At 72.4% G+C, this 109639-nt stretch carries 114 protein-coding genes, 2 tRNA genes and 8 pseudogenes (2 of these 124 cut by a window edge); 63 read left to right on the top strand and 61 right to left on the bottom strand.

The genetic code is table 11. From position 1 onward, the window contains the following. The 3 genes in view from GKE82_RS14955 to GKE82_RS14965 are tightly spaced (at most 58 nt apart) and all read left to right on the top strand, a layout consistent with a single transcriptional unit that may run on beyond the window. Positions 1-653, top strand: partial view of a peptidoglycan DD-metalloendopeptidase family protein gene (locus GKE82_RS14955; RefSeq protein ID WP_154733843.1) — the 3' portion only. The gene continues 268 nt to the left of window position 1, outside the view; only the last 653 of its 921 coding nucleotides appear in the window; its start codon lies off the left edge, out of view; its stop codon occupies positions 651-653. Continuing rightward, positions 644-1912 (top strand): glucosaminidase domain-containing protein, encoded by a 1269-nt coding sequence (locus GKE82_RS30840; RefSeq protein WP_154733844.1) that lies wholly within the window; start codon positions 644-646, stop codon positions 1910-1912. The genes GKE82_RS14955 and GKE82_RS30840 overlap by 10 nt, the downstream gene beginning before the upstream one ends. A 58-nt stretch (positions 1913-1970) precedes the next feature. Continuing rightward, the gene (locus tag GKE82_RS14965; protein ID WP_107567675.1) at positions 1971-2231 is read left to right on the top strand and encodes a hypothetical protein; all 261 of its coding nucleotides are present in this window, start codon (positions 1971-1973) and stop codon (positions 2229-2231) included. On the opposite strand, the gene GKE82_RS14970 is transcribed toward GKE82_RS14965, so the two are convergent. From GKE82_RS14970 to GKE82_RS14980, 3 genes are read right to left on the bottom strand one after another with little or no spacing between them, the layout of a single operon-like run. Further along, positions 2228-3061, bottom strand: coding sequence for an SDR family oxidoreductase (locus GKE82_RS14970; protein WP_107567677.1), 834 nt, complete (start codon positions 3059-3061; stop codon positions 2228-2230). The genes GKE82_RS14965 and GKE82_RS14970 overlap by 4 nt on opposite strands. 10 nt (positions 3062-3071) lie before the next feature. After that, positions 3072-3470, bottom strand: coding sequence for a response regulator transcription factor (locus GKE82_RS14975; protein ID WP_107567678.1), 399 nt, complete (start codon positions 3468-3470; stop codon positions 3072-3074). Further along, entirely contained in the window at positions 3467-4624 is a 1158-nt protein-coding gene (locus GKE82_RS14980; protein WP_154733845.1) for an ATP-binding protein, read from the bottom strand. The genes GKE82_RS14975 and GKE82_RS14980 overlap by 4 nt, the downstream gene beginning before the upstream one ends. A gap of 150 nt (positions 4625-4774) precedes the next feature. Between GKE82_RS14980 and GKE82_RS14985 the strand changes: the two genes are divergently transcribed. Next, positions 4775-5254 carry a bifunctional nuclease family protein gene (locus tag GKE82_RS14985; protein ID WP_107567683.1) on the top strand — a complete coding sequence of 160 codons (480 nt, stop codon included), beginning with the start codon at positions 4775-4777 and terminating at the stop codon, positions 5252-5254. A 28-nt stretch (positions 5255-5282) separates the two neighbouring features. Here GKE82_RS14985 and GKE82_RS27140 read toward each other — a convergent pair whose 3' ends face one another. Continuing rightward, entirely contained in the window at positions 5283-6224 is a 942-nt protein-coding gene (locus GKE82_RS27140) for a D-alanine--D-alanine ligase (RefSeq protein WP_196189244.1), read from the bottom strand. A gap of 5 nt (positions 6225-6229) precedes the next feature. After that, a complete protein-coding gene (locus GKE82_RS14995) occupies positions 6230-7684 on the bottom strand; it encodes a PLP-dependent aminotransferase family protein (protein ID WP_230316181.1) in 1455 nt (484 codons plus the stop codon). 28 nt (positions 7685-7712) lie between these two features. On the opposite strand from GKE82_RS14995, the gene GKE82_RS15000 reads away from it, so the two are divergent. From GKE82_RS15000 to GKE82_RS15020, 5 genes are read left to right on the top strand one after another with little or no spacing between them, the layout of a single operon-like run. Next, positions 7713-8294, top strand: coding sequence for a DUF4126 family protein (locus GKE82_RS15000; protein ID WP_158276678.1), 582 nt, complete (start codon positions 7713-7715; stop codon positions 8292-8294). Continuing rightward, positions 8291-9808 (top strand): alkaline phosphatase family protein, encoded by a 1518-nt coding sequence (locus GKE82_RS15005; protein ID WP_309233617.1) that lies wholly within the window; start codon positions 8291-8293, stop codon positions 9806-9808. Before GKE82_RS15000 ends, GKE82_RS15005 begins: the two co-directional genes overlap by 4 nt. A 44-nt stretch (positions 9809-9852) precedes the next feature. Next, on the top strand, positions 9853-10320 hold the full coding sequence (locus GKE82_RS15010; RefSeq protein WP_154733847.1) for a GtrA family protein: 468 nt from the start codon (positions 9853-9855) through the stop codon (positions 10318-10320). Next, the gene (locus GKE82_RS15015; RefSeq protein WP_154733848.1) at positions 10317-12137 is read left to right on the top strand and encodes a glycosyltransferase 87 family protein; all 1821 of its coding nucleotides are present in this window, start codon (positions 10317-10319) and stop codon (positions 12135-12137) included. The genes GKE82_RS15010 and GKE82_RS15015 overlap by 4 nt, the downstream gene beginning before the upstream one ends. Beyond that, positions 12134-13360, top strand: a complete 1227-nt coding sequence (locus GKE82_RS15020) for a glycosyltransferase 87 family protein (protein ID WP_154733849.1) — start codon at positions 12134-12136, stop codon at positions 13358-13360. The genes GKE82_RS15015 and GKE82_RS15020 overlap by 4 nt, the downstream gene beginning before the upstream one ends. On the opposite strand, the gene GKE82_RS15025 is transcribed toward GKE82_RS15020, so the two are convergent. Further along, the gene (locus GKE82_RS15025; RefSeq protein ID WP_309233618.1) at positions 13269-14069 is read right to left on the bottom strand and encodes a TIGR00282 family metallophosphoesterase; all 801 of its coding nucleotides are present in this window, start codon (positions 14067-14069) and stop codon (positions 13269-13271) included. The two genes, GKE82_RS15020 and GKE82_RS15025, sit on opposite strands and share 92 nt — an antisense overlap. Before the next feature lie 16 nt (positions 14070-14085). Between GKE82_RS15025 and GKE82_RS15030 the strand changes: the two genes are divergently transcribed. The 5 genes and pseudogenes from GKE82_RS15030 to GKE82_RS15050 all read left to right on the top strand — a co-directional run bounded on the left by GKE82_RS15030 (position 14086) and on the right by GKE82_RS15050 (position 18205). Beyond that, on the top strand, positions 14086-14814 hold the full coding sequence (locus GKE82_RS15030) for an ABC transporter ATP-binding protein (protein ID WP_107567698.1): 729 nt from the start codon (positions 14086-14088) through the stop codon (positions 14812-14814). A 9-nt stretch (positions 14815-14823) separates the two neighbouring features. Further along, complete coding sequence (locus GKE82_RS15035; protein ID WP_154733850.1) at positions 14824-16179, top strand: ABC transporter permease; 1356 nt, start codon at positions 14824-14826, stop codon at positions 16177-16179. A gap of 20 nt (positions 16180-16199) precedes the next feature. Then, positions 16200-16793, top strand: coding sequence for a GNAT family N-acetyltransferase (locus GKE82_RS27145; RefSeq protein WP_196189245.1), 594 nt, complete (start codon positions 16200-16202; stop codon positions 16791-16793). Between the two features lie 32 nt (positions 16794-16825). Then, a pseudogene (locus tag GKE82_RS31475) lies at positions 16826-17621 on the top strand (MBL fold metallo-hydrolase). Beyond that, on the top strand, positions 17618-18205 hold the full coding sequence (locus GKE82_RS15050) for a TetR/AcrR family transcriptional regulator (RefSeq protein ID WP_196189246.1): 588 nt from the start codon (positions 17618-17620) through the stop codon (positions 18203-18205). Before GKE82_RS31475 ends, GKE82_RS15050 begins: the two are co-directional and overlap by 4 nt. Here GKE82_RS15050 and GKE82_RS15055 read toward each other — a convergent pair. After that, positions 18202-18702 carry a DUF2231 domain-containing protein gene (locus GKE82_RS15055; protein WP_154733853.1) on the bottom strand — a complete coding sequence of 167 codons (501 nt, stop codon included), beginning with the start codon at positions 18700-18702 and terminating at the stop codon, positions 18202-18204. The two genes, GKE82_RS15050 and GKE82_RS15055, sit on opposite strands and share 4 nt — an antisense overlap. A gap of 109 nt (positions 18703-18811) precedes the next feature. Here GKE82_RS15055 and hemB point away from each other — a divergent pair, with 109 nt between their 5' ends. The 10 genes and pseudogenes from hemB to GKE82_RS27160 all read left to right on the top strand — a co-directional run bounded on the left by hemB (position 18812) and on the right by GKE82_RS27160 (position 26821). Beyond that, positions 18812-19753 (top strand): porphobilinogen synthase, encoded by a 942-nt coding sequence (gene hemB, locus GKE82_RS15060; protein ID WP_154735185.1) that lies wholly within the window; start codon positions 18812-18814, stop codon positions 19751-19753. Further along, positions 19741-20859: an Lrp/AsnC family transcriptional regulator gene (locus GKE82_RS15065; protein WP_107567713.1), complete on the top strand. Its 1119-nt coding sequence runs from the start codon at positions 19741-19743 to the stop codon at positions 20857-20859. The genes hemB and GKE82_RS15065 overlap by 13 nt, the downstream gene beginning before the upstream one ends. A gap of 44 nt (positions 20860-20903) precedes the next feature. Then, positions 20904-22187: a glutamate-1-semialdehyde 2,1-aminomutase gene (gene hemL / locus GKE82_RS15070; protein ID WP_107567715.1), complete on the top strand. Its 1284-nt coding sequence runs from the start codon at positions 20904-20906 to the stop codon at positions 22185-22187. After that, positions 22184-22720, top strand: coding sequence for a hypothetical protein (locus GKE82_RS15075; protein WP_107567717.1), 537 nt, complete (start codon positions 22184-22186; stop codon positions 22718-22720). Before hemL ends, GKE82_RS15075 begins: the two co-directional genes overlap by 4 nt. A gap of 115 nt (positions 22721-22835) precedes the next feature. Continuing rightward, entirely contained in the window at positions 22836-23687 is an 852-nt protein-coding gene (locus GKE82_RS30845) for a Rieske 2Fe-2S domain-containing protein (protein WP_309233620.1), read from the top strand. 11 nt (positions 23688-23698) lie between these two features. Beyond that, positions 23699-24319, top strand: a complete 621-nt coding sequence (locus GKE82_RS15085; RefSeq protein WP_309233621.1) for a cytochrome b N-terminal domain-containing protein — start codon at positions 23699-23701, stop codon at positions 24317-24319. Continuing rightward, positions 24316-25068 (top strand): c-type cytochrome, encoded by a 753-nt coding sequence (locus GKE82_RS15090; protein ID WP_107567721.1) that lies wholly within the window; start codon positions 24316-24318, stop codon positions 25066-25068. Before GKE82_RS15085 ends, GKE82_RS15090 begins: the two co-directional genes overlap by 4 nt. A 31-nt stretch (positions 25069-25099) precedes the next feature. Then, positions 25100-25333, top strand: a pseudogene (locus GKE82_RS31480) (class I SAM-dependent methyltransferase); the annotation flags it as partial. A 4-nt stretch (positions 25334-25337) separates the two neighbouring features. After that, the gene (locus tag GKE82_RS27155) at positions 25338-25829 is read left to right on the top strand and encodes a class I SAM-dependent methyltransferase (protein ID WP_309233622.1); all 492 of its coding nucleotides are present in this window, start codon (positions 25338-25340) and stop codon (positions 25827-25829) included. Further along, a complete protein-coding gene (locus GKE82_RS27160; RefSeq protein WP_309233623.1) occupies positions 25826-26821 on the top strand; it encodes a polyprenyl synthetase family protein in 996 nt (331 codons plus the stop codon). Before GKE82_RS27155 ends, GKE82_RS27160 begins: the two co-directional genes overlap by 4 nt. A 4-nt stretch (positions 26822-26825) precedes the next feature. Here GKE82_RS27160 and GKE82_RS15100 read toward each other — a convergent pair whose 3' ends face one another. Beyond that, a complete protein-coding gene (locus GKE82_RS15100; protein WP_107567727.1) occupies positions 26826-27263 on the bottom strand; it encodes a hypothetical protein in 438 nt (145 codons plus the stop codon). A 132-nt stretch (positions 27264-27395) separates the two neighbouring features. Here GKE82_RS15100 and GKE82_RS15105 point away from each other — a divergent pair, with 132 nt between their 5' ends. The 4 genes from GKE82_RS15105 to GKE82_RS15120 all read left to right on the top strand — a co-directional run bounded on the left by GKE82_RS15105 (position 27396) and on the right by GKE82_RS15120 (position 29640). Further along, complete coding sequence (locus tag GKE82_RS15105; RefSeq protein WP_154733855.1) at positions 27396-27629, top strand: twin-arginine translocase TatA/TatE family subunit; 234 nt, start codon at positions 27396-27398, stop codon at positions 27627-27629. Positions 27630-27667: 38 nt separating this feature from the next. Then, positions 27668-28792, top strand: a complete 1125-nt coding sequence (gene tatC, locus GKE82_RS15110; protein WP_107567731.1) for a twin-arginine translocase subunit TatC — start codon at positions 27668-27670, stop codon at positions 28790-28792. A gap of 38 nt (positions 28793-28830) precedes the next feature. Beyond that, a complete protein-coding gene (locus tag GKE82_RS15115; RefSeq protein ID WP_154733856.1) occupies positions 28831-29511 on the top strand; it encodes a hypothetical protein in 681 nt (226 codons plus the stop codon). 56 nt (positions 29512-29567) lie between these two features. Then, positions 29568-29640: transfer RNA gene (locus tag GKE82_RS15120), tRNA-Lys, on the top strand. A gap of 177 nt (positions 29641-29817) precedes the next feature. Here GKE82_RS15120 and GKE82_RS15125 read toward each other — a convergent pair. After that, the gene (locus GKE82_RS15125; RefSeq protein ID WP_196189248.1) at positions 29818-31449 is read right to left on the bottom strand and encodes a transposase; all 1632 of its coding nucleotides are present in this window, start codon (positions 31447-31449) and stop codon (positions 29818-29820) included. Positions 31450-31546: 97 nt separating this feature from the next. Here GKE82_RS15125 and GKE82_RS27165 point away from each other — a divergent pair, with 97 nt between their 5' ends. Next, positions 31547-31897 carry a MarR family transcriptional regulator gene (locus GKE82_RS27165; RefSeq protein ID WP_196189249.1) on the top strand — a complete coding sequence of 117 codons (351 nt, stop codon included), beginning with the start codon at positions 31547-31549 and terminating at the stop codon, positions 31895-31897. Between the two features lie 177 nt (positions 31898-32074). Here GKE82_RS27165 and GKE82_RS15135 read toward each other — a convergent pair whose 3' ends face one another. After that, a complete protein-coding gene (locus GKE82_RS15135; protein WP_154733859.1) occupies positions 32075-32605 on the bottom strand; it encodes a hypothetical protein in 531 nt (176 codons plus the stop codon). Positions 32606-33083: 478 nt separating this feature from the next. Between GKE82_RS15135 and GKE82_RS15140 the strand changes: the two genes are divergently transcribed. After that, on the top strand, positions 33084-33413 hold the full coding sequence (locus GKE82_RS15140) for a hypothetical protein (protein ID WP_154733860.1): 330 nt from the start codon (positions 33084-33086) through the stop codon (positions 33411-33413). Here GKE82_RS15140 and GKE82_RS15145 read toward each other — a convergent pair. Further along, the gene (locus GKE82_RS15145; protein ID WP_154733861.1) at positions 33410-33949 is read right to left on the bottom strand and encodes a hypothetical protein; all 540 of its coding nucleotides are present in this window, start codon (positions 33947-33949) and stop codon (positions 33410-33412) included. The two genes, GKE82_RS15140 and GKE82_RS15145, sit on opposite strands and share 4 nt — an antisense overlap. Before the next feature lie 31 nt (positions 33950-33980). Next, positions 33981-34295 carry a helix-turn-helix domain-containing protein gene (locus GKE82_RS15150; RefSeq protein WP_154733862.1) on the bottom strand — a complete coding sequence of 105 codons (315 nt, stop codon included), beginning with the start codon at positions 34293-34295 and terminating at the stop codon, positions 33981-33983. Positions 34296-34533: 238 nt separating this feature from the next. Between GKE82_RS15150 and GKE82_RS29950 the strand changes: the two genes are divergently transcribed. Beyond that, positions 34534-34659, top strand: coding sequence for a hypothetical protein (locus GKE82_RS29950; protein WP_255450691.1), 126 nt, complete (start codon positions 34534-34536; stop codon positions 34657-34659). A 48-nt stretch (positions 34660-34707) separates the two neighbouring features. Here the strand turns inward: GKE82_RS29950 and GKE82_RS15160 are convergent, their stop codons facing one another. Next, a complete protein-coding gene (locus GKE82_RS15160) occupies positions 34708-35025 on the bottom strand; it encodes a hypothetical protein (RefSeq protein WP_154733863.1) in 318 nt (105 codons plus the stop codon). Between the two features lie 180 nt (positions 35026-35205). On the opposite strand from GKE82_RS15160, the gene GKE82_RS28630 reads away from it, so the two are divergent. The 5 genes and pseudogenes from GKE82_RS28630 (at position 35206) to GKE82_RS15180 (ending at position 39735) form a co-directional block, all read left to right on the top strand. Continuing rightward, the gene (locus GKE82_RS28630; RefSeq protein ID WP_230316182.1) at positions 35206-35529 is read left to right on the top strand and encodes a DUF4288 domain-containing protein; all 324 of its coding nucleotides are present in this window, start codon (positions 35206-35208) and stop codon (positions 35527-35529) included. Positions 35530-35756: 227 nt separating this feature from the next. After that, positions 35757-35879: pseudogene (locus GKE82_RS31485) on the top strand (hypothetical protein); the annotation flags it as partial. A gap of 407 nt (positions 35880-36286) precedes the next feature. Beyond that, the gene (locus GKE82_RS30850) at positions 36287-37156 is read left to right on the top strand and encodes a Tn3 family transposase (RefSeq protein ID WP_375337045.1); all 870 of its coding nucleotides are present in this window, start codon (positions 36287-36289) and stop codon (positions 37154-37156) included. Continuing rightward, positions 37077-37364, top strand: coding sequence for a hypothetical protein (locus tag GKE82_RS15175; RefSeq protein WP_154733865.1), 288 nt, complete (start codon positions 37077-37079; stop codon positions 37362-37364). Before GKE82_RS30850 ends, GKE82_RS15175 begins: the two co-directional genes overlap by 80 nt. A 307-nt stretch (positions 37365-37671) precedes the next feature. After that, positions 37672-39735, top strand: coding sequence for a hypothetical protein (locus GKE82_RS15180; protein WP_154733866.1), 2064 nt, complete (start codon positions 37672-37674; stop codon positions 39733-39735). Here the strand turns inward: GKE82_RS15180 and GKE82_RS15185 are convergent. Next, the gene (locus tag GKE82_RS15185; RefSeq protein ID WP_154732000.1) at positions 39729-41054 is read right to left on the bottom strand and encodes an IS256 family transposase; all 1326 of its coding nucleotides are present in this window, start codon (positions 41052-41054) and stop codon (positions 39729-39731) included. The two genes, GKE82_RS15180 and GKE82_RS15185, sit on opposite strands and share 7 nt — an antisense overlap. A 116-nt stretch (positions 41055-41170) precedes the next feature. Here GKE82_RS15185 and GKE82_RS15190 point away from each other — a divergent pair, with 116 nt between their 5' ends. The 3 genes and pseudogenes from GKE82_RS15190 to GKE82_RS31490 all read left to right on the top strand — a co-directional run. After that, a complete protein-coding gene (locus tag GKE82_RS15190; RefSeq protein ID WP_154733867.1) occupies positions 41171-41896 on the top strand; it encodes a hypothetical protein in 726 nt (241 codons plus the stop codon). A 1188-nt stretch (positions 41897-43084) separates the two neighbouring features. Then, positions 43085-43288 (top strand): hypothetical protein, encoded by a 204-nt coding sequence (locus tag GKE82_RS15195; RefSeq protein WP_154733868.1) that lies wholly within the window; start codon positions 43085-43087, stop codon positions 43286-43288. A gap of 124 nt (positions 43289-43412) precedes the next feature. Beyond that, positions 43413-43655 (top strand): annotated as a pseudogene (locus GKE82_RS31490) (site-specific integrase); the annotation flags it as partial. A gap of 263 nt (positions 43656-43918) precedes the next feature. Here the strand turns inward: GKE82_RS31490 and GKE82_RS15205 are convergent. The 5 genes from GKE82_RS15205 to GKE82_RS15225 form a co-directional block, all read right to left on the bottom strand. Next, positions 43919-44239 (bottom strand): transposase, encoded by a 321-nt coding sequence (locus tag GKE82_RS15205; protein WP_196189250.1) that lies wholly within the window; start codon positions 44237-44239, stop codon positions 43919-43921. Between the two features lie 377 nt (positions 44240-44616). Next, positions 44617-45525: a hypothetical protein gene (locus tag GKE82_RS15210; protein ID WP_154733870.1), complete on the bottom strand. Its 909-nt coding sequence runs from the start codon at positions 45523-45525 to the stop codon at positions 44617-44619. Next, positions 45522-46166, bottom strand: coding sequence for a hypothetical protein (locus tag GKE82_RS15215; RefSeq protein WP_154733871.1), 645 nt, complete (start codon positions 46164-46166; stop codon positions 45522-45524). The genes GKE82_RS15210 and GKE82_RS15215 overlap by 4 nt, the downstream gene beginning before the upstream one ends. Continuing rightward, a complete protein-coding gene (locus tag GKE82_RS15220) occupies positions 46163-47386 on the bottom strand; it encodes a hypothetical protein (RefSeq protein WP_154733872.1) in 1224 nt (407 codons plus the stop codon). Before GKE82_RS15220 ends, GKE82_RS15215 begins: the two co-directional genes overlap by 4 nt. Before the next feature lie 293 nt (positions 47387-47679). Beyond that, positions 47680-48573 (bottom strand): adenylate/guanylate cyclase domain-containing protein, encoded by an 894-nt coding sequence (locus GKE82_RS15225; RefSeq protein WP_196189251.1) that lies wholly within the window; start codon positions 48571-48573, stop codon positions 47680-47682. Positions 48574-48624: 51 nt separating this feature from the next. Between GKE82_RS15225 and GKE82_RS15230 the strand changes: the two genes are divergently transcribed. Both GKE82_RS15230 and wecB read left to right on the top strand, forming a co-directional pair. Continuing rightward, on the top strand, positions 48625-49419 hold the full coding sequence (locus tag GKE82_RS15230; RefSeq protein ID WP_196189252.1) for an aminotransferase class IV: 795 nt from the start codon (positions 48625-48627) through the stop codon (positions 49417-49419). Beyond that, the gene (wecB, locus tag GKE82_RS15235; protein WP_309233624.1) at positions 49416-50489 is read left to right on the top strand and encodes a non-hydrolyzing UDP-N-acetylglucosamine 2-epimerase; all 1074 of its coding nucleotides are present in this window, start codon (positions 49416-49418) and stop codon (positions 50487-50489) included. Before GKE82_RS15230 ends, wecB begins: the two co-directional genes overlap by 4 nt. Here the strand turns inward: wecB and GKE82_RS31495 are convergent. The 3 genes and pseudogenes from GKE82_RS31495 to GKE82_RS15250 form a co-directional block, all read right to left on the bottom strand. Beyond that, on the bottom strand, positions 50426-51205 hold the full coding sequence (locus tag GKE82_RS31495; RefSeq protein WP_154733875.1) for a hypothetical protein: 780 nt from the start codon (positions 51203-51205) through the stop codon (positions 50426-50428). The genes wecB and GKE82_RS31495 overlap by 64 nt on opposite strands. Beyond that, a pseudogene (locus GKE82_RS31500) lies at positions 51202-52492 on the bottom strand (nucleotide sugar dehydrogenase). The gene GKE82_RS31495 and the pseudogene GKE82_RS31500 overlap by 4 nt, the downstream one beginning before the upstream one ends. Further along, the gene (locus GKE82_RS15250) at positions 52492-53517 is read right to left on the bottom strand and encodes a Gfo/Idh/MocA family oxidoreductase (RefSeq protein WP_309233625.1); all 1026 of its coding nucleotides are present in this window, start codon (positions 53515-53517) and stop codon (positions 52492-52494) included. Before GKE82_RS15250 ends, GKE82_RS31500 begins: the two are co-directional and overlap by 1 nt. Positions 53518-53538: 21 nt before the next feature. Between GKE82_RS15250 and GKE82_RS29955 the strand changes: the two genes are divergently transcribed. Genes GKE82_RS29955 through GKE82_RS15265 form a run of 3 tightly spaced genes read left to right on the top strand, consistent with a single transcriptional unit; the run spans position 53539 to position 55633 of the window. Next, positions 53539-54252: an acyltransferase gene (locus GKE82_RS29955; protein WP_154733876.1), complete on the top strand. Its 714-nt coding sequence runs from the start codon at positions 53539-53541 to the stop codon at positions 54250-54252. Between the two features lie 17 nt (positions 54253-54269). After that, positions 54270-54998, top strand: coding sequence for a hypothetical protein (locus GKE82_RS15260; protein ID WP_107567743.1), 729 nt, complete (start codon positions 54270-54272; stop codon positions 54996-54998). Further along, positions 54995-55633 (top strand): RDD family protein, encoded by a 639-nt coding sequence (locus GKE82_RS15265; RefSeq protein ID WP_107567745.1) that lies wholly within the window; start codon positions 54995-54997, stop codon positions 55631-55633. The genes GKE82_RS15260 and GKE82_RS15265 overlap by 4 nt, the downstream gene beginning before the upstream one ends. A gap of 33 nt (positions 55634-55666) precedes the next feature. On the opposite strand, the pseudogene GKE82_RS15270 reads toward GKE82_RS15265, so the two are convergent. The 7 genes and pseudogenes from GKE82_RS15270 to rpsF all read right to left on the bottom strand — a co-directional run bounded on the left by GKE82_RS15270 (position 55667) and on the right by rpsF (position 62652). Continuing rightward, positions 55667-57005: pseudogene (locus GKE82_RS15270) on the bottom strand (adenylosuccinate synthase). A gap of 13 nt (positions 57006-57018) precedes the next feature. Then, positions 57019-57786 (bottom strand): ATP-binding protein, encoded by a 768-nt coding sequence (locus GKE82_RS15275; RefSeq protein ID WP_107567749.1) that lies wholly within the window; start codon positions 57784-57786, stop codon positions 57019-57021. Then, positions 57786-60446: a replicative DNA helicase gene (locus tag GKE82_RS15280; RefSeq protein ID WP_154733877.1), complete on the bottom strand. Its 2661-nt coding sequence runs from the start codon at positions 60444-60446 to the stop codon at positions 57786-57788. Before GKE82_RS15280 ends, GKE82_RS15275 begins: the two co-directional genes overlap by 1 nt. A gap of 163 nt (positions 60447-60609) precedes the next feature. Then, on the bottom strand, positions 60610-61059 hold the full coding sequence (gene rplI / locus GKE82_RS15285) for a 50S ribosomal protein L9 (protein WP_107567753.1): 450 nt from the start codon (positions 61057-61059) through the stop codon (positions 60610-60612). Between the two features lie 4 nt (positions 61060-61063). Next, positions 61064-61384 (bottom strand): 30S ribosomal protein S18, encoded by a 321-nt coding sequence (gene rpsR / locus GKE82_RS15290; protein ID WP_107567755.1) that lies wholly within the window; start codon positions 61382-61384, stop codon positions 61064-61066. A 184-nt stretch (positions 61385-61568) separates the two neighbouring features. Further along, on the bottom strand, positions 61569-62069 hold the full coding sequence (locus GKE82_RS15295; RefSeq protein WP_107567757.1) for a single-stranded DNA-binding protein: 501 nt from the start codon (positions 62067-62069) through the stop codon (positions 61569-61571). Positions 62070-62271: 202 nt separating this feature from the next. Next, positions 62272-62652 carry a 30S ribosomal protein S6 gene (gene rpsF, locus GKE82_RS15300; protein WP_107567759.1) on the bottom strand — a complete coding sequence of 127 codons (381 nt, stop codon included), beginning with the start codon at positions 62650-62652 and terminating at the stop codon, positions 62272-62274. Positions 62653-62751: 99 nt separating this feature from the next. Between rpsF and GKE82_RS15305 the strand changes: the two genes are divergently transcribed. Continuing rightward, a complete protein-coding gene (locus GKE82_RS15305; RefSeq protein WP_154733878.1) occupies positions 62752-63288 on the top strand; it encodes a hypothetical protein in 537 nt (178 codons plus the stop codon). On the opposite strand, the gene GKE82_RS15310 is transcribed toward GKE82_RS15305, so the two are convergent. Genes GKE82_RS15310 through GKE82_RS15325 form a run of 4 tightly spaced genes read right to left on the bottom strand, consistent with a single transcriptional unit; the run spans position 63272 to position 68171 of the window. Continuing rightward, positions 63272-64765 carry a trehalose-6-phosphate synthase gene (locus GKE82_RS15310; protein WP_107567763.1) on the bottom strand — a complete coding sequence of 498 codons (1494 nt, stop codon included), beginning with the start codon at positions 64763-64765 and terminating at the stop codon, positions 63272-63274. The genes GKE82_RS15305 and GKE82_RS15310 overlap by 17 nt on opposite strands. Positions 64766-64812: 47 nt before the next feature. Beyond that, positions 64813-66024, bottom strand: coding sequence for a S1C family serine protease (locus tag GKE82_RS15315; protein WP_107567765.1), 1212 nt, complete (start codon positions 66022-66024; stop codon positions 64813-64815). Continuing rightward, positions 66021-67427: a HAMP domain-containing sensor histidine kinase gene (locus tag GKE82_RS15320; protein ID WP_107567767.1), complete on the bottom strand. Its 1407-nt coding sequence runs from the start codon at positions 67425-67427 to the stop codon at positions 66021-66023. The genes GKE82_RS15315 and GKE82_RS15320 overlap by 4 nt, the downstream gene beginning before the upstream one ends. Positions 67428-67442: 15 nt before the next feature. Beyond that, positions 67443-68171 (bottom strand): response regulator transcription factor, encoded by a 729-nt coding sequence (locus tag GKE82_RS15325; RefSeq protein WP_107569644.1) that lies wholly within the window; start codon positions 68169-68171, stop codon positions 67443-67445. A 73-nt stretch (positions 68172-68244) separates the two neighbouring features. On the opposite strand from GKE82_RS15325, the gene GKE82_RS15330 reads away from it, so the two are divergent. Together GKE82_RS15330 and GKE82_RS30855 are read left to right on the top strand one after the other, a co-directional pair. Beyond that, entirely contained in the window at positions 68245-70008 is a 1764-nt protein-coding gene (locus GKE82_RS15330; protein WP_196189253.1) for a M28 family peptidase, read from the top strand. Next, positions 70005-70790, top strand: coding sequence for a class E sortase (locus tag GKE82_RS30855; RefSeq protein ID WP_196189254.1), 786 nt, complete (start codon positions 70005-70007; stop codon positions 70788-70790). The genes GKE82_RS15330 and GKE82_RS30855 overlap by 4 nt, the downstream gene beginning before the upstream one ends. Before the next feature lie 154 nt (positions 70791-70944). Here GKE82_RS30855 and thiL read toward each other — a convergent pair whose 3' ends face one another. The 4 genes from thiL to GKE82_RS15355 all read right to left on the bottom strand — a co-directional run bounded on the left by thiL (position 70945) and on the right by GKE82_RS15355 (position 75356). Continuing rightward, positions 70945-72018 carry a thiamine-phosphate kinase gene (gene thiL, locus GKE82_RS15340; RefSeq protein ID WP_154733880.1) on the bottom strand — a complete coding sequence of 358 codons (1074 nt, stop codon included), beginning with the start codon at positions 72016-72018 and terminating at the stop codon, positions 70945-70947. 48 nt (positions 72019-72066) lie between these two features. Continuing rightward, positions 72067-72285 carry a translation initiation factor IF-1 gene (infA, locus tag GKE82_RS15345; RefSeq protein WP_107567775.1) on the bottom strand — a complete coding sequence of 73 codons (219 nt, stop codon included), beginning with the start codon at positions 72283-72285 and terminating at the stop codon, positions 72067-72069. A gap of 67 nt (positions 72286-72352) precedes the next feature. Then, positions 72353-74524: a transglycosylase domain-containing protein gene (locus GKE82_RS15350; RefSeq protein WP_154733881.1), complete on the bottom strand. Its 2172-nt coding sequence runs from the start codon at positions 74522-74524 to the stop codon at positions 72353-72355. Positions 74525-74576: 52 nt separating this feature from the next. Further along, positions 74577-75356, bottom strand: a complete 780-nt coding sequence (locus GKE82_RS15355; protein WP_154733882.1) for a mechanosensitive ion channel family protein — start codon at positions 75354-75356, stop codon at positions 74577-74579. Between GKE82_RS15355 and GKE82_RS15360 the strand changes: the two genes are divergently transcribed. From GKE82_RS15360 to GKE82_RS15375, 4 genes are read left to right on the top strand one after another with little or no spacing between them, the layout of a single operon-like run. Then, positions 75355-76650, top strand: coding sequence for a mannosyltransferase family protein (locus GKE82_RS15360; RefSeq protein WP_196189255.1), 1296 nt, complete (start codon positions 75355-75357; stop codon positions 76648-76650). The two genes, GKE82_RS15355 and GKE82_RS15360, sit on opposite strands and share 2 nt — an antisense overlap. Beyond that, positions 76650-77381: an HAD family hydrolase gene (locus tag GKE82_RS15365; protein WP_154733884.1), complete on the top strand. Its 732-nt coding sequence runs from the start codon at positions 76650-76652 to the stop codon at positions 77379-77381. Before GKE82_RS15360 ends, GKE82_RS15365 begins: the two co-directional genes overlap by 1 nt. A gap of 5 nt (positions 77382-77386) precedes the next feature. Continuing rightward, positions 77387-78283: a CPBP family intramembrane glutamic endopeptidase gene (locus tag GKE82_RS15370; RefSeq protein WP_196189256.1), complete on the top strand. Its 897-nt coding sequence runs from the start codon at positions 77387-77389 to the stop codon at positions 78281-78283. Positions 78284-78328: 45 nt separating this feature from the next. Beyond that, positions 78329-79351 carry a L,D-transpeptidase family protein gene (locus GKE82_RS15375; RefSeq protein ID WP_154733886.1) on the top strand — a complete coding sequence of 341 codons (1023 nt, stop codon included), beginning with the start codon at positions 78329-78331 and terminating at the stop codon, positions 79349-79351. A 145-nt stretch (positions 79352-79496) separates the two neighbouring features. Here the strand turns inward: GKE82_RS15375 and GKE82_RS15380 are convergent, their stop codons facing one another. Further along, positions 79497-80630 (bottom strand): YbdK family carboxylate-amine ligase, encoded by a 1134-nt coding sequence (locus tag GKE82_RS15380; RefSeq protein WP_196189257.1) that lies wholly within the window; start codon positions 80628-80630, stop codon positions 79497-79499. Next, complete coding sequence (locus GKE82_RS27170) at positions 80627-80989, bottom strand: hypothetical protein (RefSeq protein ID WP_107567791.1); 363 nt, start codon at positions 80987-80989, stop codon at positions 80627-80629. The genes GKE82_RS15380 and GKE82_RS27170 overlap by 4 nt, the downstream gene beginning before the upstream one ends. Before the next feature lie 19 nt (positions 80990-81008). Here GKE82_RS27170 and GKE82_RS15385 point away from each other — a divergent pair, with 19 nt between their 5' ends. From GKE82_RS15385 to GKE82_RS15405, 5 genes are all read left to right on the top strand, one after another. Further along, a complete protein-coding gene (locus GKE82_RS15385) occupies positions 81009-81566 on the top strand; it encodes an orotate phosphoribosyltransferase (protein ID WP_107567793.1) in 558 nt (185 codons plus the stop codon). After that, positions 81566-81886, top strand: a complete 321-nt coding sequence (gene cutA / locus GKE82_RS15390) for a divalent-cation tolerance protein CutA (RefSeq protein ID WP_154733888.1) — start codon at positions 81566-81568, stop codon at positions 81884-81886. The genes GKE82_RS15385 and cutA overlap by 1 nt, the downstream gene beginning before the upstream one ends. 150 nt (positions 81887-82036) lie before the next feature. Further along, positions 82037-82246 (top strand): hypothetical protein, encoded by a 210-nt coding sequence (locus tag GKE82_RS15395; protein WP_154733889.1) that lies wholly within the window; start codon positions 82037-82039, stop codon positions 82244-82246. A 520-nt stretch (positions 82247-82766) separates the two neighbouring features. After that, entirely contained in the window at positions 82767-82955 is a 189-nt protein-coding gene (locus tag GKE82_RS15400; protein WP_154733890.1) for a hypothetical protein, read from the top strand. Next, complete coding sequence (locus tag GKE82_RS15405; protein WP_154733891.1) at positions 82948-83370, top strand: type II toxin-antitoxin system VapC family toxin; 423 nt, start codon at positions 82948-82950, stop codon at positions 83368-83370. Before GKE82_RS15400 ends, GKE82_RS15405 begins: the two co-directional genes overlap by 8 nt. On the opposite strand, the gene GKE82_RS31505 is transcribed toward GKE82_RS15405, so the two are convergent. The 3 genes from GKE82_RS31505 to GKE82_RS15415 form a co-directional block, all read right to left on the bottom strand. Continuing rightward, positions 83303-83782: a tyrosine-type recombinase/integrase gene (locus GKE82_RS31505; protein WP_375337004.1), complete on the bottom strand. Its 480-nt coding sequence runs from the start codon at positions 83780-83782 to the stop codon at positions 83303-83305. The two genes, GKE82_RS15405 and GKE82_RS31505, sit on opposite strands and share 68 nt — an antisense overlap. Next, positions 83676-83930, bottom strand: a complete 255-nt coding sequence (locus tag GKE82_RS27180; RefSeq protein ID WP_196189259.1) for a hypothetical protein — start codon at positions 83928-83930, stop codon at positions 83676-83678. Before GKE82_RS27180 ends, GKE82_RS31505 begins: the two co-directional genes overlap by 107 nt. Positions 83931-84010: 80 nt before the next feature. Further along, positions 84011-84084 (bottom strand) — tRNA-Arg (locus GKE82_RS15415). A 433-nt stretch (positions 84085-84517) separates the two neighbouring features. Here GKE82_RS15415 and GKE82_RS15420 point away from each other — a divergent pair. The 5 genes and pseudogenes from GKE82_RS15420 to GKE82_RS15440 all read left to right on the top strand — a co-directional run. Then, the gene (locus GKE82_RS15420) at positions 84518-85504 is read left to right on the top strand and encodes an ABC transporter permease (protein WP_309233626.1); all 987 of its coding nucleotides are present in this window, start codon (positions 84518-84520) and stop codon (positions 85502-85504) included. A gap of 109 nt (positions 85505-85613) precedes the next feature. Then, complete coding sequence (locus tag GKE82_RS15425) at positions 85614-87356, top strand: ABC transporter substrate-binding protein (RefSeq protein WP_196189260.1); 1743 nt, start codon at positions 85614-85616, stop codon at positions 87354-87356. A gap of 76 nt (positions 87357-87432) precedes the next feature. Further along, complete coding sequence (locus tag GKE82_RS15430) at positions 87433-88389, top strand: ABC transporter permease (RefSeq protein ID WP_309233627.1); 957 nt, start codon at positions 87433-87435, stop codon at positions 88387-88389. A gap of 1 nt (position 88390) precedes the next feature. Beyond that, complete coding sequence (locus GKE82_RS15435; protein ID WP_154733894.1) at positions 88391-89416, top strand: ABC transporter ATP-binding protein; 1026 nt, start codon at positions 88391-88393, stop codon at positions 89414-89416. Continuing rightward, positions 89377-90198 (top strand): annotated as a pseudogene (locus GKE82_RS15440) (ABC transporter ATP-binding protein); the annotation flags it as partial. The gene GKE82_RS15435 and the pseudogene GKE82_RS15440, both read left to right, overlap by 40 nt. Positions 90199-90226: 28 nt before the next feature. Here the strand turns inward: GKE82_RS15440 and GKE82_RS15445 are convergent. The 7 genes from GKE82_RS15445 to GKE82_RS15475 are packed head-to-tail and all read right to left on the bottom strand — an operon-like array spanning position 90227 to position 95186. Beyond that, the gene (locus GKE82_RS15445) at positions 90227-90886 is read right to left on the bottom strand and encodes a hypothetical protein (RefSeq protein ID WP_154733895.1); all 660 of its coding nucleotides are present in this window, start codon (positions 90884-90886) and stop codon (positions 90227-90229) included. Between the two features lie 4 nt (positions 90887-90890). After that, positions 90891-91151 carry a hypothetical protein gene (locus tag GKE82_RS15450; RefSeq protein WP_154733896.1) on the bottom strand — a complete coding sequence of 87 codons (261 nt, stop codon included), beginning with the start codon at positions 91149-91151 and terminating at the stop codon, positions 90891-90893. A gap of 7 nt (positions 91152-91158) precedes the next feature. After that, positions 91159-92334, bottom strand: a complete 1176-nt coding sequence (locus GKE82_RS15455; protein WP_154733897.1) for a nitroreductase — start codon at positions 92332-92334, stop codon at positions 91159-91161. Positions 92335-92346: 12 nt separating this feature from the next. Next, entirely contained in the window at positions 92347-92772 is a 426-nt protein-coding gene (gene dtd / locus GKE82_RS15460) for a D-aminoacyl-tRNA deacylase (protein ID WP_154733898.1), read from the bottom strand. Further along, complete coding sequence (locus tag GKE82_RS15465; protein WP_154733899.1) at positions 92772-93707, bottom strand: AEC family transporter; 936 nt, start codon at positions 93705-93707, stop codon at positions 92772-92774. The genes dtd and GKE82_RS15465 overlap by 1 nt, the downstream gene beginning before the upstream one ends. A gap of 3 nt (positions 93708-93710) precedes the next feature. Beyond that, positions 93711-94703, bottom strand: a complete 993-nt coding sequence (locus GKE82_RS15470) for a hypothetical protein (RefSeq protein WP_154733900.1) — start codon at positions 94701-94703, stop codon at positions 93711-93713. 9 nt (positions 94704-94712) lie between these two features. Continuing rightward, positions 94713-95186, bottom strand: a complete 474-nt coding sequence (locus GKE82_RS15475; RefSeq protein ID WP_154733901.1) for a hypothetical protein — start codon at positions 95184-95186, stop codon at positions 94713-94715. 60 nt (positions 95187-95246) lie between these two features. On the opposite strand from GKE82_RS15475, the gene GKE82_RS15480 reads away from it, so the two are divergent. Beyond that, a complete protein-coding gene (locus GKE82_RS15480; protein ID WP_154733902.1) occupies positions 95247-95579 on the top strand; it encodes a luciferase family protein in 333 nt (110 codons plus the stop codon). Positions 95580-95614: 35 nt separating this feature from the next. Here GKE82_RS15480 and GKE82_RS15485 read toward each other — a convergent pair whose 3' ends face one another. The 8 genes and pseudogenes from GKE82_RS15485 to GKE82_RS15515 form a co-directional block, all read right to left on the bottom strand. After that, entirely contained in the window at positions 95615-96319 is a 705-nt protein-coding gene (locus tag GKE82_RS15485; RefSeq protein ID WP_107567829.1) for a TetR/AcrR family transcriptional regulator, read from the bottom strand. Positions 96320-96343: 24 nt separating this feature from the next. Next, on the bottom strand, positions 96344-97513 hold the full coding sequence (locus GKE82_RS15490) for an acyl-CoA dehydrogenase family protein (RefSeq protein ID WP_154733903.1): 1170 nt from the start codon (positions 97511-97513) through the stop codon (positions 96344-96346). Positions 97514-97515: 2 nt separating this feature from the next. Further along, positions 97516-98709 (bottom strand): lipid-transfer protein, encoded by a 1194-nt coding sequence (locus GKE82_RS15495; protein ID WP_154733904.1) that lies wholly within the window; start codon positions 98707-98709, stop codon positions 97516-97518. A 102-nt stretch (positions 98710-98811) separates the two neighbouring features. Further along, entirely contained in the window at positions 98812-99180 is a 369-nt protein-coding gene (locus tag GKE82_RS28665; RefSeq protein ID WP_230316184.1) for a hypothetical protein, read from the bottom strand. Between the two features lie 97 nt (positions 99181-99277). Next, positions 99278-100468 (bottom strand): annotated as a pseudogene (locus GKE82_RS28670) (AMP-binding protein); the annotation flags it as partial. Positions 100469-100603: 135 nt separating this feature from the next. Further along, positions 100604-101392, bottom strand: a complete 789-nt coding sequence (locus GKE82_RS15505) for a DUF1295 domain-containing protein (RefSeq protein WP_154733905.1) — start codon at positions 101390-101392, stop codon at positions 100604-100606. A gap of 1 nt (position 101393) precedes the next feature. Beyond that, positions 101394-102431: a cyclopropane-fatty-acyl-phospholipid synthase family protein gene (locus GKE82_RS15510; RefSeq protein ID WP_158276691.1), complete on the bottom strand. Its 1038-nt coding sequence runs from the start codon at positions 102429-102431 to the stop codon at positions 101394-101396. Positions 102432-102631: 200 nt separating this feature from the next. Then, positions 102632-103231: a TlpA disulfide reductase family protein gene (locus tag GKE82_RS15515; RefSeq protein ID WP_107567841.1), complete on the bottom strand. Its 600-nt coding sequence runs from the start codon at positions 103229-103231 to the stop codon at positions 102632-102634. Positions 103232-103413: 182 nt separating this feature from the next. On the opposite strand from GKE82_RS15515, the gene GKE82_RS15520 reads away from it, so the two are divergent. Continuing rightward, positions 103414-106899: a DEAD/DEAH box helicase family protein gene (locus GKE82_RS15520; protein ID WP_154733906.1), complete on the top strand. Its 3486-nt coding sequence runs from the start codon at positions 103414-103416 to the stop codon at positions 106897-106899. On the opposite strand, the gene GKE82_RS15525 is transcribed toward GKE82_RS15520, so the two are convergent. The 4 genes from GKE82_RS15525 to cobA all read right to left on the bottom strand — a co-directional run. Then, positions 106896-107090: a hypothetical protein gene (locus GKE82_RS15525; RefSeq protein ID WP_107567845.1), complete on the bottom strand. Its 195-nt coding sequence runs from the start codon at positions 107088-107090 to the stop codon at positions 106896-106898. The two genes, GKE82_RS15520 and GKE82_RS15525, sit on opposite strands and share 4 nt — an antisense overlap. A gap of 9 nt (positions 107091-107099) precedes the next feature. Further along, positions 107100-107819, bottom strand: coding sequence for a biotin--[acetyl-CoA-carboxylase] ligase (locus GKE82_RS15530; protein ID WP_154733907.1), 720 nt, complete (start codon positions 107817-107819; stop codon positions 107100-107102). Continuing rightward, the gene (locus tag GKE82_RS15535) at positions 107816-108610 is read right to left on the bottom strand and encodes an S-adenosyl-l-methionine hydroxide adenosyltransferase family protein (RefSeq protein ID WP_107567848.1); all 795 of its coding nucleotides are present in this window, start codon (positions 108608-108610) and stop codon (positions 107816-107818) included. Before GKE82_RS15535 ends, GKE82_RS15530 begins: the two co-directional genes overlap by 4 nt. Before the next feature lie 224 nt (positions 108611-108834). Next, positions 108835-109639 carry the 3' portion of a uroporphyrinogen-III C-methyltransferase gene (gene cobA, locus GKE82_RS30860; protein WP_309233628.1) on the bottom strand. It continues 740 nt past the right edge of the window, so only the last 805 of its 1545 coding nucleotides appear in the window; its start codon lies off the right edge, out of view; the stop codon is at positions 108835-108837.

Below are 109639 nucleotides of genomic sequence, written 5' to 3' on the forward strand. Positions count from 1 at the left end.
GCTACGGCAACGCGATCGAGATCCGTCACGGCGACGGGACCCGCACCTTCTACGCGCACCTGCGCGACCGCAAGGTCAAGGTCGGCGACAAGGTCTCGCGCGGCCAGCTCATCGGGCACCTCGGCAACTCGAGCGCCAAGTACAACCTGCTCGCCCACCTCCACTACGAGCAGCGCTCCTCCTCCGGCGCCGTCGTCAAGGCGCAGTTCAACGGCAGGACCGCTCCTGAGTACGCCCGCTTCGGCTCCGCGGTGAGCCACAAGAGCGACAACTGCCCGAAGTCCACCCCGGGGCCCTCCACGCCGACCCCGACCCCGACGCCCAACCCGACGCCCGCCCCGCCGAGCGGGGGCGGCATCGGCGTCGCGCTCCCGTCGATCAGCACGCGCTTCCGCGCGACCGTCCGCACCGACAACGGCCTGCCCGTCTCGGCGCGCAAGGACGCGCGCACCAGCGCGGCGGTCGTCCGCAAGTTCAAGAACGGTGACGCGGTGCGCATCGTCTGCCAGAAGCGCGGCCAGACGGTGACCGGCAAGTACGGCACCTCGAACCTGTGGGACCTCGTCGACCTCGGCGGCGGCCGCGGCGCGTACATCACCGACACCTACGTCTACACCGGGCGCGACGGGCGCGTCGCCCCCGCGTGCCCGTGAGCACCGTGCGCCGCACCGCGCTCCTCCTCACCGCGGCCACCGCGACCCTCGGGGTCGCGGTGCCCACCGCGGCCCAGGCCTCCCGTCCGCCCGCCGACGGGGGAGGCGCCGTCACCGGCGTCACCAAGACCAACCCGCCCAACCGGCTGCTCGTCCGCAAGCAGCCGGGCCGGGGCGCGGTCATCGCACGCCTCGCGCCCGAGACCCGGGTCGCGATCCGCTGCCAGACCAGCGGTCCGGCCGTGAACGGGCGCTTCGGCCGCTCCCGCGTCTGGGACCAGATCGCGACCGCCAAGGGCATCGGCTACGTCTCCGACTCCTACGTGTTCACGGGCAGCGACGACCTCGTCGCCCCCGTGTGCGGCCGGAAGGTCTCGGCCGGCGCGACGAAGCCCGGACGCATCGCGACCGAGCGGCTGCCCCTGATCGTCCGCCGGGCCCCGAACCTGTCGGCCGGCGAGGTCACGCGCCTGGCGCCCGGCACGCGCGTGCGGATCAGCTGCCAGACCACGGGCCCGGCCGTCGCCGGCACGCTCGGCACCTCGACGCTGTGGAACCGCATCACGTCGCCGACCACGGGCTTCGTCCCGGACAGCTACGTGGCGACCGGCAGCGATGGGCGCGTCGCGCCCCCGTGTCGCGCCGCGGCCCCGCCGAGCACGCCCGCGCAGCCGCCCGAGGACCAGGCGCCGTCGCCCGGCGGCGGACCGAAGCCCGGACAGGCCGAGGAGGGCCGGTGCACGTCCGACGTGCCGTTCCCGCTCGAGCGCGCCCCCGCCAACCGCGGGCAGTTCATCGACTGGTACGGCGACGACGCGTCGCGCAGCGACCGGCGGACCCAGGTGCCCGCCGCGGTCACGCTCGGGCAGGGCATCCTCGAGTCCGGGGACGGCCAGCACACCGCCGGGGCCAACAACTACTTCGGCATCAAGGCGGCGTCCAAGGGCGGCGACCGCTACCGCTGGGGTGACGAGGCCGTCGGCTGCGTGTTCCGCAAGACCCGCGAGGTCGTCGACGGCCAGGACGTCTACGTGGTCGCCGCGTTCCGCCTGTACCGCTCGGCGACGGACTCGTTCGTCGACCACGCGGAGTTCCTGTCGGAGAGCAGCCGCTACCGGCCCGCGTTCGGCGCCAAGGACGACTCGCGCGAGTTCGTCCGGCGGATCCAGAAGGCCGGATACGCCACCGACCCGAAGTACAGCACCCTGGTCATCGGCCTGATGGACCAGAACAACCTGTACCGGTTCGACGTGCGCTGAGGTCCGCGCGCTTCCCGGGGCGGCGATTGTGGTGCGCCGCCCCGGGTAGCCGCCGGACATGGTCACCGTCGCCCTCGTCGTCGTCCTGCTCCTGGCGCTCGCCGTCGGAGCCGTCCTGGTCGTGACGCGGCGCACGCCGACCGCGCTCGAGCGTGAGGCCGCCGTCGACGCCCGTGCCCGCAGCGCGGTCGCGGAGGAGGAGGAGCTGTCCGTCTCCGCCGTGGAGCAGCGGGAGGCCGCGGACCGCGAACGTCCACTCACGCCCGCCGAGCGCGAGGTCCTGCGCGACCGGGCGGCCGACGAGCGGCCCGAGCGCTAGCGCGGCACGGAGCCGCCCGCGCGCGCGGCAGCGTCCGCCGCGTCCGCGCCCGTCCTGGTGGTGAGCACCGACGCGGCCCCGCCCGCCGTCGCGCGTCGCACGAGCCACGGGGTCACCGCGCGCAGCCCGGCGACGATGCCGTAGGCGCGCGGCACGTACCGCTCGGGGCGCCGACCCAGGCCCGCGGAGCGGATCGCCTCGGCGGCCCGCTCCGGCGTGGAGACGAGCCAGCGCGTCCGCGGGTTTGCGACGAGCTCCTCGGCCGGGAAGCCCTCGGTGGCCACGAAGCCCGGGAGCACCAGGCCGACGTGGACGCCGTGCAGGCGCTCCTCGGCGTAGAGCGCGTCGGACCAGCCCGCCAGCGCGAACTTCGAGGCGCTGTACGCGCCGCTGCCCGCGCGCGACACGCGGCCGGCCGTGCTCGACACGTTGACGATCGCGCTGGGCGCGGAGCGGCGCAGCAGCGGCAGGAGCGCCTCGGTGAGCCGCAGCTGCGCGTCGAAGTTCAGGTCCATCGTCCGTCGCACGTTCGCGTAGCCGCCGTCCGCGAACGTCGCGCGCCACGCGGCGCCCGCGTTGTTGACCAGCAGGTCGAGCCGGCCGTGGTGCTCCTCGACGTGCGCGCGGATCCGTCCCGGCGCGTCGTCGTCGACGAGGTCGGCCGCGATCCAGGAGGCCGCCGGCCCGATGCTCGCCGCCAGCGCGCGCAGCCGCTCCTCGCGCCGCGCGACGAGGATGACGCGGGCGTCGGGCTCGCGGGCGAGCAGACGCGCGGTCGCCTCCCCGATCCCGCTGGACGCCCCGGTGATGAGGAACACGCGCTCGGCCATGGCCGGGAGCCTACGCCCCGCGCGCGGCGGCCCGATCGGCGACCGCGCCCCGGAGCGCGGCGCGGACCGTCTCCATGTCCGCGCCCTTCTCGACGTAGCGGTCGGCGCCGACCTCGCGGGTCAGGCCCTCCATCCGGTCCGCCGAGAAGCCGCTGAACACGACGATCACCATCGCGGGGGCGGCGGCGCGCAGCAGCGGGATCGCCTGCAGCCCGTCGATGCCGGGCATCGACAGGTCCAGCAGGATCCCGTCGGGCTGCTCGCGCCCGACGAGCTCGACGCACGCCTGGGCCTCCCCGGCCTCCCCGACGACGGTCATGTCCCCGTCCTCCTCGACGCCGAAGCGCATCAGCGTGCGCAGTTCGGGCACGTCGTCGCAGAGCACGATCCGCAGCGGTCCCGCGGTCATGTCGGGGTCTCCGTGTGGTCGGGGAGCGTGAAGCGGAAGTCCGAGCCGCCGTCGGGGGCGTGCAGGACCCGGATGACGCCGCCGTGTGCCTCGACGGCGCGCTTGCACAGCGCCAGGCCGATGCCGCTGCCCGCCCGGTCGCGCCCGGCGCCGCGGCCGCGCCCGAACATCGCGAAGATCCGCCGGGCGGCCTCGTCGTCGACGCCGATGCCGTTGTCGACCACGGAGATCTCCCAGGCGTCGTCGAGTCGCCGGGCGCCGACGCGCACGTGCGGGGTCCGGTCCTCGCGCCGGAACTTCACCGCGTTGGCGAGCAGGTTCTGGAGCACCTGGCGCAGCAGCGACGCGTCCCCATGGACGACCGGCAGCTCCCCGAGCTCGACGTGGGCCCCCGCGGCCTCGACGCTCGCGGCGATCCGGGCGAGCGCCTCCCCGGCCACCTCGGCGAGGTCGACCTCCGCCCCCCCGGCGGTCCCCGCGCCCGCGCGTGCGTACCGCAGCAGGTCGTCGATCAGGGCCTGCATCCGGCCGACCGCGCCGACCGCGTTGTCGATGAACTCGACCGACGTGTCGTCGAGCTGCCCGGCGGTGCGCCGCCGCAGCAGGCCGAGGTACCCGTCGACGATCCGCAGCGGCTCGTGCAGGTCGTGCGACGCGACGGACGCGAACTGCTGGAGCTCCGCGTTGGAGCGCTCGAGCTCGCGCAGGGCCGCCTGCAGCTCGCCCGCGGCGGCGTGCCGGGCGCTGACGTCGCGCATGATCGCGGCGTGGAAGCGTCGGCCGTCGTGCACGTCGCTGGCCAGCGTCAGCTCGACGGGGAACTCGCTGCCGTCACGGCGCAGGCCGATCACCTCGACCGGGCCCCGACCGACGACGCGTCGCTCGCCCCCGTCCGCAACCCGTCGCAGACCGGCATGGTGCGCGTCGCGCAGCCGCTCGGGGACGATCGTCGTGACGGGTCGGCCGACGGCCTCGTCGGCCCGCCAGCCGAAGATCTGCTCGGCCGCGCCGGTCCACATCGTGATCGTTCCGGTCTCGTCGGCGATGACGATCGCGTCGCCGACGGCGCGGACCATCGTGAGCAGGAGCGTCTGCGGCTCGACCGGCAGGACGGTCGGGGCGGCGGGTGACGGATCCGGTTCGGGACGACGCATGGCGAAGGGGTTCCCGTGGTCGTGATGATGCCGATGGTCCCCGCGCGAGGCTAGCAGGGAGCCGGCGCGCCCGGCCAGGGGTCTGGACACAGGTCGGGCCTATACTCCAGGGCACCTTCCGGACCCCCGAGGAGTCTGTCTGTGCAGGAAATGGTCATCTACGGCGTGAGCTTCGACATGGTCGGCAAGCAGCCGATCGTGCTGCTCAAGACCGTCGACAGCAACAAGTTCCTGCCGATCTGGATCGGGCACCCCGAGGCCGCCGCGATCCTCATGAAGCTGCAGGGCGCGACGACGCCGCGGCCGATGACGCACGACCTGCTCGTGGACATGCTCGGCGAGCTCGAGGTCAAGTGCGCCAAGGTCCAGGTGACCGAGCTGCGCGACAACACGTTCTTCGCGTCGATCACGCTCTCGGCCGGTGGTCGCGAGGTCGAGATCGACTCGCGCCCCAGCGACGCGCTCGCGCTCGCGGTGCGCTCCGGTGCGCCCATCTTCGCCGCGGACGAGGTCATCGCCGAGTCGGCGATCGAGTTCGAGCACGAGGTCGAGGACACCGAGGAGGTCGTCGACCGGTTCAAGGACTTCCTGGACCAGGTCAGCCCCGAGGACTTCCTCGGCGGCGAGTAGGTCGTCGCGGGCGCCCGCCCCGGGCGCCTCAGTCGAGCGCGAGGCCGACGATCCGGCCGATCAGCTCGTCGAAGCCGATGCCGGCCGCCTCGGCGGCGAGCGGCATCAGCGACGTCTCGGTCAGCCCGGGGACCGCGTTGGCCTCGAGCACGGTCAGCTCGCCGGTCGCGTCGTCGCGCATGAGGTCGACGCGCGAGAAGCCTTGGCAGCCGAGCAGGCGGTGGACCGCCAGCGCGAGCTCCTGGGCCTGCGCCGTGGTCTCCGCGGGCAGGTCGGCGGGGCACACGAACGTCGTGTTGCCGATGTTGTACCGGGCCTCGAAGTCGTAGGCCCCGGCGTCGGCGGGGATCGCCTGCACGACCGGGAGCGCCTCGTCGCCGAGCACCGACACGGCGAGATCGGTGCCGGTGACGTGCCGCTCGAGCAGGATCTTCGTCGAGTAGGAGAAGCCGGCGACGAGCGCGCCGGGGACGGCGGCCGCGTCGGCCGCGAACTTGATGCCCAGCGCCGAGCCCTGGTCGGCCGGCTTGACGACGAGCGGGAAGCCGAGCCGCTCCTCGATCGCCCCGAGCGCCTCGGCCGCGCCGAGCTCCTTGAACGCGGTCTCGTTGAACGACAGGAAGTCGGGTGTCGGGATCCCGGCGTCGCGCATCGCGTGCTTGGCAAGCACCTTGTCGGTGCAGCGGATGCACGCGCTGACGCCCGAGCCGGTGTATGGGATCCCGAGGACCTCGAGCAGCTCCTGCACGGTGCCGTCCTCGCCGTCGCGGCCGTGCAGCGCGACGAACGCGACGTCCGGATCGGCGGCGCGCAGCCGCGCGACGAGGTCGTGCCCGACGTCGATGCCCACGACCCGGTGGCCGCGGCGCTCCAGCGCGTCCTCGACACGGGCGCCCGAGGTCAGGGAGACGCCGCGCTCCAGCGAGCGGCCGCCCTTGAGCACCGCGACCGACAGCTTCGGCCGGCCCACGCGGCTCAGCTCCGCTCGCCGCGGCGGGCGGCGTCCTCGCCGGAGCGTCGCGGCAGGTGCAGCACGTCGGCCAGCGACGGGTCGGGCGCGGCCGCGGGCGGGGCGGGCCGCGACCGGCGCCCGCCGGTGAGCGTGTCGAGCAGGTGCAGCTGCTCGGCGACGACCTCCCCGATGCGGCGCACGCCCTCCTGCAGGTCGTCCTCGCCGACCCCGGAGAAGTTCAGGCGCATCGACCGCTCGCCGCGCCCGTCGAGGTACGCGGCCCGGCCGGGCACGAACGCGACGTTGCGCGTCAGCGCCTTGGCGAGCAGGTCGGTGGTGTCCAGGCCCTCGGGCAGCGTCGCCCAGACGAACAGGCCGCCGGCGGGATGCGTCCAGGTGGCGTCCGCCGGGAAGTCGGTGGCGAGCGCGTCCAGCAGCGTGTCGCGACGGCGCCGGTACAGGTCCTTGATCTGCTGGATGTAGGCGGGCCAGCGACCGGTGCGGAAGTACGTGGCGACGAACAGCTGCGCGAACGTCGTGGAGCACAGGTCGGTGCCCGCCTTCGCGACGTTGAGCTTCTGCAGCACGGGGCGGGGCGCGGCGGCCCAGCCGACCCGGGCACCGGGGGAGAGGATCTTCGAGAACGTGCCGAGGTAGATGACGAACTGCCCGCCGTCCAGCGCGTACAGCGTCGGCAGCGGGTCCCCCTCGTAGCGCAGGACGCCGTAGGGGTTGTCCTCCAGTACGAGCAGCTCGCGCTCCTGCGCGATGTCGACGAGCCGGCGGCGGCGGGCCAGCGACATCGTCGCGCCGCCGGGGTTCTGGAAGTTCGGGATCGTGTAGATGAACTTCGGCCGGCGGCCCTGCTTCTCGAGCGCGTCGAGCGTCTCCTCGAGCAGGTCGATCCGCATGCCGTCGGCGTCGATCTCGATCTGGTGCAGGTCGGCCTGGTAGGCGGCGAAGGTCGGGATCGCCCCCGGGTAGGTCGGCGCCTCGGCGATGACGACGTCCCCAGGATCCACGAGCGTCTTGCAGACGAGGTCGATCACCTGCTGGCCGCCGGTGGTGACGAGCACGTCGCCGGGATCGACCGGGGTGTCCTCGGCGGCCATGACCTCGGCGATCGCCTCGGACAGCTCGGCGATGCCCTCGGTGGGCCCGTACTGCAGCGCCCGCGCGGTGCCCTCCGCGGCGACCATCGACATGATCTGCGCGAAGTCCTCGGCGGGGAAGGTGGAGGTGTCGGCCAGGCCGCCGGCGAGCGAGATGACCTCGGGCCGCTCGGTGATCGCCATCAGGTCCCGCATCGCGGAGGACTTCATCGCCTTGGTGCGCTGGGCGAAGAGGCCCGCGTAGCGCTCCAGATCGCGCGAGGACGAGCCCTGGGGCGGGCGGCCGGATGCGCCGGAGCCGATGCGGTGGGGCATGTCCTTCGGTTCGCCGCGCCCGGGGCGCGGACCTTCTTCCTCTATGGTCATGCGGCCTCCAACGGTAGCGATCCCTCTCATGCGCGCCCTTCTCGACAGCCTCCAGGGCGCCGGCCTCGCCGGTGCCGCCGGACTCCGACCGTTCCTTCCCGCGCTCGTCGCGGGACTGTGCGCGAGCGCGGATCTCGGCCTCGACTTCGACGACACCGACTTCGCCTTCCTCGAGGCGCCGTGGTTCCTGGCGCTGCTCGCGGTGCTCGCGATCGCGGCGCTCGTCGTGCAGCTCCGCGGGATGGTGCCCGGGGTGCGCGTCCAGTCCGCGCTCAGCGGCGTCGGGGTCGGTCTCGGCGCGCTGCTGTTCGCGGGCTCCCTGGACGACCGCTTCGCGACCTGGTGGCCGGGCATCGTCGGCGGCATCGTCGCCGCGCTGATCGCCGGGGCCGCGGCCCGCGCCCTGCTCGCCCGCACGAGCGCGCGACTGGACGCGCAGACCGCCACGACGCTGCCGCTGTACGCGGAGGGCGCCGCGATCGTCCTGGCGGGCGGGGCGATCCTGCTGCCGCCGCTGGGCCTCGTCGGCGTGCTCGGCCTCGGGTACCTGTACCTGCAGGGCCGCCGTCGCGAGGGCGAGAAGTACGCGGGGCTGCGGATCCTGAAGTGAGCGCGCGCCCGCGCAAGCTCGTCCTCGCGGTCATCGACGGGCTCAAGCCGAGCGCGCTGGAGAAGGCGGTCGCCGACGGCCGCGCCCCGGTGCTCGCGACGCTCATCGACCGCGGCACCTACGTGGACGACTGCTGCGCGGCGTTCCCGAGCGTGACGCCGTGCTGCGCGGCGACGATCGCGACCGGTCGCCGGCAGGACGACCACCGCATCGCCTCGATGAACTGGTACCACCGCGACGAGCGCCGCTACGTCGAGTACGGGTCGAGCTTCGGCGCCGCCCGGCGGATCGGCATCGCCAAGCAGCTCGGCGACCTCATCTACCGGATGAACCACGAGCACCTGCCGGCCGACGTGCCGACCGTGTTCGAGCGGCTCGACGACGCGGGCGTGCGCACGGCCGGCACGACCTACCTGTTCTACCGCGGCCGCCACGAGCACCAGCCGTCGAAGGAGTCGCCGATGAGCCGGCTCGCGACGACGGTCATCCGCAAGCCGGTCAAGGGCCCCCGGGAGCTGTTCTACGCCGACCTGTTCGCGAGCCGGGAGACCGGCTGCTGGTCGCGGCTGGGGATGCCCGGCCTGCGCGACCAGCACACCGGCTGCGTCGGGGCGTACCTCGTCGAGCACGACCTCTGCGACTTCATGCTGTTCTCGCTGCCGGACAACGACACGCACTCCCACGAGCACGGTCCCGACGCGCAGGTCGCGTCGATCGCCGAGGCCGACCGGCAGCTGGAGCGGCTCGTCCACGCGGGAGGCGGGATCGACGCGTTCCTCGCCGAGCACGCGGTGATCGTCGTGGCCGACCACTCGCACGCCCTGGTCGAGAAGCGGATCGACTTCTTCGAGGGCTTCGCCGACTACGCGGTCCTGCCCGCCAACGGGGCGCGGCCCGACCGCGCGGAGATCGCGCTGTGCCCGGCCCAACGCAGCGCGATGGTCTACGGCCTGGTGCCCGAGGCGCGCGCCACGCTGCTGCCGCGCCTGGTGGCGACCGCGCGGGGGATCGACGGGGTCGACGTCGTCATGTGGCGGGCCTCCGACGGGACCGCCGCGGTGGCGCGCGGCGTCGGCAACGGCGGCCCGGTCCCGGCGGGCGAGCTGCGCTTCGCGCCCGGAGACGGGCCGCGCGACACGCGCGGGGAGTCCTGGATCGTCGAGGGCGACCTCGACGTGCTCGAGCTGCGCGTGCAGGACGGGCGGATCGCCTCCGACGCCTACCCGGACGCGCTGGCGCGGATCTGGGCCGCGCTGTCGTGCGCGACCTCCGGCGACCTGCTGCTGTCGGCCGCCGCCGGACGCGAGTTCCCCGACTGGGGGGACAGCGACCACGTCGACGCCGGCTCGCACGGGTCGCTGCACGCCGACGACTCGCTCGGCGCGCTCATCTACTGCGGCGTCGAGCCGCCACCGGAGCGGGCCGAGGGTCCGGCCGCGGGATCGCGCTGGTCGGGCTGGTCGATCGCCGACATCACCCCGATGGCGCTGCGCCACTTCGGCGTCGAGCCCTGAGGCGCGGCGGGCGCGCGCCCGCGTGCCGCTACCCTCCAACGCAGATGTCCGCCCCCGGGTCCGAGGTCGCGCACACCGAGCCGGTCCCGCAGCTCCCCAGCGCGGGTCGGCTGCGGGCTGCGGTGCGCCAGCCGTCCAACTGGATGGAGCTCGTCCGCTTCGGCGCGGTCGGGGCGAGCGGCTACGTCGTCAACCTCGGGGTCTTCGCGGCCGCCGTGCACGCCGGTGGCATCGACTACCGGATCGCCGCGGTGCTCGCGTTCTTCGTCGCGGTCGCGAACAACTTCTTCTGGAACCGGCACTGGACCTTCGACGCCCGGGACGGCCACGCCGGCTTCCAGGCCGCGCGGTTCTTCGTCGTGAGCGTCGGGGCGTTCCTCGTCAGCCTCGCCGTGCTCGAGCTGATGGTCGTCGTCGCCGACGCGCCCGAGGTGCTCGCCCAGGCGGTCGCGATCGTCGTCGCCACGCCGTTCAACTTCGTCGGCAACAAGCTCTGGAGCTTCCGGCGGTGAGGCGCGCCGCGACCGGTGTCGCGGTGCTCCTCGCGGTCCTGCTCGGGGCGCCCGCCGCGGGCGCGCAGCAGGCCGGCTCGGCCGGCTCGGCCACCACGACGACCGCGACGGCCCCGGCCTCCGGGGCGCCCGCGGTCGCGACGCCGTCGCAGAAGCCGGACGAGCTCGTGCCGCCCGGGGTGCTCGACCGCAAGCCGGCCGGGCACCGGCTCGACGGCTACGGCGCGATCGACCTCGCCAAGGCGGTCCCGAAGGTCCGGGCCGAGCTCCGCGGCAAGCGCGACGCCTACCCGGGCGTGTACCTCAAGGGCCCGACCCGCTGGCAGGTCGGCTACTACCTGCCCTCGCGCGGCGGCGACCCGCCGAAGGAGATCGCGCAGGTGACGATCGACGACCGCTCCGCGCGGGTGGTCGAGGCGTGGACCGGCGACCAGGTGGCATGGACGATGGCGCGCGGCTACCCGGGCGCGTTCGGCCGCAAGGTCAACTCGCCGTGGGTGTGGATCCCGCTGACCGTCCTGTTCGTCGTGCCGTTCCTGCAGCCGCGCCGGTGGCGGCGGATGGTCCACCTCGACCTGCTCGTGCTCGTCGCGTTCGGCGTGTCGGTCGCGTACTTCAACGACGCGCAGATCGACGTGAGCGTGCCGCTCGTGTACCCGCTGCTCGTCTACCTGCTGCTGCGCATGCTGTGGATCGGGCTGCGGCCCGCGCGCGCCGCCGACCCGCAGGACGCCGACCCCGCGCGGCGGCGCGACGTGCCGCTGCTGGTGCCGGCGACGTGGCTGGCGGTCGCGACGATCTTCCTGGTCGGCTTCCGCATCGGGCTGAACGTCACGTCCTCGAACGTCATCGACGTCGGCTACGCGGGAGTGATCGGGGCGCAGAAGCTCGTCGACGGGGACCCGCTCTACGGCACGTTCCCGAAGGACAACGAGCACGGTGACACCTACGGGCCGGTCGTCTACGCGGCGTACGTGCCGTTCGAGCAGGTGCTGCCGTGGAGCGGCCGCTGGGACGACCTGCCCGCCGCGCACGCGGCGTCGATCGCGTTCGACCTCGCGGCGCTCGTGCTGCTGTTCCTGCTGGGCCGTCGCGTCCGCGGACCGGGACTGGGGATCGCGCTCGCCTACGGGTGGGCCGCCTACCCGTTCACCCTCTACGCGATGAACTCGGGGTCCAACGACTCGCTCGTCACCGCGCTGCTGCTGGCCGCCCTGCTCGCGGCAGGGCCGGCGCGGCGCGGCGCGGCGGCGGCCCTGGGCGGCCTGTCGAAGTTCGCGACGCTCGCGCTCGTCCCCCTGTTCGCGCTGCACGAGCGGCGCCTGCGGCCGGTCGTGCGGTTCGGCCTGGCGTTCGGGGCGTTCGCGCTGCTGGCGATGGCCCCGATCCTGCTCGGCGGGGAGTCGCTGCGCACGATGGTCGACCGCACGCTCGGCTTCCAGGCCGATCGCGAGTCCCCGTTCTCGATCTGGGGGATGTACGAGCTGGGCGGGCTGCAGCGCGCGTGGCAGCTCGTCGCGGTCGGGCTGGCGCTGCTGCTGCCGCTGGTGCGCCGCCGCGGCGACACGGTCGGACTGGCCGCGTGTGCCGCCGCGATCGTGCTCGCGCTGCAGCTGGGGGTGACGCACTGGTTCTACCTCTACCTCGTGTGGGTCGCGCCGCTGGTGCTGCTGGCCGGGCTCGGCCGGGAGCTCGTGCCCGCCGCCGCCCCCGAGCCCGCGCCGGCCGCGACCCCCGCCCCGCAGCGCGATGCGGGCCCGGGCGTCGTCGACCCGCGCCCCGCCACGGGCGGCGCCCCGTCGGTCGCGCCGGCGTGAGCCACGCCGGCCGGCTGCTGCCGGCGCTCGCGCTGGCGGTGACGTTTACGCTCGTCACGACCGTCGGGCCGCTGGCGGACGACTCGATCAGCGACCTGTTCGTCTACCGCACCTACGCGGACGCGGTCCTTCACGGGGCGCGCCCGTACGCGGACCTCGGGTTCGAGTACCCGCCCCTGGCGCTCGGGCCGCTCGTCCTGCCCGGGATCGGGGGCGCGTCGGCGGACGCGTTCGCGTGGCGGTTCGGGGCGCTGATGCTGCTCGCGGCGCTGGTCGTGCAGGCGCTCGTCGGCGCGCTCGGGGGCCGCCGGGCCGCGTGGCTGCTCGTCGCCCTGCCGCTGCTCACCGGGGCGCTGCTGCGGACCCGGTTCGACCTCGTGCCGGTGGCGCTGCTGCTCGGCGGGCTCGTGCTCGTCGCCCGCGACCGGCCGACCGCCGGGCTCGCCGTGCTCGGCCTCGGCACGGCGACCAAGCTCTTCCCGGTCGTGGCGGCCGCGCTCGTGCTCGTGCACCTGGACGCCGTCGGCCGTCGCCGCGACGCCGTGCGCGGCGCCGTCGCCTTCGCGCTCGTGCTGGCCGCGGCCTGCCTGCCGTTCGCGGGCCCCGGGTTCCTGGACCAGTTCCGCTTCCACCTCGAGCGGCCGGTGCAGATCGAGTCGACGCCCGCCTCCGTGCTGTGGGCGCTGGGCGACTCCGCGGTGACCGGCGACCCGGTGCGCCCGGACCGGTTCAAGAGCAACGGCCTGGACGGCGGACCGGCCGACCTCGTCGCCGCGCTGTCCGCGGTCGCGCTCGCCGCGACGCTGCTGGCGGTGGCGGTCCTCACGCACCGGGCGCGCGACCGGCCCGGCACCGTCGACCGCGCCGTGCTCGCGGGGCTGCTGGCCTTCGTCGCGCTCGGCAAGGTCCTCTCCCCGCAGTACCTCGTCTGGCTGCTGCCGCTCGCCGCGCTCGCCTGGACGCGCGGGGACCGCGGCCCCGCGGTGCTGGTGACCCTCGCGGCGGTCGCCACCCTCGCGTACTTCCCCGGCGACTACTTCGCGCTCGTCGACGGGGACGGCGGGACGTTCGCGCTCGTGGCGGCCCGCAACGCGCTGCTGCTCGCCGCGACCGTCCTGGCGGTCCGGGCGCTCAGCCGCCCAGCGGCGGCGTCCACGGCAGCAGCACCTGCTCGATCGCGTCCGCGCGCCGCGGCTGCGACGCCCGCACCACCACCGCGTTGATCCACGGGTCGTCGTCGCTGGTCTCGAACCGCACGCGCATCTGCGACACGAGCGACTCGATCGCCTGCTCCTTCTTCACGCCGATGACGCCGCCGCGCGGGCCCGTCATGCCGACGTCGGTGCAGAACGCGGTGCCGCCGGGCAGGACGCGCGCGTCGGCGGTCGGCACGTGCGTGTGCGTCCCGACGACCGCGGTGACGCGCCCGTCCAGGTACCAGCCCATCGCGACCTTCTCGCTCGTCGCCTCGGCGTGGAAGTCGACGAGCACGTGGTCGCACTCCTGCTCCAGGCGGGCGACCTCGGTCTCGGCCTCGCTGAACGCGTGCCGCCCGGTCTGCAGGAACACGTTGCCCTGGAGGTTCAGCACCCCGAGCCGCAGGCCGTCGCGCTCGACGACGCAGGACCCCTTGCCGGGCTGGCGCCGCAGGAAGTTCGCGGGGCGGATCACGCGCTCGGCCCGCTCGAGGTAGGGGAAGACCTCGCGGTGGTGGTAGGTGTGGTTGCCGAGCGTGATCACGTCGACGCCGGCCGCGAGCAGCTGGTCGGCGATCTTGGGCGTGATGCCCAGGCCGCCCGCGACGTTCTCCGCGTTGACGACCACGAACGTCGGCGCGTAGCGCTCGCGCAGCGTGGGGAGGAGGCCGAGGAGCGTGCGGCGGCCGAGCGCCCCGACGACGTCCCCGACGAACAGGATCGTGGCGTCGGTCACCCCCGTAGTCTCTCCGATGGTGCCCGCCTCCGCCGCCACCCCCGCCATCGCCGCCGACGGGATCGTCATGACGTACGGGGACCGGGAGGCGGTCCGGGGCGTGTCGTTCGCCGCCGCGCCCGGCGAGGTCGTCGCGATCATCGGGCCCAACGGGGCGGGCAAGACGACGCTGCTGTCGATCGTCGGCGGCCTGCGCGCCCCGACCGCCGGGTCGATCAGCCGCCCGCCCGCCGAGGTCGGCTGGGTGCCCCAGCAGCCCGCCGTGTACCGCAAGCTCTCGGTGCGGGAGAACCTGCGGCTGTTCGCGCGGCTGGAGCGCGTCGGCGATCCCGACGCGGTCGTCGCGCGGATGCTCGAGCAGACCGGTCTGGCCGACCGGGCCGAGGAGGAGCTCGGCCGCCTGAGCGGCGGCAACCAGCAGCGCGTGAACATCGCGATCGGCCTGCTCGCCGACCCGCCCGTGCTGCTGCTGGACGAGCCGTCCTCGTCGCTGGACCCGCGGCAGCGCGAGCGGCTGTGGGAGTTCATCACCGGCCTCGCGCGCGATCCGCAGCACCCGACCGCGGTCGTGTTCTCGACGCACAACGTGCAGGAGGCGGAGCGGTTCGCCGACACGATCCTCGTGCTGGCCGACGGCGAGCTCCTGTTCTCGGGCTCCCCCGGCGCGCTGGTCGAGCAGGTCGGCGGCGGCGAGCGGGACTTCGAGGCGGCCTTCGTGCGGTTCCTGCGCGAGCGGGGGCACTGAGCGACCGCCGTGCGCTGGCTCCTCGTCAAGGACCTGCAGATCCTGCGGCGCTCGCCGCTGCTGGTGGTGCTGCTGGTCGCCTACCCGGTGATCATCAGCGTGCTGATCGGGCTCGCGCTCTCCAAGGGGCCGGACAAGCCGACGATCGCGTTCGTCAACAACGTGCCCGCCGGGGAGTCGCAGTTCTCGCTGGGCGGCGAGACGCTGGACGCGGCCAGCTACGCCGACGAGCTCTTCACCTCGGTCGATCCGATCCGGGTGAAGACCCGCGCGGAGGCGGTGAAGATGGTCCGCGACGGCGAGGTGCTCGCCGCGCTGATCGTGCCGCCGGACGCGACCGAGAAGCTCCGCAAGGCGCTGTCGCTGTCGGGCTCCCCGGATCTCCCGACGCTCGAGGTGATCTACAACCAGGAGGACCCGGTCAAGGCCGAGTACGTCGAGTCGACGATCAAGGCCCGGCTCGCGGACGCGAACAAGGCGCTCAGCGACGAGCTGACGAAGATCAGCGGCGGCTACCTCGACATCCTGCTGCGCGGCGGCAGCTTCCGGATCCTCGGCCAGGGCTTCGACGTCCTCGGTCTCCAGCGCACCAAGCAGGTGCTCGAGGGCGTCCGCGCCGGCCTGCCGCGCGACGACCCGGGCCGCCCGGCGCTCGACCAGGTGATCCGCTTCGCCGGCCTGGCGATCGACAACCTCGACTTCTCCGACGAGATCCTCGGCGCGATCGGCGAGCCGATCAAGGTCAAGCAGACCACGCTCGACGGGGCCAGCACGCCCCTGGACCGCTTCGCGATCGCGATCGCGGTGACGATCTCGCTGATGTTCGTGACCGTGCTGCTGGCGAGCGGGATGCTCGCGCTGGAGCGGGAGGAGCACGCCTTCGGCCGGCTCGTCCGCGGCCTGGTGTCGCCGGCGACGCTGGTCGCGGAGAAGGTGGCGCTGAGCGCGCTGTGCTCGGTGGTGGTGACGCTGGTGATGCTCGGCGGCCTGGCCGTCTTCGTGTCGCTGGACCTCGCGCGCGCCTGGCTGTGGCCGACCGCGCTCGTGCTCGGCGGCCTGGCCTTCGGGGCGATGGGCGTCGCGCTCGGGGCGCTGGCGCGCGAGGTCCGGGCCGCGTCGCTGCTGGCTTTCCTGCTGTCGCTGCCGATCGCGTTCCTGGCGCTCGTGCCCAGCGGCGCGGTGAGCGACGGGCTGTTCGACGTCATCCGCGTCGTCAGCGCTCTGTTCCCGTTCAAGCCCGCGCTCGCGGCGGTGGACGGCGCGGTCAACGCCGCCGACGGCCTGGGCGGGGCGCTCGCGCACCTGGCCGCGCTGACGGTCGCCTACGCGGTCATCGCGCGCGTCGCGCTGCGCCGCTTCGCCTGAGGTGGCAGGCTGCCGGTCCCGTGCCGTTCAACCGCCCGATCAGTCCCCGCCTGCGCCTCGACGGCGAGCGCACCGCGATCCGCCCGTTCGCGGCGCGCGACCTCGACGACCTGCTCGCGCTGCGCCAGGCCAACCGCGCGTTCCTGGAGCCGTACGAGTCGACGCGCGACGCGCGCTTCTACACGGCGGAGGGCCAGTCGCGCGAGCTGCGCCTGGACCGGGAGGCGTGGACGACCGGGCAGGGCTACGGCTTCGCGATCCTCGACACGACCGGTGAGGTCGACCGGCTGATCGGCCGGATCGCGGTGGCGAACGTCGTCCTGGGCTCGTGGCGCAACGCGACGATCGGCTACTGGGTCGACGAGGGCTCGGGCAGCCGCGGCCACGCGACCGAGGCGGTCCGGCTGGTGCTGCGGTTCTGCTTCGAGGAGCTGGGGCTGCACCGCGTCCAGGCGGCGGTGATGCCGCACAACGAGCGGTCGCTGCGGGTGGTCGGCAAGTGCGGACTGCGGCAGGAGGGCGTCGCGCTCGGCTACCTGGAGATCAACGGGCGCTGGGAGGACCACGTGATCTTCGCGATGACGCTGGAGGAGTGGCGGGCGCAGCAGTCTTGATCCGTGACCATACGGTGCCGTATGGTCACGCCATGACGGCGTCCGAGATCACCCTCACCCACGTCGGCGGCCCGACCCTCCTCATCGAGGTCGGCGGCTGGCGCATCCTCACCGACCCCACGTTCGACCCCTCCGGCGGGCGCTACTTCTTCGGCTGGGGCACCTACTCGCGCAAGCTCGCGGCGCCCGCGGTCGCCGCCGCCGACATCGGGCCGCTCGACGCCGTGCTGGTCAGCCACGACCACCACGAGGACAACCTCGACGGCGAGGGCCGCAAGCTCCTGCCCGGGGCGGGGACCGTCATCACGACCGTCCCCGGGGCCGGGCGGCTCGGCGGCTCGACCGTCGGCCTGGTCCCCCTGGCAGACCACGACGCTCGAGGCGCCCGGGAAGGTCCCGATCGAGGTCACCGCCACCCCGTGCCGCCACGGACCGCCCGGCAGCAAGCCGATCGTCGGCCACGTCATCGGCTTCGCGCTGCGCTGGGAGGGTCAGGAGCACGGGGTCCTGTGGATCAGCGGCGACACCGTCCTCTACGACGGCGTGCGCGAGGTCCCCTCGCGGCTGGACGTCGGCACCGCGGTCCTGCACCTCGGCGGCGTGACGTTCCCGTGGCTCTCCGGGCCGCTGCGCTACACGATGAACGCGGCCGAGGGCCTGGAGATGACGCGGCTGCTGCGCCCCCGCACGGTCGTCCCGATCCACTACGAGGGCTGGAAGCACTTCCGCCAGGGCCGCCCGGCGATCGAGCGGACGTTCGGCGCGGCGAGCGACGTGCCGGCGCCCACGTGGCTCGCGCACGGGACGCCTGCGACGATCGCCGTGTGAGCGCCCGTCGCCCGAGCAAGGACCCCCAGGACTGGATCGACGCCGCCCTCGCCGCCGTGGAGGAGGGCGGCCTCGCCGCCGTCGCGGTCGAGCCGCTCGCGCGGCGCCTGGGCGTCACCAAGGGCAGCTTCTACCACCACTTCGCCGACCGGCCGGCCCTGCTGCGCGCGATGCTCGCCGCCTGGGAGGACCGCTTCGTCCGCGCCCAGCAGGTCGAGTTCGACGCGATCCCCGATCCGCGCGAGCGGCTGCACCGCCTGCTGCACCTCGCCTACGTCGACCTGCGGCCGACCGTGATCGTGCGGCTGCTCGCGGCGGTCGACGACCCCGACGTCGCGCAGGCGCTCGCCCGCGCGGCCGAGGTCCGGATCGGGATGCTCGAGCGGACCTTCCGCCAGCTCGGCCTGCCGCCGGCGCGCGCCCGTCACCGGGCCGCCGCCACCTACGGCGCCTACCTCGGCCTCGCGCAGCTGCGCACGCAGGTGCCGGATCTCTTCGACTCCCCGCGCGCACTGCGGGCGCACGTCCGCGACCTGGAGGCCGCGCTGCTGCACGACCTCCCGGACCCGGCGGCGGCGAGCTAGTCCCCGTCGCCCTCGCCGCCGACGGGGGCCGGCTGGTCGCCGACCTCCTTCCAGACCGCCTTGGCGCCGGCGTGCCCGGTGCGCACGTCCCAGACGGTGGCGGTCACCGCGCCGAGCAGCACGAGCGCCGCCAGCGGGGTGGCCAGGCGCTGCAGCCAGGCGCGCCCGGCGCCGTAGCGCAGCGCGCCGATCCAGGCGGCGGTCAGCGCCGCGAGCGCGATCGCGATGTTGCGGAACTGCTCGCCCAGCTCGGTGTGCTCCTCGACCAGGGCGGTCTCGACCACGCGGCGCTCGAGCTTCTCGCCGCTGCCCGCGGCGAGGATGCACAGCCCGGCGAGCACGATCGCGAAGCCGACGAGCGGCAGGCCCCACCGCTCACGCAGTCCGGGCTTCAGGACGAGCAGGACGACGCACAGCAGCAGGACGGGGGTGAAGACGAGCGGCGCGTGCACCAGGAGCGGATGCGCGGGCAGCCCGAAGAGCTTGTCGATCTCCATCGGGCCACCGTACGGCGGGCCGGGTTAGCGGAGGGCAAAGATCGGTCCGCCCCCGGCCGCGCGCTACGCTCGGAGCACCGTGCCGTTCCCGCAGCACCGCCCCCGCCGGATGCGCGCGACCCCCGCGCTGCGCTCGCTCGTGCGCGAGACGACGCTCGCCCCGGGTGATCTCGTCCTGCCCCTGTTCCTCCACGAGCAGGACGGTCGCGCGCCGATCGGCGCGATGCCGGGCGTGGACCGCCTGGGCGTCCAGGACGCCGTCGACGAGTGCGGGGAGGCGGTCCGCCTGGGCCTCGGCGGCGTGCTCCTGTTCGGGATCCCGGACCACAAGGACCCGCAGGGCACCCAGGCCTACGCGCCCGACGGGATCGTGCAGCGAGCCACCCGCGCGATCAAGGCGGCGCACCCCGACCTGCTCGTCATCACCGACGTGTGCCTGTGCGAGTACACCGACCACGGGCACTGCGGGCACGTGCAGGAGGACGGCACCGTCGACAACGACGCGTCGCTGGAGCTGCTCGTCGCGACCGCGGTCTCGCACGCACAGGCGGGTGCCGACGTCGTCGCGCCGAGCGACATGATGGACGGGCGCGTCGGCGCGATCCGGGCGGGCCTCGACGCCGCCGGCCACCCCACGACACCGGTCCTCAGCTACTGCACGAAGTACGCGAGCGCCTACTACGGGCCGTTCCGCGAGGCGGCGGACTCGACCCCCGCCTTCGGCGACCGGCGCAGCTACCAGCTCGATCCCGCCAACGGGGACGAGGGGGTGCGCGAGGCGCTCCAGGACGTGCAGGAGGGCGCCGACATGCTCCTCGTCAAGCCGGCGCTGCCGTACCTGGACCTGATCTGGCGCGTCAAGGAGGCGACCAGGATGCCCGTCGCCGCGTACAACGTGAGCGGCGAGTATGCGATGGTCAAGGCGGCTGCGGCCGCCGGGCACATCGACGAGCGCGCCGTCGTGCTCGAGACGCTGACGTCGATCCGCCGCGCGGGCGCCGACGTCGTCATCACCTACCACGCGAAGGACGCAGCGACATGGCTGACGTGACCCCCACCGAGTCGCCGGACGGCATCTCCGACGACACGTCCAAGCTGAAGATCCGCGAGCGCAAGGACGGCGCCGCCGTCCCGCTCAGCGAGCTGGACCGCCGGATCCTCGACCTGATGCAGGGCCAGTTCCCGCTCGACACGCACCCGTACGCGCGCGTCGCGGAGAAGGCCGGCTGCTCGGAGGCCGAGCTGCTGGCGACGATCGAGCGGCTGCTGAAGGACCGGATCATCCGCCAGGTCACCCCGATCTACGACACGCGCGCGCTCGGCTACGGCTCGATGCTCGTCGCCGCGAAGGTCGATCCGGAGCACACCTGGCGGCCCGCGAAGATCATCAACTCGCACCCCGGGGTCAGCCACAACTACCTGCGCAACCACGAGTTCAACATGTGGTTCACGCTGGCGGTGGAGGAGGACTCCAAGCTCGGCCTGCAGGGCACGCTCGACGTGCTGCAGGAGCTCACGGGCGCCGAGTCGATCCGGCAGCTGCCGACGCTGAAGCTCTTCAAGATCCGCATGGACCTCGAGATGAGCGGCGACACGGACTCCCTGTCCAAGCAGGGCGTCGCGGAGGACCCGGTCGAGCTCGACAAGGTCCCCTACGACGACCTCGACCGCGCGGTCATCCGCGAGACGCAGGGCGACCTGCCGGTCGTCAGCGAGCCGTACGCGCAGGCCGCGGCGCGGCTGGGCATGACGCAGACGCAGCTGCTCGACCACCTCGCCGGCATGCAGGAGCGGGGCATCCTGCGGCGCGTCGCCGCGATCCTCTACCACCGTCGCGCCGGCTTCTCCGCCAACGGGATGGGCGTCTGGAAGGTCCCGGACGACAAGATCATGGAGATCGGCCCGGCGATGGCCGCGTTCCGCGGGATCAGCCACTGCTACCAGCGCCCGACCTACGAGGACTGGCCCTACTCCGTCTTCACGATGGCGCACGGCCGCTCCAAGGAGGAGTGCGACGCGGTGCTCGACACGATCGCGGAGAAGACCGGGATCACCGAGCGGGCGACGCTCTACTCCTCGACGGAGTTCAAGAAGATCCGGCTCCTCTACTTCACCGACGACTTCCGCACCTGGGAGCGCGAGCACGCCGGTGTCTGACGCGGGCTGACCACGGGCCCGCGGGTCGTCTACGGTGGACGGCGATGGCGATCTCCCTCCGTGACACCAAGAGCGTCGATCACTACGCGCGCGCACTGCAGTACCTGCCGGGGGGTGTGAACTCCCCGGTCCGGGCGATGCGGTCGATCGACCGCACGCCGCTGTTCGTCGACCGCGCCGAGGGCGCCGAGCTCGTCGACGTCGACGGCAACCGCTTCGTCGACTACGTCTGCTCGTGGGGCCCGCTGATCCACGGCCACGCCCACCCCGAGATCCTCGCGGCCGTGCAGGCCGCGGCGGTGAAGGGCACGACGTTCGGCGCCCCGACGGTGGGGGAGGTCGACCTCGCCGAGGAGGTGGGCCGCCGCGTCCCGTCGGTGGAGATGCTGCGGATGACCTCCTCGGGCACCGAGGCGGCGATGAGCGCGATCCGCCTGGCGCGCGCGGCGACCGGTCGCGAGAAGCTGCTGAAGTTCGCGGGTGCCTACCACGGGCACCTCGACGGGCTGCTGGCCGAGGCGGGCAGCGGCCTGGCGACCGCGGGCCTGCCGGCGAGCCCCGGCGTGCCGCAGGGCGCGACCGCGCAGACGATCATCGTCCCGTGGAACGACGGCGAGGCCGTGGTCCGCGCGACCGAGGAGCACGAGTTCGCGGCGGTCCTCGCGGAGCCCTATCCGGCGAACATGGGCCTGACGCCGCCGCACGAGGGCTTCCTCGAGCTGCTGCGCGACCGCGCCACCCAGAACGGCGCGCTGCTGGTGTTCGACGAGGTGATCAGCGGCTTCCGCGTCGCCCGCGGCGGTGCCCAGGAGCTGACCGGCGTCCTCCCGGACATCACGGTGATGGGCAAGGTCATCGGCGGCGGGCTGCCCGCCGCGGCCTACGGCGGCTCGCGCGAGCTGCTGCAGCGGATCGCCCCGGCGGGCGACGTCTACCAGGCGGGCACGCTCAGCGGGAACCCCCTGGCGGTCGCCGCCGGCCTGCAGACGCTGCGGATGCTCGACGACGGCGCCTACCTGAAGCTGCGCTCGACGACCGACCGCCTGGCGGCGGGCCTGCGCGAGGCGGCGGGCGACCGGCCGGTGCAGGTCCAGTCGACCTGCGGCCTCGTGACCGTCTTCTTCTCCGAGGAGCCCGTGACGGACTACGAGAGCGCGAAGGCGTGCGACCTGGCCGCGCACGCGGCGTGGTGCCGCGAGCTGCTGGCGCGGGGCATCTACCCGCCGCCGTCCCAGTTCGAGGCGTGGTTCCCGTCGCTGGCGCACACGCCGGAGCACCTGGACCGCACGCTCGAGGCGGCGGCGGCCGCGTTCGCGGAGGTCCTGTGAGCGGTCACCCGACGCTCGTGCGCCTCGCCGAGGCGGCGCGCGCGGACCGGGACCTGCTCGCCGCCGCGGTCGTGGACCCCGATCCGGGCGCGGGCGCGCCGCTGGGGGATGCGGCGGCCGCCGGCGCCGGGCCGCACGGCGAGGACCTCGCGTTCGTCGTCGAGGCGGTCCGCGAGGGCTACCTGCTGCACCATCGGCCCGCGCAGGCGCGGATCGTCGCCACCGACGACCTCGATCTCGCGCTCCTGGCGGGTGACCGGCTCTACGCCCTGGGCCTGGCCCGCCTGGCGGAGCTCGGGCTCGTCGACGCGGTCGGCGAGCTGACCGACGTGATCGCCCTCTGCGCGGGCGCGCACGCGGCGGGCGAGGAGGAGCTGGCGGACGCGGTCTGGGAGGCCGGGGTGGCGGCCCTCGCGCACGGCTCCTCGGACGCCCTGCGCGCCGCAAAGGATCGGGCCCGAACGGTTTCTCCGTCCGCCGCAGGCGCCCTCCGCGCCGCGGCGCGCCAGCTTCCGCAGGATCTGGCGCGCTGAAGCGGAAAGCTGCGCGGGTGGGACGAGCGGACCCCTATCGTTTACCGAGCGATAAGGTTCCCGGGCTCATCCGAGACCGACCCCCGACGCGCAGAGGCGCGCTGAGGAGAACGCAGTGTCCGAAGACCGCAGGAAGACGAAGTCCAACTCCACGCTCGACCGGGGGATCCCGGGCGCCTTCGAAGGCGAGACGGTCACCCGTCGTCGCTTCATGACCGGAACGGCCCACGTGGCCGGCGGTGTCGCGGCGTCCGCGTTCCTGCTGCCCGCCCTGGGCTTCGCGGTCGGCCCCATCTTCGACGAGCACGAGCAGCCGTGGCAGGACGTCATCGCGCTGGACGAGCTCCCGGACGACTCCTACATCCCGAAGACGATCACGCTCGTGACCGGCGTCGGCCAGGCCGGCAAGTCCACGGTCTACCTGCGCAAGCGCAACGCGTCGATCGACAAGGAGCCGGAGGACCAGTACAACCAGGTCATCGCGCTGTCGACGCGCTGCATGCACCTCGGCTGTCCCGTCCGCTACGTCTCCGCCGCCGAGCGCTTCATCTGCCCGTGCCACGGCGGCGTCTACGACTTCACCGGCGCCGTCGACGGCGGCCCGCCGGTGCGGCCGCTTGACCGCTTCTACACGCGGATCACGCAGGCCGGTCGTGTCGAGGTCGGTCCGCGGTTCTCCGTGAACGACGAGCTCGACCGCTTCTCCCCCGCGACCCGGGCGAGCCGCTCGACGGCGTGGGGCAGTACCTGTACCCGTCGCGTCCATCGATCCGCAAGCTCGACGAGTAAGAACGCATGCCCAAGCTCAAGCTCCCCCTCCCGCCCATCCCGGACAAGGTCGTCCCGCTCCCGAAGCGGCCCGGCCAGCCCAAGCAGGGCCCGGTCGACCTCGCCAAGGAGGCCGGCATCTCCGCGGTCGACTGGGTCGACGAGCGGACCAGCCTCTCCGGCGCCGCCCGCTGGATGATGTTCCGCAAGGTGCCCAAGGGCACCAACTGGTTCTACACGCTGGGCTCGGCGACGATGTTCGCCTTCCTGAGCCAGGCGGTCACGGGCGTCTTCCTCGCGATGTACTACCGGCCCGACGCCGCCTCCGGCGCGTACGAGTCGATGCGCTACGTCAACGACGAGGTCTTCCTCGGCGAGTTCGTGCACGGCATGCACAAGTGGGGCTCGTCGGTGATGGTGATCCTGATCTTCCTCCACATGGCGAGGACGTTCTTCTTCGGCGCGTACAAGTACCCGCGCGAGCTGAACTGGGTCATCGGCGTCGTCCTGCTCATCCTGACGATGACGATGTCGTTCACCGGCTACCTGCTGCCGTTCGACCAGCGCTCCTACTGGGCCACGATCGTCGGCGTGAACATCAACGGCACGGGCCCGCTCGTCGGTCCGTTCCTGTCGGACTTCCTCCGTGGCGGCCCCGAGTTCGGCGCCACGACCCTGTCGCGGTTCTACGCGATCCACATGTTGCTCGTGCCGGGCCTCCTGGGCGCGCTGATCGGCTTCCACCTGTACCTGGTGGCCAAGCTCGGCACCACCGCCCCGCCGTGGGTCTCGGCGGAGAAGTACACGAAGAAGGACGAGGAGCAGGCGTGAACAAGCAGGAGAAGGAGCAGTACCTTCGCGAGTACTCCGTCCTCAAGGCGCAGGGGAAGCCGTTCTTCCCCTACGCCGTCGCGAAGGACGCCCTCATGGCCTGCGTGGTCATGCTGGCGATCATCCTCATGTCGCTCATCCTCGGCGCCGAGCTCGGCCCCAAGGCTGACCCGACCACGACGACCTACACGCCCCGCCCGGAGTGGTACTTCTTCTTCCTCTTCGAGCTGCTCAAGGTCATCAAGCCGCCGGAGCTCGTGCCGCTCGCGACGATCGGCGTGCCGACGATCTGCATGATCCTGCTGTTCCTGCTGCCGTTCTACGACCGCAGCCCGGAGCGTCGGCCGGAGAAGCGCCCGATCGCCACGACGGCCGGCATCTTCACCATCTGCGCGATGGGCCTGCTGACCTACCTCGGTGCCGAGGCGGGCGCGCCGACCCGGATCGAGATGGAGACGCCTGAGCGCATCAGCGCGCAGGGCGGCGCCATGGTCGAGCAGTACGAGGCGGGCAAGCTCGTCGTCGCGCAGTCCGGCTGCCTGGCCTGCCACAAGATCGCCGAGAACGGCAACGACGGCCCCGGGCCCGAGCTGACCGACATCGCCGACCGGCTCCCGGCCCAGGCGATCGCGCAGACGCTCGTCAACCCGACGTCGCCGATGCCCTCCTTCCGCTCGCTGCAGGAGAAGGAGCCGGAGAAGTTCCGCAACATGGTCATGTTCCTCGGCCAGCTCAAGAAGGACGAGTAGCCCGACCGCCGACGCGGTCCCGGGGGACCCCATGAGCACGACTGCCAACCAGCCGACCGGCTACAAGGCCGGCCGGCTGGAGGAGACGCAGGTCCGCGCGATGTTCGATCGCGTCGCGCGGTACTACGACCTCCTGAACTCGGTGATGACCGCCGGGCTGCACCACAAGTGGCGCACCCGGGCGGCCGACCTCGCCGCGGTCGGACCCGGTGACCGCGTCCTGGACGTGGCGACCGGCACCGGCGACCTCGCGATCGAGCTCGCGGGCCGTGTCGGCCCGCAGGGGAGCCGTCGTGGGCTCGGACTTCTCGCCGGGCATGCTCGACCTCGCGCGGCGCAAGCGCCCGCAGGGCATCGCCTGGGAGCTCGGCAACGCGCTGGAGCTCCCGTACGAGTCCGACAGCTTCGCCGCGGCGACCGTCGGCTTCGGCGCCCGCAACTTCAGCGACCTCGACCAGGGCCTGCGCGAGATGACCCGCGTCGTCAAGCCCGGGGGCCGCGTCGTCGTCCTCGAGATGACGAACCCGACGAAGCCGCCGCTCTCGACCTTCTTCTCCCTGTGGTTCGACCGGGCCGTCCCGGTGCTCGGGAAGATCTCCGGCGATCCGGAGGCCTACGAGTACCTCCCCAACAGCGTCAAGCGGTTCCCCGACGCGCACACCCTCGCGGGCAAGCTCCACGCCGCCGGCCTGGACCCGGTGAAGTACGTGCTCACCGCCGGCGGGATCATCGCGATCCACGTCGGTCAGAAGCCCGCGTGAGCGCCACGCTCGCGGCCGAGGCGGCACCGATCGCCCAGGCGGCGGGGCCGCACGTCGCGCCGCTGATGGGCGCGGTGGAGGAACTGCTCGGCGAGATCGCCGCCGGCACCGCACCGCAGCTCGCCCCGTACGGCGCGGCGACGATCGCTGCGGGCGGCAAGCGCCTGCGCCCCCTGCTCGTGCTCGTCGCGGCGGGCGCGCCCGAGCCCGGGCGGGACACCGCGTCGCTGGTCCGGGCGGCCGCCGCGGTCGAGCTCGTCCACAGCGCCACGCTCGTGCACGACGACGTCCTCGACGACGCGCCGATGCGTCGCGGCGCCCCGACGGTGTACGCGTCCGCGGGACGCGCGATGGCGACGTGCGCCGGTGATCAGCTGTTCGCGCGCGCGTTCTCGCTGCTCGTGCAGACCGGGCGCCCCGACGAGATCCGCGCCCTGAGCGACGCGGGCTCGGGTCTGGCCCGTGGCGAGCTGCTGCAGCGCGCCGACGCGTGGGACGCCACGGTGTCCCTGGACCGCTACCTCCTGCGCTGCGAGCTGAAGACCGCGCGGCTGTTCGAGGCCGCCTGCGCCCTCGGGGTGATGGAGTCCGGCCGCCCGGACGCCGATCCGACCGTGCTCGGCTCGTTCGGCCGGCGCATCGGCCTGGCGTTCCAGCTGCTCGACGACGTCCTCGATGTCTCCGGCCCGGTGGAGCGGACGGGCAAGCATCGGGGTACCGACCTGCTGGACGGCACGGTCACGCTCCCCTTCATCGTGGCGCGTGAACGCGACCCGCAGCTCGCGGCGCTCGACCCGCGAACGATCACGACCCCGCAGCAGGCCGAGGAGGTCTGCGACGCGATCGCCGCGACCGGCGCACTCGACGCGGCGCGCGAGCAGGCGCTGGAGCTGGTGGCCGGTGCGCGTCGGGACATCCCGGCGGACCTGCCGGAGGCCCAGCGCCGGGCGCTGGACCTCGTCGCGACCGGTGTGGTCGCGCGCTACGCGTGAGCGCCTAGAAGTCCTCGGGCTGGATGTGCCCGCCGTGCAGGGCGCGCACGAACCGCTCGATCTCCGCCTCCATGTTGGCGTGCAGGAGACGGCGCAGGTCGTCGACGACCTGCTGGGTGCCACGGTCGAGCTCGTCGTCGAAGCGCTCGACCAGCTCCTGCTCGAAGACGCCGGTGCCCTGCCACTCGCAGTTGGGGCAGCGCAGGGAGACCTCCCAGTGGCGCGGTCCGGCCTCCGACCACGCGGTCGGGTAGACCAGCTCGCTGCGGCAGGAGCCGCAGACGTGCAGCTCGTCCTGCTGCTCGACCGTGCGCGTCGAGGGCGAGCCCGCGACCGCGTCGGAGTGCACGACCTGGTCCTCGAAGTAGACGACCTCGATCGTCTTCCCGGAGGGCAGGACGACCTTGCGAACGTAGTGGTGATGATCCGTGTCTCGTGCCATTTCGCAATCCCTGTTGACGCCCACTTCATCGGCGGCGTCACCCAGAGACTTGAGGGGTAGTTCCCGCCTGCGGCGCGATGACGCGCCGGCGCTACGCTTCAAGCGACCCCCACCGGAACGGAAGCGACTCCCATGCCCAACATCGGACCCCTCGAGCTGGCCATCGTGCTGGTGATCGTGCTGGTGATCTTCGGACCGAAGAAGCTCCCCGGCCTCGGCCGCAGCCTCGGAACCGGGATGCGCGAGTTCAAGGACTCGATCACCGGGGACGGCAAGAACGACGACCGCGATCGCGCCGAGCTCACCGCCGCCGAGGCGACGCCCGCCGAGCCCGCCCGCGAGGACGCGAAGGTCTCGGGCTCCTAGCCCCGGCCGTCGGTCCCCCGGGTCACCGCACACCGCGCATGGCGTCCACGCTTCGTCGCCCCGTCGGGCACGACGACCGGCTGAGTCTCGTCGAGCACCTCGACGAGCTCCGGTCCCGCCTGATCGTCTGCGCGTCGGTCCTGCTCGTCTCCTTCATGGTGTGCGCGTGGCAGAACGGCGCGCTGCTGAACATCCTCAACGAGCCGCTCGAGCGCGCCACGGCGACGTCGCTGGAGAAGGGCCGCGGCCTCCCCGGCCAGCTCCAGAAGACGCAGCTCGCCGTCCGGGCGATCGGCGCCCAGAACGCGGCCGTCGCCGCCGCGCTGGCCGACCCGGACCTCGAGCTGAGCGCCGCCGCGCGCCAGAAGCTCCAGGAGACGACGAAGGCGGCGACCGCGGCGATCGCGGACATGCCGATCACGAAGGGCAACCAACCGGTGACGCTGCGCGTCGGCGAGCCCTTCATGACGACCCTGACGGTGGCGTTGTACTTCGCGTTGCTGTTCGCGATGCCGCTGCTGCTCTACCAGTTGTACGCGTTCGTGCTGCCCGCGTTCAGTCCCGAGGAACGACGGGTCGCGCTCCCGCTGATGTCGATGGTCCCGGTGCTGTTCATCACGGGCGTGGTCTTCGGCTACTTCGTCGTGCTCCCACCGGCGACCCAGTTCCTGCAGAACTTCAACAGCGACGCCTTCAACGTCCTCGTCCAGGCCAACGACTACTACAAGTTCGCGGTGCTGGCCCTGGCCGGACTGGGCCTGCTCTTCCAGCTGCCGGTGGCGATCCTCGCCGCGACGCGGGTCGGCATCGTCACGCCGCTGCAGCTGCGCAAGAACCGTCGCTACTCGCTGCTGATCATCGCCGTCGTCGCGATGCTCCTGCCGGGCACCGACCCGGTGACGATGCTCATCTCGATGGCGCCGCTGCTCGTCCTGTACGAGGCGAGCATCTGGCTGGCGGTCCTCTTCAACCGCGGTCGCCCGCAGGAGAGCGTCCTGCAGCAGTGGCGGGACGAGTGGGGCGACGACGACGAGGACGACGAGGACCTGCCCGAGCCGAACCTCGACTTCGAGATCGACGAGGACTTCCTCGACGAGGACGACCTCGCCGAGATGGGCGCGCGGGCGGACGACCCGGAGGACGACCGTCCCGCGACGCCGTGACGCGCCGATGACGGCGCACGCTCTACCCTAGGGGCACCATGCTGTTCGATCTCCGCGGCCGTGGCCGGCGACGCACCGTCCAGGCCATCTACCTGTCGCTCGCCCTGCTCATGGGCGGCGGCCTCGTCTTCTTCGGCATCGGCGGTGACGTGCAGGGCGGTCTCGCCGACGCCATCCGCGGTGACGGCACCGCGGTCGAGGACATCTACTCCGAGCGCATCGACGCGGCCGAGAAGAAGCTGGCGGCCAACCCGCAGGACGCGCCCACCTGGGCGAACCTCGCCAAGCTCCGCTTCCAGCAGGCCGGCACCGGCGAGAACTTCAACCAGTCCACCGGCGCGTTCACCGATGGCGGGCTCAAGGAGCTGCGCCGCAGCGAGATCGCCTGGGACAAGTACCTCGCGCTCGACCCGAAGAAGCCCGACGACCGCGTCGCGAACCTCATGGTCCAGGCGTTCATCGGGCTGAACAAGCTGCCGAAGGCCGTGCAGGCGATGGAGATCGTCGTCGACGCCCGCGAGCCCACCCCGCAGCTGTTCGTCCAGCTCGCCACCTACGCGTACGCCGCGGGCCAGACCCGCAAGGGCGATCTCGCCGCCGGCAAGGCCGAGGAGCTCGCCAAGCCCGAGGACCGCGAGCAGATCAAGGCCCAGCTCCAGTCGGCCAAGACGCAGGCCGCCCAGGCCGCCGCGCAGGGCGCGGGCGCCGCGGCCGAGTAGTCCCGATCGGGCGCCGCGCGGCCTGCGCGCGGCGTTCTGGCTACACTTCGTCCCACGCCCTTGTAGCTCAACTGGCAGAGCAGCGGACTCTTAATCCGAAGGTTCTAGGTTCGATTCCTAGCGGGGGCACTCAGGTAGGTCCGGAAACTCCTCCGGAAACTCTTGAGGCCCGGATCCCCGATGAACACTGGGATTCCGGGCCTTCTTCGTTGTTGTCACGAAACTAGGGGTCCGAGATTGCGAGCTTTGCCCCGCTGGGACCCGCCGATTTTCCCGAAACTCGGGGTGGATCTGGGCGCGTCGCCGCTAGCTGTCGTCGGAGGCGATGTGGCGGGGGGCGCGGGCGCCGCCGAAGGTCTCGCGCAGGTCGTCGGTGATCTTCTTGACGAGGGTCTGGTCGATCGGGAATCCGGGGGCGTCGCGCGTGGCGATCCGGTGGAGGTCGAGCTGCTGCGCCGCGCGGTGGGTGGGCTCGTAGAGGCCGAGCTCGTGGATGAGGCGCTTGCCGGAGTGGGCGATGGTGGCCCAGGCCACGAGCCACTCGAGCTTGGCCTCATCGTGGCTCTTGAACTTGTCGTTGCCCTGCTGGCTGGCGAGCGAGTTCTTGAGGTTGGAGAAGGTGCTCTCGACGAGGTTGCGGCGGAGCATGAGCGCGACGCGGAGCGCGGCCGCGTTGCTGTCACCGGCGTAAGGCAGGTACGTGTTGGCGCGGACGTCCTGCCAGAAGTAGGTGTCGGTCGGCTCGCAGATGTCGCGGGGGCACCTCCAGCGCATGCGGGTGTCCTTGATGTCCATCGGGACACCGCGCTCCAGGCCCTGCCGGCGGCGGGCTTCCCGCGTGGGCCACTTCTCGCGATTGCGCAGGTTCATGTGGCCGTGCGCGCAGCTCGGGACGCCGAGGCTACGGTCGCGGCGGGCCTGGAAGACGGGCATCACCGAAAAGCAGGAGACGAGCATCTCCGCGACGCGCGAGTCCCGGTCGTAGTCAGCGTCGCCGACGAGGTACTCCAGAGGGCTATCGGGCCAGCGGCGGAAGTGCTGCTCGACGAGCAGGACGGCCGCGGCGCCCTCGCTGATGCTGGCGGGGAGCAGCGCCTGCTCGATCGTCATGCCGGTGGCGAGGCAGACCAGGCGCACGAGCTTGTAACCCATCCACTTCTTCGAGGTCGACCCGTCCTCGTAGACGTACCGCAAGAAGCTGGCGTTGTCGGCCATGCCCCGGGTGCGGAGCTTCTTGACGTGCTCGTCAACCGGGTTGGTCTGCAAGAAGTTGCCGGGAAGCGCGCTTCCGTCGACCAGGGCGTAGACGCCGGCGGTGGGATGGACCGGGCCTCCGTCGCGGTCGCGGATGTCGGCGACCTCACGGAGCATCTCGACGAGGACGTCGTTGGCGATGTCCACGTCGACGCGGCGACACATCGCGGAGAGCCCGTCGTAGAGGGACTTGAGGCTGGTCTCGGCCGGGTACTCCATGACCCACGACGCCTTCGGGTTGCCGCGGAGGTACGGGATCACCTCGCAGGTGCGGGGCTTGATGCGGCCGCTGGCCATCAGCAGGAGCGCCGCAACCCAGAGCGAGCGATCGGCGGGCCGGCCGGTCTTCGTGCGCTGCATGTGCTGCGAGAGCCAGCGGATCACAGGCAGTCGCATGACGGCCGCGACCTCGATGTTCGGGTCCAGGCCGAGCCGGGCCGGGGCCTGCGAGGTCTGCGCCACCTGGTGCAGGGCGCGGACGATCTTCGGGCTGAGGTCGGTGTACCGGCGGACCCTGGCCCAGACGAGCTCGCTGATCTCCGCGGCCGTCTTGTGCTCGCCCGCGGCGATGAGCTCGCCGATGACCTCGAGTTCGATGAGGTGGCGAAACTCCTCCTGCCGGGCAGGCCTGTTGTCGCGGCCGGGGCCGCGCTTGGGGCCGTGGTTGCGATTGATGCTGGTCACTGTGGGTTCCTCTTGGTCGGGGGAGGCGCCGGGGAAGGGCCGGCGAGAGTATGTGTGTAATTGCCACACATGGGTGCAACGTTTCGTGCGGTGCGTCATGACGCAGCGGGAAGATGATGCGATCGACGAGCTCCTCGAGATCGCCAGAAAGGCTCGGACCGCGTTCCCGCGTACCGCCGCAGGACAGCCGTCGGCCCTGACGATGCAAGTGCTCCTGGCCGTCGTCCGCCGCGGGCCTGTCACCGCCACCGATCTCGTCGACACGCTCGCGATCGACCGCACCAGCGTGGTCCACTGCGTGCGCGATCTCCGAGCAGGAGAGCTCATCGCCGACGCAGAGACCGCCGGCGGGCGCGAGCGTCCGGTCCTGGCCACCGCGCGCGGTCGCGCGGTGGCGAAGGACTACGCGCGCGCAGCGAAGCGGCGCCTGGCGGAGGACGTCGCCTAGGGGATCTCGGACGGCAGCCAGCGCCATCGCGCGCTCTGCGCGGCGACGACGTAGCTGGATCCGTCAAGGATCCCTGCTACGTTCAGCCGCGCCTCGGGTGTTCTTGCAACGTTCGCCATGGGGCTCCGGCCCCCGAGCGCTCCAACGCTCGGGGGCCGACTTCGTGGGTTCGCTGTTCTACTGCGCCTCTCGGGAGAACTTCGGTGGCCCGTAGCCACCGTCCGGGCTCCGCTCGACGCGGCCTGCCTTCATCATCCGTGTCAACAGCTTGCCGGCCTTGATCGGGTCAGTCCTGTCGATGCCGCGAGACTGCAGTGCGCGCGCGACTTCGCGTGGCGCCATGGGCGTCTTGCTGGCGTACAAGATCTCGAGCACGGCGCGCTTGATCCCGGTCGGGTCCTCAGACGAGGACAGGACCGGCGGCGTCCGGGCGGCAGAAGGGACGTGCAGGGTCCCGGCGCCAGCGACAGGCTCAGACGGACGGGGCTCGCCGGCAGTGTCATCAGAACGGTCGCGAAGGCCCGCCAGCGTGCTTGTCAGAAACTGGATCTGCCCGAGCTCGACGGTGACCTCGCGGAGCTCTTCTTTGGCATGGGCGAAGGCCGCCTCTGCATCGCGGAGCGCGTCCTGGGCGTCGATCATCGCCTCCTGCGCTCTCTCCTGGCGGGCGGCCAGCCCGGCAGCCCGCCGGTCGAGCTCGCGGCGCATGCGGTCTGGGTCCTCGACGGCCGCGGCCACGCTGGAGCGTGCGACGTCGATGAGGGCTTTGAGCTCGGGGGATGTACCAGACAAGAAGGCCAACGTCCTTGGGTGGGTGGTGGCGCACCGTACCCGACACCCAGGACGTAACCCACCCAGGGTGCACAGCGGCATGGCTCGTGGTCCGACCGCCGCCTCAAAAGCTTTGAACTCGTAGGGCCAGTTGGGGGTGGGTGGGCCAGGCGGGACGGTCCCAGGGTTCGGACAATCTGTCGGATCGTCATGGGTCAGAAGCTGCCGGCGCTCGAAGCTCCCGCTAGATCAGCGACGCGCGCCTGACCCATTCACTTTCCACCGCGCCACACCAACGTCTCGCACCAGCCCGCAACCGCATCAACACGCAGCCAGACCGGGAGGCGACCACGCCAAGAGGCGGCGCCATCTACGGCCGCGGGAGTTCCGTCGCGGCAGGTGTCACAATGTCCCGGTGCTCGAGGGGACCACCGAAGACGACGCGCTGTACATCGAAGGTGCTCTGCTCTGCTCGGTCGTCGAGGCGCTCGATGTCCACGCGCAGCAAGGACTGGACACGCCTTACCTTGTGCTCCTGAACCCCGCGAACCACGCTCTTCTCGCGTGGGATGAGATCTTCGGGATGCCTGTTCTCGCTGACGACCGAGTTCCCCCGATGCGCTGTCGCCTCGTCACCGGCGCCGAAGGGTGGGCCGGCGAGTACGAGGGAGAGCCAGTTTGGTGGATCGACGGTACGCCGTACCGAGTGCTCCGGGACGTCGATGAGGGCCAGGCGGCTGCCTAGTCGGCAAAGGCTTCGTGCTTGAACAGGCTGCCCCCGTAGTGGCGGGCGAGCTGCCGCTTGAGGTGCACGGCGGCGGTCACCGAGAGTTGAGCGATGCGTTGCTTCTCGAGGTAGCCATGGTCAAGGGTCGTCGGGGCGTACAGCAGCGCCAGGCTCTCCGGCATCTGCGCTGAAGCGATCGCCGGCAGATACAGATAGTTCGCCAGGTGGTCGTACTTGCGCAGTTGACCCAGGGAGGCTTCCTTGATCGCGCCCTGGACGACCAGGTCTTCGAGCGGCCAGACGGGGACCACGGTGCGAAATGGGTGCGCGTAGCGGCCGGGCTCGCCCTGAGCTGCCATTGAGCACGATGGAGTGATCAACATGGCGAATCCGACCTCGAACGGTCCGGAGACGAACTTGCGGTTGCCGTGGTTGAAGACCTCGGCCGGTAGCTGCAGACCCAAGGGGACCCCTGTGAAGAGGTCCCCTTGGCGCAGGTGGGTCGTGCGGTCCTCGTAGTAGAGGTGGTCGTCGGGTCGGGGCTGACTGCTCACCTGGCCAGTGTGAAGCCCCGACCCGCTGGAACTACGACTGGTGGTAGTCCTCGGGAGTGCTGAGGATGCGCTCGGGCATGTCGTCGCGTTCCTCGCCGATCTCTGTCTCGGGCGCGAATCGCTTGAACATCTCGTCGCGAACGCGATCGACGTCTTCCTTCTTGAACCGGCGGAAGCCTGATCCGGGGAGCCGGATCGCGGTCAGCTGGCCACGCTGTTCGAGGTTGCGAACGGTGTTCTCGTGGACGCCGAGCTCGCGGGCGGTCTCCCGGACGTTCAAGACGTCCTTCTGCGGGGGTGCTCCCGCGTCGGCGTTCACCGCGGTGAACTCCTGGGTCTTGCTCACGATGGCTCCTTCATCTCGGTGGACGGGTCCGACGAAACGACGTGGTGCGTCGCTTCTTCTCTTTGTCGTACCCGGTGCATGGTGACCTTAGCGCCTTTGTCAACGTTAAAGACTTGCAGGACTTTGTGGACCTTGTAGACTTTAGCCGGTATGGGGCGTTTTGAACCGCCTGAAATCACGAGTAGGAGGTAGCCGAGTGGCCACCAATACCCCGAAGGGGCCTGGCAGGAAGGGCGCTGTGAAGCAGCGCTCGCAGTTCAAGACGCCCAGCGGCAACTGGGCCAAGCGCGACTCGAACACGGGTCGCATCCTGGACCAGAAGGCCGACGGGACGCCCTTCAAGGGCGTCCGGCGCGAGAAGTAGCCAGTCAACGGACGGGGCGGGAGCTGCAACTTCCGCCCCGTCACTGAACTACGGCGGGAGAACTCTATCGCTCGCCGGGAAAGGAAAGACCCAATGAGATTTGAATTGGAGTACGCGCTCAACGGTCGTCGCGTTTCGCAGCGCCAGTTCCTCGACGGCATGCAGCAGGAGGCTCGCAACATGGCTGTCAGGGCCGCAACGGAACGCATCGAGTCGGTCCGGTGCCGGCAGCACGGCCAGCGAGCGCGGGCCACTCTCAAGAGCCAGCGCGGAGATCGGCTCGAATTCAGCATCACCGGATGCTGCGACCACCTGGTCGCAGCCGCGCAGCGGGCGATCTAGCCGGACCGTGGGCAGGCGCGGCATCCCGCCGATCCTGCACACGGCAAGCAGCGTAAGCGCCATACCGACCTTGAAGATCTGAGCGACGCGGCGGTAGAGGCCATGCAGAAGAACAAGAGTCTGCCTGCAGCGGAGCGAAACAAAGCCAAGGCGGAGCTGAAGGCACGAAGGCTTGCAAACAAGCAAAAGCGAAGGAAGTAAGCCATGGAGTCCGAGCTACACGGCCGCTGGTACGCCGTCCGATGCGTGCTGCGGGTGCCAAAAGGATCGGACACCTATGAGGAACGCATAACTCTCTGGCAAGCAGAAACCATCGACCACGCGATAGAGCTAGCGGACAGGGAAGCCGGCGAGTATGCAGCAGGAGTCGATGCCGACCACCTCGGGCTGATGCAGGCGTTCCAGCTCTTCGACGAGATTTGCTCGGGCGCCGAAGTCTTTTCACTAATGAGAGAGAGCGACCTAGACCCAGAGAGCTATATCGCGCGGTACTTTGCTTCGGGCACAGAGCTCCAACGCGAGGCATAGAGCCGGACGCACGCCGCGGCTTATCCCGGTTAGTCGCGGCTGGACCTCCGTCGACCGCGACTAACCGAGTCCGGCAGATCGAGTTCGGGGCTTCCGCCGCCGCGACTAATAGCGTCACCGGCACGAGCGGTGTTGCTCCGGCGTTCGATGAGGCGGTTGCGACGTACGCGGCGTGGCTTACGCGGCAGCCGCTGGCGGATCGCACCAAGCAGGAGTACGCGCGGTGGGTGCGTTCCTTCGCCGCCTGGGCGAGGGACGCGCCCGAGTCCGGCGAGTGGGGTTGCGACCCGTTGACCGACCCGCTCGCGCGTGATTACGCGGTGCGGGACTTCAAGCGGTGGTTGCAGGTCGAGCGGCGGCTGGCGCCGAGTTCGATCAACCTTGGTCTGGCGTCGCTGGACAGCTTCTTCGTCGTGCTCGGGCTGGGGCAGCCGCATGTTCGGCGCGAGCTGCTGCCGCAGGCCGCGCCGCGGGCGCTGGACCCGCCAGCCGCAAGTACCTCGACCCAGCCGCCTTCCTGCTCCCCGCACCGCAGTGGGCCCGTGCACGCGAGGAACTCGCGATCACCTTCGACCGGCCGCTTGACCCGGCCGAGCGGCTCTCGCACCTGGAGCGCGAGCAGAGCAAGCTTCTTGAACAGGCCCAAGCTGCCGTCGACGCCGGCCAGGGAGTTGGCCTGGACGAGCGCGGCCGCCTCACCAGCGCCCCGGCGCGCCCGGAGACCGAGGCCCCGGCGATCGCCGAGCTCAAGGGCGAGGTGCTGGGCCGGATCCCGGAGATCGAGCTGGCCGACCTGCTCATCGAGGTCGACGCCTGGACCAGCTTCACCGACGAGCTCCGCCACGTCGCAGGTGCCACACCGCGCGCCGGCCAGCTCCCCGAACGCCCCTACGCCGCGGTGGTCGCATCGGGCACGCTGCTGGGGCCGGTCGCGATGGCCCGCATCTGCGAGCTCTCCTACCGCCAGATCGCCTGGGCCCAAGAGTGGTACCTCGACGTCGAGAACGTCCGGGCGGCCAGCCGCCGGATCACCGATTACCACCATCGCCTCGAGCTGACCCAGCATCTCGGCAGCGGCCTCTTCTCCAGCAGCGACGGCCATCGCGTCGGACAGCGCGGTAAGCCCCCGACCGCGGCGATGCTCGCCCGCGAGTTCGGCCACCACCACGGCGGACTGACCGTGATGAGCTGGACGCTGGACGACTACAGCACCTACGGTGCGAAGATCGTCTCGGTCTCCGACCGCGAAGCGACCCACAGCCTCGACGCGATCGTCCACGCCCACGCACCAGATATCCGCGAGCACACCACCGACACCCACGGCTACACCGACATCGTCTTTGCGCTCTTAGCTAAAGGGTCTTGGATCGTCGGTCGATGTGCGTTTCATGGGTCTTCGTTCGTCTCGTGCTGTGGCTGCTGCGGCAGCAACGGCATTCCTCTCAAGCTTTGCGGTTGTCGCGAGCGCGGCCGAAGATCCGGTACCTCGGATCGACGGCGCTGCGTCGAGAGAGCTGCTGCAGGCGTCGCAAGAGCTCGATGCGCAGATGAAGGCGCGCGAGCGGTTCCTGGCTGCGCCGGCGCAGGCCGCGGAGCGCGAGCGATCGGAGTCCGAGCATCGAGCTGAGTCTCGTTCTGAGGCGGTCCAGACCACCCAGGAGAGCTTCGCGAGCCTGCTCGATGGCCTCGATTGGCAGGGCTCTCAGCTGGCCCGCGACGACGCGTTCGAGGCGTTCTCCTCGGACTATGTTGCCCGGGTCGAGATCGACGGGGATTCGCGGCTGATCGAGTCCAGCGTTCCCGCTGCGCGCACGCAACGACGACGGCAAGCTTGAGGCGGTCGATCTGACGCTTGAGCGTCAGGCCGACGGGACGATCGAGCCCGTCAACCCCGCCGTCCCGCTCGAGCTCCCGCGCGCGCTTGAGGACGGGATCGACGTTGGCAAGGGTACCGGCGAGATCACCATCACCCCCGCTGACGCGGCCGGCGCGACCACAGCTGCGACCGTCGATGGCGTCGCCGCGCTGTGGGCCTCGACCAGCACCGACACGGACTTCCTTGCGGCCCCGGTCCCGCAGGGCGGTCTTGAGACCTTCACGCAGCTGCGCTCCCCGGCCGCTCCGGAGATCTCCAAGCTGCACGTGACCTCCGAGCATGGCGACATCGCGCTGGTCCCCTCGCCCCAAGGAGAGGTGTTCGTCAACCGCGACGGCGTGCGGATCGGCCGTTTCGCTCCGGCGTGGGCGGTGGACGCGCAGGGAACCCCGGTGGAGGTCCGCACGACGGTCCAGGACGACTCGATCGTCCTCGAGGTCAAGCACCGCGACGCCGACCTGGCCTACCCGATCCTCGTGGACCCGATCTACGAGGACTGGTTCAACGGCGGCCGCCGCTGGGATCAGGGCAGCACCGCCGGCCTGCGCGACGGCACCTGGCAGTACACGGAGAACCCGGCCGGCTGGTACCCCCACGACACCCGCTGCGTCAGCGGCGTCAACTGCGGCGGCACCGGTGACGGCTTCTACATCTACACCTACGCGAACGTCGGCTACAACCCCGCTGCCGGGCACATCGCCGAGTACTACTACACCGTCCACGAGTGGAACTCGCGCACCACCTACATCCCGCGCGTGGACTACTGGCAGAAGAACTTCTGGTGGGGCGCCGGCGCGAACTTCTGGACCATCAACGGCATCTTCGCCCCCAGCTACGGCAACTGGACCGGCTACCAGCTCAACGGCCAGCACCAAGACAGCAACAACAGCCAGTACGTCGCGGTCCAGAGCGGCAACAACATCAACACCGTGCCCGCCGCAGCTGGCAAGCAGGCCGTCTGGGGCGCCTTCCCCAACGGCACCAGCCACCCCGCCGCCGCCGCGCTCTCCCTCGGCGCCTCGATCGTCTACCTCGACGACCCCGAAGACCCAACCATCAACGTCAGCCACAGCGCCCCCGCGCCCTCCGGCTGGGTCCGCGACTACACCGACCGCATCAGCTTCAACGCCTCCGACCCCGGCCTTGGGATCAAGGCCTTCAACGTCTTCTACGGCAACAAGGTCTGGACCAGCAACCAGCCCACCACCGACGGCGGAGCCTGCGCCGGCGGCAAGGGACGCCCCTGCTACACCTACCGCGACGGCTACTTCGACCTCAACGCGCAAGCCCTTGGGTCGGGCACCCACGCGATTGGTGTCTGCGCCTACGACGCCCTCGGCAAGAGCGGGGCGACAGGCTGCAAGAGCACCCGAACCGTGAAGATCGATCGCACCCCACCGGTCGTCGAACTGAGCGGAGACCTCTATGACGCTCAGGACACCGGCTCGATGGTTGACCCCTTCGACCTCAAAGTCCTGGCAACGGACGCTCACTCTGGGGTGACCTCTGAGGAGATCCGCATCGGTGGGCAAGTCCAGACGCCGGTGTTCGATTCGGGCTGCTCATGCTGGAGCTTCCGCTACAAGGGCGGAGTGGGGCCGACTACCGTCAGCGTGGTCGTCCGCGACGCGGTCGGTAACGAATGGTCCAGTTCCTGGAACGTCGACGTCCTCGACCCGAAGGACGAGGGTGAGGACGAGCAGCAGTTCAACACAGACCGCTCTGCCCCAGCACCGGAGACCCCGTCGGCCATCACGGAGTCGGACTATTGCCAGGACACGGGCGGCGTCTGTACAGAAGCACCGCCCGCGCTCCCCGAAGGCCGCTCAGGGAGCGGAACACAGGGCTTCGGCTGGGGAATGTCCGACCCCTCCGTCGAGTTCATGGATCGTCCCGAGTTCACGTCGCTCGGCCTCAAGAAGGTCCGGATCATCGTTCCCTGGGACCTGCTTGCACTGGCCAAGCCCCAGGACCTGGTCGCGCTTGGTCTCACCCGCCCATCGCTCCCGAGCCGTTCCCGCAGCTGCCCGAAGATCAACGGCAACGGTGCCACTCGGACCTTCAACCTTCCCTTCTACGGCCAGTACGACGGGGATGGGGAGTACGGCAAGCCCTCCTACAACCACTCTCTACGTGGCTACGCCGCCTGGCTCAACAAGGCCCGAGCAGCCGGCTACGAAGTGATGGTCGCGTTCAACCGAACCGAGTTCAGGAGCGCCTACTGCTACCTGCCGACGACAGCCGAGTACCGGACAGCGGTCGGGGCGTTCGTGGACGGAGGATGTCCCGTTCGCCGTGGAACTTCTCGGTGGCGGTCCGGTGATCAGTGAGCGTGTGCGAGCGTAGCGGCCGGCTCGGGGGTCGTGGTGGACGGGGTCGGTGGCGTGGCTGTCGCGCGGCGTTCGGCGAGGTCTCGTTCGACGGCGAGGGTGAGGTTGGCGAGGTGGTCGACGCCGATGATCTTGCGGAACTGCTGCTCGGCTTCGAGCATGCCGGCGGCGGTCCATCTGAGGCACATGTCGCCCGACTGCCAGCGCTTCACGTTCCTCGAGGTGCGCCGGACGAACTCGATCATCGACTCGATCGGGTTCGTGCTGGCGAGCGTGCGGCGCAGCTGTTCGTGGCAGCCGAGCCGCTGCAGGGTCAGCGTCTCCGGGAGGCCCTCCCGCAGCGACGTGGCCGCCCCGGGATGCGACCGCGTGAGCTCGTCGGCGAGCCGGTTGAGGCCGTCGAGCGCGAGCTCGTAGTTCGACTGCTTCCAAGCGGTGCGCAACCTGCGCTTGACGAGGTCGCGATCCTGCTCGGGGAGGTGGTCCAGGACGTTTCTCTCCTTGTGACGGATGCACCGCTGCACCGGGACCGGGCCGAGGACCTGGTCGACCGCCGATCGGAGCGCCTTGCCGCCGTCGAGGACGACGAGGACGCCCTGGTCGAGATCGAGGCCGCGGTCGACCAAGTCGGCGAGCAGATGGCGGGCGACCGTGGCGTTCTCCGTAGAGCCGTCCCAGAGGCCGAGCGGGACCTTCACCCCGTCGGTCGTGACGCCCAGCGCGACGACGCAACAGCGCCCTTTCAGCTCGATCCCGTCGAGCATCAGCGCCGCCAGCCGGACATCGCCGAGGTCGCGGCTCATGAGGGCGCGCAGGTGCTCGGTCGTGCGGCCGACGAACTCGCGGCTGACCGCGCTCTTGGAGGTCGACCGCTCGGCCGCGGTCACGTGCTCGCCGACCGGCTCGCGGGTCCTGGCGAACCGCCGGGTCGAGACGCCGGCGAGCATCTGCTCGAGCACGACCCGGGTGAGCGGGTCGCGGTCGGCGAAGTGCGCATAGGTCTGAAGACGGATCTCGCCGCTGCCGTCGGCGGCCCGCACCCTCGGGCGTTGCACGCCGACGCGCCGGCCGCCGAGCGTGACCTCGCCCGCTTCATGGCCGTGACGAACCGCGACACGGTCCGGGTCACGTCGGCCCTTCGGTCCGACGACCTCGGTGACCTCCTCTTCCATCAGTGTGTCCAGCACGCCGAGCCCGACCCCGACCGACAGGGCCAGCAGCCCGTCCTTCGCAGCGTTCACGAGCTCGCCGAGCGCTTCCTGCACAGCCGGGGGCAGCGCAAGTTCGCGGTCGTCGCGGCCCTGCTCTACGTTCCTCATGGCGGTTCTTCCTTCCTCGTCGTGGATGACTTCGCACTCGCCACGCTCCCAACGGAAGCGGACGAGGCGGGAAGGACCGCCACCTACAAAGTTCTACGAGCTACGGGACAACCTCCGTGGACGCGTTCCCGTGGATCAAGGACTACGCGGCCTGGAACGAGCCAGACCACAAGTTCGAACCAACCAGCCCGTTCTACTCAAAGATCCGCGGCACCTCAAGCACGGCGGGCCTTTATCGGGCCGGGCAGTTCTGGCGCATCCTCAAGAGCGAGCTCTGCACGACGTGCCGCGTGACCGCGGGTGAGTTCTCCGGCAAGATTGACACGCGCGGCGGTGCCGGTTCAGGTCTGCAGCGATACATCGACGGGACCCGATCGAGCGGAAAGCTGCCGCCCCTGCGCTGGTCCTACCACGCGTATGCCCAGGCCGACGCTCGTCCATCGGTCGCGAACGAGGTCGGCAATACGCGGACCAAGATCGCAAACTTCATTGCGAGCACGACCTACGTCAAGCAGGGAAGTCCGACGATCGTCCCGGAGTTGTGGCTGACCGAGCAGGGAGGCCGTGTCCACGTCTACCGCGAGAAGCAGGGCAACTCGATGTCCGACGCGATCGCGCGCACGGGGCAGGCGGCGACAAATCTGTTCGACCTAATCAGCATCTTTCCGTCGATCACGCGGTTGTACTGGTACGACCTCGAGAGCGTCCCCGAAGGTGCCGTTCGCTTCAATGGCGCGGCTCCGACCCCGTACCCGTTTGATTCCGCTCTCCTCAACCCGGATGGCACCGCTCGTCCGGCCTACACAAAGTTCAAGGCATGCGTCGTCTCCAACATTTGCTAGCGGCTCTCATCGCTCTTCCGGCCTTCGCGGTCGCTACCGCGAGCGCCAGTGACGGGGTCAGGATCCCGAACAACCTGGGGCCGACTCCCAAGCTGGCCGGCAGTGGCGACCAGTTGCTCTGGAGCATGCCGTCGGGGACGAACCGCTATCGGCTCGTTCGAGTCGTCAATGGCGCCGTCCAAGTCTTGCCGGGCGTCCGCTCTGCTGAGTTCCCATTCGATCTTGATGTCGGTACGGACCGCAACGGCCGAGCTGTCGCGGTCTTCTCTAGGTGCTCCTCGCCCGAAGCCTGCGCAATTCGCACGCTCAATCTCCGAACGCTTAAAGAGAGGCCGGCCGGTATCGACCGACCAGCAAACGCGACGGACGCTACGCCTGCGATCTGGAAGGGGCGCATTGCCTTCTCCCGTCGGTACCCCGGTATCTCCGAGAAGGGCACCGAAGTTCGGGTTACGGAAGGTAATCGGGGCGCATCCCGCCTTGTCCACCGAGAGATCGCGAGTCGTCAAGACGGCAACTACTTGACGGGGATCGACCTACGCGGAACCTGGCTGGCCTGGATCTCCCACCGAGACCCCGTCGACGCCTGTCCGCTCTCGGCGGAAGGACAGTTCAGCGACGAGCAAACCATCCTCAGGAGAACCCGTCTAGAGACGGGGCGACGCCCGAGCACGCTCGTCGTCGCATGCACGTCGCGAACGACCACACGGGTCGAGGGCCCGCTCTTGACCAACAGTGGTCTCCTCGCGAGCCACATGACAGACGCTGACAACGGCCAGATCGTCCGCTACGGCACCGACAACCGTCCGCGGGTCGTTCTCGGACAGCGATCGAGCTGGCTCACTTACGGGCCAGGCGGGATCTGGGCCGCAGCTCCCACAGGCAATGCCCAAGACCGCGCCTTCCTAGCCATCCCGTCGACCCCTTCTCCCGCTGGCTAACGGCCGGCTGGACACTCCGAGATTGTCCTTCTCGGCGTCGACGTAATCGCGGCGCGCGACTCGCGTTTAGACGTTGAGCAGTGGTAGCAGCCGCTAGGGAATTTGAGCAGCGCACGAACTGCCCGGTGATAAACCGGGGAGCAGCGTGGCCGCGAGTCGTGCGACGGCGGGATCCCGCTCGGATTTGACCCCTGATAAAGGCGCCTATCAGGGGCATCCGCCCGGGCCGGCAGTCACGATCCGGCGTATGGCTGATCTGCGTCTCCTCCCCGAACCCCCGGCCGCGGTCCCCGGCGTGTGGCCGGTCGACCCGCAGTTGCAGGTCAACGTCGGCGACCTCGTCGACGCCGAGCTGCGCCTGCTGGCCCGCGCCACCGGCGAGCACCTCCCCGCGGAGCTCGCGGCGCAGGTCCTCGAACTGCGCGCCCGCCGGGCGCGCGCAGGCCTATGACGCTGCTCGGCGACTGCCGCGCTACTCGGGTTGACGCGGGCGCGCGCGAACACACCATCGTGCGCCGCGGTGTCGGTTCGCGGTTCGGGGTGGGTTCGTGAGTGGGCTGGTCCGGCGCGAGCTCGTGGAGGTCCTCGACGGGCCGGGGGAGGGGGCCGACCTGCTGCAGGCCGCCCCGAACACCCGCCGCGCCTACGCCGCAGCCTATCGCCAGCTCGCCGACTTCGCCGTGGTCCGCGCCGGCGGCCAGCCCGTCACCGCGGCCGCGATCGACCGCGACCTCGTCGTGGCGTTCCGGGATGACCTCGCACGCCGCGGCCTGTCGTCGTCGACGCTGTCTTCGAGGATGGCCGCAGTTCGCCGGCTCGCCGACGCGCTCGAGCTCGACCCGCGCATCCAGCGCGTCAAGACGATCAAGGCCGCCTACGAGAACCCCGTCCGCGCGCTCTCGCTCGCCGAGTACGACGGGCTGCTGCGGATCCCCGACCGCCGCACCACCGCCGGGCTGCGCGACCGGCGGCCGCGTCGGCCGTCGGTAGATCGCCTGCCGGCTGATCCCCGCCACGCGGGCGACCAAGGCGGCGGGACGGCCCTGCGCGACGAGCTCGCGGGAACGGGCGACGCGCATGCTCACTCCCATCCCCGCAAGAGTTCCCCCGCCTGTGCCCCGAACGGGGTGCGACCTCCACCTCCATCGTCTTGCGGCCCGAGCGCACGCTCGAGCTTGCTCACCTGCTGGCGCAGTTCGTCCAGCTCGGTGCGCTCAGCCTTGGCCGACAGACGCTGGGCGCCGGCGGCGAGGAACTGCTCACGCCAACGCCTGAGCAGGGTCTCGGAGATGTCGTGCTCGCGGCACAGCTCCGCGATCGTCTTCTGGCCCCGCAGCGACGCGAGCACCAGCTCGGTCTTCTGCTGCGCGGTGAACTCCCGGTACTTGCGGGTCTCGCCCATCAGGTCCCCCTCGGAGGGATGTTGGGCGGCCATGCTGCGAGGTGCGCCGGACGGGATCGCCACTCGGCTCGGCCTACGGCCTCGCCTTCGTGACGACCCCGTCCGGGTCCACATTCCTCACAGCCAAGCTGTCAACACGATCCCGGGGTCCACGCCAGCTCTAGGCGGACGAGGCCAATGAGGATCCGGTACGACACGGTCGTCAGATGCGCGGACGGGTAGACGAGGCGTCACGCCAGAGATGTCCTCCGGCCCGGTGACCTGGTGTGAGGCCGTGACGGCGCACGCTCGGGAAGCGCTACTCGCGCGCTGGAATGAAGACGGAGAGTGGGTCGGGGAGCCATGGTGCGCTCGCCCAGATACGGATGCGGTCGGCCTCAAGATTGGCAGTGCCGTGCCAGGCGCTGTCGGCGAGTTGTTGCCTGGTGTCGCGGAGCTTTCGCAACTCCGGGGTCGTGGGAAGAGGGGAGCGTTGGTCGTTTTGGACGCGTCCGCCTGGCCACTCGCGCGCGATGCGTTCTTGGACGTAGGCGTCGTTCAGTTCGAGTCCGAGTTCGTCGAGAAGTCGGAGACGTTCGCTGCCGTGTTGGGAGATCCAGCGTGCGCTCCGCGGTGCGCACGTCTTCTGCGGCGGCGACGTCACGCACTTCGTCGCTGAGTTGTTGGGCGAGTTCTGGGGACAGGAGGGTGGTGATGTTGATCTCGTCGGCGGTTGGTTCGATGTCGCTGGCGACTACCTGCCGGTAGGCCAGCTCGCTGAGCGTACGGCTGCGCTGGAGCGCGGCGTAGACGCGTAGGGCGCGTCGGCCCTGCTCAGCGGTGAGGGCGTGGCGGGCGGACCATGCGGGGCGGCTTTGGAGGCGGTCGACCTGGACCAAGCCGTCGAGGGCGCGCGCGAGATCGTCGTAGACGGCTCGTTCCTGCGCAAAGGATGCGAGCGCGTCCTCCAGGAGCGCCAGTGCAGCGGCTTCGAGTGAGCCGGTCAGGCCCGAGACGACGAAGCTCCCGGTGTTGTCGTCGGCAAGCTGCACTCCAAGGGCTGGTTGGAGGACGTTGCCGTCGCGGTCGATGAGCGCCCGACTCGAGAGTTCCAGTGCGCTGCTGAGTTGCTCCAGCGCGTTCAGGATCTGGGCTCGGTCGGCCGGTTGAATCACGGCGAGGTCGATCACGGTCCGCGCGACCTCGGGGGCGCGCATGCCGTGCTCGAGGAGCAGGTGCCGCTGGTAGCCGTCGCTGGGGGTGACCTCCAGGACGACGATCTGGGGTGTGGCGCCCGGGGGAGTCATGCGGTCTCGTCCCAGGGCTGCGTGCGCTTGGCCTGCTGGACGGCGCGCGGGTAGGTGCCGAAGTTCCGTTCGATCGTCCCGATGCTGGGGACGCGGGTACGGCCTCGCCCGAGGTTGCGGGCTAGCTCGCGGCTCAGTCGCCGCCATTCTTCGTACTCGATGCGGCTGGGCCAGTGATGCAGGTCGCGGCGTGCGGCGCGGAGGGCGTCGACGAGTTCCTCGCGCGTGTACGCCTTGGACTCGTAGTCTGGGTTTCGGTGACCTGTGCTGTTGCGCCGCGGGTCGGGGTAGGCGAGCTGAAACGCCGTTCGGACCGCGCGGATCCAGCCTCCGAAGTTCTCAGACAGGCTGCTCTGCGCGGGCCACACCTCGCCCTGGTTGAGGCGCTCCTGGCGCAGGCGCTTGTAGTCGTCGGCGTTGGGGACCTCGCCGTGCATCGCGAGAACGAGCTCACAGAGCAGGCCCAGTCGGGCCTCGCGCCATTCCTGGCGGCGCGGGGCAGCGATGCTGTACTCGAGCATGCGCAGCAGGTCGTGCTGGGTGCGGGTCGGCAGGTGCGGCGCGATCGCGGCGATCGCTTCCGCGGTCTCGCATGGCTCGGTGCGCTCCGTGGGCAGGTCATTGTCGTTCTGAAGGTTCACGACGGGCCTCCTTCTGTCAGGCGGGCGCCAGGGATGTGATCGAGGATTCCGTCTATCCCGCGGTTGTGGTTGCCGGACTCCGTCGCGACCGCGACCGCGTTGCGCCAGGTGCCCAGATGCATGCGGATGATCTGCACGCTCACAGGCTTGGGGTCGGTGGGATGCTGGTAGCGGGCTTGAGCCCATGTGGTGTAGGTCCGCTGGGTCAGCCGGCTGGCCGAACCGACTTCGACCAAGGCGGTCCACAGTGACCAGGCGACGTGCTCCGGCGTGGCCCTGACACCTTGCCCGCCGATGAACCAGTCGCTCTGGTAGTCACTGATCAGCCCGGCGGCGAGCAACGCCTTGCCCCAGGTCCCGAACCGAAGGCATACCGTGTTCGATGTCGGGAGCACTACCAGGCGCCCGTCCGCCGCCCCGGCCTCGATCTTCGCGCGGCGCCACTTGTCGAACTGGTGGCCGGAGAAGCGACGCACGCCGATGGCCTCCGAGGCCTCCTTCAGCCACGCGATCAACTGCTCCTGCGGATACTCACGCCGCGTTACGCTCGCACCGCGCCAGCCGACCATCACGTCCAGGCCAGCGAGCTGCTGTGAACGCCGCCAACTTCCGAACCGGCGATGGAACGGCTGCGCGCTGATGATCAGCGTCGGCCTCGTCTGACCCGCCGCAAGCCGGCCGACCGCCCATTGCCGATACTGCGCGAAGGTCAACCGGTCAAGTCCGAGCTGGAACGCGCACTCACGCAACGAGCGCAGCATCTCCTCATCGGTTGGCGGCGGGAGCATCGTGCGCATTCGCCGCGCGGAGTGGTCGAGCGTCGGTTGCAGTCCCATCCCGGCGAGCGCCCTGATCCACGAGCCTCCGAAGGACCTCGCGATCCACTGTTGCGCCGGAAGGCTCTGCTTCTCTTCGTGCGCACCTCGCCACGCCGAGTACCTCTTCGCGCTAGCGGGTCCCCCGGTCTCATCCAAGAACCGCTGGACGGCCATGCGAGCAGCGTGCTGCCGCTCAGGCTCCGGGGTCGAGGGCCCCTCCACGGCCGCCGCTCGCAACTGGCGCAGCACAAGCAGGCGGTCCGTCGCCTCCAACGGACGCAGGAGCCCGAAGATGTGCAGAGCAAGAGGATCCGTCGTGTGCCGTGCCGGCGAACGTCCCTCCCCCTCCAGCCAATAGCCAGCCTCGGGCTCGAGCTCATCAGTCGGGGTCTCGTCGGTCACGGCCCGCAAACTAGGGCCCCGTCACGACGCCGGCAACCGCACCATCCGGGGGAGTTTCGGGACACACCAGCCCGATAGAACCTCGCCGATTCGCAGATTCCACGAACGCACGTTCCGGGGGGTGTTGGGCGGGACCCTCCGATAATCCGGGGGACCGTTGCGCCGAGCAGAACTGCGCTAGCAAGCAACGCCAGTACTCATCGGGACGGCACGAGTTTCGGGAGTTACCCACTCTCTAACCGAAACCTCGGCTCCGGCCGGGGTTTCGTCGTTCCCCGGGCGGTTCGCGACCTCTAGGGCACGAGCACGCCCACGCGCCGCTCCTCGCTCAGGCCGCGCGGCCGGGCCCAGCGCCACGTCCGCGGCGTGCGACCGTCGGGGAGGGCGTCCTGGTCGACGAGGACCTCGTCGGGGCCGGCCAGTTCGCCCAGGCGGGAGGCGAGGTTCACCGGGGTGCCGAACCAGTCGCCCGCGTGGCGGATGACCGCGCCGCGCGCGACGCCCGCCCCGGCGCGCAGCGCCGTCTGCTCCCCGAGCACGGCGACGGCCTGCACGGTCGCGTCGAGCAGCCGGTCCGGGTCGGCGGAGAAGAACAGGACCCCGTCCCCGAGGAACTTCCCGGCGTGCACCTCGTGCTGGGCGGCGACCTGGCCGACCGCGAAGTAGAGCTCGTCGACGAGCGCGCAGATCGCCTCGGGCTTCTGGTCGAGCATGAAGCCGGTCGAGCCCCGCAGGTCGACCATGCCGACCGCGAGGTCCGCGAACTCCAGGTCCGGGGTCGCGCCGTCCGTGCTCACCGCGGAGGCGGTCGCGGCCGACGCGGCGGCCGCCTGGGTGCGCCGTCGCACCAGCTGCTCCAGGCGCCGGGCGTGGATCAGCGCGAACGTGTCGACCGCCAGCGGCAGGACGTCCGCCAGCCACGCGTCGAGCGTCGCCTCGAACGCCTCGTCGGGCACGTCCGCGAGATGGCGGGCGGCGACGAGCGCCTCCGCGCTGGCGATCCGGTCCACCGCGCGCCCGTACGCCTGCAGGAGCCCGACGAGCGCGTGCTCGTCCATGAAGTCGTTGAGCTGCGAGGCGCGCGCCGCGAGGTCCGCGATCTGCCCGAGCTGGGCGTCGCCGACGAGCCCGATCGAACGGGCGAGCTCGTAGATGCGGCCGCGGATGGCCTCCTGGTCGTTCTTCACGCGCACGAAACCCTACGGCCGCGAGCGGCGCTGCGGGGTATCGTGCGCCGCGTGCCCGACCAGCTCGCGATCCTCGACGGCGTCGTCGTCCCGGCCGCCGAGGCCCGGATCCCCGCCACCGACCCCGGCCTGCTGCGCGGCGACGGCGTGTTCGAGGTCGCGCGCCTCTACGCAGGGCGGCTGTTCGCCTGGGAGGACCACCTCGAGCGGCTCGTCTCCTCCGCCCGGACCCTGCGGCTGCCGCTCAACCCGGCGACCGTCGACGCCGACGTGCGCACGCTGCTGCAGGCCGCCGACCCCATCGACGGCGCCGTCCGCGTGCTCGTCACGATGGGCGGCACCCGGCTGGCGATGATTGAGCCGCTGCGCAAGCACGCCGACTCCCTCACCCTCGCGACCGTCACCTACGCGCCGACCCGGGTCCTCGACGGCGTGAAGTCCCTGAGCTACGCGGCGAACATGCTCGCGGGGCGCGTCGCCCAGGAGCAGGGCGCCGACGACGCGCTGCTCGTCACCCCGCACGGCCGCGTGCTCGAGGCCCCGACGTCCTCGTTCTTCTACGCGCTCACCGGCGACCAGCACCTCTACACGCCGCCGCTGGACGACCACATCCTCGACTCGATCACCCGTCGGCGGGTCCTCGCGCTCACCGGCGCGACCGAGCGGATCACCACCCGGGACGACCTCGCCCGCCTGGAGGAGGCGTTCCTCGCCTCGACCCTGCGGGAGGTGCAGGCGATCACGGCGATCGACGGCGCGTGGCTGCCCGCGACACCCGGCGCCCGCACCGTCGAGGCGGCGGCCCGCTTCCGCGCGCACGTCACGGAGGAGCTCGCGGCCGCGTGAGGGTCCTGACCGTCATCGGCAACCGGCCGCAGTTCGTCAAGGCGGCCGCGGTCTCGCGGCGCCTGCAGGAGGTCGCCACCGAGGTGCTCGTCCACACCGGCCAGCACTACGACGACGAGATGAGCGCCGTGTTCTTCGACGAGCTCGGCGTCCCGCGCCCCACGCACGAGCTCCAGCTCGGCACGGGATCCAACACCGAGCAGACCGCGCGGATGCTCAGCGCCATCGCGCCGCTGATCGCGGCGGAGCGCCCCGACGTCGTCCTCGTCTACGGGGACACGAACTCCACGCTCGCCGGTGGCCTCGCCGCCGCGCAGGCGGGCGTGCCGGTCGCGCACGTGGAGGCCGGCATGCGCTCGTTCGACCGGTCGATGCCCGAGGAGCTCAACCGCGTCCTGACCGACCACCTCTCGACGCTGCTGCTGTGCTCGTCCGCCGCCCCGACCGAGCACCTCGCCGCCGAGCGGGTCGTCGGCACCGTCGAGGTCGTCGGGGACGTCATGGTCGACGTGGCGCTGCTCGTCCAGCCCCGCGCCCGCGAGGACGACGGGCCGCTGCGCAGCGCCGAGGTGACGCCCGGCGAGTACGTGCTCGTCACCGCGCACCGCGCCGGGAACGTCGACGACCCCGAGCGGCTGCGGCGCCTCGTCGACCTGCTGCTGGGCCTGCCGTGCCCGGCGGTGCTCCCGCTGCACCCGCGGACCGGGGCGCGCCTCGACGCGCAGGGCTGGCTCGACGAGCTGCTCGGCGCCGAGCACGTCTCGATCACCCCGCCGCTCGGCTACCTCGCCTTCACTGCGCTGCTCACGCGCGCCCGCGCGATGCTCACCGACTCCGGCGGCGTGCAGAAGGAGGCGTACCTCGCGGGCGTCCCCTGCATCACGCTGCGCGACACGACCGAGTGGACCGAGACCGTGGAAGCGGGCTGGAACGTCCTTGTCGACCTCGACGCGCCCGCGGCCTACGCGGCGCTCGAGCGCACCCTGCCGACCGAGCGGCCGATGCTCTACGGGGACGGCCGGGCCGGCGAGCGCGTGGTCGACGCGCTCGTGCGCGCGTTCGGCGACTGACGCGGACCGGACGCCGCGAGGGCGGCGAGCGGCGCCACGACCAGGATGAACAGCCACGCGCCGACGGCCGGGTCCGGTTCGGTGGCGAGCGTCTCGGCGCCGGTCACCACGCTCGTCGCAGCCAGCGCCGTCCCGAGCGCGCACGCGACCGCCGCACGCCTCAGGCCCGCGCTGACGGCGAGGGCGACGGCAGCCGCGAGCACCACGACCCGTGCCTCGCGCGGTCCCTCGAGCCACGACACCCCGAGCGCGTACGGGGCGAGCCCCACGAGCGCGACGACGACAGGGGTCGCGAAGGCCGCGTGCCGCCGCGCCCCCTCCAGCCGCGCCTCGTCCGCGCGGATGAGCAGCACCAGCCCCGCGACGATCGCGGCGAGACCGACGGCTGCGAGCTGCGCGCCTCGAGCGTCCGTCCCGCGCCATCCGTCGCCGACGAGCAGGACGGCCAGGAGCGGGACGGGGAAGAGTGCCGCGCTCCCTGCGTGCAGCAGCGCCCTGCGGTGCCCGAGCACCGCCGCGACGACCGCCAGACCGGTGCTGACCACGATGGCGAGGTCGGTCACCGCGGCCCGCGTCCGCCAGATCGTGCTGTCGAGGCGCAGATCGTCGACCGCGACGCCACCTCGGATCCCGGGCCCCTCGTAGGCGAGCCAGATCAGCAGCGTCGACAGGGCGACGGTCAGTGCGCCGAGCCCGACGAGGATCCTGGCGGTCACGCCGGCGGGCGCCCGATGACCTTGACCGGCACCCCGGCCTGCGCGAACGCGGCCCCGTCCACGATCCCGCGCCCGTCGACCACCGCGCGCACGCCCGGCAGCCGCGCGGGGCCGAGCTCGCGGTAGGCCGCGTGGTCGGCCTGCACGACGACGCCCGCGACGGCCGCCTCCCCGTCCCACGGCTCGAACCCGAGCGCCCGGAGCTCGTCGGCGTCGTACAGCGGGTCGGCGGCGACCGGCCGCGCGCCGCGCGCGAGCAGCTCGTCGCGCAGCGCGAACGCGCCGGAGAACGCGGTCTCCCTTCACGCCGCCGCGGTACGCGACGCCGAGGACCAGGACCGTCTCGTCGCGCAGCGGGCCGAGCTGCTGCTCCAGCAGGTCGACCGCGTACGCGGGCATCGTCTCGTTGACCGCGCGCGCGGTCGCCGGGAGCCGCGCCTGCGGGTCACCGGCGAGGTAGAACCGCGGGTAGACGGGGATGCAGTGCCCGCCGACCGCGACCCCGGGCCGGTGCACGTGGCTGAACGGCTGCGAGTTCGCGGCGTCGATCACCGCCTGCACGTCGAGCCCGTAGCGGTCCGCGGCGCGCGCGAACTCGTTGGCGAGCGCGATGTTCACGTCGCGGTACGTCGTCTCGACGAGCTTCGTCATCTCCGCGGCCTCCGCGGACCCCATCGCGCGGACCTCCGCGCCGAGGAACGCCGCGTAGGCGGCGACGCCGCGCGCCTCGCCGTCCGCGCTCAGGCCGCCGACGAGCTTCGGGTACGTCTCCAGGTCCTGGAAGATCCGGCCGCTGAACACGCGCTCGGGCGAGAACACGGTGAAGAAGTCGCGCTCCCCGGTCCGACCGCTGCCCGCCTCGAGCGCCGGGGCGATTCGCGTCCGTGTCGTGCCGACCGGCAGCGTCGTCTCGATCGCGATCACGGGGCGCGCGTCGCCGGGTGCGGCGGCCAGGCCGCGCGCGATGTCCGCCACGACCGCGTCGAGGATCGCGAAGTCCGGGCGGGCGTCCGCGTCGACGATCAGCGGCGGCACCGCGATCACGAGATCCGGCCCCGTCGCGACCGCGGCGGCGGTGTCGGTCGTCGCCCGCAGGCGGCCCGCGCCGACCGTCTCCTGCAGTGCCTCGAGCAGGCCGCCCTCGCCCGGGAACGGCTCGACCGCCCCGTTGACCGCGTCGACGACGCGCTGGTCGACGTCGCAGCCGATCACCTCGTGTCCCGCCCGGGCGATCGCCGCCGCGATCGGCAGCCCGATCTTCCCGAGCGCCACGACGACCGCGCGCATCAGACGTCCTCCATCCGCACGGTCATCCCCTCGCGCGCCGACAGCAGCACGGTCTCCGCCGCCTGCACAGCGTGCAGGCCCTCCTCCAGCGTCACGACGCCCGCGTCGTCCTCGCCGCGCACGTAGGCGCAGAACGTCTCCAGCTGCACGAGCAGCGGCTCGCGGCGCGCGATCGCGAAGCGGGTCATGTCGCCCTCGCTCACGCCGCGCAGCGTGCGCGCCGCGTCCCACGTCGACTCGACGTCCCCGTTACGGTAGAGCGTCAGGTCACCGGTCAGCTGGTCGGCGACGAGCATCCCGTCGGAGCCGAGGACCCGCACCCGCCGGACCTTCGTCGGCGTCAGCCAGTCCACCGAGCAGCTGAACGCCACCCCGGACCGCAGCCGGCCCGTCACGAGCACCAGGTCCTCGTGCGCACGACCCATGCGGTGCTGCGTCTCCGCCGCGACCCGCAGGACCGGGGCGCCCCCGATCCAGCGCACGAGGTCGAGGTCGTGCGTGCCGAGGTCCTTCACGACCCCGACGTCCTTGATCCGCGCCGGGAACGGGCCCTGCCGCTCGGCGGCGATCATGAACACGTCCCCGACCTCCCCGGCCTGCGCGCGGCGACGCAGCTCCAGCAGCGCCGGGTTGCACCGCTCGACGTGCCCGACCGCGACCCGGACCCCGGTGCCCTCGCTCAGTCGGATCAGCTCGCGCGACTCCTCGACCGTCGCCGCCAGGGGCTTCTCGACCAGCGCGTGCACGCCCGCCTCGATCAGCCGCGCGGCGAGCGGCAGGTGCTCCTCGGCCGGGGCTGCGACGATCGCGAAGTCCAGCGGGCCCGCCGCGAGCAGCGCGTCGAGCGAGGCGAACACGAGCCCCGGGTCGCGCACGGCGCCGTGCACGTCCCCGCCCGGGTCGACCGCGCCGGCGAACGCGACCCCCGCCGTGCTCTGCAGCAGGCGGGCGTGGTGGCGGCCCATCATGCCGAGCCCGAGGACGGCGCCACGCAGCTCGGAGGTGGTCGAAGAGGCGGCGCTCACGGCGTGGGTAGGGTATCCGGGATGGACCACACGGACGCTCCCGGGCTCGTCCTCAGCCCGACCGCGCGGGTCGGCGACGGGGTCGTCTTCGGCGCCAACGTCGTCGTGCACGACGACGTGATCATCGGTGACGGCGTCCGCATCCAGGACGGCGCCGTGCTCGGCAAGCCGCCGACGCTGTCCCCCCGGTCCAGCCTGCGCAGCGCCGACGGGCCCGGACCGCTCGTCATCGGCGCCGGCGCCGCGATCTGCACGCACGCCGTCGTCTTCGCCGGCTCGCAGCTCGGCCCGGGCGTCATCGTCGGCGACCTCGCCGTCGTGCGCGAGCAGGCGACCGTCGGGGCGGACACGGTCGTCGGACGCGGCGCCACCGTCGACCCGCGGTCGACCGTCGGCGCGCGCGTGCGCCTCCAGGCGCACGTGTACCTCACGGCGTTCAGCACCGTCGAGGACGACGTCTTCGTCGGCCCCGGCGCCGTGACCACCAACGACGACACGATGGCCCGCCTGCCCGAGGGCCGCGCCCTCCAGGGCGCCACCCTGCGCCGCGCCTGCCGCGTCGGCGGCGGCGCGGTGCTCACCCCCGGCGTCGAGGTGGGGGAGGAGGCGTTCGTCGCCGCCGGCGCGGTCGTCACCGCCGACGTGCCCGCCCGCGCGGTCGTCATGGGCGTCCCCGCCCGCGTCGTGCGCCGCGTGCCCGACGCCGAGCTGCTCGAACGCGGCCCCTGGACCTGAGCGGCACGGTGCGCTCGGTGGACCTCGTCATCGGCCGTTCGCGCAGCGCCGCCGCCCGCCGCCGCCGGGAGGTCGCCGAGCGGCGCACGCGCGCGATCGCCGCCGCGGCCGGGGTCACGACGGGCGCCGTCCTCGTCGCCGAGGTGCTGCGGGTGTGGCGGCGCGGCGACGCGCCGCTGCCGGGCGAGACCGAGGACGTGGTCCTCGCCGCCGAGCAGGCGATCGGGCAGACCGTCGAGGTCGCCGTCGCCGGCTACAAGGGCGGCTCCACGCGCGAGAACGCGCTGCTGAACCTGCACCTGTCGTTCCTCGCGACCTTCGTGCTGACGCGCGTCTCCACGCGCCTGCTGCGCGAGCGCGGCCGCTGGGGACCGCTGCGCAACGTCGTCGTCGGGGACCACCACATCCACCACTTCGTCCCCGGCATCGCGATGGCGTTCCTCGCCGGAGGCGTGTCGATCGTCTCCCGCGACGAGGACCTCGACCCGTACCTCGCGGTCCCGTTCGGGGCCGGGGTCGCGCTCACCCTCGACGAGTCCGCGCTGCTGCTGAAGCTCGACGACGTCTACTGGAGCGAGGAGGGGATCGTCAGCGTGCAGATCACCCTCGCCACGCTCGCGATGCTGTCCGCGCTCGCGCTCGCCCTGCGGGTCCTGCGCCGCGGCGAGGCCGAGGTGCTCGAGCACGACCACGAGATCGGACACGGCATGCCCGGGATGGTCGTGCCGGTACCCTCGTTCCCATGAGCGACCAGGGGACCGGCCGCGACGCCTTCGGCAACCCGCTGCCACCGCCGCCGCCCGCGCCCGGGTACGGGACCGGCCCGGTGCCGCCGGGAGCGTACGGCCCGGCCGGCGGGCCCGCGCCCGTCACGCCGACGCCCGTGATGCCGTCAGGGCTGCCCGGAGACGGCCCCGAGCCGCTGCAGCTCGCCGGCTGGTGGTCGCGCGCGTTCGCGGCGATCGTCGACGGCTTCGTCGTCGTCATGCTCGCGGTCGTGCTCTTCATCCCGCTCGGGGCGATCGGCGTCACCGTCGACACCGAGGGCGGGTTCTTCGCGCTCGTGCTCGCGTTCTTCGTCCTGATCCTCGTGGTCGGACTGGCGGCGCTCGTCTACCAGCCGCTGATGCTGTGGCGCACCGACGGCCGGACGGTCGGCAAGTACGCCGCCGGCATCCGGGTCGTCAAGCGGGACCGCTCGCGGCTGGACCTCGGCACCGCGGTCGTGCGCGAGGTCGTGCTCAAGAGCCTCGTGGTCGGGGCGGTCGCGAGCTTCACGTTCGGGATCGCGTACCTCGCCGACTGGCTCTGGCCGCTGTTCGACGAGCAGAACCGCGCGCTGCACGACTTCATCGTCGACACGCGCGTCGTCCGCGCCTAGGGCGCCCGATCGGGCGCCCCGTCCGCGGCGGGGCTAGACGACGCTCGGCGTGCGCCCGGCGACCGTCTGGTTGCCGACCTCGGTCCAGATGACCTGGTCGCGCGCCGGGCCGATGCTGATCTGCGCGATCGGCACGCCGGTGTGGTCGGCGATGAACTGCAGGTAGTCGCGCGCGGCCTGCGGCAGGTCCGCCTCGCTGCGGCAGCCGGTGAGGTCCTCCTGCCAGCCCGGCAGGTCGACGTACTCGGCGGTCGCGTGGTGCAGCACCGTCTGGTGGTAGGGGAACGTCTCGAACGTCGCGTCCTCCTCCCCCCCGGTAGCGCGTGCAGACGCGGATGGTGTCGAGCCCGGAGAGCACGTCGAGCTTCGTGACGCAGAGGTGCGTCAGCGAGTTGATGCGGGCCGCGTACTTCAGCGCGACGAGGTCCAGCCAGCCGGCGCGCCGGCGGCGGCCGGTCGTGGTGCCGTACTCGTGACCGCGGTCGATGATGCCGTCGCCGACCGGGTCGCCCTCGAACAGCTCGGTCGGGAACGGGCCCGCGCCGACGCGCGTGGCGTACGCCTTCGTGACGCCCCAGACCTCGTCGATGTCGCGCGGGCCGACGCCCGAGCCGATGCACGCCGACGCGGACACCGGGTTGGACGACGTGACGAACGGATAGGTGCCGTGGTCGATGTCCAGCAGCGCGCCCTGGGCGCCCTCGAACAGGACGAGCTTCTCCTCGTCCAGCGCCTTCCACGCCAGCGCGCTGGTGTCGGCGATGTGCTGCTCGAGCTTGTGCCCGTAGGTCAGCAGGTCGAGGGTCATCTGCTGCAGGTCGAGCTGGTCGGCGAACTCGGCGTCGCGCTCGTAGGGGCGCAGCATCAGCTTCTTCGGCTCGAGCGCGGCGAGGATCTTCTTCTTCAGGATCTTCTCGTCGAGCATGTCCTGGATGCGGATGCCCAGGCGTGCGGCCTTGTCGGCGTACGCGGGACCGATGCCCCGCTTGGTCGTGCCGATCTGGTGGCGGCCCAGGCGGTCCTCACCGGCCCGGTCGAGGATCCGGTGGTAGGGCATGATCACGTGCGCGTTGGCGCTGATCTTCAGCCCGCTGACGTCGACGCCGCGCTTGCGCAGGCCGTCGATCTCGCCCAGCAGCACCTCGGGGTCGATGACGACCCCGTTGCCGATGATGCACGTCTTCCCCGGGAACAGGATGCCCGACGGGATCAGGTGGAACTTCCACGTGACGCCCTCGTGGACGATGGTGTGACCTGCGTTGTTGCCGCCCTGGAAGCGGATGACGGCATCGGCGCGGGAGGCGAGCAGATCGATGATCTTGCCCTTCCCCTCGTCACCCCATTGCGCGCCGACGATGACGGTGCCTGGCATGAGGGACCAGAGTCTACGAACTCTGCTGCAGCCAGTCCGCGACGGACGACTCCACACCCGCCCGGCCGGGCTGCGGCTGGTGGTCGTCCCAGTCCTCGCGCAGCCGGTTGTCGGCCCCGAACAGCGGCACGAGCTCGCACATCTCCCGCAGCCGGCTGACCGTCCGTGGCGTGATCTGCTCGCGCAGCTCCTCGTCGTCGACGAGGTTCGTCGTGATCATCACGGCGCGCTCCTCCTCGTAGCGCGTGTTGATGATCGAGTACAGCTGCTCCAGCACCCACGGGCTCGTCTTCTCCGCCCCGACGTCGTCGATGTGCAGGAGGTCGACCTCGGTGAGGCGGTCGAGCAGGTCGATGTAGGAGTGCTCGGTGTCCTCGTCGAACGTCGTGCGGATCTCCGCCAGCAGCCGCGGCAGCGAGTAGATCGCCACCGAGTGCCCGCGATCCAGCGCGGCCTGCGAGACGAGCATCGCGAGCGTCGTCTTGCCCGTCCCGACGTCGCCGAAGAACCACAGCCCGCGACCCGTGCGCACGTGCTCGTCGAGGTCGCGCAGGTAGGCGCCGACGACCCGGCGGGTGCCGTCGGGCATCGACGCGATCGGCTCGCGGTCCAGCGACAGGCCGCGGTACTTCTTCGGGATCGACCGGGCCAGCGACGTCGTGCGCCGTGCGCTCAGCATCTGCGGCCGGCAGCGGCACGGCCGCGAGGTGCGCGTCGCCTCGTCGACGAGCAGCGCGCTGCCGTCGCACAGGTCGAAGGGGCAGACCCAGGGGCGCGGCATCAGTCCTCCCGCGCCTGGCCGAGGAACCGCGGGTACTCGCCCTGGAAGTTCAGGTGCACGGTGCCCAGTCCGCCGTTGCGGTGCTTCGCGATGATCAGCTCACCCTCCCCGGGTGCCTCGGTGGTCTCCGGGTAGTAGTACTCGTCGCGGTAGATGAACATGACGAGGTCCGCGTCCTGCTCGATGCCGCCCGAGTTGTGGGACACGATGCCGTCGGCCAGCCAGCAGTGCGGGCCCGGGACGGTCAGGTCGTAGACGTCCTCCTCACCGGCGGGCGACACCGAGACGACACGGTCCCAGAAGAGGTCGCAGGACGCGATGTCCGCGAGCACGTCGTCCTCGAGCAGCAGCGCGTACTCCATCGCGACGGTCCGGGACGGCGCGTACGCGAAGTGCGCGGACCCGCCGTAGGACGTTCCGCGGAGGTCCGCCATCGCCCGCGTGGTGACGCCGCGCTCGGCCATCCGCGCGCGGACGCGGGCCCACACCTCCGTCGGCAGGGTGTCGACGTTCGTGGCCTCGGCCCGCGTGGCCAGCACCCCTGCGAGCTGCTCCGCCTGGGGGACCCGAGGGCCGAAGGCCCCGACGAGGCGCAGGAAGCGCCGCTGTGCGGCGCTGCCGGAGACCTGGACGTGGTGGGCGGGTCGGTGCGCGCCCTGGGCGACGGTCGTGATCCGCGCGACGATGCCCAGGCGCAGGAGCAGCGCGGCCACGTCCTCGGCGAGTCCCCGGCTGATCGTCACGTAGGCGACGCGGCCCTTGTCCCGCCCGCGGTCGCTGCGATCCACGTGGATCGAGCCGTCCGTGGCCCACAGATGCCGCAGCAGCAGGCCGATCTGGTCGGTGGGGAGACGGAACGCCGCGCGCGGGACGCGCTTCTCTCCCGAGCGCTGGTCGAAGATCCCGAGCTGCTTCAGCCACGCACCCACCCCGGCCGGGGTCCACCGGTTCCCGTTGCCCGCGATCACCAGCTGGTGCCAGGAGCCCCGGCCCTCGTGGCGGCGCACGACGGACCCCATCGCGATGGCGGCGGCCCGGACGGCGTCGGAGTTCTCCTGGGAGGCCGTCGTGTACCGCATCGGCTGGCCGCGCAGGTAGGAGCCGTCGCCGATGAGCTGCCCGAGGAGGACGACCTCGTGCTCGGGCCAGCGGTCGGTGGTGAGCGGCTCCGGCAGGTCGCGGGCGAGCGCCACGCGGTCTCCGGGGACGAGGCTGCCGACGGTCTCCCACCCGCCACCCGTTCGCAGACGGTGGTCGGCGGTGGTCCGGATCCGGCGTCCCGAGGCGAGACGCAGCTCGACCACCGCGCGACGGCCGACCGGCCACACCTCCTCTGCGACGGCGGGGACGAGTCGGTCGCGCTCGTCGACGGCGACGACCTCCGGCCGGGTTCCGACGAGCTCCTCGATCGGGATCCGGCGACCGTCGGCGAGCGTCACCAGCGTGTCGCCGGTGACGCACTCACGCAGATCGGACAGCATCGGCCGCTTGTCCGTGCGGGACTCCACGCCGCGCGAGAGCTGCGAGAGCGCGATCACCGGGCACAGCAGCTCGCGGGCGAGGATCTTCAGGCCGCGGCTCATCGCGGAGACCTGCTGGACGCGGTTCTCGATCCGGCCGTCGGCGCGCATCAGCTGGAGGTAGTCGACGATGATCAGCCCGAGCTCGTGCTGCTGGTGCAGGCGGCGCGCCTTGGCGCGGATCTCCAGCAGGCCGATGTCGGAGGAGTCGTCGATGAACAGCTTCGCCGCGTCGTAGCGGGCGGCGGTCTCCAGGACGCGCTTCCAGTCGCGCTCCTTCTTCAGCCGGCCCTTGCGCAGGTCGTCGCCCTTGATCGACGCCTGCGAGGCGATGAACCGCTGCGCGAGCTCGCCCTCGCTCATCTCGAGGCTGAACAGCGCGACGGCCTTCGGGTTGCTCGGGTGCAGCGCGACGTTCTCGGCGATGTTCGTGACGAGCGCCGACTTCCCCATCGAGGGACGCGCCGCGAGGATGATGAGGTTGCCGGGCTGGAAGCCGCCGGTCATCTCGTCGAGGTCCGGGAAGCCCGAGGGCGTGCCGGTCATCGTGATGCCCTCGGTGGCGATCCGCTGCCAGACGTCGATCTCGGCGTGCAGGACGTCCCCGACCGGCACGAAGTCCTTGGCGCGGTCGTCGTGCGCGACCTCGAGGATCTGCGTCTCCGCCCGCTCGACGATCTCGCGCGCCTCCGCCTCGTGGCCGTGCACGGCGGACTGGATGTCGTAGGTGGTCTTCAGGAGCCGCCGCAGCAGCGCGTGCTCCTTGACGATCGCGCCGTAGCGGCGGATGTTCCCGACCGCGGGGACGGCACCGGCCAGCGCGTCGATCTCCGCCGGGCCGCCCGCCTCGTCGAGCTTGCCGCGCGAGCGCAGGTGCTCGGTGACGGTGAGGACGTCGATCGGCTCGTTCTCCTCGTAGAGCTCGAACATCGTCTCGAAGACGACGCGGTGCCGGTCGCGGTAGAAGTCGTCGGGGGTCAGCGCCGTCTGGACGAGGTACTCGTAGTGCGTCTTGTCCGACAGCAGGATCGCGCCCAGGACGCCCTGCTCGGCCTCCAGCGAGTGCGGCGGAGCCATCGCCGCGGCGGTGCTCTGCGGCTCGGTGTAGGGCTCGTAGTCCTCGTCGGGGAAGGTGCTCATGCTGGACGGTTGACCGTAGCAACGGCCCCGTGGAGGCCGTCGCCGATTTGTGCGGAAGGAGCGTGCTCTTCCACGGAGTCGTCACGAACCGGGGCAGCCCTGACAACGACGACGGGCGCCCGTGGGGGCGCCCGTCGGTCCGGCTGCGGTTCGGGGGGTCGAGCTAGCGCTCGGTGACGATCGTCTTGACCGTCGCGTGGACGCCCGTGGCGACCTCGACGACGACCTGGTAGGTGCCGACGGCCTTGATGGCGTCGGGCAGCTCCACGTGCCGCTTGTCGACCGTGATGCCGCGCGCCTCCTTGATGGCGTCGGCGATGTCCTGGGTGGTGACCGAGCCGAACAGGCGGCCGTCCTCGCCGGCCTGCTGCGGGATCGTCAGGACGGTCTTGTTCAGCAGCGCCGCGAGCTCGTTGGCCTGCGTGACGGCGTCGGCCTTCGCGCGCTCCTCGGACTCGGCCTTGCGGCGCGCGGTCTCGACGAGGCCCTTGGTCGCCGGGGCGGCGAGCTTGCGGGGGATGAGGTAGTTGCGCAGGTAGCCCTTGGACACGGTGACGACCGCGCCCTTCTCGCCGACCTGGTCCACGTCCTGGAGGAGAATCGCCTCGGGCATGGGACTACCGGTCGCGGTCGCGGCTGCCGCGGTCGCGCGGGTCGGTGGCCGACTCGTTGACGTACGGGAGCAGCGCGAGCTCACGGGCGCGCTTCACCGCACGGGCGACCTGGTTCTGGTGGCGACGGCACGCGCCGGTGATGCGCCGCGAGCGGATCTTGCCGCGCTCGGACACGAACTTGCGCAGCGTCGTGATGTCGCGGTAGTCGACCTGGTCGACCTTGTCCTTGCAGTGCAGGCACGGCTTGCGTCGGCCGCTGCCGGACCCGCCCTTCTTGTCCCGTCGGCGGGGAGCTGCCTTCCCGCTGTTGCGCTGCTTGGCCAAAACGAAGTCCTCGGGTGAATCCTGGTGACAGTGAGAGCGCGCCGGTGGCGGCGCGCGAACGGGGATTGTGACACGTCCGGCCGCGGGGCGGCGTGCGATAGCACGCGCACCGGCCGGAACAGCACGACGGCCCCGGGCGCGGCGCGCCGGCGGGGCCGTCGGGCAGGCCGTCCCGTGTGACGGCTCAGAACGGGATGTCGTCGTCCCCGGTCGGCACGGAGCCGCCGCCGGACGGGACCGTCTGGAAGTCGCCGGAGTCGGCGGGGACCTCGGACGGGCCGCCGTAGCCGCCGCCGCCCTGCTGGCCGCGGGCCTGGTAGCCGCCGCCACCGCCCTGGCCACCACCCTCGCCGCCGCCCAGGAACTGGACGCTGTCGGCGACGATCTCGACCGACTGGCGCTTGTTGCCCTGCTGGTCCTGCCACTCGCGCCACTCCAGGCGGCCGTCGATCGCGACGCCGCGGCCCTTGGAGAGGTAGCGCGCGCAGTTCTCGCCCTGCGCGCCCCAGACGGTGACGTCGAAGTAGTTGGGCTTGTCCTCCCACTCGCCGGAGGCGCCCTTGCGCCGCGTGTTGCTCGCGATGCGCAGCTTGCAGACGGCGGTGCCGCTCGGCAGGGAACGGAGCTCGGGGTCGAACGTGAGGTTGCCGGTCAGCACGACCCGGTTGATGTTGCTCGCGGCCATTCCGCGATCTCCTTTCGGGGGCGAACGATGCGTCGTCGGTCCGAGCATAGACCTGGGTCCGGAGGGCACCCCCGGAATACCCGCTCGTTCCGCCTATTTGTTGCGAAGTCGCCCGGAAGCCGTCGCATCTGACGGCACCCCGGGAACACGACCGGCGCCCGAGAGGGGCGCCGGAGGGCACGACCGGGTGTGGCGGACGGGGCTAGCGCTCGTCCTCGACGTCGTCGGACGCGGGCGCGTCCTCGAGCGTCGCGTTCTTGAGGTTCGGGACCTCGCCGATGCCCGGCTTCAGCTTGATGATCCGGTAGCGCAGCACGCCGTCGGTGATCGGCAGCGTGCGGTCGAGCTCCTCGAGCAGCGGCCGCGGGGCCGGCGAGGAGAACTGGATCAGGTGGTACTCGGCCGCCGCGTGCTTCTTGACCTCGTAGGTCGTCGGGCGGACGCCCCAGTCGTGGGTGCTGGCGACGGTCCCGTGCTGGCCGATCAGGGCCTGCGCGTCGGCAAGGATCTTCTTGCGGCGGTCGTCGTCGGCGGTGCTGTCGAGCAGCAGCGTGAGGTCGTAGGTCGGGGCAGGAGCAGCCATAGCGACGACGGAAGGTAGCAGCGGGCGGTCCGTCCGCGCGTTGCGGTACGGGACCGAACGAGGGGGGCGAGTTCCGGCGCCCGGGAGCTAGTGGGGAGGATGGAGTCCTCACCGCCGCCCGTCCCGCTCCCGCCCGCCCGGCGAACGCCGCCCCTGCCGCTGCTCGTGGTGCTCGCCGTCGGGGCCCTCGTCGTGCTCTGGCCGCACCTGGCCCCGTCCGCGCCGGTCGTCCCGGACGCCCGGCCGGTCGCGCTCGCCGACCCGCCCGCCGCGGTCGCGCCGCGCGCGCCCGCCCGGCCGCCGGGCCCGTCCGCCGCCGGGTCCGTCGACCCGGCGGCCGCCGCCGCCCGCGCGGCCCCGCCCGCGGACCCCGCCGGCCCCGTGGCCGCGCCCGACGCCGACCTCCCACGGCCGGACGGGCAGCAGCGCGCACCGTCGGCCGACCGCCGCGCGCGCTCGGCCCGCCGCGCAGCCCGGGCGCGCGCCCGCGCCAAGGCCCGTAGCCGCGCCCGCCGGGCGCGCCGACAGGCGGTCCCCGCTCCGGCGCCGGCCCTCGCGGTGCCGCCCGCGCCGCCGCCACCCGTCCCGGCCCCGGCGCCCCCGCGGCGCCGGCAGGACGTCACGCTGCTGCCGTAGGCCCGACCGGCGGACCGAGGTCGACGCCCGCCTTCTTGCGGATGTCGGCCAGCTGCTCGTCGATCCAGTCGCCCGGGTCGCGCTCGGTGACGATCGCCTTCAGGCCGTCCAGGCGCTCCGCGCGGCGGCCCTCGCCCATCGTCAGCGCCGAGTGGATCGCGTCCGCCAGCTCCTGGATGTCGAACGGGTTGACGCTCAGCGCGAACTCGCCGAGCTCCTCGTGCGCGCCGGTGTTCTCCGACAGGATCGAGACGCCGCCGCGCTCGTTGACGAGCGGCCCCTCCTTCGCCACGAGGTTCATGCCGTCGAACATCGCGTTGACCAGCAGCACGTCGTAGTGCTTGTAGGCGGCGACCGCCTCCTCGAGGTCGTCGCGGAGCTTCAGCTGGATCGGCATCCAGTCCGGGGTCCCGTGGCGGTGGTTGACCACCGCGACGAGCGCCTCGATCCGCTCGAGGTACTCCGCGTACTCGGGCACGTCGGTCCGCGACGGCATCAGCTGCGCGACGAACGTCACCTTCTCGGCGAACTCCGGGTGCTGCTCGAGGAACAGGTCGAAGGCGCTGAACCCGCGCAGGACGTTCTTCGACAGGTCCGCGCGGTCCACGCGCAGGATCAGGTGGTCACGGCGGCGGCGCAGCAGCTCGGTCTCGAACTGCCGCACGCGCGCGGACCGCGCGACCTGCAGCGTCGCGCGCGCGTCGATCGGCAGCGGGTACGCGCGCACCCAGACCTCGCGGTCCTCGTAGCGGACGACCCCGGCCTCGTGGTCGACCTCCAGCCCCATCAGGTCCTCGCAGCACTGCAGGAAGTTGCGCCGGTACGAGCGCGTGTGGAAGCCGACGATGTCGTTGGCGAGGATGCCGCGGAAGACCTCCTCGCGCAGCCGGTTGGGCAGCACCCGCCAGGCGTCGGACTGCGTCCACGGGATGTGCACGAAGTGGTGCAGGAAGACGTCGGGGCGCGCCGCGCGCACGAGCGCCGGCAGCAGGTAGAAGTGGTAGTCGTGGACCATCACGACCGGGTGCTCGCGGCCGTCGATCTCCTCGATCACCGCGCGCGCGAGGTCCTCGTTGACCACCCGGTAGCCGTAGTCGAACGCGTCGATCTCGTGCCGGCGGATGTCCGGCGCATTGCTGAGGTCCCAGAGGTAGTGCTGGATGAACCACAGCATCGGGTTCGCGACGATGTTGTAGAAGCCGTCGTAGGCCTCCGCGTCGGAGGCGACGAGCTTGACCTGGTACTCGCCGCCGGTCGGGGTGCGGATGTCGATCGGCCGCCCGCCCGCCTCCTGCGCGCGCTTGGCGTCCGCCGGGGTCATCGCCGACGCGATCCACACCGCGTCGCGGTGCGAGGCCAGCCCGGTCAGCGCGGTGACGAGCCCGCCGGTGCCGCGGGACATCGAGCCGTCGTCCTCGAAGGTGACGGGGCCCCGGTTGGACACCAGGACGAGCGGGGCGGCGGTGTCCGTCGACATGCCGTCAACGGTACCGCGCGCGCCGCCCGCCCAAACGGGCCGGGCGCTCAGCCGCGGCGCGGCGCGGCGGTCGGCCGCTCGCCGAGCTTCACGCGCACGTCCTGCTTCTGCTGTCCGCGGTAGAGCGTCAGCGTCACGGTCTCGCCCGGGTCGTAGTCCAGCAGCCGCACGCCGAGATCGGTCTCCTTCTCCACGGGCTTGCCGTCGACCGCGACGATCAGGTCGCCGCCCGGCGCGTACGGGCGCGCCTGGAAGACCTTCTCGCCCGTGCCCGCCTTCAGGCCCGCGTCGTCGGCCGGGCCGCCGTCGGTGACCTCCTGGACCCACGCGCCCTTGGCGACGGGCAGGTCGAACTCCTGCGCCAGCTGCGGGTAGACCGGGGAGCTGGCGATGCCCAGGTAGGAGTAGCTGACCTTGCCGGCGGCCCGCAGCTGCTCGATCGACCGGCGGACCGTGTCGACCGGCACGGCGAAGCCGACGCCGGTGCCGTCCCCGCTCTCGGTGCGGATCTGCGAGTTGATGCCGAGCACCTCGCCGGCCGCGTTCAGCAGCGGGCCACCCGAGTTGCCGTGGTTGATCGCCGCGTCCGTCTGGATCGCGTCCGCGGTCTGGAAGCCGGTCAGCGAGTCGATCGAGCGGCCGGTCGCGCTGATGACGCCGACGCTGAGCGACTGCTCCTCGCCGAACGGCGAGCCGATCGCCGCGACGGGCTCGCCGACCGCGACGTCCTTCGTCGACCCCAGCGGCAGCGGGCGCAGCTTCAGCCCGTCGAGGTCCTCGAGCTTCAGGAGCGCCACGTCGGCGAACGGGTCGAAGCCGACGATCTTCGCGCCGACCTGGTTGCCGTCCTTGAAGCGGATGAAGACGCTGCCCGCCTTCTTGATCGCGGAGCCCTCGCCGCTGGTGACGACGTGGGCGTTGGTGGCGATCTCGCCGCGGTCGTTCAGCACGAACCCGGAGCCCAGGCCGCTGTCGCCGCGACCGCTCTGCCCGCCGCCCAGCCCGGTCGCGATCACGGTCACGACGCCGAGCGACTCGCGCGCGTAGATGCCGCCCGGGTCGAAGCCCTTCGCGGTCTCGCTCGTGGTCGGCCCGTCGAGGTTCTCGAGCACGTCGGCGCGCGAGGACGGCACGACGACCGTCTCGGTGCGCACCTCGGCCCGGGTGTCGGAGTCGTCGTCCTTCCCGCAGCCGACGGCGAAGGCGGCACCGCCCCCGAGGGCGAGGGTGGCGAGGACGACGGCGGGACGACTCGTCATGCGGGGAGCTCCAGGGTGAAGGTGGTGCGACCGGGCTTGCTCTCGGCGATCAGCTCGCCGGACATCCGCTCCGCGAGCTCGTGCGCGATCGCCAGGCCGAGGCCGGATCCCTGCGCGTCGTCGGAGGTGACGAAGGGCTCGAAGATGTGGGGGAGCATGGTGCGGTGGATGCCGGGGCCGAAGTCGGCGACCCCGACGCGGACGCGCTCGCCCCGGCGGCTCGCGCTCAGCACCACGTCGGTGCCGTCCGGCGTGTGCGTCAGGGCGTTGTCGATGAGGATACGCAGCACCTGCGCGACGCGCTCCGGATCGCACACCGCGTGCACGCGCCCGGCGGGGACGCGCACCTCGAGCGTCGAGCGGTGGGCGAGCAGCGCCGGCCGGAACTCGCTCGCGACGAGCTCGGCGACCTCGGCGAGGTCGGTCTGCTCCGGACGCAGCTCCAGCGTGCCGGCCTCGAGCTTGGAGAGGTCCAGCAGGTCGGTGGCGAGCTTGCCGAGCCGGTCGACCTGCTGGGCGATCTGGTCGAGGAACGTCGCGCGCGTCGCGTCGTCGAGGTCCTCGTCCTGGAGCAGCTCGACGAACCCGCCGAGCGAGAAGATCGGCGTGCGCAGCTCGTGCGAGGCGGTCGCGATGAAGCGGCTGCGGGCGTGCTCGAGCTCGGCGAGCTGGCGGCGCATGTCCTCGAGCGTCTGGGCGAGCCGGCCGAGCTCGTCGCTGTCGTCGACCGGGAACCGCGCGCTGAAGTCCCCGGCGGCGACGAGGCCCGCGACCGCCTCCAGGCGCCGCACGCGACGGCCGAGCAGCTCGGCGACCACGGCGCCCGCCAGCGCGGCGAGCAGCGCCGCGACGAGCCCGGCGACGAGCACGCGGCGGCGCACGACGGCGACCTGGCCCTCGAGGTCGGCGAGCGGGTCGGTGAAGACGACGACCGAGCCGACCTCCGGCCGGCCGTCCCGCCCGGGGAAGAACAGCGGCACCGCGGCCTGCCCGACGCGCCCCTCGCTGCCCGCCTCGGTCCCGCGCTCGACGCGACCGCTGCGCGCGGCCGACTGGGCGACCGCGAACTGCAGGTCGGTGATGTCGGTCCGCGCGGTGGAGTCGGACTTCGGGAACGTCTGCAGGCCGAGCGTGCCGCGGTTGACGCCCAGCAGCGTCACGCGCGCGGTCGACGCGTCCGCGGCGGCGCGCACGGTGCGGTCGAGGACGCGGACGTCCTGGTTGGTCGTGATCGCCCGCTCGATCGGCTCCGCGTACTGCCCCGCGGTGCGGGCGAGACCGCGCAGCCGCTCGTCGGTCAGCGACGCCTCCAGGCCCGGCACCACCGACAGGTACACGCCGCCGAACGCGGCGAGCACGATCAGGCCGAAGATCGCCGCCAGGCGCGTGCGGATCGTCGCCATCGCGCCCGCCCGGTCCTAGTCGAGGTCGCGGAAGCGGTACCCGACGCCGCGGACCGTGAAGAGGTACTCCGGGTCCTTCGCGTCGAGCTCGAGCTTCTCCCGCAGGTGGCGGATGTGGACGTCGATGGTGCGCGGGTCGCGGTAGGCGCTGTCGCCCCAGATCCGCGTCAGCAGCATGTCGCGCGTGAAGACCCGTCCGCGGCTCGTCGCGAGCGCCAGCAGGATCTCGAACTCGACGTAGGTCGTCTGCACCTCCTCGCCGCGGACGCTCACGCGCCGACGGGCGCGGTCGAGCGTCAGCTCGTGGATGGTGACGGTCTCCTCGTCCTCCTCGGCGGCCCCGTCGTCGCGGCGTCCCATGCCCGCCCGTCGCAGCGCCGCCCGCACGCGCGAGCTGAGCTCGCGCAGCGAGAACGGCTTGGTGATGTAGTCGTCGGCGCCGAGCTCGAGCCCGAGGACCTTGTCGATCTCCTCGGACTTCGCGGTCAGCATGATGATCGGCACCTCGGCCTGCGGGCCGCTGCCGCCGCGGATGCGCCGGCAGACCTCCAGGCCGTCGACGCGGGGCATCATCACGTCGAGCACGACGAGGTCGAACTGCTGCTCCTTGAGCAGCCCGAGCGCCTCGGTCCCGTTGGACGCGGAGACCACCTCGTAGCCGTCCTTCTCCAGGGCGAAGGAGAGGAGCGTCTGGATCGACCGCTCGTCGTCGGCCAGGAGGATGCGCGGGGCGCTGTCGGCCATGGGGTGCGTCCATCGTAGATCCCCGGCCGTCCCGGCTCCGTCACGCGCGCGGGACGACTACCGTAGGGGCCACGTGCTGGACCCGCGCATCTACCGAGCCGCTCTCGTCCCGGTGCTCGTCGCCGTGCTCGTCGCGGCGTTCTCGCTGGAGAACCGGCCGCGCCCCATCGGCACGACGCTCGCGCCGGACGCGTTCAGCGGCGAGCAGGCCAGCCTGACGCTCGAGCGGCTCGCCGCCGCGTACCCGCGCCGGCGGCCCGGGGACGCCGCCGACGAGGCGCTCGCACGACGCATCGCGCAGGAGCTCGAGGTGCTCGGCCCGCGCGCGGTGCGCACGCGCACGACGACCGCGCAGACGATCGAGGGGGAGCGCGAGCTGACGACCGTCATCGCCACCCGGATCGGCGCGCCCGGACCGGGGCTGGCGATCGTCGCGCATCGGGACGCCGCCGGCGCCGGCGCGAAGGCGGAGCTCTCGGGCACCGCGGCGATGCTCGAGCTCGCCCGCGTGGCCGCGCAGGGCCGGGTGCGCCGCACGATCTCGTTCATCTCCACCAGCGGCGGCAGCGGCGGGGCCGCGGGCGCCGCCGCCGCGGCGCGGGCGCTGCCGGGCGACGTGAGCGCGGTGCTCGTGCTCGGCGACCTCGCCGGCGCGCAGGTCCGCAAGCCGTTCGTCACCGGCTTCTCCAACGGGCGTGGGCAGGCGCCGCTGCAGCTGCGGCGCACCGTCGAGGCGGCGGTGCGCGCCGAGGTCGGGGTCGAGCCGGGCGGTCCGCGGGCCCCGCAGCAGTGGGCGCGCCTGGCGGTCCCGTTCGCCACCGGGGAGCAGGGCGAGCTGCTGCGCGCGGACGTGCCCGCGGTCCTGCTGAGCGTCAGCGGGGAGCGCGGCCCGCGCGCCGACACCGCGATCGTGCCCGAGCGGATCACGCGCTTCGGCCGCGCGGCGCTGCGGGCGATCACCGCGCTGGACAACGGCCCGACGCTCGGTGGGGACCCGCAGGCGGTCGTGCTGACCAACCGCAAGGTGCTGCCGCAGTGGGCGGTCCGGCTGCTCGTCGGGGTCCTGCTGCTGCCGGTGCTGCTCGTCGCGATCGACGGGCTGGCCCGCGCGCGACGGCGCAAGGAGCCGGTGGGACGGTGGGCGCTGTGGGTGCTCGCGACCGCGCTGCCCTACCTGCTGACCGCGGCGTTCGCGGTGCTCTTCCGGGTGACCGGGCTGCTGCAGGTCGCGCCGCGCGGGCCCGCCCCGCCGGGGGCGGTGCCGGTCGACGGGAACGCGCAGATCGCGCTCGTCAGCCTGCTGCTCGTGTTCGTGCTCGGCTGGATCGGCCTGCGGCCGCTGGCGCTCCAGCTCGCCCGGGTGCGCGAGCGTCCCGCCGCGGAGGGCGCGGGCATCGCCCTGATCCTCGTCTCGGCGGTCGTCGTCGCGCTCGTCTGGCTCCGCAACCCGTACGCGGCCGCGCTGCTGATCCCGGCGCTGCACGGCACCGTGCTGATCGCCGCCGGGGGCGTGCGGCTGCCGCGCGTGGTCGGCGTGCTGCTCGTGCTCGTCGGGCTCCTGCCCGCGGCGCTCGCCGCGACGATGGTCGCGTCCGCGCTCGGCTACACCCCGGCCGACGCGCTCTGGGCCGGGGTCCTGGCGATCGCGGGCGGGCACGTCGGGCCGCTGTCGTGGCTCGTGCTCGGCCTGCTGGCGGGCTGCGGCACCGCGACCGCGCTGGTCGCGCTCGCGCGCCGGCCGCCCGCCGCCGACGCGGACGGCGTCACGGTCCGCGGGCCGGTCACCTACGCGGGGCCGGGCGCGCTCGGCGGCGTCGACTCCGCGCTGCGGCGGTGAGACGACCGGAGGACTCGCGGCGTCGGCGCGTCCTGCGCGCGCTCTCCACGGTCCTCATCGTCGCCGGCGGCCTGATCGTCGTCGACGCCGTCCTGACCGTCACGTGGCAGGAGCCGCTGACCGCCTTCACGACCGGCCGGGCGCAGGCCGACCTCGAGGGCCAGCTGCGCGACCTGCGCGACGACGGCGCGACCGCGCGCGAGGTGACCGAGCTGCGCTCGCTCGCCGCGGAGCCCGTCCGGATCGCGTACCTCGCCCGGTCGCTGCGCCAGCGCGCACGGGAGGGCCGCGCGGTCGCCCGCCTGCGGATCCCGGCGATCGGCGTCGACAAGGTCGTCGTGCAGGGCACCGACGCGGCGTCGCTGCGTCGCGGCCCCGGGATCTACGACCGATCCCCGTTCCCGGGGGTGCCCGGCACCACGGCGATCGCCGGCCACCGCACCACCTACGGGGCGCCCTTCCGGCACGTCGACCAGCTCGACCGTGGTGACCGGATGATCGTCGAGATGCCGTACGGCACCTTCACCTACCGGGTGCAGCGGACCCGCATCGTGACGCCCCAGGACGTGTCGGTGCTCGAGAGCACGGGGACCGACCGGCTCGTCCTCACCGCCTGCCATCCGCTGTTCAGCGCCGACGAGCGGATCGTCGTGATCGGCCGGCTCGTCTCGGCGATCGGGCGGGGCGCCGGAAAGGGCGAACCGCTTCGCGGGCCGCAGCTCACCGACCGCGTCCAACGTCCGGCCACCGATCTCAAGCTGGACGCCGGAGCGGGTCGATGACCTCCGCGGAAGGCACCGGTCCGGCCCCCGGACTCGACGACGGACCCGGCGTCTCCACCCACCGGGAGGGCGCCCCCGCCCTCGACCCACCCGTGACCGACGAGGCCCGCACCGTGCGAATCCAGGAGCTGCAGCGACGGGTCGCCGCGCGCGACTACGTGATCGATCCGCTCGCGGTCGCCGAGGCGCTGCTGCGCCGGACCGACCCGCGCCGCGACCCGGTCCTGCTGCCGCCGGTCATCCGACGGCGTGCCGATAGCCCGCCAGCGCCCGCGGCGCCCCGTCGGGCCCGACGACCCTGAGCCGCCCGTCGCCCGGCGTCGCCGCCGGGTGCACGCGGCCGATCCACGTGACCGTCGCGGGCATCGCGGCCGCGGCGCGCGGGGGGCGCGGTGAGCAGCAGCTCGTAGTCGTCGCCCGCGGTGGCGGCGTGCTCGGCCGCGTCGACCCCGAGCGCCGCGCAGACCGTGTCCAGTCCGGGGGCGAGCGGCAGGTCCGCGAGCGCGATCTCGACGTCGACGGCGCTCGCGCGCGCGAGGTGCCCGGCGTCGGTCGCGACGCCGTCGGAGACGTCCATCAGCGCGCCGGCCCCGGCGGCCCGCAGCGCGCGGCCGAGCGCGAGCCGCGGCTCCGGACGCAGGTGCGCGCGGGCGAGCGCCGCGACCGTCGCGGCCGGGATGCCGTGCGCGGCCGGATCGACCCGGCCGTCGAGCAGCGCGAGGCCGGCCCCGGCACCGCCGAGCGGCCCGGTCACCCCGACCAGGTCGCCGGGCCGGGCGCCGTCGCGGCCGAGCAGCGCCGACTCCTCGTCGGCCCAGCCCACGACCGTCACGCCGACCATCAGCACCGGGCCGCGCGTCACGTCTCCGCCGGCGATCGTCGTGCCGGTGGCGGCGGCGAGCGCCTCCATCGCGGCGACGAGCTCGAGCACCGCCTCGCCCGGCAGGCCCTCGGGCAGCGCGAGCGTGACGTACGCCTCGCCGGCGTCCGCCGCCATCGCCGCGAGGTCGCTGAGCGCGGCGGCCATCGCCCGGTGCCCGACGTCCCCGGGGGTCACGCCCGGCAGGTCCAGCCGGAAGTGCACGCCGTCGACCATCTGGTCGACGCTCACGACCTGCACGGGCCGGGCGCGGACGACGGCGGCGTCGTCCCCGACCCAGCGCACGACGCGGTCACCCCGGGGGGTGAGCATCTCCTGCAGGGCGGTGATCAGCTCGTGCTCGCCCACGACGGGCGGTGCTCCGGAGGGGCGGGACGGGGTCCCGCGCGGTGGCGCCTAGCGGTGGCGGTAGACGATGCGGGCGCGCGAGAGGTCGTACGGGCTCAGCTCGACCCGGACGCGGTCGCCCGGGAGGATGCGGATGCGGAACCGGCGCATCTTGCCGGCGACGTGCCCGAGCACCTCGTGATCGTTGTCGAGCTTCACCTTGAACATGGCGTTGGGCAGGGCCTCGACGACCTCGCCCTCGAACTCGACCTTTTCTTCCTTGGCCATTGCGTCCAAGGTAGCACCGGATCGCGCTCCACGGCGCGCGCCGGGCGCACGAGGGCGCCTCCGACGGTCAGGGCGTCGGCGTGACGCCGCCGGCCGCGGGGTCCGGCGCGGGGGCGGCGGGGGCCGGCGTCGCGACGGGCGGTGCCTGCTGCGGCGGCGCCTCGTACGCATCGTCCGGAGTCTGCTGACCGCCCGCGCCGGTGTCGGTGGTGCCGGGCGTCGTCGCGTCGTAGGGACCGGGGGTCGGCGTGGCCGCCGGGCCGGGGGCGCCCGACTTCGCGTAGCGCCCGAAGAACGGCGAGGAGACGAACGGCTCCTTCGGCTTGGGCCACTCCTTGCAGGTGCCCTTGTCCGCGGCCATCGTCATGAACGAGTTGAAGATCGCGGCCGGCGCCTTGCCGCCGAACATCGTGCCCCAGCCCTGCACGTTGGTCATCGGCACGCGGCTGCCGGGGTACCCGACCCACACGACCGTCGTGAGGTTGGAGGTCATGCCCGCGAACCACGAGTCGGCGAAGCCGGTCGTCGTGCCGGTCTTGCCGGCGGTCGGACAGCCGGGGACGGCGGCCGCGGTGCCGGTGCCGGAGCGGACGTTGGCCTCCATCGCCTTGATCGCCTCGTGCGCCTGCCCGTCGGTGAAGATCTTCGTGCGGCGGGTCTTGCCGAGCGAGTTGTCGATCTTGCCGTCGGGGAACCGCACGCGCTGGATCGCGATCGGCTTGATCCGGTAGCCGCCGTCGTTGATCGTCGTGTAGGCGCGCGCCATCTCCAGCACGGTGCAGCAGTTGCGCATGCCACCGAGGACCTCGGCGGGGAACGCGTCGAGCTTGCTCGTGACGCCCATGTCGTAGGCGGCCTGACGGACCGCGTCGGGGCCGAGGTCGAGCGCGAGCTGCTGGAAGACGGTGTTGTCGGAGGACACGACCGCCTGGAACAGCGAGCGCCGCCCGCCGTACGCGCCGCCGTCAGAGTTCGACACCTCGATCTTGGTGCCGGTCTCCTTGTCGACGAAGTTCAGCTTCTTCGAGTCGTAGCTCGTCTTGTTGATGTCCACGCCGCGGCGCAGCGCCGCCATGATCGCGAACATCTTCGCCGTCGAGCCCGGCTGCCGGCGACCCTGGGAGGCGAGGTCGAACTTCGACTCGCCGAAGCTCCGCGACGACGCCATCGCCTTGATATAGCCGTTCTTCGGGTTGATCGACACGATCGCCGAGGACGGGTCACCGGGGTTGGGGAGACGCTCCGCGATCGCCTTGCGGGCCTGCTGCTGGGCCTTGAGGTCGATCGTCGTGTAGACCTTCAGCCCGCCCTTGCGGACGCGCTCGACGCCGTACTTGCGCACGAGCTCGCGGCGGACGTACTCGAAGAAGTAGCCCTCGCGCCGCTCGGTGAAGTAGTTCGTCTTCTTGACGCCGAGCGGGGCGGCCTTCGCCTCCTCGGCCTCCGACTGCGTGATGTAGCCCTCGTTGGCCATCGCCTGCAGCACGTCGTTGCGGCGGTTGAGCGCGCGCTGCGGGTGCTGGTAGGGGTTGTAGGCGGACGGCAGCTGCGGCAGACCGGCGAGCATCGCGGCCTCGGGCAGCGTCAGCTCGCGGGCGCGCTTGTCGAAGAACAGGCGCGAGGCGGCCTGGATCCCGTAGGCGTTCTGGCCGCCGACGGTGCCGTAGGGCACGGAGTTCAGGTACTTCGTGAGGATCCACTTCTTGCCCTGGGCGCCCTCGTGCTTGTTCTCGAGCTCCTCGGCGAGCTTCGCCTCGCGGATCTTGCGCTTGAAGTCGTCGGAGCGGTCCTCGGTGTACAGGTTGCGGATCAGCTGCATCGTCAGCGTCGAGCCGCCCTGCACCGTCTTGCCGCTCTGCAGGTTCTTCACGCCTGCGCGGATGACGCCCTCGAAGTCGACGCCCTGGTGCTCGTAGAACCGGCGGTCCTCGATCGCCACGGTCGCGTCCTCGACGATCTTCGGGATCGACGTGGAGGGGACGGGCAGGCGCAGGATCGTCGACTGGATGAAGCCGATCCGGGTGCCGTCCTTCGCGAGGACCTCGGTGTTGGCGCCCTGCTCGATCGGCTTGAGCGTCGAGAGCTCGGGGCCGGAGGAGGCGATCCCGACGACGTAGCCGACGGCCGAGAGCACGCCGACGATCCCCAGCGCGCTCAGCACGCCGAAGGTCAGGAAGATGATCCGCGCGGGGCCGCCACGGTTGCGGCGACGGCGGCGCTGTCGTTCACGTCGGGACATGCGCTCGTAGCGGATGGTAGCGGCACGCCGCCGCCGTCCGAGCCGGTGCAGCTCAGCGTGCGCCGACGCCGCGCAGGGCCGCCAGCGCGGTCGCGCGGATGTCCGCCTCGTGGGCGGGGCGCGTCGAGGGCAGCGTCGGGGCGGCGAGGATCAGCAGCCGGATGCCCTCGAAGGTCGACTCCGCGATCCGCACCTGCACGTCGGGGAGGGCCTCCTGCACGGCGGCGAGGGCGGCGGCCTCGTCGGCGTCCGGCCGGATCCACACGGACACCTCGACGGCGACCGTCGCGCTCTCGATCGACTCGTTGCGCAGCACGCCGGCGGCGAGCTTCTCGTTGGGGATGATCACCCGCGAGTCGGTGCCGGTCCGCAGCCACGTGCTCGTGAGCCGCACGTCCTCCACGGTCCCCGTCTCGCCCTCGAACGTCACCTGGTCGCCGACGCGCAGCGGCTGGGTGATGGCGATCTGCATCCCGGCGATCGCGTTCGCGAGCACCTGCCGGGCCGCGAAGCCGACCACGGCCGCGGCGATCGCGCTCGACGCGAGGACGGTGCCGGCGATGCGGTCCAGCGCGGCGAACTGCGACAGCGCGACCCCGAGGCCGATGACGACGATCGTCACCTCGGTGACGCGCCGCAGGAACCGCACGCGCGTGTCGGCCTCCGCCGAGAGCTCGCCGCCGCGCACGATCGTGGCCAGCGCCGTGGCGCGACGGACGATCACCCGGTCGACCAGCGCGGCGAGCGCGAACGCGATCACGAGGCTCAGCGCCGCCGTGAGCTGGTTGTCGTAGCGCGTGAAGAACGTCTCCGCGAGGATGTACGGCGGCATGGGCGTCGAAGGTACCCGAGCGTCGCGTCGCACCGCCCTGCCGGCGGTGCGCCTGGACGTGGCCTGGGCGCACGCCCTGCGCGAGGCGCTCGTCGCGTTCGCGATCTCCCGCGCGCTCGTGCTCGTCAGCGGCGCGCTCGCCGCCGAGCTGCTCGGGCAGTCCGGGCGCGCCCCGGGCTTCGACCCGGCCGGGGTGACGCACCCGTTCGGCGGTCTCGGCGACGCGCTCGTCGCGCCGATGGCGCGCTGGGACACCGTCTGGTTCCTGGCGATCGCCGACGGCGGCTACGGCGACGACCCCGCCCGGCCCGCGTTCTTCCCCCTGTACCCGCTGCTGGCCAAGGCCGTCGGCGCGCCGCTGGGCTCCTCGCTCGTCGGCGGGATCCTCATCTCCTGGGCCGCGTTCCTCGTCGCGCTCGCGGTCCTGCACCGCCTGGCGATGGTCGAGCTCGGGGACGCCCGCGCCGCCCGCTACGCCGTCCTGGCCTGCGCGCTCTTCCCGACCGCGTTCTTCCACACCGCCGTCTACAGCGAGGGGCTCTTCCTCGCGCTGTCGATCGGCGCCGTCTACGCGGCGCGCCAGGGCGCCTGGGCGTGGGCCGGTGCGCTCGGGGCCCTCGCGGCCGGCACCCGCAGCGCCGGGGTCCTCCTCGTCGTGCCGCTCGCGCTGCTGCACCTGCGCGCCCGCCGCGAGGCGGGACTGCCGCCGCTCGGACGCCGCCCGTCCGAGCACCGCCCGCTGCTCGCGGTCGCTCTCGTGCCCGTCGGGATGCTCGCGTTCTGCGGCTGGTTCGCGCTCACCGGCGGTGACGTCCGCGCCCCGGTCGACGCCCAGCAGGTCTGGTTCCGCGAGTTCGCCGGGCCGTTCGTCGGGCTCTGGGACGGGACCGTCGCCGCCGTCCAGGGCGCCCGCCAGCTGCTGTCCGGGGCGCGCGACCCCGTGTACTTCACCGCGGCCGGAGGTGATCCGTTCGTCGTCGCGCAGGAGAACCTCGTGCTGCTCGCGTTCCTGCTGGCCTGCGTGCCCGCGATCGTCGGCGTCCTGCGCCGCCTGCCGGTCGCCTACGGGGCGTACGTGGTCGCGGCGCTCGCGCTGCCGCTCAGCACCCCGGTCGCCCCGCAGCCGCTGATGTCCACGCCGCGGTTCCTCGCCGTCCTCTTCCCCCTGTACCTGTGGGCCGGCCTGCGGCTCGCCCGTGCGTCGGCCCGGACCGCGACGCTCGCCCTCGGCGCGAGCGCCATCCTCCTGTGCGTGCTCACCGCCCGCTTCGCCACCTGGCACTGGGTCGCCTGATGGACCGCGCCTACGACGTCGTGCTGCTGGACGCGCTCGGCACGCTGCTGGACCTCGAGCCGCCCGGGCCGCATCTCGTCGCCGCGCTCGCCGCACGCGGCGTCACCGTCGGCGAGGACCTCGCCCACCGCGCCATGGTCGCCGAGATGACCTACTACCGGGCCCACTGCGACGGGGCGGGCACCCCCGCGGCCCTCGAGGACCTGCGCGACCGCTGCGCGGCGATCGTCGCGCGGGAGCTCGGCGCCGCCGCGGCCGCGCTCCCGGCCACCGAGGTGCGCGCCGCGATGCTCGACGCGTTCCGCTTCCCCGCCTACCCGGAGGTCCCCGCGGTCCTGCGCGCGCTGCGCGCGACCGGCGCCCGGCTCGTCGTCGTCAGCAACTGGGACGTCTCGCTGCACGACGCGCTGCGCGCCGCCGGCCTCGACGGGCTGCTCGACGGGGCGGTGTCCAGCGCCGAGACCGGGGTCGCCAAGCCCGACCCGGCGCTGCTGCACGCCGCGCTCGGGCTCGTCCCCGCCGTCGCGCCGGACCGCGTGCTGATGGTCGGCGACACGCCACCGGACGTGCTCGCCGCCCGCGCCGCCGGGGTGGCCGCCGTGCTCGTCGACCGCTTCGGCGCGGTCGCGGCCGACGACCCGCTGCTCACCGGCCCGCCGCGCGCCCACCACGCGCCCGACCTGCGCGGGCTGCCTGAACTGGTCGCGGGCCCGGGTCCGTACCCTGGATGACAGGCATGACGGATCTGCGCGACACGACGACCGCCGCCCCGGGCCAGCGTTCGGCCCCGCCGCCGCAGTTCCCGGAGCTCCCGGACGGCGTCGAGCCGGGCACCCGGGTCCCGCGCTGGAAGCCGTGGACCGCGTTCGTCGCGCTGATCATCGGGTTCGTCGCCGCGTCGATGGGCTTCATCGTCATCGCGTCGATCTCGACCGCCTTCGGCTACACGTTCGAGGACCCGCCGCCCGGCGTCACGATCATCGCCACGATCGTCCAGAACGTCTTCCTCATCGGGGCCGCCGTGTTCTTCGCCGCGAAGGTCGCGCGCCCGCGACCGTGGCAGTTCGGCCTGCGTCGCCCCGCCTGGTGGCCCGCGGTCGGCTGGACCGCGCTGGCGTTCGTCACGTTCCTGGCGTTCAGTGCCATCTGGGTCTCCGCGCTCGGCCTCCAGAACGAGGAGGACACCCTGCCCACCGAGCTCGGCGTCGACGAGTCGACCGCCGCGCTGATCGCCGTCGCGTTCCTCGTCACCGTCGTCGCCCCCGTCGGCGAGGAGCTGTTCTTCCGCGGCTTCTACTTCCGCGCGCTGGCGAACTGGAAGGGCATCTGGCCGGCGGCGATCATCACCGGGATCACGTTCGGGAGCATCCACGCGGGCGGCTCCCCGATCGGCTTCCTCGTGCCGCTCGGCTTCTTCGGCTTCGTGCTCTGCCTGCTGTACGTGCGGACGAAGTCCCTGTACCCGCCGATCGTCCTGCACGCGATCAACAACTCGATCGCGTTCGGCAGCACGCAGGACTGGAGCTGGCAGATCCCGCTCGTGCTCGCGGGCAGCCTCGCGATCATCAGCCTGGGCGCCTACGCGGTCCGTCGCGGCTGGGGTCCGGCGCCCGCCCGGTCGCTGCCGGTCTAGATCCAGGATCGCGACGCCCGTCGCGCGGGTACGATGCTCGCACCGATGCGTCGCCTCCTGCCCCTCGCCCTCGCCGCCACCGCCGTCCTGCCGGCCACCGCCGCCGCCCAGGACCCGGCCGCCGCCCCCGCGCCCGCGGCCACCCCCGCGCCGGCCGCCACCCCGGCTCCCGCGGCCACCCCCGCGCCCGCAGCGGAGGCGAAGCTCGACATCGCCACCGAGAAGGTCGGGAAGACCGGGACCGTGCTCACCGGCGACCGCTGGCGCGTCCGCGGCTCCCTGCAGCCGTACGTCGACGGCCAGACCGTCACCGTGCGCTTCTACCGCGGCGGCAGGAAGATCGGGGCGCGCACCGTCAAGGCGCAGCGCTCGAGCACCGGCAAGAGCGGCGGCTTCCTCGTCGGCTTCACGACCCGCGGCTCGGGGGACGTCACCGTACGCGCCAGCCACCGCGCCACCGCGCAGCTCGGGACCGCGATCGCCCCCGCCCGCACGGTGAAGGTGCTGCCGCGCAGCGTCCGCGGTGGCTCCACCGGGTCCGCCGTGCGCGCCCTGCAGCGCGCGCTGGCTCGCCACGGCTACGTCATCGGGCAGCTCGGCGTGTTCGACGCGCGCACCTCGCGTGCGGTGCTGGCGTTCCGCAAGAACCTCGGCATGGCCCGCACCACCCAGGCCAACGAGGACGTCATGCGCCGGCTCGCCCGCGGCGAGGGCGCGTTCCCCGTCCGCTTCAAGAACCACGGCCGCCACGTCGAGGCCGACATCAGCAAGCAGGTCATGGCCCTGATCGGCGCGGGCGGGAAGGTCGAGCGGATCTACCACGTCAGCTCCGGCGCGCCGTCGACCCCGACGATCCTCGGCACCTTCCGCGTCTACCGTCGCGACATCGGCCGGCTGCCCAACGGGATGCTGCACTCCGCGTTCTTCCGCGGCGGCTACGCGATCCACGGGTACCCGAGCGTCCCGACCTACAACGCCAGCCACGGCTGCCTGCGCGTCCCCAACGCGGACGCGCTGAGCATCCGCAACTGGACGCGGCTCGGGACGATCGTCGACACCTACCGCTGAGCCGCGGGCGGGGGGCGCCGGGGGTCCCCCTCGCTACGACGCTCCGCCTCCGGCTCCGCGTCGGACGCCGCTCGGGGACCCCCGGCGCCCCCCGCTGGCGGTGAACGGACGTTTCCCAGCCCCTGGAGGGGCCGGAGATGGACAGCTAGAGCGGGGTCTCCGTCTCGGCGGCGAGGTGGGCGAGCAGGGCGGGCATCCCGCCGCGGGCGTGGGCGGCGCGCTGTCGGTCGGCGGAGCCGCCGTCGCGCAGCAGCCGCTCGATCTCGGCGAGGGCGTCCGCGTCCCCGAGCTCGGCGGCGACGTCGCGCACGCGAGCCGTCCACCAGCGGGCGATCTCGGGCACCGGGCGCAGCGCCCCGTCGTGCCAGAGGGTCGCCGCCAGGCCGTCGCGGGCGGCGCGGAAGCTCGACTCCTCGAGCGCCTCGCGCGTGGAGGGCACCGGCCACGGGCCGCCCTCCCGGGCGCCCTGGGCGGCGACCGCGCGCACGAGCGCGGTCAGCCCGAGCGCGTCACGCAGCGACGGCTGCGCGTCCATCGCGCGGACCTCGACGGTCCCGAGCCGCGGGTGCGGGCGCAGGTCGGCCCACAGGAACGTGTAGTCGGGCAGGTCCCCGGCCTGGACGACCGCGACGACGTCGTCCACGTAGTCCTCGAACGAGCTCCATGCGCGGGGGATGTCGGCGCGCGGATAGCCGCGGAACAGCTGGGCCCGCGCGCTCTGCAGGCCGCTGTCGGCCCCGTGCCACCACGGTGAGGCGGCGGCGAGCGCCTGCAGCAGCGGCAGCAGCTCGCGCAGGGCGGTGCACGCCCGGATCGCCGCCTCGGCGTCGGGCATGCCGACGTGGACGTGCAGCGCGGCGGTCGGCGTGCGGCGCAGCAGGCCGCGCAGCTGGTCGTGGATCGCGGCGTACCGCGGCGCGGGGTGGTGCACGACGTCGCCGCGTGCCCCGTCGGGGTGGATGCCCGCCCCGATCGCGGTCGCGCCGGTGGCCCGCAGTGCCGCGCGCAGCCGGTCGAGCGCGCCGACCCCGTCCACGGCGGTGGCGCTGACCGGGGAGGCGAACTCGACGAGCGCCGCGTACGTGTCCGGGTGCGCGCTCCCGGCCCCGGCCGGCACCACGAGCCGCTCGAGCGTCTCCACGGCGGTGTGGCTGAGGGCGTGCGTGACCGGGTCGACGAGCAGCAGCTCCTCCTCGACCCCGAGCGCGAACCCGGTGCTCGTGCCGAAGCGGATCTCGGGGATCGCCCGCTCGCGCGCGGGTCGGTCGTCGTGCGTCACGCGCGTCCGCGGCTGAACCGCGCCAGCGTCGCGAGGCCGTACCCGTAGACCAGCAGGCCCAGCAGCGCCGGGACGCCGCGCCGGACCCAGCGGTCGTCGCTGCCGTCGACGATCGAGGCGAACGGCGCGAGCGCGACGTCGTTGACGTCGTCGACGAGCTCGCGGACGGTGCCGTGGGCGGCCTCGCGTGCCCGCTCCTGCTGCGGGGAGGGGTCGACGGCGACGCTCGGCCGGTCCGCCACGGCGGCCGCGGTCTCGCGGCTCGCCTCGCGCGTCTCGTCGATCGCGAACAGCGCGAAGCCGACGAGGATCGCGAGGCTCAGGAGCACCGACACGGCGCGGATGGGGCCTTCGAGCACAACGGATAGCGTAGAGCGCATGGACGCCCGTTCCCGGCTGATCGACGAGCTTCGTACGCACGCCCTCGTGCTCGGCGAGGTGACCCTCTCCAGCGGTGCGACCGCCCAGTACTACGTCGACGCGAAGCGGGCGACGCTGCTCCCGGTCGGGTTCGCCGCGCTCGGCGAGCTCGTCGCGCACCACGCCCGCGAGTGGGGGGCGACCGCGGTCGGCGGGCTGACGATGGGCGCCGATCCCGTGGCGTGCGCCGCGCTGGCGGGCGGCGCGGACGTCAAGGCGTTCTTCATCCGCAAGGGCGCGGCCAAGCAGCACGGGCTGCAGCGGCGCGTCGAGGGTCCGCTCCTCACCGCGCAGGACCGGTGCCTGGTCGTCGAGGACGTCGTGACGACGGGCGGCTCGACGATCGAGGCGATCGAGGCGCTGCAGGCCGAGGGTCGCACGATCGTCGGCGTGCTGACCGTCCTGGACCGGCTCGCGGGCGGGGCCGAGCGGATCCGCGCGGCGGCCGGGGAGGGCGTGCCGTACGTGGCCCTGGCGACGATCGACGACGTGCACCCCGACCGTCCGGATCGCTGATGGCCGGCGAGCGCGTCTGCCTCGTCACGGCGCCGGCGGAGCGCGCGGACGACATCGCGCGCGTGCTCGTGCAGGAGCGGCTCGCCGCGTGCGTGAACATCGTGCCGTCCGTGCGGTCGGTGTACCGCTGGGAGGGCGAGGTCCAGCAGGACGAGGAGGCGCTCCTGGTCGTCAAGACGACGGCGGACCGACTGGTCGCCCTGGACGCGCGGCTGGCCGACGTCCACCCGTACGACACCTACGAGCTCGTCGCGCTCGAGGTGACGGGCGGCAACGCCGCGTACCTCGCCTGGATCGGCGCGGGCGTCACGCCCGGCTGAGCGGGCGGGGCGGGCGGGAACCGCTTCGTGCCGCGGGCCGTTCGCGGCGAACCGGGTGAGCGCCCGCCCACATCTGGATCGCGGATCACGCAGATGGGCCGGAGGACGGCGCCGGATGCTGAGATGCTCCCTCCTTAGGATTCGCCCGTGATGAAGCGGCTGCTCGTATCTGCCGTCGCGTGCCTCGTGGTGGGGCTGGTGGCAGGTCTCATCTTCGGGCCCATGGTCGGACTGCTCGCCGGCGTCGCCGGCTTCGGTGGGCGGGCCGTTGATCGTTGGATAGATGCGCGACGACGCTCGTCGACGACCGAAACGCGCGCGGTCGGACGCCGGAGGTCGCGACGCAGGCCGCGCGATTGACCCGTTGGGTCACCGGCGGACGCTCCATGCCGGCCGAGGCCGGCGGAAAGAGACCGCAGCCGCGCAACCAGCTGTGCCTCACGGCACGCGACACGATCGCGACCGCAGTGGGCTGCTTCAGCCTCCGAGACATCCGTCGAGGCCGGGCCTAGATGTCCATCATTCCGGGCCCGCGCAAGACCCCGGCGCAGCTCGCTCGGCTAGAGGCCACCCGGCAGGCCCTCCAGCGGCGCCATCCGGAGTGGACGCTCCCGCGCTTCCGGCAGCCGACGGGTAAGCCGCGACGATCCGGCCTGGCGCCCGACGGCGTGGCCGTCGTCCGCCTCGGGTCCGGACTGACCGCCCCCACCGCGAAGGTGCACGACAACTTCTTCGAGTTCGTTGGTCGCGAGGCTAGGCGCCGTGCACGTCTGCACCTGCTCGACGCACCGGGCAACGTCGTCGCGCTAGGCCCCGCCGTGCGACAGCGACGCCGTCCGCCGGTTGTTGGCTGCGAATAGCAGCGCTACCTTAGGTAGCGATGGCGACCATCCATCAACCACTCCCGCCGCAGTACACCGCCGAGGAGCTCGAGCTCGCTCGCGACGGCGTGCTGCGCCTCAGAACGCGAGACATCGCCGACGTCCTGAAGGAGATCGGCACGCTGCCGTTGCCCGCGGGCGACGCAGGCTCCCGCGCGCTGGACGACGTCCGCGGCGACCGTGTCTGACGCGGCCGCCGCACTGACCTATATCGACACGTCGGCAGCGATCAAGCTCGTCTTCGAGGAGGCGGAGAGTGTCGCGCTGGGGGCGTGGTTGACCTCCTCGGGCGCCGCGCTCGTCTCGAGTGCGCTGCTCGAGGTCGAGTTCGAGCGCGCGGTGAAGCGCGCTGCCGCGCAGGGCCAAGAGCCGAATCCCGGCGTGGTCGCCGCGGTGCTCTCCGCGATCGACCTCATCGACCTGGACGTCGCTCAGCTGCGTGTGGCAGCGCAGCTGCCGGATCCCGATCTCCGCGCACTCGATGCCATCCACATTGCAGCGGCGCTCGCCCTTGCGCCGAAGCTGGCGACGGTCGTCACCTACGACGTGCGGATGCTCCAGGCGTTGGCGGCGCGGTCGATCCCGACGGCTTCTCCGGCCTGACCGAGGGCGGCGGGGCCGGCCCGCCGCGGTCCTCCGCGAACGCCGCCGACAAGCGGCGGGCCGCATCGTGTCGCGGGACGTGGTGCACGTACCGCATTGTCGTGTCGATCTCGCTGTGGTCCATGTAGGCCTGGACCTCGACGAGATCGAACTCGCGCACTGCGACGGTGCCGAAGGTGTGACGGAGGTCGTGGAACGTCATCGGGTTGTCCTCCTTCTCGCGGAGGTGCCCCAGGCCGGCGTTGTCGAGACCGCGGTAGAACGCGTCGCGCACCGTGCCGCTCCGGAGCCGACCGAACGTGGCTCTACCTGAGGGTCGCGAGCAGACGGTCGAGCTCCGCCTTCGTAGCCTGGGGCGTGAGGTGCCCGCCGGGGCAGTGGCCGTCGGCGGCCCGCCAGATGATCGCGCCACGCGCGGTCTGCCGGCCGCTGTCCCGGACCCACGCGGGTCCGAGGACACGCCGCGTCTTGCCGCCGCCGGCCTGCGCGAAGCTCGCGACGTAGACCCGCCCGTTCCGACGGGCATCGACGATCAGATGCCCCGTGATGCGCACGTCCATGGACTCCTGGAGAACAGGAATCGGGAACAAGAAGCGACCTGAGACGGGTCCAACAAGTGCTGAACCCAGCGTTCATCGGATGCCCCGAGCTGGATTCGAACCAGCGGCCTACCGCTTAGGAGGCGGTCGCTCTATCCACCTGAGCTATCGGGGCCTGCGGGCAGGGTACGGAACGCGCCCGGGCGGTGTCCGGGGCGGGGTCCGCGCCGTCGCGGCGCGCGACGGCCGCCGCGCGCGCCGCAACCACCGACCGGAATGCGACATACCGCGCAAGTCGGCGCAAAAGCGCTCCTGACACCCTGACGAATCGGCGAAGGGTTTGGACACCAGGGCGAACCGGGAAATCGTGCCATGGCCCGCGGGGCCAAGAATCGGGGCCTCCCGACCCCGTAGCTCTGTTCTCCGGTGAGAAAACTGCGCACACCACCCACCCGAACGGAGTACGCTCGCGCCCTCGACCGGACGGGACGAACCGTCCAACCCCAGCCGGGGTGGAGCGTTCCGGGTCGGGACAGCCATCGCTCGAACAGCAGCGCTGAGGGAGTCGTGCACACCAAGAAGGTCGACATGAAGCGGAGCCCGGGATCGTGAGCACGCCGGGAACGCCCGAGATGCTGGACCCGGCCGCCGAGCCCGGCGGTCCCGCCGTCGCCGCGACGGGGGAGATCGCCGCCCGCTCGCCGCTGCAGCTGTTCTGGCGCCGCCTGCGCCGCGACAAGGTCGCCCTCGGGGCGCTCGGCGTGGTCGGCTTCGTCGTCCTCGTCGCGATCCTCGCGCCGCTGATCGTCAAGGTCTTCGGCGCGCCCGGGCCGAACGTCCAGAACCCGGACCTGCTCGACGACTTCGGCCTGCCGTCCGGTCCGACCGGCGACAACGTCTTCGGGGTCGACCAGCGCGGCCGCGACGTCTTCGCCCGCGTCGTCTACGGCGCGCGGCTGTCGCTCGAGGTGGCCTTCATCGCCACCGCGATCACGGTCGTCATCGGCGTGACGCTCGGCATGATCGCCGGCTACTACCGCGGCTGGGTCGACACGCTCCTGGCGCGCACGATGGACCTCATGCTCGCGTTCCCGGTCCTCGTCCTCGCGATCGGCGTCGGCGTCGCCTGCTCCGGCCGCGAGGGCTGCCTCGGCGGCGCGATCCAGCCCGGCCGCGGCGTCGTCATCTTCGTGATCAGCGTCTCGACCTGGCCGTACATGGCGCGGATCATCCGCGGCCAGGTGCTCAGCCTGCGCGAGCGCGAGTTCGTCGAGGCCGCCAAGTCGCTCGGGGCGTCCAACGGCCGGATCATCTTCCGCGAGATCCTCCCGAACCTGATCGCGCCGATCATCGTCTACTCGACGATCCTCATCCCCCAGAACATCCTCTTCGAGGCGGCGCTCTCGTTCCTGGGCGTCGGCGTGGATCCGAACACGCCCAGCTGGGGCCAGATGATCGCCGACGCCACCGGCATCTTCGACATCGCCTGGTGGTTCATGGTCTTCCCGGGTGTCGCGCTCGTCACGACGGTCCTCGCCTTCAACATCGTCGGCGACGGCCTGCAGGACGCCCTCAACCCCCGTACGTCCAAGTGAGCACGGTCCAGATGCGCTGGCACCACTTCCGTTCCGCATCACCCATGTCCGTCCGTTCCGAAAGGACCATCCCATGATCAGGAGTCGTCTGCGATTCCTCCTGTTGGCGATGTTCGCCATCTCCGCCTTCGCGTTCGCCGCCTGCGGTGACGACGACGACTCCAGCTCGTCCTCGTCGTCCTCGGGCAGCAGCTCCGAGTCGGCGCCCGTCGCCGACGTGCCGCAGGGCAAGAAGGGCGGCAAGCTCCTGGAGCTCGCCGCCAGCGACGTCGACTACCTCGACCCCGGCCACAGCTACTACCAGTTCGGCTTCCAGACCATCTACGCGATGGGCAAGCCGCTCTACTCCTTCTCGCCGACCGACGCCCAGAAGGCGCAGCCGGACCTCGCCGACGGCGAGCCCGTCATCTCGGCGGACAAGAAGACCGTCACGGTCAAGCTGAAGAAGGGCGTCAAGTACTCGCCGCCGGTCAACCGCGAGGTCGTCGCCAAGGACGTCAAGTACGCGATCGAGCGCTTCTTCACCGTGAACGTCGGTGGCCAGTACACCGCGTACTTCAACGCGATCGAGGGCGCCCCGGAGACGAACACCAAGACGTTCAAGACGTTCTCGGGCATCGAGACCCCGGACGACTACACGCTGATCTTCAAGCTCAAGCGGCCCGTCGGCGTCTCGTTCGCCGCCGCGCTCGTCATGCCGATCACCGTCCCGGTGCCGGAGGAGTACGCGAAGAAGTTCGACGAGAAGAACCCGTCGACCTACAACACGAACGTCGTCGCCACGGGGCCGTACATGATCCCCAACGACGCGAACGGCAAGCTCACGGGCTACGTGGCGGGCAAGAGCATCAAGCTCGTCCGCAACCCGAACTGGGACCCGAAGCTCGACTACAAGCCGGCGTACCTCGACGAGATCGAGATCCGCACGAACGCGACCGACGCGAACGTCGCCGCCCGCCAGGTGCTCGACGGCCAGGGCATGATCCTGGACACCAACCCGCCGGCGCAGATCCTGCCCCGGCTGAACCGCCAGTACAAGGGCCAGTTCACGCAGGTCCCGTCGGGTGGCTACCGCTACTTCCCGATGAACACGAAGATCCCGCCGTTCAACGACCTGAACGTCCGCAAGGCCGTCCTCGCCGTCTTCGACCGTGAGGCCGCCGTCAAGGCGCGCGGCGGTGCGTTCGCCGGCGACGTCGCCACGCACTTCCTGCCGCCGGAGTTCCCCGGCTTCGAGGAGGCCGGTGGCATGGGCACGGACCTCGACTACATGAAGAACCCGCGCGGTGACGCCGCCGTGGCCGCCAAGTACATGAAGGCCGCGGGCTTCGCCTCCGGCAAGTACGAGGGCGACGAGGAGGTCTTCATGATCACCGCCAACGTCGACCCGGCGAAGGCGCAGGGCGAGGTCGCGAAGGCCCAGCTCGAGAAGCTCGGCTTCAAGGTCCGTCTGCGGACCGTCCCGCAGGACGCGGTCTACACCGAGTGGTGCCAGGTCCCGTCCAAGAAGGTCAACATGTGCGGCGCCGCCGGCTGGTTCAAGGACTACGCCGACCCGGAGTCCATGCTCGTCCCGACCTTCAAGGGCTCGGAGATCAAGCCGGACGGCGGGAACAACAACCTCGGCCAGCTGGACGACCCGGCCATCGACAAGGCGATGGACGCGGCGGCCCTGCTCGAGGGCGACGCCCGCAACGCCGCCTGGGGCGCGATCGACAAGCAGATCATGGGCCAGGCGCCTGCGGTCCCGTTCATCTGGGACAAGACCACGCTGGTCTGGTCCAAGAACGTGCAGGGTGTGGGCAACCCCTACAACTCGCTCGTCGACCTCACGTTCACGTCGCTCAAGTAGCCCTGATCGACTGACCTGATCGCTGGAGCCGCTCCCGCCGACCCGGCGGGGGCGGCCCCGGCAGCCGAGAGACACCGTGGCCTTCTACATCGTCAAGCGCCTGCTGTGGACCGTCGTGCTGATGGTGCTCATCAGCGCGATCACGTTCTACATCTTCTACAAGCTGCCCAGCGCGGACCCCGCGGCGCTGCGCGCCGGCCGGTCGCCCTCCCCGGAGACGCTGGCCCTGATCCGCGAGCAGCTCGGGTTGAACAACCCCTGGTACACGCAGCTGAAGGACTTCCTCACGGACCTGTTCTTCCACTTCGACCTGGGCAACTCGTTCGTCAACAACGAGCCCGTCCGCCCGACCCTCTTCGACCGCATCCCCGCGACGCTCTTCCTCGTGTTCGGCGCGGCCGTGGTCTGGGTGATCGTCGGCGTCACCGTCGGCATCATCAGCGCCGTCTTCCGCGGCACCATCTGGGACCGCATCCTCATGGGCGGTGCCCTCCTGGCGATCTCCGCGCCCGTCTACTGGCTCGGCCTGATCGCCCTCTTCCTCTTCTCCGACGACATCGGCAAGTTCGGGATCCTGCCGGGCTCAGGCGCCTACCAGGACGCCGACGGGTTCTTCGACAAGGCCCACACGCTGATCATGCCGTGGATCGTGCTGTCCGCGGCTTTTGCGGCGATCTACGCGCGGCTGCTGCGCGCGAACCTGCTCGAGACGCTCAGCGAGGACTACATCCGCACCGCGCGGGCGAAGGGCCTCAGCGAGCGCCGCGTCGTGCTGCGGCACGGCCTGCGCTCGGCCGGCACCCCGATCGTCACCGTCCTGGGCCTCGACATCGGCATCCTCTTCGGCGGCGCGATCCTCACCGAGTCGGTGTTCAACATCCCGGGGGTCGGCCGCTACGCGTTCGACGCGATCTCCCGCGGCGACCTCGCCACGATCCAGGGCACCACCGTGTTCCTGGCGCTCGGCGTCGCGCTCATGAGCCTGATCGTCGACGTCATCTACGCCTTCCTCGACCCGCGTGTGAGGTACTGACATGGCCCCGCTGCTGCAGGTCGAGGACCTGAAGGTCCACTTCCGCACCGACGACGGCGTCGTCAAGGCCGTCGACGGGATCTCCTACACCGTCGAGGCCGGCAAGACGCTGGGCATCGTCGGCGAGTCCGGCTCCGGCAAGTCCGTCTCCTCGATGACGGTCATGGGCCTCACGCGCTCCGCGAAGGCGGACATCAGCGGCTCGGTCACGTTCGACGGCCGCGACCTGCTGAGCGCCGGGCCCGAGGACCTGCGCCGGATCCGCGGCAACGAGATCGCGATGATCTTCCAGGACCCGCTCTCGTCCCTGCACCCGTTCTACAAGGTCGGCAAGCAGCTGATCGAGGCGGTGCGGACCCACAAGGACGTCAGCAAGGCGCAGGCCCGCGACCGCGCGGTCGAGATGCTCGGCCTCGTCGGGATCCCGGAGCCGCGCCGACGGATCGACAGCTACCCGCACGAGTTCTCGGGCGGCATGCGCCAGCGCGTGATGATCGCGATGGCCCTGATGAACGACCCGAAGCTGCTGATCGCCGACGAGCCGACGACCGCGCTCGACGTCACGGTGCAGGCGCAGATCCTGCAGCTGATGAACAAGCTCCAGACCGAGCTCGGCACCGCGGTGGTCATGATCACGCACGACCTCGGGGTCGTCGCGGACGTCGCCGACGACATCGTCGTCATGTACGCGGGCCGGATCGTCGAGCAGGCCGACAAGCGGACGCTGTTCGACGCGCCGCGCCACCCGTACACGTGGGGTCTGCTGCGCTCGATCCCGCGGCTTGACACGCCCCGCGACCAGGACCTCGTGCCGATCCCGGGCCGACCGCCGTCCCTCATCACGCGGCCGACGGGCTGCGCGTTCCACCCGCGCTGCGCCTACGCGACCGAGCAGTCCCGCACGGTCGACCCCGTGCTCGAGCCGGTCGCGCCCGGCTCCGCGCACCGCGTCGCGTGCACCCTGGCCGAGGAGCGCCGGGCCGAGATCTGGCGGCAGATCACCGCCGGGGAGGAGCAGCCGTCGTGAGCGAGAAGCTGATCGAGGTCCGCGACCTCGTCAAGGAGTTCCCGATCCGCGGGGAGATGTTCACGCGTCGCGGCGCCGGATCCGTCCGCGCGGTCGGCGGCGTGAGCTTCGACGTCCTCGAGGGCGAGACGTTCGGGCTCGTCGGCGAGTCCGGCTGCGGCAAGTCCACGACCGCCCGGCTCATGACCCGGCTGCTGGACCCCACCAGCGGCACGATCGACTTCCGCGGGACCGACATCGCCACGCTGTCGCGCAAGCAGCTCAAGCCGCTGCGCCGCGACATGCAGATGATCTTCCAGGACCCGTACTCGTCGCTGAACCCGCGCAAGACGGTCGGCTCGATCATCGGCGAGCCGTTCGTCATCCACGGCGTGGAGTCCGACGACGGCGCGCGCAAGAAGCGCGTCCAGGGCCTGATGGAGACCGTCGGCCTGAACCCCGAGCACTACAACCGGCTGCCGCACGAGTTCTCCGGCGGACAGCGCCAGCGGATCGGGATCGCGCGCGCGATCGCGCTCTCCCCGAAGCTCATCGTCGCCGACGAGCCGGTGTCGGCGCTGGACGTGTCGATCCAAGCGCAGGTGCTGAACCTCCTGCGCGACCTGCAGCGCGAGATGGGGCTGACGCTCGTGTTCATCGCGCACGACCTGAGCGTCGTGCGCTACATGTGCGACCGGGTCGCCGTGATGTACGCGGGGGAGATCGTGGAGCTCGCGACGAGCGAGGACCTCTACGACAACCCGCAGCACGAGTACACGAAGCAGCTGCTCGCCGCCGTGCCCGGACAGGCGTCCGGGGTCTGAACGGCGCTCAGCGGTCCCAGAACGAGGTGCGGGCCATCGCGCCCGCCTTCGTCATGCCGATGTGGACGTGGTCGAGGTGGCCGACGGTCGCGTCGACGCGGCGGCGCCGCGTGCGGCCGTCGCGGCCGTAGCACGGCGCGTAGGGGCCGAAGTCGGGGCGGCCGGCGCTCCAGTACGAGCAGTCCCAGATCAGCTCCTGGACGCCCATGCGCCGCGCGAGCGCCTGCGGGGTCCCGGCCGTGTCGGGCGCGAGCAGCAGGCGGATGAGCCGCTTGCCGGCGGCGCGCTGGGCGGGGTCGCGGCTGTCGAGATGCCAGTCGATCGCGCGCCCCTCGGCGTGCAGCGACGCGCTCTCGGGACCCCACCGCTCGCAGCGGTAGGTGCCCCAGCTGACCCCGGCGGCGTGCCGGTCGAGCCAGCGCAGCAGGCGCTGCACCCCCGGGCGCGGGGTGCGCAGGCAGCGCCGCGCCGGGTCGTACTCCTGGGGGTCGGGCTCGCGGTCGGCGAGCGCGTGGGCGGGATTGCCGGGCACCGGGCGCAGCTCGACCGGCCCGAGCCGGAAGGCGGCGGCGCCCGCGGTGAGCAGCAGGGAGACGGCGAGGGCGGCGACGAGCGCCCGCAGCAGCTGCGGCATGCGACGTCGATCGGCCGCCGGACGGGCGGCCATGAGCTCAGGCCTCCTCGGCCAGACGGGTGGCGTCGATCGCGCGGCGCGTGCCCTCCACGGCGCACCAGGCGGCGACGAGCCCGAGCGCGGCGGCGAGCAGCACGGTCAGCAGGCTGAGGCCGGCGGCGGCGAGCACGGCGAGCAGCGCCCGGATGTACCAGCCGCGCGCCTCGCGGCGCAGCTCCTCGACGCGGGCGTCGCGGGCGGCGTCCCGGCGTGCGGCCTTCGCGGCCCGGCGGGTGCCCTCGCTGCGGTCGCGGCCCACCCGGACCTCAGTCCAGCCAGCGGGCGACGACGTCGAGCCCGGCGCGCTCGGGCACGCGCTGCTCCTGCCGCGGCTCGCCGAGGTGCAGCAGGCCGAGCGCCCGCTCGTCCTCGCCCATGCCCAGCGCGGCACGCCCCTGCGGGATCCGCAGCACGGCCGGGGTGCGCCAGTAGCCGGCGAGGCCGCGCGCGTGCGCGCCGAGCAGCACGAGGTAGGCGGCGACCGCCGCCGAGCACAGGTCCTCCTCGTCGACGACGGGGTCCTGCGGCGAGGTCACGTAGGACACCGCGACGAGCGTCGGGGCCCGGTCGAGCTTCGCGCCCGACCCGGCGATCTGCGCGTCGGCGGCCTGCTTCAGCCGCGCGAGCGAGCGCGGTCCCAGGACGCGGAACCGCCACGGGTTCGTGAGGTGGTGGTTCGGCGCCCACGTCGCGAGCTCGAACAGCTCCTCGAGCGTCGCGCGGTCGACGGGGGTCTCGCCGTAGGCCTTGTGCGTGCGGCGGGTGCGGACGGCGGTCTCGAGGTCCATCAGGCCTCGCCCGCCTCCCTCCTCGTCCTCGTCGTCCTCGTAGAGCGACTCGCAGGCCAGCTCGGTTCCGCGGTCGTCGAACAGGCGGATGTCGAGGTAGTCCTTGCGGTAGGCGTCGGGGGCGATCAGCGTGAAGCGGCCCTCCTGCACGACGCACTGGTCGACCGGCAGGTCGGCGAGCTCGGCGACGACGACCGCGCCGCGGTCCACCAGCGGCCGGCCCCACACGAGCGTCATCGCCGCGACGTTGCCCTCCTCGCCGCGCCAGCCGCCGATGACCTCCTCGCAGAGGTCCAGCTGCCAGTCCGGGTTCGCCTCGGCGATCTCGGCGGTGTAGTCGGCGGTGGAGAAGAACCCGGAGGGCTCCTCGCCCTTCTCGGTGGCGGGCAGGTAGCTGACGTACCCGTAGAGCTCGTAGTTCTCGGTCGTGCGGATCGACGCCGGGATGTACGTGCGGCCGTTCCAGGTGCGGTCCGGGTACCAGGAGATCTCCCCGGTGGTCTCGCCGAGGTCCTCGTCGTCGTCCCCGTCGTCGATCCGCGCGCACGCGGCGAGGAACTCGGCCTTCAGCCGGTCCGCCCAGCGGCCGTAGGGGAGGAGCTCCTGCGGCGGCTCGGCGGCGAAGCGGGGGACGAAGCGATCCACGGGCGGCATAGGCCGCCAAGTCTAGGAGGCGGACAGCTCGAGCATGAGCGTCACCGGGCCGTCGTTGACGAGCTCGACCTCCATGTGCGCGCCGAACACGCCGCGCTGCGCGTCCAGCGCCGCGCAGAACCGCTCGTAGAGCGGCTCGGCGACCTCCGGCCGGGCGGCCGCGACGTAGCTGGGGCGGGTGCCGCGGCGCGTGTCCCCGTAGAGCGTGAACTGGCTGACCACGAGCACCTCGCGGTCGCCGAGCGGCTCGTTCATGCGCCCGTCCGCGTCGGGGAAGACGCGCAGCGCGCGGACCTTCTCGGCGAGCCGGTCGCCGACGGCCGCGGTGTCGTCGTGGGTGATGCCCAGCAGGACGAGCAGGCCGGGGCCGATCGCGCCGACGACCTCGCCGTCGACGGTGACGCTCGCGCGCGCGACCCGCTGGACGAGCGCGCGCATCAGGTCACCGCCGCCAGGACGAGCGCCGCGGTCACGACCGCGGTGGTGGACCAGGCGACCGCGCTCGCGGCGATCCGCAGGTCGAGGCCGTAGACGTGCGCGACGATCAGCGCGTTGATCCCGCACGGCATCGCGGCCTGGGCGAAGTACGCGTCGGGGATGTCGACGGTCGTCAGCGCCCCGACGGTGAGCGCGCCCGCGGCGAACAGCGCCGGGGCCAGGAGCACGCGGCAGCCGAGGATGACGAGCACCGGACGGGTCAGCGGTGGCGGGAAGCGCATGTTGCCGTCCTCCGCCTCCTGGCGCAGGTGCACGCCGAGCGCGAAGAAGCCGACGGGCAGCAGCGCCAGCGCCCCGTAGCGGGCGATGTCCGAGAGCGCCTCGGGCGCCCACGCGTCCGGGGCGACGAGCGCGAGCCCGAGCGCGAGCAGCGGCGGGTTGCGCACGAGGAACGCCCGGACCCGCTCGCGGGGCGTCTCGCCGGCCTTCGTGCCGAGCGCGGCGCCGATCGCGAACGCGGGCACGAACAGCATCGGGACGCTGACCGCGAGGTCCCAGGTGATCGCCTCGGGGATGACGTCGGTCCCCAGGACCGCGGCGGTCAGCGGCAGGCCGAGGTAGCCGGTGTTGGCGAGGATGCTGCCGACGACCACGGCACCGGTCGCGGCGTCGTCGAGGTGCAGCAGCCGGCGGGCGAGCTGGAACGCGACGAGCCCGACGATCGCGAGCTCGGTGTAGGCGAGCAGCAGGCCGACCCCGAGCCCGGCGGTGAGCTCCAGCCGGGTGACCGCGAAGAACGTGATCAGCGGCAGCAGCCCGTACAGCAGCACGTCGAACGCGCGACCCGTGCCCGCGACCGCGCGCTCGCCCCAGCGGGCCTCGGACGCCATGCCGGCCGCGGCCGACGTGATGATGCCGACGAGGACGAGCAGCACGGCTCAGGCGTCGCGCAGCTCGGCGGCGGCGGTCTCGGGCGCCACGACGTTCAGGTGCAGGCCGGTGCCGAGCTCGAGCCCGGCGAGCGGCGTCAGGCGCGGCAGCAGGTCCACGTGCCAGCAGAAGTGCTCGGAGCCCTGCGGCGCGGTCCGCACCCAGAGCGTCAGCGGCGGCGGGGCCCCGAAGCGGCGGGCGAGCCGGCCGAGCACGTCGTGCAGCAGCACGGCGACCCCGTCCCCGGCGTCCGCGAACGACATCTGCGGGGTGCGCGGCACGAGCATCAGCTGGTAGGGGGCGCGGCTGGCGAACGGCGCGATCACGACCGCCTCCTCGCCGACCGCGACGAGCCGGTCGCGCAGGCGCACCTCCTCCTGGAGCAGGTCGCCGAGGAGGTTGCCGCCCATCGTCCGGGTGGCGTACGCCCCGAACCGCTCGCGCTCGCGGGCGACCAGCGCGGGCACGAAGTCCATCGCGTACAGCTGCGCGTGCGAGTGGGCGCGCGACGCTCCGCCCCCCGGCCGCTCGTTGACGTGCACGTGCACGTAGGAGGCGGCCGCGTGCGCGCGCATCCGCTCGCGCCAGACCGCGACGGCGTCGACGGCGCGCTGCTGTGGCAGCTCGGCCAGGCACGCGACCGGCTCCGGCGCGGTGACGATCACCTCGTGCGTGCCCGCGGCCGGGAGCGCGGTGAAGAGGTCGGGCTTCGCGAACCGCTCGGGCGGGCTGGCGGCCGCGTCGGGCGTGAGCGCCGGGTAGCGGTTGGGCACGACGCGGACGCCCCAGCCGGGCGTGTCGGGGGCCCGGCCGGCCGGCCCGGTCGCGTGCAGCTCGGGCGGGGTCTGCGCCTCGTTGCCCTCCGCGAACGGGTCGTCGGCCGGATCGACCGCGGGCACGGGGGCGACCGTGAACGCCGTCCCGGCGCCGCCACGGGCCGCCCGCTCCGGGGCGATCAGGGCACGCAGGCCGGTGAGGGCGTCGATGCGGACTTCGGGCACGCCTCCAGACTACGGACGCGGTCGCCGCAGCTCCGCGACGACCGTCCCGTCGCGCAGGAGCCGCACGGTCTCGTCGTGGTCCTCGACGTGTCGCACGAGGTCGGCCACCCGCAGCTCGGGTGTGACGTCGACCTCGTACGTGCGCGGCTCCTCGGCCATCGCGTGCTGCGCGCGGGCCGCCGCGGGCAGCGCCACGCGCAGCCGGTCGAGCGTGTCGTACATCCGCTCCCGGTGGACCCGCACCAGCCCCTCGCCAGGGTCGCCGATCTGCTCGCGCAGGGCATCGACGAGCTCGACCAGCGCGGCCGGCGTGCCGAGCCGCCGGGAGACCGCCTCGATCGTCGTGAGGTGCCGCCAGGCTTCGGCGCGGTCGATCTCGACCCTGCCGCCGAAGACGCTCGGCCGGCCCTCGTGCAGGAGGTCGTCGAGGCCATCGACCAACACGAGGAACCCGCGGAGCTGTTCGTGGAGCTGATCGTTCACCGCCGGACGGTACCCCGACGCCCTTGACCTCAACCGTGGTCGAAGGTGCACGCTGGATCCATGACCACCTTCACCACCCCCAGCCAGCAGATCGTCGACGTCGTGACCACGTGGGAGGGCGTGACCACCCACTGGGGCGACCGCGGCGAGCTGTCGTTCCGCGTCGGTCGCCGCGAGATCGGCCACCTGCACGGCGATCACGCCGCCCACTTCCTGTTCTCCCGCGGGCTCGCGAGCGAGCTGCGCGCGGCGGGTCGCGTGGGACCGCACCCGATCTTCCCCGAGCACCCGAAGCTCGCCGCCCGCCCGATCCGCAACGCGATCGACGTCGCCGACGTGATCGAGCTGCTGAAGCTCAACCACGAACAGCTGCTGGCCCGCGCGGCCGCGTGAGCGGCCGCCGGACCACCACCGCACGCCGCGGCGGGTCAGTCCCCGCCGCGGACGACGGCGACGAGCACCGGCCGGATCAGCGGCCAGGGGTCGCGGGTCTTGCGCCCGCGCGGCTCGAACCGCTCGGTCAGCGCCAGGCCGCGCATCGTCGCCAGCACGGTCAGCAGGCGGCCCTCCATGTCGGCGTCGCGCAGGCCGTCGGTCAGCAGGTTCGACGACAGCGACGCGACGCTGCGGGCCATCATCCGCTCGAGCGGCACGAGGCGCTCGTGCAGCTCCGGGTCGTCGGCGGCGGCCACCCAGACCTTCACGAACACCGTGAAGATGTCGCTGGAGAAGTCCCCCCACAGCAGGTCCAGGAGCGCGCCCGCCTGGCCGTCGGCGTCGTCCCCGATCGCGGTGAGCCGCTCGCCGAGGTCGCTGATCCGCTGCTCGGTCAGCCGCTCGACCGCCGCGGTGACGAGGTCGACCCGGTAGGGGAAGTGGTGCGTCTGCGCGCCCTGCGAGACCCCGGCGAGCTCGGCGACCCGGCGCGTCGTGGTGGCGGCGTAACCGGCCTCCAGCAACGACTCGATCGTCGCGTCCAGGAGCTTGGCGCGCGTCTCGGCGGTCCGCTGCTCCTGGGTGCGTCGGGGCCGGGCCGGCGGCGTCGTGCCCGTGGCCCGGCGGACGGCCTTCACCGCCGCCTTCCCGGAGCGCTGGACGGCGCGCCGCGGGTCGTCGAGCGGTGAAGGGGGCATCCGCGGAGTCTCCCAGAGACCCGCTCAGAGGCCCATCGTGCGCCCGATGAGCTCCTTCATGATCTCGTTGGTGCCCGCGTAGATCTTCGTGATCCGCGAGTCCAGCCAGACCTTCGAGATCGGGTACTCGGTGGTGTAGCCGTAGCCGCCGTGGAACTGCACGCCGGTGTCCGCGATCTTGCAGAGCAGGTCGGTGGTGACGTACTTCGCCATCGCGGCCTCCTCGACGGTGCAGGTGCCCTGCACGTACCGCTCGATGCAGCGGTCGACGAAGCAGCGGCCCATCTCGACCTCGGTGCGCAGCTCGGCCATCGTGAAGCGGATGTGCTGGTTGGAGCCGATCGGCTTGCCGAACGCCTTGCGCTCCTTGACGTAGTCGAGCGTCATGTCGAGCGCCTTCTCGCAGCCGGCGATCGAGGTCACGGCGAGCGTCAGGCGCTCGGGCACGAGCCGCGAGACGAGCTGCAGGAAGCCGGAGCCCTCCGGGCCCAGCAGGTTCTCCTGCGGGACGCGGACGTCCTCGAAGAACAGCTCGGCGGTGTCGGAGGCGTGCTGGCCGACCTTCTCGATCTGCTTGCCGCGCTCGAAGCCCGGCATGCCGCGCTCGACGACGAACATCGACAGGCCCCCGTGCTTGTCGTCGCTGGTGCGCGCGGCGACGAGCACGAGGTCGGCGTTGATGCCGTTGGTGATGAAGGTCTTCGCCCCGTTGATGACGTAGTCGGTGCCGTCGCGCCGCGCGGAGGTCTTGATGCCCGCGAGGTCGGAGCCGGTGCCGGGCTCGGTCATGGCGATGGCGAGGATCTGCTCACCGGACGCGATGCCGGGGAACCAGCGGCCCTTCTGCTCGTCGTTGGCGGACGAGATCAGGTAGGGCAGCACGACGTCGGTGTGCAGCAGCGGGCCGCCGATCGCGTCGCCGACGCCCGCCTTGACGCCCTCCTCGCCGAGGACGACGTTGAAGCGCCAGTCGTCGATGCCGTTGCCGCCGTACTCCTCCGGCACCTCCATGGCGAGGAAGCCGTGCTCGGCGCACTTCGTGAAGAGCTCGCGCGGGACGATCTGCGCCTTCTCCCACTCGGCGTAGTGCGGGACGACCTCGCGCTGCAGGAAGGTCGCGTAGCTCTCGCGGTAGTCGTGGTGCTCGGGCTCGAAGATCGTGCGCTTGCTCGGGGCGGGGGCGGTGGTGGCCATGTTCATGCTGCCTTCGTGTAGAGGGAGACCACGGCGGCGCCGCCGAGGCCGATGTTGTGCTGGAGGGCGACGGTGGCGCCCTCGACCTGTCGCTGGTCCGCCTGGCCGCGGAGCTGCCAGGTCAGCTCGGCGCACTGGGCGAGGCCCGTCGCGCCGAGCGGGTGGCCCTTGGAGATGAGGCCACCGGAGGGGTTGACGACGGGGCCGGCCCCGCCGTAGGTGGTCGCCTCGGACTCCACGAGCGTGTGGCCCTCGCCCTCGGCGGCGAGGCCGAGCGCCTCGTAGGTCACGAGCTCGTTGGCGCTGAAGCAGTCGTGCAGCTCGATGACGTCGACGTCGGCGATGTCGACCTGCGCCTCCTGCAGCGCGGCGGTCGCGGCCTTGCGGCTCATGTCGGCGCCGACGAGCGTGCGCGCGGAACGCGAGCTGAAGGTGTCGGGCACGTCGGTGACGAGCGCCTGGCCGGCGAGCTCCACGGCGCGGTCCCAGAGGTCGTGCTCGTCGACGAACCGCTCGGAGGCGATGATCGCGGCACCCGCGCCGTCGGAGGTCGGGGAGCACTGCAGCTTCGTCAGCGGCGCGTAGATCTCGGGCGCGTCCTTGATCTCCTGCAGCGTGTACTCGGTCTGGAACTGCGCGTAGGGGTTGTTGACCGAGTGCTTGTGGTTCTTCCAGCCGATCCAGGCGAAGTGCTCGGGCTTGGAGCCGTAGAGCTCCATGTGCTCGCGCCCGGCCATGCCGAACATCTGCGGGGCGAAGGGCGCCTGCTCCCACTCGCGCAGCTCGCCGAGGGCCATGACGTGCTTGTCCATGGGGTTGGTCCGGTCGGGGTACTTCATCCCGAGCGAGCCCTTCTCCATCTTCTCGAAGCCGAGCGCGAGCGCGCACTCGGCGAGGCCGGCGCGGACCGCGCGGCGCGCGAGGTACAGGGCGCTGGAGCCGGTGGAGCAGTTGTTGTTGACGTTGACCACCGGGATGCCGGTGAGCCCGAGGCCGTACACGGCCCGCTGGCCGGCGGTCGAGTCGCCGTAGCAGTAGCCGACGTAGGCCTCCTGCACGGCGTCGTAGCCGATGCCCGCGTCGGCGAGGGCGGCGCTGCCCGCCTCGACGGCCCAGTCGGGGTAGTCCCCTTCCTTCGTGCCGGGCTTGGAGAACGGGGTCATGCCGACGCCGATGACGTACGTGCGGTTGCTCATGGGCGCGCAAGGTAGCAGATACCGAACGCACGCTATGTAAGTCGGCGGGGCGGCGCGCGCAGCCCCTGCGGCGGGCGCCGCGGGGGCGCGCCGCCGGGCCGGTCAGGCCTCGTACTCGGCGAGCTTGCGCTTGAGGACCTTGCCGGTCGGGTTGCGCGGCAGCGTGTCGAGGAAGACGACCTCGCGGGGCACCTTGTAGCGCGCGAGGTTCTCCTTCACGAGGGTCTTGAACTCCTCCTCGGAGGCCTCCTCGCCGGGCAGCAGCGCGACGAACGCGCGCAGTCGCTTGCCGAACGTCTCGTCGTCGACGCCGATCACCGACGCCTCCGCGACCTTCGGGTGCGAGTGCAGCAGCTCCTCGACCTCGGCCGGGAAGACGTTCTCGCCGCCCGAGACGATCATGTCGTCGTCGCGGCCGTCGATGAACAGCAGCCCGTGCTCGTCGACGTGGCCGACGTCGCCGGTCGCCATGTGCCCGTCGATGACCTCCCTTGCCGCCGCCGCCGGTGTAGCCCTCGAACGCGAAGCCGTTGCTGACGAAGATCCGGCCGGTGACGTGCGGCTCGGTGATGAGCTCGCGCTGCTCGTCGTAGAGCCGGACGGTCGTGCCGCGCGGCGAGCGCCCCACGCAGTCCGGGGCGATCGCGAGCTCCTCGGGGGTGGCGACCGTCGCGTAGGCGACCTCGGTCGAGCCGTACAGGTTGTAGACGACGGGCCCGAACGCCTTCGTCGTGCGGCGGCAGAGCTCGCCGCCGAGCTGCGACCCGCCGACGAACACGATCCGCAGGGCGCTGAGGTCGAGGCTCTCGCGGACCGCGGGATCGACCTCGAGCATCCGCGTGAGCATGATCGGCACCGAGATGAACGCGGAGGCCCGGTGCTCGGCCAGGTCGCGCAGGGCCTGCTCCGGGTCGAACTTGCGGCGCAGCACGAGCGTCGAGCCGAGGCCGACGCCCAGGACGACGTGGGCGAGGCCGAGCGCGTGGAAGATCGGCGGCCCGATGACCGTCGTCTCGCCGCCCTTGAAGGGGATGCGGCCGACGAGCGAGCCCGGCAGGATCAGCGACTTCGGCGTCGGCCGCGGCGCGCCCTTGGGCGTGCCGGTCGTCCCGCTGGTCAGCACGATGAGCTTCGCGGCGGCGCCGACCCGCGGCGGCGGGGCGGTGGAGGAGCGGGCGACGACCGCGTCGATCGTGTCGTCGGCGGGCTCGTCGGTCCACGCGCGCAGGCGGCCCGCGCGCGGCTCGAGGCCCTCGAGGAACGCCGAGTACTCGTCGTCGTGGATCAGCAGGTCGGTGCCCTCGCGCCCGGCGACCTCGCGGATCTGCGGGCCGGCGAAGTCCGTGTTCAGCAGCACGAGCCGCACGCCCGCCTTGGCGCCGGCGAACAGCGCGATGACGAAGCCGCGGTGGTTGCGGGCGAGGAGCGCCACGCCGTCGCCGGGGCCGAGGCCGCGCTCGCGGAAGTGGTTGGCCAGTGCGTTGGAGGCGGCGTCGAGCTCGGCGTAGGTCATCTCGCCGCGCTCGTCGCGGATCGCGATCGCGTCGGGGACGCGCTGCGCGACCGCGGCGATCGAGCCGCCGAGCAGCCCGTAGCGCAGGTAGCAGGAGACGGCCTTGGCGGTCTTGTGCGGCGGCTGGGGGTGGAGCATCCCCACCTCGCGCAGGCGGTTCGCGTAGAACAGCTCGTTCCCGATCCGGGTCGCCACGCGGGCGGCGGGGGCGGGGACGCGGGCGAGGAGGTCGGTCACGGCAGCCATGCGCGCCAAGATACCGACGGGGCGTTCTGCGGGAGGAGTCGCCGCCCGCGGTCCGAGCGCCCGGTCGGGCGTCCCGGCCGCAGGACGGCTTCCGCATCAACGTAGCAAGCGTTCGGTAAGTTGCGCAACCGGGCGCTACGTGCGACGCGCCAGGCCCGAGCGGGGCGGCAGCGGGAAGAAGCCGCTCGTGCGCTCGACGTACTCGGCGTAGCCCTCGCGGCGCGAGCCGATCGTCTTCTCCAGGCGCTCCTTGCCGGAGGTCTTCGTCAGCAGCTGGGTCATGATCAGCGGGCCCACGACGGTCCACCACGCGCCGCTCTCGAGCGCCACGAGGTAGATGCCCCACCACACGCAGAAGTCCCCGAAGTAGTTGGGGTGGCGCGTGTAGCGCCACAGGCCCCGGTCCATGACCTTGCCCTTGTTCGCCGGGTCGGCCTTGAAGCGCGCGAGCTGCGCGTCCCCGACCGCCTCGAAGAACAGCCCGACGGCCCACAGCACCACGCCGGCGATCGCGAGCGCGCCGACCGCGTCGTCCTGCGCGGCGGCCGCGGTGACCGGCAGCGACACGAGCAGGACGAGCACGCCCTGGAGGCCGAACACCATCCCGAGGCTCACGAGCGGGAAGCGGTCCCCGTGCTTCTCGCGCATCTCGACGTAGCGGTAGTCCTCGCCCTTCTCGTGCAGCTTGCGCCGCGTCAGGTAGAGCCCGAGCCGCAGGCCCCAGAGCCCGACGATCACGAGCAGCAGCAGCCGACGGCCGTCGTCGCCGTCACCGGCGAGGAACGCGGCCGCGGCGACCACGACATACGCGAAGCCCCAGACGGGGTCGACGATCGACACGTCCTTCAGCCGCAGCGACAGCAGCCAGGTGCCGAGCATCAGCACGGCGACCGAGGCGGCGGCGGCGATCAGGACGGTGCCCATGTCAGGCGGTACGGGGCTCGAGGAGGTAGTGGCTCACGAGCCACTCGTTTCCGTGTCGCCACTTCCAGATCTCGTCGGTCGAGATGAGGAACAGCCGCCAGCCCCCGAGGACGACCCGGGCGCGGTCGGGCGGGAAGACGGTCTCGAGGATTCGCAGCGCCTCGTCGCGGCGGCCGTCGAGGTTCGCCAGCCAGGCCACGAGCGTCTTCGCGTAGTGCCGGCCGTCGACGACCCAGCGGTCGCGCACGACGAGGTCGTCCTGGAAGTGCAGCAGCAGCTCGTGGCTGGGCATCAGCCCGGCGGTGAAGAACCGCTCGGCCGCCCACGTGCCCTCGAACAGGTACGGGACCTGCCGCTGGCTGAACACGTGGATGAACAGCTTGCCCTCGGGCTCCAGCCACGTGCTGACGCGGCGCAGCAGCTCCTTCCAGTTGCGCATGTGCTCGAACATCTCGATCGACATCACGCGGTCGAACCGCCGGTCGGTCGCGAAGACGTTCACGTCGCAGGTCTGGATCTCGAGGTTCGTGAAGCCCTTCTCGCGGGCGATGCCCTCGATGTACTCGCGCTGGCCGTGCGAGTTCGAGACGCCGAGGATCGTGGCGTTCGGATACTGCTCGGCGAGCCACAGCGACAGCGAGCCCCAGCCGCACCCGAGGTCGAGGATCGTCATCCCGTCGCGGACCTGGGCGCGCTCGCAGGTCAGCCGCAGCATCGCCTCCTCGGCCTGCGCGAGCGTCTGCACGCCGTCGGCCCACAGGCAGCCGCTGTACTTGCGCCGCGGCCCGAGGATCAGGCCGATGAAGTCGGCCGGCAGCTCGTAGTGCTGCTCGTTGGCCTCCTGCGTCGCCTCGGCGATCGGGCCGGTGGACTTGTGCGCGACGAGCTCGCGCAGCCGCTGGTCCTGCGCCTCGATGCCGCCGCGGCGCTCGCGGCGGACGCGGTCCCAGGCGCCGTAGCGGGAGCCCAGGCGCAGCACGGGGTCGGGGATGAGGTCGCGCTGCAGCGCGCGATCGAGCAGCTCGTAGCGGTCAGGCATCGATGCAGGTCTACGCGCCAGCCGCCGGTGACGGATCAGCGGCCGGGTCGCCCCGGCGGGGTTTGCGGGCCCTCGTGCCGGACACCCCGGACCCATGCTCTACACCATCGTCCTGATCCTGCTCGTCATCGCGCTCGTGATGTTCATCACCGGCCGCCGCCGCGTCTGACCCGCCCCCGCGCGGCCGGGGCGCAGCCCCGTCAGCCGCCGAGCGCGTAGCGCCGGATGTCGGCCGCGAGGTCGGCTTCGTCGGCGTAGAGGCCCTGCTTCGTGAAGACCTTCTCGCCGCGGGCGTCGAAGAAGATGGTGGCCGGGTAGGCGGCGCTCACGCCGAGGTCGAGCGCCGCCTTCTCGTTCGGGTCCTTGTAGCTGGGGTAGCTCACGGGGAAGTCGCCGAGGAACTCGCGCGCGTCGCCGTCGTTGTCCCCGGAGTTCAGGCCCAGGAAGGCGACCCGCTTGCCGAACTCCACCGACAGGTTCTGGAAGTGCGGGAACTCGGCGCGGCACGGACCGCACCACGACGCCCACTTGTTCACGATGACCGGGGTGCCGGCCTCGCGTAGGGCGGCGAGGCGCTGCTCGACCGCGTCGCGGCCCCCGCCGAGCAGCTGCGAGGACTGCTCGTGGATCGCCGCCAGCGGCGCCGGGGACCCGGTCAGCTCCTGCTCGATCTGGGACGGCGAGTAGCGCAGCTCGTCCTGCGACGGCGCGGCGTTGTCGCTGCCCGTCTGCGAGAGCCCGACGGCGACGAGGGCGACGAGCGCCACGAGTCCCACGGCGATCAGGAGCTTGGTGCGCATGCACGCAGGATGGCAGAGGGCGAGACGCGGTCCGCCGTCAGCTATGCTCCTGGGCACCGCGGCGCGAGGGGCACGGACAGGAGCCACCCCCGCCCGCCCAGCCGGGATCCGTCCCGGGCCGTTCCGACCGCCACGGCGAACCGTTCGCCCGACGCGGTCCCTCCCCGATTTCCGTGCCGCCCATGGCCGACTCCACGATCGTGGCCTCCGAGGCCGCTGCCCTTCCCGATTCCCGCCGCGTGGCGCAGGCGGAGGAGCTGACCCGCGAGCGCTTCATCCACGAGGGCGAGACGCCCGAGGTCGCGCTCGCACCCGGCACCGCGCGCCGCCGGGCGCTCGACGCGGCGCTGCTGGAGGTCGACGCCGGACGGAGCACCCCGTCGACGAAGTGGCGGCGCCGCTACTCGCTGCTGCTCGGCCTCGAGCGCGTGCTGTCCGACGACGAGCCGCGCCTGGCCGACGGCACGCTGCTCAACCCGCACCAGGTCGACGCGCTGGCCGGCACGCTGACCGCGCTGCTCGCGACGGCCCAGAGCGCCGACCTCGGGGCCGACGAGGCCGACGAGATCGAGGTCGCCGCTCCGGTCTTCGCGGTCGACGACCACGCCGAGGCGGAGGCGCGCGCGGCCGCCGCGGCGCTCGAGCAGGAGCTCGAGGGCTACGACATCGACGACGCGTTCGCGCTCGACGAGGACGACGAGGACGACCACGCCGCCGCAAAGTCCGAGGACGAGGACGACGCCGCCGACGAGGACGTCGACGAGGACATCGACCGCGTCGCGCTCGACGACCCCAACGCGCACAAGCGGTTCTGGTTCGAGCACGCCACGGGCGCCGGCAAGACGGTCGCCGCGATGGGGTTCGTCGCCGCCACCCGCACCGGCGGCGTCCTGATCCTCACGCACCGCCGCAACCTCGTCGACCAGTTCCTCGGCGAGCTGCGCACCCGCGGCTACGGCGACCGCGAGTCGCCGCCGCTGCTCGGGGGCGACGGCGTCGAGGCGGGCAACGGGCCGGTCACGGTCGAGACCTATCAGTGGTTCGTGCGCAACGCGGGCCGCATCTCGCCCGCCTACACGGTCGTCATCTGCGACGAGGCCCACACCGCGCTGGGCGAGAAGACCTCGCAGGCGATCCGCGAGTGGACCGGCCCGGTCTTCATCGGCATGACCGCGACGGGCGCGCTGATCGCCCGCCACGTCACCGACCTCTTCCCGACGCAGACCTCCCGCTTCGACCTCGCGCAGGCCGCGCGCCGCGGCGTCATCGCGCCGCTGCGCTGCCTGCGGATCCCGCCCGGCGTCGGGGTGAAGACGATCGCAAAGGTGCCGCTGCGCAAGGGCGACGTCGACGTCGAGTTCGACCAGGACCTCCTCGCCGAGCTGCTGGACCAGCTGCCGTTCAACATGGCGATCGCCGACCTCTACAAGACGCGCTTCAACGGCGTCCCCGGGGTCGTCTACGCGGCGGGCGTGCGCCACGCGTCCAACGTCGCCGAGGCCTTCCGCGACGCCGGCATCAAGGCCGAGGCGGTCTCCGGCGAGACGAAGAAGCGCGACCTCGCCGAGATCCTCGCCCGCTACGAGCGCGGGGACATCGACGTCCTCGTCAACGCGCAGCTGCTCGCCGAGGGCTGGAACTCCCCGCGCGCGACCGTCTGCATGCACCTGGCGCCGACCGCGTCCAAGCGCATCTACCAGCAGCGCGTCGGCCGCGTCACGCGCCGCCATCCGGGCAAGGAGGCCGGGGTCGTCGTCGACTTCGTCGCGCCCGCCACCCGCCACGACGACCCGGTCGTCACCCTGCACTCGCTGCTGGACCGCGACGTCTACCGCGGCGGCGCGATCGTCGTCGGCCCGGTGCGCCGCGGCCGCGGTCGGCGCGTGCGCGTCGAGCGCCGCGTCATCCCGGTGTGCGCCGAGGAGGCCCGCCGCCACGAGGTCTTCGAGCGCGAGCTCTGGCGGATCGCGGTCGAGCACCTCGAGTGGGGCGAGCAGCACATGTGGGCCGCGCTGGCCGGGGCGCGCGTGCAGTCCGGCGGCTGGCGCCGCGCCCGGGCGATGCTGCACTTCGACCGCACCGGCGAGCTCAAGCGCCAGTTCCTCGTCAACACGGTCAAGCGCAACGCCTCCTCGCAGCTGCGGATCCGCGCGCTGCAGGAGATCGCCGCCTCGCGCGACCCGGAGGCGTTCGACGTCGCGCACGACGAGGTCGGCACCTGGGCGCGCGACGCGCGCCGCGAGGGCACGAAGGTGCTGCTGCAGGCGCTGACCGAGAAGCGCATCGGCCGCCGCGATCAGAACAACGCCTGGATCTGGCGGCTGGCGGAGTACACGCGCGAGCTGCACGAGGAGTACGCCGTCCAGCGCTGGCCGGAGACGAAGCGGCTGCTCGGCCTGCTCGTCAACTCGGCCGGCGGCGCGCACGCGCGCAACGCGCGGCGGCTGGTCCAGGTCGCCAAGACGAAGGACCGCCGCCTGAGCGCCGCGATCCTCGCCGCTGCGGTGGCCCACACGCCTGAGGCGGAGTCGGTGCTGCGTGATGCGCGGACGCGGATGTCGCGCAAGCCCAGCGCCCTGTCGCGCGAGCTGCTGCGCAACTTCCCCAAGGCCAAGCGCGGCCGGCGGCGCCGCAAGAAGAAGGGTGCGGGCGGCGCGGAGGCGGCTGCGGCGCCCGAGGCGGTCGCCGCGGCGACCGTCGAGTCCGGGCCCGACGTCGTCGACCTGATCGCCGACGCGGCCGCGACGTTGCCGAAGTCCCGGCGCAGCGCGAAGCCCGTCGCGCCCGTCGAGGCGCCCGCCGCCGACGGCGACCAGGACGCGGACGGCCTGCCGCTGCGCTCGCGCCAGCCCCGGCGGCCCGTGAAGGTCACCAACGAGCAGCCCGAGGTCGAGCCGCCGAAGCCCGACCGCTCGGCGGACGGGACCGTCGTGCAGCGGCCGGTCGCGCTGCGCAAGGTCACGATCACGCCCGACGAGGACGAGCAGCCGACGCCACGGCGCCGGGCCGGGTCGCGCCGGCGCAAGGGCGCCGCCAAGGACGCTGCCGCCGAGGCGCCCGCCGCGACCGAGGAGGCCCCGACGTCCAAGCGCGCCCGGCGGCGCCGCGCGAAGAGCTCCGCGCAGGCGGACGCGGCCGAGCAGGCGACCGGCGCCTCGTCGCCGGACCCCGCCGAGACGCCGGCGGCGAAGCCGGCGACGCGCACGACGGCGAAGCGCAAGGCCGCCGCGTCCGGCGGCGAGGACGCGCCCGCCCCTGCGTCGCGCAGGCGCGCGACGAAGGCGAGCGACGGCGACGCCCCGGCCCCCGCCCGGAAGGCCGCGACGAAGGCGAGCGACGGCGACGCCCCGGCCCCCGCGACGCGCAAGCGCGCGACGAAGAAGACCGACGGTGACGCCCCGGCCCCCGCCCGCAGGGCGGCGGCGAAGGCGACCGACGGTGACGCTCCGGCCTCTGCGACCCGCAGGCGCGCGACGAAGAAGACCGACGGTGACGCTCCGGCCCCAGTGAAGGCGCGCGCGACGAAGGCCGCCGCGCCCGCGGCCGACGCGGACGCCGAGGCGCTGCGTCGCAAGCGCTCCGAGGCCGCGAAGAAGGCCGCGGCCACGCGCAAGGCCAACGCGGCGCGCAAGGCGGCCGAAGCCGCCGCGGCCGCGACCGACGGCTAGCGCGGCTTCGCGCCGCCGGGCTGCTTGAGCGCCTCGGCGGCCGCCTTCGCCTTGTCCTTCGTCGTGCCCTTGCTCTTGGCGATGTCCTTGAGCTCGTTGAGGTCCTGCTTGAGGGCCTCCTGGCCGCCGCGCTTCTCGATCACGGCGTCGGCCTGCTTCTTGGCCTTCCCGAGCATGCTCTTGAGGTTCATCCCTCGAGGCTAGCGCGACCGCTCCAGGTGGACCTCACCTGCGTCCAGCGCGGTGCGCCCGCCGCCCGGCAGGGCGACGACGAGCCGGCCGAGCCCGTCGATCCCCGAGGCGATGCCGTGCCCCTGCGCCCAGCGCACCTCGCGACCCGCGAGCCCGTCGCGGGCGCGCCAACGGTCCAGCAGGGCGTCGGACGGCAGTCCGAGCACGGCGTCGAGCGCGTCCAGCAGGGACGCCAGGACCGTCTCGAGCTCGCCCGGCGAGCGCTCCATCGAGGCCGCCGTCGCGTGCAGCTCCGGCGGCAGGTCCGCGACCCGCACCGCGACGTTCAGCCCGATCCCGATGATCGCCCAGCCCTCCTGCGGGCGCCCCTCGCAGAGGATCCCCGCGACCTTCCGGCCCGGACCCGCGTCGGTGTCGTCCCCGGGCAGCAGGACGTCGTTGGGCCACTTGATGCGCGCCGCCTCCCCGACGACGTCGGTCACCGCCACCGCCGCCGCCAGCGGCAGCAGCGCGAAGCGGTCGCCCGCCCCGCGGACGACGACGCTCATCAGCAGCGCGTGCCCGGCCGGGGCCGACCACGTGCGACCCTGCCGGCCGCGCCCGGCGCTCTGCGCCCCGGCGGTGACGAGCGTGCCGTGCGGCGCGCCCGCGGCGGCCAGCTCGCGCGCGCGGTCGTTCGTCGAGGTGGTCTCGCGCAGGTGCAGCCGCGGGGTCCCCAGCGCGGTCACGCCGGTGAGATCCGAACCTCGGCGTCGAGCTCGAGCCCCAGCGCGTCCCGGGCCGAGCCGCGGTTCACGGCCAGGGCGAGCGTGCGGTACGCGTCCTCGTAGACGAGCAGCCCGCCCGCCTCGACGTCGGCGAACGTCGTCGCGTAGCGGGCGTCGCGGCCGTTGACGCGCACCGGGGTGCCCAGGCGCAGCCCCGACCCCGTCAGCTCCTCGTGCTCGACGTCGAGCGTCACGTTGCCGAAGCGGTCGAACGCGATCGCGTGCGCCACCAGCCCGTCCCCGTCGGCCATCGCCAGCGGCATGCCGATCAGCAGGATCTCGTCGGCGTCCAGCGGCTCCCCGGCGGCCGCGAGCGGCTCCCCGGCGGCGATCGCCGCGGCCACGGGCGCGAACACGTCACGGCCGTGGAACGTGGCGGCCGCGGCCTCCAGGCGGTGCGGCGACCGCGTCACGTCGACCGCCTCGACCACGCCGCCGAAGCGCTGCGCCGCGAGCGACAGCAGCCCGTTGTCCGGCCCGACGAGCACCCGGTCCTCGTCGGCGCAGCGCAGCGCCACCGCGCGACGCTGGGTGCCGACCTCCGGGTCGACGACCGCCAGGTGCACGCCGGGCGGGAAGTACGGCAGGGCGCGGCGCAGCACCAGCGCGCCGGTGCGGACGTCGTGGCGCGGGATCCCGTGCGTCACGTCGATGACGCGGACGTCCGGGGCGATGCGGGCGATCACGCCGTGGCACACGCCGACGAAGTCGTCGTCGAGGCCGTAGTCGGAGAGGAAGGTGAGGAGCGTCATGCGCAGCCGATCCTAGCCGCGCCGGGTTCGTGCCCCGCAAGCAGCGGGAGCGGCCGCGCCCCGAGGGTCCAGTCCCGAGACGCGGCCGCTGAAATCCCGCAAATGACGCACGCGCGGAGGTTCCAAGACCGCAGTGCGATGCACATGGTCAGGGGTCAGCGGTCCCCGACCATCCGTTGCAACACGGTTCTTACCCCACAGTTGGCCGATCTCACCCAGATTTCTCAAGCTGGCGCGTCGGCGTCATGTTTCGGGGGATCTGCGACACCCTGCGGTGGAACGGCAACGGCGCCTGCATCCGCGACGAGCGCCGCGATCAGCCCGTCCGGATCGTGCTGCGTCGCCTCGACGTGCGGCGTCAGCCCGTGCGCCCGCAGCGCCTCCGACGTGACCGGGCCGATCGACGCCAGCCGCGCGCTGCAGCCCGCCACGAGCGCGGCATCCCCGACCGCCTCGACGAAGAACCGCACGCTGCTCGCGCTCGTGAAGGTGATGTAGTCGGCGTCCAGCGCGGCCGTCCGCGCAGCGTCGTCCAGCGGCTCGGCGACCGTGCGGTACAGCGGCAGGATCTCGACCTCCGCCCCGCGCTCGCGCAGCGCGTCCGGCAGGACGTCTCGCGCCTCCTCCGCCCGCGCGATCAGCGCGCGCGTGACCGGCACCTCGCGCAACGCCTCCACGAGCGACTCGGCGATCGACCGCGGCGGCACGACGTCCGCCTCGATCCCGCCGGCGCGCAGCGCCCGCGCGGTCCCCGGTCCGATCGCCGCGATCCGCGGGCCCGCCAGGGCGCGCGCGTCCCGCACGCTCTCCAGCAGCCGCGCCGCGCCGTTGGGACTCGTCACGCAGACGAGGTCGAAGTCCTGCAGCGCCGGCACCGTCACCGGCAGCGGCTCGATCCGGATCGCGGGCGCCTCGACCGCCGTCGCGCCCAGCGCCCGCAGCCGGCCCGCCAACGCGCTGGCCTGCGCGCGGGCGCGCGTCACGGCGATCGTGCGGCCCGCCAGCGGTCGCGCCTGCTCGAGCCACGCG

It is taken from the genome of Conexibacter sp. W3-3-2, assembly GCF_009707605.1.
Taxonomy (GTDB): Bacteria; Actinomycetota; Thermoleophilia; order Solirubrobacterales; family Solirubrobacteraceae; genus Paraconexibacter; species Paraconexibacter algicola.

Bases quoted from the DNA above. Each gene is read 5' to 3' on its own strand.
- GKE82_RS15325 (WP_107569644.1), bottom strand. From the start codon at position 68,171: ATGGCCGACAGCGCCCCGCGCATCCTCCTGGCCGACGACGAGCGGTCG.
- GKE82_RS15100 (WP_107567727.1), bottom strand. From the start codon at position 27,263: ATGGCACGAGACACGGATCATCACCACTACGTTCGCAAGGTCGTCCTG.
- GKE82_RS15280 (WP_154733877.1), bottom strand. From the start codon at position 60,446: ATGAGCACCTTCCCCGACGAGGACTACGAGCCCTACACCGAGCCGCAG.
- GKE82_RS15315 (WP_107567765.1), bottom strand. From the start codon at position 66,024: ATGACGAGTCGTCCCGCCGTCGTCCTCGCCACCCTCGCCCTCGGGGGC.
- GKE82_RS14980 (WP_154733845.1), bottom strand. From the start codon at position 4,624: ATGCGTCGTCCCGAACCGGATCCGTCACCCGCCGCCCCGACCGTCCTG.
- GKE82_RS28665 (WP_230316184.1), bottom strand. From the start codon at position 99,180: ATGGCGACCGGCGACGTCGGCCACGTCGACGAGCACGGGCTGCTGTTC.
- GKE82_RS15295 (WP_107567757.1), bottom strand. From the start codon at position 62,069: ATGGCCGCGAGCAACATCAACCGGGTCGTGCTGACCGGCAACCTCACG.
- GKE82_RS15520 (WP_154733906.1), top strand. From the start codon at position 103,414: ATGGCCGACTCCACGATCGTGGCCTCCGAGGCCGCTGCCCTTCCCGAT.
- GKE82_RS15485 (WP_107567829.1), bottom strand. From the start codon at position 96,319: ATGCCCCCTTCACCGCTCGACGACCCGCGGCGCGCCGTCCAGCGCTCC.
- GKE82_RS15365 (WP_154733884.1), top strand. From the start codon at position 76,650: ATGGACCGCGCCTACGACGTCGTGCTGCTGGACGCGCTCGGCACGCTG.
- GKE82_RS15375 (WP_154733886.1), top strand. From the start codon at position 78,329: ATGCGTCGCCTCCTGCCCCTCGCCCTCGCCGCCACCGCCGTCCTGCCG.
- GKE82_RS14965 (WP_107567675.1), top strand. From the start codon at position 1,971: ATGGTCACCGTCGCCCTCGTCGTCGTCCTGCTCCTGGCGCTCGCCGTC.
- GKE82_RS15305 (WP_154733878.1), top strand. From the start codon at position 62,752: ATGGAGTCCTCACCGCCGCCCGTCCCGCTCCCGCCCGCCCGGCGAACG.
- GKE82_RS15265 (WP_107567745.1), top strand. From the start codon at position 54,995: ATGAGCGACCAGGGGACCGGCCGCGACGCCTTCGGCAACCCGCTGCCA.
- GKE82_RS15535 (WP_107567848.1), bottom strand. From the start codon at position 108,610: ATGACGCTCCTCACCTTCCTCTCCGACTACGGCCTCGACGACGACTTC.
- hemB (WP_154735185.1), top strand. From the start codon at position 18,812: ATGCGCGCGACCCCCGCGCTGCGCTCGCTCGTGCGCGAGACGACGCTC.
- GKE82_RS15355 (WP_154733882.1), bottom strand. From the start codon at position 75,356: ATGCCGCCGTACATCCTCGCGGAGACGTTCTTCACGCGCTACGACAAC.
- GKE82_RS28630 (WP_230316182.1), top strand. From the start codon at position 35,206: ATGGAGTCCGAGCTACACGGCCGCTGGTACGCCGTCCGATGCGTGCTG.
- GKE82_RS15030 (WP_107567698.1), top strand. From the start codon at position 14,086: ATGGTGCCCGCCTCCGCCGCCACCCCCGCCATCGCCGCCGACGGGATC.
- GKE82_RS14970 (WP_107567677.1), bottom strand. From the start codon at position 3,061: ATGGCCGAGCGCGTGTTCCTCATCACCGGGGCGTCCAGCGGGATCGGG.
- GKE82_RS14975 (WP_107567678.1), bottom strand. From the start codon at position 3,470: ATGACCGCGGGACCGCTGCGGATCGTGCTCTGCGACGACGTGCCCGAA.
- GKE82_RS15135 (WP_154733859.1), bottom strand. From the start codon at position 32,605: ATGCGCCGCGAGCTCGACCGGCGGGCTGCCGGGCTGGCCGCCCGCCAG.
- GKE82_RS15185 (WP_154732000.1), bottom strand. From the start codon at position 41,054: ATGAGGAACGTAGAGCAGGGCCGCGACGACCGCGAACTTGCGCTGCCC.
- GKE82_RS15505 (WP_154733905.1), bottom strand. From the start codon at position 101,392: ATGGGCACCGTCCTGATCGCCGCCGCCGCCTCGGTCGCCGTGCTGATG.
- rpsF (WP_107567759.1), bottom strand. From the start codon at position 62,652: ATGGCTGCTCCTGCCCCGACCTACGACCTCACGCTGCTGCTCGACAGC.
- GKE82_RS15310 (WP_107567763.1), bottom strand. From the start codon at position 64,765: ATGTCGACGGACACCGCCGCCCCGCTCGTCCTGGTGTCCAACCGGGGC.
- dtd (WP_154733898.1), bottom strand. From the start codon at position 92,772: ATGCGCGCGCTCGTCCAGCGGGTCGCGCGCGCGAGCGTCACCGTCGAC.
- GKE82_RS15275 (WP_107567749.1), bottom strand. From the start codon at position 57,786: ATGCCGCGCCCCTGGGTCTGCCCCTTCGACCTGTGCGACGGCAGCGCG.
- GKE82_RS15510 (WP_158276691.1), bottom strand. From the start codon at position 102,431: ATGCCTGACCGCTACGAGCTGCTCGATCGCGCGCTGCAGCGCGACCTC.
- GKE82_RS15000 (WP_158276678.1), top strand. From the start codon at position 7,713: ATGCGCGCCCTTCTCGACAGCCTCCAGGGCGCCGGCCTCGCCGGTGCC.
- tatC (WP_107567731.1), top strand. From the start codon at position 27,668: ATGGCGTCCACGCTTCGTCGCCCCGTCGGGCACGACGACCGGCTGAGT.
- GKE82_RS15425 (WP_196189260.1), top strand. From the start codon at position 85,614: ATGTTCGCCATCTCCGCCTTCGCGTTCGCCGCCTGCGGTGACGACGAC.
- GKE82_RS15210 (WP_154733870.1), bottom strand. From the start codon at position 45,525: ATGACTCCCCCGGGCGCCACACCCCAGATCGTCGTCCTGGAGGTCACC.
- GKE82_RS15455 (WP_154733897.1), bottom strand. From the start codon at position 92,334: ATGCCGCCCGTGGATCGCTTCGTCCCCCGCTTCGCCGCCGAGCCGCCG.
- GKE82_RS15395 (WP_154733889.1), top strand. From the start codon at position 82,037: ATGAAGCGGCTGCTCGTATCTGCCGTCGCGTGCCTCGTGGTGGGGCTG.
- GKE82_RS15385 (WP_107567793.1), top strand. From the start codon at position 81,009: ATGGACGCCCGTTCCCGGCTGATCGACGAGCTTCGTACGCACGCCCTC.
- GKE82_RS15445 (WP_154733895.1), bottom strand. From the start codon at position 90,886: ATGGCCGCCCGTCCGGCGGCCGATCGACGTCGCATGCCGCAGCTGCTG.
- GKE82_RS15055 (WP_154733853.1), bottom strand. From the start codon at position 18,702: ATGGAGATCGACAAGCTCTTCGGGCTGCCCGCGCATCCGCTCCTGGTG.
- cutA (WP_154733888.1), top strand. From the start codon at position 81,566: ATGGCCGGCGAGCGCGTCTGCCTCGTCACGGCGCCGGCGGAGCGCGCG.
- GKE82_RS15115 (WP_154733856.1), top strand. From the start codon at position 28,831: ATGCTGTTCGATCTCCGCGGCCGTGGCCGGCGACGCACCGTCCAGGCC.
- GKE82_RS15480 (WP_154733902.1), top strand. From the start codon at position 95,247: ATGACCACCTTCACCACCCCCAGCCAGCAGATCGTCGACGTCGTGACC.
- GKE82_RS15175 (WP_154733865.1), top strand. From the start codon at position 37,077: ATGAAGGCGCGCGAGCGGTTCCTGGCTGCGCCGGCGCAGGCCGCGGAG.
- GKE82_RS15320 (WP_107567767.1), bottom strand. From the start codon at position 67,427: ATGGCGACGATCCGCACGCGCCTGGCGGCGATCTTCGGCCTGATCGTG.
- infA (WP_107567775.1), bottom strand. From the start codon at position 72,285: ATGGCCAAGGAAGAAAAGGTCGAGTTCGAGGGCGAGGTCGTCGAGGCC.
- GKE82_RS15350 (WP_154733881.1), bottom strand. From the start codon at position 74,524: ATGTCCCGACGTGAACGACAGCGCCGCCGTCGCCGCAACCGTGGCGGC.
- GKE82_RS15065 (WP_107567713.1), top strand. From the start codon at position 19,741: ATGGCTGACGTGACCCCCACCGAGTCGCCGGACGGCATCTCCGACGAC.
- rplI (WP_107567753.1), bottom strand. From the start codon at position 61,059: ATGCCCGAGGCGATTCTCCTCCAGGACGTGGACCAGGTCGGCGAGAAG.
- GKE82_RS27180 (WP_196189259.1), bottom strand. From the start codon at position 83,930: ATGGACGTGCGCATCACGGGGCATCTGATCGTCGATGCCCGTCGGAAC.
- GKE82_RS15495 (WP_154733904.1), bottom strand. From the start codon at position 98,709: ATGAGCAACCGCACGTACGTCATCGGCGTCGGCATGACCCCGTTCTCC.
- GKE82_RS15195 (WP_154733868.1), top strand. From the start codon at position 43,085: ATGGCTGATCTGCGTCTCCTCCCCGAACCCCCGGCCGCGGTCCCCGGC.
- GKE82_RS15010 (WP_154733847.1), top strand. From the start codon at position 9,853: ATGTCCGCCCCCGGGTCCGAGGTCGCGCACACCGAGCCGGTCCCGCAG.
- GKE82_RS15435 (WP_154733894.1), top strand. From the start codon at position 88,391: ATGGCCCCGCTGCTGCAGGTCGAGGACCTGAAGGTCCACTTCCGCACC.
- GKE82_RS27165 (WP_196189249.1), top strand. From the start codon at position 31,547: ATGACGCAGCGGGAAGATGATGCGATCGACGAGCTCCTCGAGATCGCC.
- GKE82_RS15105 (WP_154733855.1), top strand. From the start codon at position 27,396: ATGCCCAACATCGGACCCCTCGAGCTGGCCATCGTGCTGGTGATCGTG.
- GKE82_RS14995 (WP_230316181.1), bottom strand. From the start codon at position 7,684: ATGACCATAGAGGAAGAAGGTCCGCGCCCCGGGCGCGGCGAACCGAAG.
- GKE82_RS15400 (WP_154733890.1), top strand. From the start codon at position 82,767: ATGGCGACCATCCATCAACCACTCCCGCCGCAGTACACCGCCGAGGAG.
- GKE82_RS29955 (WP_154733876.1), top strand. From the start codon at position 53,539: ATGGACCACACGGACGCTCCCGGGCTCGTCCTCAGCCCGACCGCGCGG.
- GKE82_RS15515 (WP_107567841.1), bottom strand. From the start codon at position 103,231: ATGCGCACCAAGCTCCTGATCGCCGTGGGACTCGTGGCGCTCGTCGCC.
- GKE82_RS14985 (WP_107567683.1), top strand. From the start codon at position 4,775: ATGGTCATCTACGGCGTGAGCTTCGACATGGTCGGCAAGCAGCCGATC.
- hemL (WP_107567715.1), top strand. From the start codon at position 20,904: ATGGCGATCTCCCTCCGTGACACCAAGAGCGTCGATCACTACGCGCGC.
- GKE82_RS15370 (WP_196189256.1), top strand. From the start codon at position 77,387: ATGACGGATCTGCGCGACACGACGACCGCCGCCCCGGGCCAGCGTTCG.
- GKE82_RS15525 (WP_107567845.1), bottom strand. From the start codon at position 107,090: ATGAACCTCAAGAGCATGCTCGGGAAGGCCAAGAAGCAGGCCGACGCC.
- GKE82_RS15360 (WP_196189255.1), top strand. From the start codon at position 75,355: ATGGGCGTCGAAGGTACCCGAGCGTCGCGTCGCACCGCCCTGCCGGCG.
- GKE82_RS15160 (WP_154733863.1), bottom strand. From the start codon at position 35,025: ATGCCGCGCCTGCCCACGGTCCGGCTAGATCGCCCGCTGCGCGGCTGC.
- GKE82_RS15490 (WP_154733903.1), bottom strand. From the start codon at position 97,513: ATGGCCACCACCGCCCCCGCCCCGAGCAAGCGCACGATCTTCGAGCCC.
- GKE82_RS15205 (WP_196189250.1), bottom strand. From the start codon at position 44,239: ATGGGCGAGACCCGCAAGTACCGGGAGTTCACCGCGCAGCAGAAGACC.